This window comes from Nocardia sp. IBHARD005 (genome assembly GCF_052814245.1).
This window is the reverse complement of the sequence record NZ_CP199935.1, coordinates 2,629,463-2,742,730: the sequence shown is the minus strand read 5'-3', so window position 1 is coordinate 2,742,730 and position 113,268 is coordinate 2,629,463. Positions and strand designations below refer to the sequence as shown.

Sequence of the window (113,268 nt, the reverse complement as noted above, 5' to 3'; positions counted from 1 at the left end):
TCCGCGATCGGCACGGTATCCAGATGGCCCGCCAGAATCACCCGTGTCGGCAGTCCTCGCTGTGTCCGCGCCAGCACCACGTTCCCGTGCCGCAGCACTTCGAACCCGGTGGTCTGATCCCGCAACGCCTGCTCGACCAGATCCGCGATCTTCGCCTCGTCGAGCGAAACACTCGGCACGTCGACGAGGGCGGCGGTCAGCTGGATGGGATCGGCACGCAAATCGAGGGTCACATCTCGACAGTAGTACGGCGATGGGGTTGAACGACCCCCACACGGGACGGGACCGGCGTAATCGTGCAATCCGGCTGCCGCCAGTCAGAAAACTGACTGGGAACGGTCGAAGTGCACGATCAGGCCGGTCTGAGTGGCCCGACGCACAGGGGTCGCGGAACACGCACAGACGTTCACGCTGCAAGATAGGGCTGTGAGTATTCAGGGAGCAACTGCAGTCGGTATCGCCAATGTGACCTCGGACGGGACCGTCCTCGATACCTGGTACCCCAGCCCCGCGCTGGGCGAGTTCACCGAGACCGGCTCCCAGCGCCTCGACGCCGCCGAGGTGCCCGAGTTCGCCGAACTCCTCGGCGTTGACGCGGCGCGTGGGGTCGAGGTCGTCGCGGTGCGCACCACGATCGCGGACCTGTCGGCCGCCCCGGCCGACGCGCACGAGGTGTACCTGCGCCTGCACCTGCTCTCGCATCGTCTGGTCCAGCCGCACGGCCTGAACCTCGACGGCCAGTTCGGCCTGCTCAGCAATGTCGTGTGGACCAACCACGGCCCGTGTGCGGTCGACGGCTTCGAGCAGACCCGCCTGAAGCTGCGCGCCCGCGGCCCGGTGACGGTGCTCAGCGTCGACAAGTTCCCCCGCCTGGTCGACTACGTGGTCCCGTCCGGTGTGCGCATCGGTGACGCCGACCGGGTCCGCCTCGGGGCGCACCTCGCCGCGGGCACCACCGTGATGCACGAGGGCTTCGTCAACTTCAACGCGGGCACCCTCGGCAACTCGATGGTCGAGGGCCGTATCTCGGCGGGCGTCGTGGTGGGCGACGGCTCCGATGTGGGCGGCGGCGCCTCCATCATGGGCACCCTGTCCGGCGGCGGCACCCAGGTCATCTCGGTCGGCGAGCGTTCGCTGCTCGGCGCCAACTCCGGGCTCGGCATCTCGCTCGGCAACGACTGCGTGATCGAGGCGGGCCTCTATGTCACCGCGGGCACCAAGGTCACCGGACCCGACGGCACCGTGGTCAAGGCGGCGAGCCTGTCCGGTCAGGACAACCTGCTGTTCCGCCGCAATTCCACCACCGGCGCCGTCGAAGTCGTTGCGCGCAAGGGCACCGGCGTCGAACTGAATGCCGCATTGCACGCCAACGATTGATCTTCCGAATTGCCGGGCCGATCGGCCCGGCAATTCTGCGCGCCAGTCACAATTCAGCAAATATTGCGGTTTCATGACAATGAACCCGAATGTGCGACAAGCAATTTCGCACGCTAACCTTCGTTTCGCTGCTCCGATCAGGACAGTGACAAAGCGGAGGGATTGAAGAATGAAGTTCGGAAAGATCACTACTGCTGTTTTCATGGCGGTCGCCGCGGTGGGGATTACCGCTGCCACTGCTCACGGTGCGCCCGCGGTGGCCACCGAGCAGCCCGCTGTAGTGGCTTCGGGGGGCGTGACTTCTGGCGTGACGCACGGAATCAACTACCAGACCACGGTGTCCCCGGCTGACAAGACCGTCACCTGGGCCGTCGACAACGGCAAGTTCGAGGTCGCCGCCGACGGCGCCTCGGTGCTGCTCAAGACCGCCGACGGCGTGACCGTCGACCAGGCGCCGCTGCGCTCCGAGGTCGCCGGCCTGCCGATCGCCGTGAACCAGCAGATCAGCGAGGACGGCCGCACCGTCAAGCTGACCTCCACCATGGCGCCCGAGGATTCCGCGAAGCTGAGCAACGTCGCGGAACTGAAGGACATCAGCTCCTACGACCGGCTGATGGCGCAGGTCAACAAGAACCTGCCCGGCGTCGTCATCGGCGGCATCCTCGGCGCGTTCATCCCGTTCCTGTGGCTGATCACCATTCCGGCCGGAATGGTCATCGGCGGCTACGTGATGGGCGGCCAGGAATTCCTGGATGCCGTGATCGCCTTCGCGACCGGTCAGCCCTGATCTGACATCGCGGTAAGGAAAGGCCTCGTACTTCTGCGGAGTGCGGGGCCTTTCTGCCGTGATGCACGTCACCGTCACAAACGCGCGCCGAGCCGCATCCCATGGTCGAAAGCAACCGTCCATGGCAGGAGGCACAGATGAACATCGTGGTTATCGGCGCAGGGTACGCGGGCACTGGCGCGGCGAATCGGCTGAGCCGCAAGGCCCCTGACACTCGGATCACCGTGATCAATCCGCGCGGCGAATTCGTCGAACGGGTGCGGTTGCACGAGCAGATCGCGGGCAGCGGGACCGCGGCCCGGCCGCTCACCGAGATGCTCCGGGCCGGCATCGCGGTCGAGACAGCGAGCGTGGACAAGATCGGCGATGGTGTTGTCACCCTCGACGACGGCCGGACCCTTGCCTTCGATCACGCGATTCTCGCGGCGGGCAGCATCGCCAACCCGCTACCCGGTGCGATCGCGGTCGGTACGTGGGAAGGGGCCGAACAGGCACGAACCGCGCTCGAGGCGCTGCCCGCCGGCGGGATCGTCTCGGTGATCGGTGGTGGGCTGACCGGGATCGAGACCACGGCCGAGATCGCCGAAGCCCGTCCGGACCTGCGTGTACGGCTGGTGAGCAGCACGGTTGGCGCCGCGCTCTCGGCGGGTGGGCAGCGGTATATCCGCGACACGCTGGCCCGGCTGAACGTGGAGATCGTGGCCGACCAGATCGACGAGATCGACGGCACGACGCTGCGACTGGGCTCGGGCACCGAACTCGATTCCGACCTCACCCTCTGGGCCATCATCGCCGCGGTGCCCGACCTTGCCGCCCGCAGCGGACTCGCCGTGGACGCCGATGGCCGAGCCCTGGTCGACGCCACTCTGCGCAGTGTCACCGATCCACGCGTCTTCGCTGTCGGCGATTGCGCGGCCGTGCCCGGCATGCGTATGGCCTGCGCCACCGCCGCTCCCCAAGGCGCGCACGCGGCGGATACGCTGGCCGGAATGATCAAAGGGCGTGCGGCGCGGCCGTTCTCGATGGGCTATGCCGGGCAGGGTATGAGCCTGGGGCGGCACGACGCCCTGCTGCAGACAACCGACCGCGCGGACAACGCCTATCGGCTGTTCTTCGGCGGGCGCTTGACCGCGTTCGGCAAGGAGCTCGTCAGCCGCTACGCCGCCTACGCCGCGCGGACCGGCCGCAGCGTGTGGATGGGCGGCCCGAAGCAGTGATCCAGGCACACGTCGACACCTTCACCGAGAACCGGCGGCTGCTGTTCTCGATCGCCTACGAGATCCTCGGTTCGGTGGTCGACACCGAGGACGTCCTGCACGACAGCTACCTGCGCTGGCGCGAGGTCGACCTCGCGCTGGTCGAGAACCCGCGCGCTTACCTGGCGCAGATCGTCACCCGTCAGTCGCTGGGCGTGCTGCGGTCCACCGCCCGCAGGCGCGAGGAGTACATCGGGCCGTGGCTGCCCGAGCCGCTGGCCACCGAGGCCGACGGCGGGGTCGAGCATGTGCTGACCGGCGAGGCGGTGACCACCGCGATGCTGCTCGTGCTGGAAACGCTCACGCCGGTGCAGCGCGCGGTGTTCGTGCTGCGCGAGGTGTTCGCGTTCGATTACCCGGAGATCGCCGCGGCGGTGGACAAATCGGAAGCCGCTGTGCGGCAGCTGAACCAGCGTGCCCGCAACCGGGTGCACGCGGCACGCCACACCGCCATCGCCACTCCCGCGCAGGCCCAGTCGGTGGTCGAGAAATTCTCGATCGCGGCCGCCACCGGCAATGTGCAGGCACTGATGGACGTGCTCGCTCCGGATGTGGTGTTCCTCGGTGACGGCGGCGGTGTGGTGAACGCGGTGCGCAGGCCCGTGCGCGGCCAGGACAAGGTGGCCCGGCTGGTCATCGGGTTGCTCGCGAAGGGTCAGCGGCTCGGCGTTCTCGGCGCGCACCTGGGCATCTACAACGCGATGCCCTCGATCCTGGCGACCGTCGACGGCGTGCTCGACCAGGTGACCTCCATCGAGGTCACCAATGGTCGCGTCACCGCGATCTACTCCATGCGAAACCCCGAAAAGCTCAGTGCTGTGCGGGTTCCGGGATGAGGCCGAAGGCGATAACCCGGTCGGGGTGGATCCGGATGAGCGCATCGGGCTGATCGCCCATGTAGGACTCCACGCCGGTCAGCGCCTCGGCGGTGCCGCGGATCTCGAGGCAGCGCACCCGCCACGGCTGCACCGAGGCGATGTCGTCGACGACGAAGGCGACCCGGGCGTTGTCGGCCAGATTGCGGAACTTCTTGGAGGCGGCCATGTTCCAGCCCGCGATGTCGATGGTGCCGAGTTCGGCGTTGTAACGGAAGCCGACCGGGTTGTTCTGTGGCGAGCCGTCGGCGCGGACCGTTGCCAACCGCCCGAGCCGTTGGGTCGACAGGTACGCGAGATGTTCCGGTGTCAGCGTTGCGCTCATGCATCGACACTAAAACCTCGAGTGCTGTCGAGGTCAAGGGACCATCGAGGACGAGGGGGCGTGCGCACCGTCGTGCGATGCGCGCCGCCCCTCGACCTCGCGCCATCGGCGCGCTATGCTGACAGTTATACGGAACCGTATACTGGAGGTTCGACATGACACTTCCCCCTGGTCAACGCGCGATCGACGGCTTCCCCCGGTTCGGCACGCACCTCCATCACCCACCGCCGCAGATCCCGGCCGACCCGGTGATCGAGCTCGGTGGCGCCCTCACCGAGCCCCTCACGCTCACCGAGTCCGACCGCGCACAACTGCCTCGCCGCGAGCTCGCCGCCGACTTCCACTGCGTCGCAGGCTGGTCTGCCACCGACCTGCTGTGGGAAGGAACCACTTTCGAGACCCTCTACCGCCTGCGGGTCGAACCGCTGCTCGCGCCGGGCGTTTCGATCACCCACATCGTCTTCCAGGGTTTCGACGGCTACCGATCGGTCGCTGTGTTCGAGGACGCCATGGCCGACGACGTGCTCATCGCCGACCGCCTCGACGGGCAGCCACTCACCAGCGACCACGGCGCTCCGGTACGGCTGGTGAGTCCGAGCCAGTACGGCTTCGTCAACACAAAGCACCTGTGCCGCATCGAATTCCACACCTCGGCACCACCGGACCCCGACCGGTTCTCACCGCTGGCCGCACACCCGAGGGCTCGTGTCTGGGCGGAGGAACGCCACCGCTACCTGCCCGGTCGCGTAGTGCGACCCATCTACCACCGACTGATCAGCCCGATCCGCGCGCTGAGCGCACGCGGGAGTCGCAAACCCCCCGGGTGAATCCGGCACCGGGACAATTCACCTCGCGCCCGTAGCCGGCCCTTCCAGAGCCCGCCGCCGGAGCCGCTCTCGGACCGAGCTACTTCGCGTCAGGCCAGCAGCTTCTTCTGCACCTTGCCCATCGCATTGCGCGGCAGCGAGTCGGCGAAGCGAACCTCGCGCGGGCGCTTGTGGGCCGAAAGCTGTTCGCCCACATAGGCGGTGAGCTCGATGCCGAGCGCGTCGGAACCCCCGTCGCGCGCGACGACGAAGGCAACGATCCGCTGACCCAGATCGTCATCGGGCAGCCCGACCACGGCGACCTCGGCGACCGCCGGATGTCCGAGCAGCGCGGTCTCGATCTCCCCCGCGCCGATCCGGTAGCCGCCGGATTTGATGAGGTCGATCGACTCGCGCCCGACGATCCGATGGAACCCGTCGGCATCGATGACCGCCACGTCACCGGTGCGGAACCACCCGTCCTCGGTCCAGTCCCGCGCGCTGGCCTCGGGCCGATTCCGGTACCCGTCGAACAGCATCGGCCCACGGACCTGCAGACCACCGATGCTCACACCGTCGCGCGCGACGGGCTCACCGGCTTCATCGCGCAGCCTCGTTTCGACGCCGCGCACCGGCGTGCCGACCCAGCCGGGCCTGCGCTCACCGTCGGCCCGGGTGGACAGCGTGATCATGGTTTCGCTCATCCCGTACCGCTCCACCGGTGCTTGCCCGGTGAGTTCGGCCAGCTTCTCGAACACCGGCACCGGCAGCGGCGCACTGCCCGAGACGAGCAGCCGTGCCTTACCCAGTTCCTTTGCCAGTTCGGGCTTTTCGACCACCCGCGACCAGACCGTCGGCACCCCGAAATACAGGCTGCCGCCCGCTGCCGCGTACGCCTCGGGTGTCGGCTTGCCGGTGTGGATCACCGGACTACCGACCCGCAACGGCCCGAGCAGCCCGAGGATCAGCCCGTGGACGTGGAACAGCGGTAGCCCGTGCACCAGTGTGTCCTTCCACGTCCACGCCCACGCCTCGGCCAGCGCGTCGAGCCCGGCGGCGATCGCGCCGCGGCTGAGCATCACGCCCTTGGGCGCCCCGGTGGTTCCCGAGGTGTAGAGGATGAAGGCGATCGCCGCCGGATCGGGCTCGGGATAGGTATGCCACGAGCGTGCGTGCAGCCGCACCGGCACCACCGGCAGACCCGTGCCCTCCGGCGCCGGGCCCAGCCAGGCCTGCGCACCCGAATCGCGCAGAATGTGCTCGCGTTCGGCGGTTCCGGAGTCCGGTGGCACCGGAACGACGGTCACGCCCGCGATCAGGCAACCGACCACGGCGATCACGGTGCGCAGGGTCGGCTCGGCCAGCACCGCGACGCGGTCGGCACGGGCGATGCGTTCGGCCACCGATGTTGCCGAACCCAGCAGATCGCTGCGCGACACGGTGGCATCATCGATGGTGACGGCGTCGGGAATGTCATCCCCGGCGGCGACGGCGGCCGGATTCAGCGAAGCGAGCAGCAGCGGCGGACCATAGGGCATCTGTCAACGCTAACGCGACGTGGTTCGGGGAACGTCGGCGCCGCTGTCGTTGACACCCCGGCGACATGATGAGACATTCAATGTATAACTCTCTCACGCTCTCTTCGACGAAAACGGGGTCAACGATGACCATCCTGTCGCGCTCGCGTTCACAGCGGTCCGAACCGGCACAATTCGACATCCGCGACTACATCGACGGCTCCGCCGCCTTCTACGGCGCGACCGCCAACGTGATCATGCAGCTCAGCCTCGCACCCGTCGGCTACGGCGTCGCGGAATCGACAGTGCACAGCGGCAGCATCATGGAGCACCCGGTGAAGCGCACCCGGACCACGCTCACGTACCTGTCCGTGGCGCTGATGGGCACCGACGCCGACCGCGCGGCCTACCGCACCGCCATCAACGGCGCGCACCGCCACGTCCACTCCACCGCCGACAGCCCGGTGCAGTACAACGCCTTCGACAAGAACCTGCAGCTGTGGGTGGCCGCGTGCCTGTACTGGGGCTCGATCGACGTGATGGATCGCCTCTACGGGCCCGTCGACGACGCCACCGCCGACACCTTCTACGACTACGCCCACTACCTCGGCACCACCCTGCAGGTGCCTCGCGAGATGTGGCCCGCCGATCGCGCCGCCTTCGACGCCTACTGGTCCGAGCACTTGCCGCTCACCAGCGTCGACCCCACGATCAAGGCCTACTTCGACGACCTGCTCGACCTGAGGATGGTGAACCCGCTCCTGCGTCTGCTCTTCGCCCGCTTCCACCGCTGGTTCACCACCGGACTGCTCCCGCAACACCTCCGAGACGAACTCGGCCTCTGCTGGACTCCGGCCGACGAACGCACACTGAACCGCCTGATGCGCACCACCGGCACCGTCACCGGCCGGATGCCCCGCCTCCTGCGCAACTTCCCCTTCAACGCCACCCTCGCCGACATGCGCCGCCGCCACCGGCGAGGCAAGCCGCTGATCTGACCCACCTCGCGCTCCGGCTGCCGGCACCGGCAGCCGGAGCGCGAGGTCAGCGCAGATCGTCGGCGATGATCCGCTCGATATCGCGCTCGGCCAGCGCGGTGATCGTGACGAACGGGTTGACGCTGGTATTGCCGGGCCTTACCGCGCGCCTCACTCGCCGACCGGCGGCATTCGGGTTTCATTCCCACGACCGCAACGCCGTCGTACGAATCGGAGGACGCTCGTGAGCATTCGAACAGTGACCTGGTGTGTGGCGGCGGCCGCCGTCGGCCTCATGGCGGCCGCACCCGCCGCCCACGCCGACGAGGACCCCACGACGGTGCCGCCACGAACCGCCATTTCGCTGCGGATGCCAGGCGGATTCGCCTGGGGCACAGCCAACGAGCACGAATCGCGGTCGGCCCTGTCGATGTCCAAGCTCTACATCGTCGACTACGCGCTGCGCCACGGCGACGGTTCATCGGAGGACCGCGCACTGTCGGAACGGATGATCCGCGACTCCGACGACGGCGCCGCCACCCAGCTGGCAGGCAAATACCCGCAAGCGATCGAAGCGACCGCGAGCGAATACGGACTGCGCCAGACCCACGGCACCGCCGACTGGGGCCGGTCGAGTACCAGCACCGCCGACATCACCGAATTCCTGGCCGCCAAGCAGCGCACCGATGCCGGTTCGCCGATCTTCGAGTGGATGGCGGGTGCGAGCAATACCGCCGCCGACGGCACGCCCCAGAACTGGGGCACCGCCCAGCTCCCCGGCGTGCAGGGCAGCAAGTGGGGGTGGTCCGATATCGGCGCCCCCGAGGTGGCTTCCGCGTCGTTCGGACCCAGCTTCTCGGTCGCCGCGCACACCTACGGCACCCCGGCCGACCAGTCCGCGGATGTGCTCGACGCCGTGCCCGCGCTGATCCTGCGCCTGGCCGGAGCGTATTGATCCAGTCCATGGTGCGGTAGCCGGCGTCAGAAGGGGGCTTGCTGCCACCAGTTGTCGCGGGTCTCCTCGAAGGAACGACCCGGCCACGACACCTCGACCACCGAGTTCGCGCTGAACACATTGCCGCGTTCCCTGGCCGCGAGAGTGAACGGTGCGGCGGGGTCGCGGGGGCGGTAGGCGGCGAGGCTGGTGTGGTGCAGCTCCCGGGTGGCGTCCTCGGTGGTGTGCCGCAGGAGATAGGCATCGGCATCGGCGGCGTTCGGGTACTCGGTGTACCAGGCGATGAGTCCGTCGGCGTCGGTGCAGGTGATCTGCCGCAGCGGCGCCGGATCGCCCGGCAGCACGACCAGCGACGGGGTTGCCGAACAGTTCGCCTCGCGCCAGCCGCGCCCGGTCGGCCCCGACGGGATCAACTCGGTGAACCCCGAGGCAACCGACGCATGCGCACCCCAGGTGGGCGGCGGCGGAACTCGATTCGGGCGCAAGAACTTCCAGTAGATCGCACCGGCTCCGACGACGCCGACCCCGGCGACCAGCGCCAGCACGAGCAGGCTCACCGCGAGTACCCGCCACCGTGAGGAGACGGCCCGCTGCGCTGACCGCTCACGGCGCAGCGGCACCACCGGAACCGGCCCGCCGGCACCGGCAGCCGCTTCCCCGAAACGCGGAATCGACCCGGAACCAACAGGGTTCAGGTTGCCGCCGTGGTACGCGGCTGCCTGCGGAACAGAGTGTGGCGTGCTGACGAGGGTCGGGTTCAGCGAATTCGCGTCAGGATCGGCCGACCACTGTTCCCGGCCGGCAGGCGGCGCCTCGGACGAAATAGCGGAACCGCTTGCCGCGCGGCCGACTTCCTGAACAAGCAGCGGCTGGGAACCGCCGACACCCTGCGACCCGAGATCGGCACGAGTCAGTGCCACTGTCGCCGCGCGAGCGAATTCCTCGCAGCTGGTGAATCTTTCGGCGGGCTCCTTCGCCATGGCCCGCGCGATGACCGCGTCGATTCCGGGCGGCAGGTCGACGATCATCGCGGACGCGCGAGGCACCGGCTTGGCCAGGTGGGCGGCGACCACCGCGCCGGGATTCTCTGCGGGAAACGGGCTTTCGCCGGTGAGCAGCGTAAAGAGGGTGCAGCCGAGCGAGTACTGGTCGGCGCGGTGGTCGACCGGGGCGCCCGAGAGTTGTTCGGGCGAGGCGTAGGCGAGGGTGGCGAGGAAGGCTCCGGTGCGGGTGAGTTGGCGGGCGTCGCCACGGAGTCGGGCGATGCCGAAGTCGGTGAGCAGGACACGGTCACCGGTGCGGCTGGGTGCCAGCAAGATGTTGGCGGGCTTCACATCTCGGTGCAGTACACCGCGATCGTGGGCGTAGTCCAGCGCTTCGGCGGTCTGGGCGATGATGCCGACCGCCCGAACCGGATCCAGTGGCTCACCGCGGAACACCGAGGCATCGCGGCCGTCGACGTACTGCATGGAAATCCACATCAGCCCGTCGTCGACCCCACGGTCGAGCACCGACACGATGCCAGGGTGGTCGAGATGGGCCGAGACATCGGCCTCGCGCTCGAACCGGCCGCGGACCTCGTGGTCGGAATACAGTTCGCGATTCAGCAGTTTCAGCGCGACCCGCCGGGGCAGTCGAGGATGCGCCGCCAGATACACGGTGCCCATTCCACCCCGGCCGAGCAGCCGATCGATTCGATACTCCGCGAACACCGTGCCCGCCTCGAACTCCACCCCGTGCATTCGTTGCGAGCCTTTCGATCCGGTACCGCGCCGATCCGCCCGACCCTGCTGGGCCCAGGCGCGGTGCGTTCGTCAGTCTATTCGCGCATGGCCGAAGTGCAGTCGCAGGTGTGCCCAACCGATCCGGCCGCCGACGCGCGAGATGCGTTGCGGACAGACGAAACCCCGGGCACGATCACGGCCCGGGGTGCGTCCTGCTCAGGACAGGCGCGCGGCCGCTTCGGCGATGCGCTCGTCGGTGGCGGTCAGTGCGATGCGCACGTGTTCGGGTGAACGGGGACCGTAGAAATCGCCGGGGGCGGCGAGGATTCCACGTTCGGCGAGCCAGTCGAGAGTGATGCGGCACGGTTCGCCGCGGGTGGCCCACAGGTACAGACCCGCCTCGGAGAAATCGATGCGGAAACCCGCCTGCCGCAAGGCGTTTCGCAGGATCTCGCGGCGGGCGCGGTAACGCTCGCGCTGCTGCGCCTCGTGCACGTCGTCGCTGAGCGCGGCGGTCATCGCGGCCTGGATCGGGAACGGCATGATCATGCCGGAGTGCTTGCGCACCTCGAGCAGTTCGGCCACCAGTTCCGGGTCACCGGCGATGAAACCGGCGCGGTAGCTGGCCAGGTTCGAGGTCTTCGACAGGGAATGGATGGCCAGCAGGCCGGTGTGGTCGCCGTCGCAGACGCGCGGGTCGAGGATCGAGACGGCCTCGCCCTCCCAGGTCAGGCCCAGGTAGCACTCGTCGGAGGCGACGACCGCGCCGCGCTCGCGAGCGAACGCCACCACCTTGCGCAGGTGCTCGACGGGCAGCACCTTGCCGGTGGGGTTCGAGGGCGAGTTCACGAAGATCAGCGCCGGATTCTGCGGGCCGATCTGGGTGAGACCGTCTGCGCGCCAGGGCTTCGCGCCCGCCAGCAACGCGCCGACCTCGTAGGTCGGGTAGGCGATCTCGGGGATCACCACCAGATCGTCGGAGCCGGCACCGAGCAGCCGCGGCAGCCCGGCGATCAGCTCTTTCGTGCCGAGCACCGGCAGCACCGCCGCCGGATCGACACCGGTGACGCCGAACCTGCGCGCCAACGCGGCGACGACGGCGGAGCGCAGCTCCGGGGTGCCGTGCGTGGTCGGATATCCGGGAACAGCCGCCACCGAACCCAAGGCCGCCTGGATCAGCGGATCGACCGGGTCAACGGGGGTGCCGACGGACAGGTCGACAAGACCACCCGGATGGGTGGCCGCCTTCTGTTTGACCGCGGCGATGGTGTCCCAGGGGAAGTCGGGCAGCAGGCTGCTCACCCGGCCCCCCCGGGTGTGGGTGGGCACCCCTGTGCTCACTCTTCGGCCATCGGGGGCAGCGCCTTGATGAAGGCGGGGTCGAAGTCGACCACACCGACCTTGGTCGCGCCACCGGGGGATCCCAGTTCGTTGAAGAAGTCGACGTTGGCGTTGATGTAACCGCTCCACTGATCCGGAGTGTCGTCCTCGTAGAAGATCGCCTCCACGGGGCAGACCGGCTCACACGCACCACAGTCCACGCACTCGTCGGGTTGGATGTAGAGCATGCGACCGCCCTCGTAGATGCAATCCACGGGGCATTCCTCGATGCACGCCTTGTCCTTCACGTCAACGCACGGTTCAGCGATGATGTACGGCACTGCCGTTCTCCTAGTCTGTCCTCACCTGCGGTGATACTCCGCCCACGCAACCCTAGCGTGATCCTGGCCCTCGGCGCAGGTCAGCCTGCCCTAACTGCCGCCGGTCATGACGTCGTCGACGCTGCCCGACCCCTCCGGTTCGCCCGGTCAACCGATTGTCAGCACCGGGGACCGGGTTTCGCCCTTTACCTGCGCAACATCGAGGCTTAGATTTGTTCTCGGAAATCGTTGCACACAGCGGATCCCCTCGCGTCACGGAGACCGCGCGACGAAGGGAACCGTTATGAGTACGGCGCAAGAGCGTGCGGCCGCGCTGGACCTGGTAGCCCGGCTGAAGTCGTCCTATCCCGAGCTTCCGAACGCGCCCACCCCCGATCTGCTCGATCACGACCGCCTATGGGCGTATTTGAAAACCGATCACGATGTGGGCGGTGAGCCCGACGCCCCGATCGCGTACGAGAACAAGCAGTACGAGCTGTGGGAGCACAACACCTATGTGATCTGCGAGGTGCTCGCCTGGCGTGGGATCTGGCTCTCCGAGGAACGGCGCCGGATCGGCAATGTCGATCTCGGGCGCGCGATGTACCTGGGTCTGCCCTACTACGGCCGATGGCTGCTCGCCGTCGCGCGTGTCCTGGCCGAGAAACACCACATCGGCCTGACCGAACTGAGTGAACGCATGGTCGAGGTCGAGGCGCGCTACGCGGGCGGTCTGGCCGGGAAGACCCTGGCCGCCGAGCCGAAGTTCGAAGGCGACGGCTCCCAGGTCGCGCGCAATCGTCATCACCTCGAGGCGGTCGGCAAGGGCGATCCGCAAGTGTTCGCCGGTCGGGCCGGCAAGGCGCGGTTCGAGGTCGGCGATCCCGTGCGGGTCAGGGAACTGCCCGCGCTGTTCTACACCCGCACCCCGGAGTACGTACGCGGCGCGGTCGGGCGGATCGTCGCGCTCGCCTACGAGAGTCCGGCACCGGAAGACGAGACGTGGGACCGGCCCGACGCGGTGCCCGAGTGGTTCTACGTCGTCGAGTTCGACCTCGCGACCTTGTGGCACGGCTACACCGGGACCAGCGCCGACATCTTGCGCACGGAGATCCCCGAACGCTGGCTCGAGCCAACCACCTGAACCGATCATCCTGCCCAGAAAGGGATTCCATGACCGGGCACGACCACGATCACGACCACGAACGCACGGTGGCCCCGATGGTCGACGAGATCACCGATTTCGAAGTGCTGGAGATCGCGTTGCGCGAGCTGTGTATCGAGAAGGGCATCTTCACCGCCGAACAACACCGGCGGTTCACCGAATTCGCCGAACAGATCGGCCCGGCTCCCGCTGTCCACCTCGTGGCACGCGCCTGGCTGGATCCCGACTTCAAGGCACTCGCGCTCGCCGAACCGATGACCGCGAGCAAAGAGGTCGGGGTGGACTGGCTGGAGCCGACCGGTTTCGGCACACCGAGCGACTTCACCGCCTTCTCCATCCTCGAAGACACCCCGACGCTGCACAACGTGATCGTGTGCGCGTTGTGTTCGTGCTACCCGCGACCGATTCTGGGCAACTCCCCCGAGTGGTATCGCACACCGAATTACCGGCGGCGGATGGTGCGCTGGCCACGCCAGGTGCTCTCCGAGTTCGGACTCGACCTGCCCGCGAATGTGGCTGTGCGCGTACAGGACTCGAACCAGAAGCACCGATTCATGGTGCTGCCCCTGCGTCCCACGGGTACCGACGGCTGGAACGAGGATCAGCTCGCGGAGATCATCACCCGCGACTGTTTGATCGGCGTCGCGCTGCCCACACCGGGTGTGACCACGAATGTGGTCACCTACACCCGGCCTGCCATCCACCCGGCGACCTGACGGAGCGCGACTATGAGCACACCCGAGATCGCCACGCTGCGGGCCATCGTCGAACGCGACCAGGTATGGCCGAGGATGGCCGCCACGTACGGGGTGAGCAATCCCGTGCCGCCGTGGAAGACCAGCCTGGACGGCCTCTGCGACGCACTCGATCACGCGCGCTGCGCAGCGCCGATCCCGAATTTCCAGAACCGGCGCGACGACGAGGATTCGCTGTCGGCGACCGTCTATGCCGGCCTGCCCTATCCCGAGAACCAGCTCGTCGCCCTGGCGCATTCCCTCGTGACGCGCGGCATCATCGACGAGAAGGAACTGCAGGATCGGCTCGTCAGCGTTCGGGCCCGGCTGCAATCCTGACCTCAGCCGATCGAGAGCGGCAGCGGCACCGCCTTCGATTCGACCTGTCCGTAGGTCGTGGTGCGCTCACGGACCGGACGGTCGATGCCCGCCGCGATCTCGGTGAGTTCGGCGACGGTCTTGGCTGAACCGTGCTGGGAGCCCGCCATCCTGGAGATGGTCTCCTCCATCAGCGTGCCACCCAGATCGTTGGCGCCGCCGGTGAGCATGGCCTGGGTGCCGAGAGTGCCCAGTTTCACCCAGCTGGTCTGGATGTTGTGGATGCGCCCGTGCAGCATGATGCGGGCCAGGGCGTGGACCGCGCGGTTGTCGCGGTTGGTCGGTCCGGGTCGAGCCGCGCCCGCGAGGTACAGCGGCGCGCTCTGGTGGACGAACGGCAGCGGAACGAACTCGGTGAAGCCGCCCGTCTCGTCCTGGATGCCGCGCAGCACACGCAGGTGACCTACCCAGTGCTTCGGGTTGTCCACATGGCCGTACATCATCGTCGAGCTCGACGGGATGCCCAGCTGGTGGGCGGTGGTAATGACCTCGATCCAGGCGGAAGTGGGGAGTTTGCCCTTGGTGAGGACCCAGCGGACCTCGTCGTCGAGGATTTCGGCGGCCGTTCCGGGGATCGAGCCCAATCCGGCCTCTTTCAGCGCCGAAAGCCAGTCGTGGATGCTCTGGCCGCCGCGCGAGGCGCCGTTGACGATCTCCATCGGGCTGAACGCGTGGACGTGCATCGACGGGACGCGGGCCTTGATGGCCCGGACCAGATCGGCGTAACCGGTGACGGGGAGTTCGGGGTCGATGCCGCCCTGCATGCAGATTTCGGTGGCGCCGTCGACGTGGGCTTCCCACGCGCGATCGGCGACCTCGCCGGTGCTGAGGGTGAAGGCGTCGGCGTCGCCCTTGCGCTGAGCGAAAGCGCAGAAGCGGCAGCCGGTGTAGCAGATATTGGTGAAGTTGATATTGCGGTTCACCACGTAGGTGACCTCGTCGCCGGAAACCTCGCGCCGTAGCGAATCAGCGAGTGCGGCAACGGCTTCCATATTGGCACCGTCGGCGGTGGCCAAGGCCAGGTACTGGTCGTCGGTGAGTCCCGCCGGGTCCTTCTCGGCGGCACGCAGGGCGTCGAGTACCTCGGAATCGAGGCGCTCGGGTGCCACGACGGCCAGGTCACGGGCGTGTTCGCGGATCGTCTCCCAGTCACCGAACGCGCCGACGACCTCCTGACCGAGCCCGGAATCGCTGCGGCTGTCGGTGTTTCGGCCCTCGGTGTCGATGGCGGTGTTCAGGTCGACGCGGCCGGCCGAATCCCATGACTCGTCCGGCTCCTGCCAGGGCAGGCCGACCGGCATGGCATCGGGCCTGGCCAGCCCGGTCGCGGGATCGGTGAGCGCGCCGACGTGCGCGCCGATGCGCGGATCGATCCACGGGTGGCCCGCGCGAACGTATTTCGGGTGCGCGGAGGTGCGCTCGACGAGGGTGAACCCGGCCGCCTCGGTGATCTCGCGCAGGGTATCCAGGTTCGGCCACGGCCGTTCGGGGTTCACGTGGTCGACCGTCACCGGCGACACCCCGCCCCAGTCGTCGATACCCGCGTCGATCAATGCCCGGCAATCACTGTGCGACACCAGGTTCGGGGGTGCCTGCACCGGAACATCCGGTCCCAGAAGCAATCTCGTCACCGCGACGGTTGCCAGGAACTCCGCGACGCCCGCGTCGGGAACATCGCGCATGGCGGTGTCGTCCTTGGCCCGGAAGTTCTGCACGATCACTTCCTGGATGTGCCCGAATTCCCTGTGCTGCTGACGAATCGCCATGATCGACTCGGCGCGCTCGGTGAGATTCTCACCGATGCCGACCAGGATGCCGGTGGTGTAGGGCACCGAGAGCCTGCCCGCGTCGGTGATCGAACGCAGCCGGACCGCGGGATCCTTGTCGGGGCTGCCGTAATGGCACTCGCCCTTGTCGGTGAACAGCCTGGTGGCCGTGGTTTCGAGCATCATGCCCATGGACTGGGCGACGGGCTTGAGGCGGGAGATCTCGTTCCAGCTCATCACGCCGGGGTTCAGGTGCGGCAGCAGGCCGGTCTCCTCGAGTACGAGGATGGAGACGGCGCGCAGGTAGTCGAGGGTGGAGTCGTAGCCGCGTTCGTCGAGCCACTTCGCGGCCTCGGGCCAGCGGTCCTCCGGCCGGTCCCCGAGGGTGAACAGCGCTTCCTTGCACCCAAGGGCGGCACCCTGGCGGGCGATCTCGAGGACCTCGTCGGGTTCGAGGAACATGCCATTGCCCTCGGCGCGCAGCTTGCCCGGCACGGTGACGAACGTGCAGTAGTGACACTTGTCCCGGCACAGTTTGGTGAGCGGGATGAACACATTGCGCGAGTAGCTGATCGTGCGTGGGCGCCCCGCCGATTCCAGGCCCGCGTCACGGACTCTGGCGGCGCTGGCACACAGATCGATGAGGTCGTCGCCGGTGGCGTGCAGCAGGACGGTGGCCTCGTCGACGTTCAACGTGACGCCGTCGCGGGCCCGGCGCAGGGCCCGGCGCATCGCGGCGGGACTCGGCGGCGGCAGCGGAACGCTCGGCTTCGGAAGGTCGCTCACCCCGTCGATCATGCGCTACTTCTTCCCCGGACGTGTGGTCGGCTGCTCACGGGCCCGCGGCGGGCGCGGCGTGGTCGTCCTTGTCGAACGACAACCTCCCCCACGACCACGCATATTCCCGACGGGGTGAACTCGTCGCACGCGCATGGAACCATGGGCAGCATGTCGCTGCCACGCTCTACCATCCTCGCCGAACCGGCCTGGCGTCCGAGTTCCAAGGCCAAGCTGCTGTGGGCGTTGGAGAACGCGATCGGGGTGGTCGTGTTGTTCGTGGCGCTCGCGGTGTGGGCGATGTTCGATGGGGACCGTCGCGGGTGGCAGGTGCTCATCGGGCTGGTGCTCGTGGTGCTCGCGGTGGTCGCCGTCGTGGTGGTTCCGGTGTGGCGGTACGCGGTGCATCGGTGGGAGGTCACCGATGACGCCGTGTACACGCGGGTGGGGTGGCTGGACCAGGAGTCGCGGGTCGCGCCGATCTCGCGGGTGCAGACCGTGGACACCGAGCGTGGGCCGCTGGAACGGATCCTTGGACTGGCGACGGTCACCGTTACCACCGCGTCGTCGGCGGGGGCGGTGAAGATCAGTGCGCTCGACCTGCCGGTCGCCGAGGAGGCAGTGCTGCGGCTGACCGCCGTCGCCGCCCAGCACCGCGGCGACGCGACATGACCGCGCCCGCACGCACCGAGACCGGCTGGCAGCGCCTTGATCCGCGCATGCTGCTGGTGTACCCGGTCACCGAGATCATGAAATACATTCCGGTGGTGCTCGGTTCGATCATCGTCGGCACGACCAGTGGCAATCCGCTGTGGAGTTTGATCCCGGTGACACTCGTGGCGGCGTTCGGCGTCGCGCGGTGGTTCACCACCTCGTATCGGATCGATGCCGATCACGTGCAGTTACGCAGCGGGATCGTGCAGCGCCGGACGTTATCGGTGCCGCGCCCACGGATTCGATCGGTGGACGTGGAAGCCGATCTGCTGCACCGGATGCTCGGCTTGGCGGTGCTGGCCATCGGAACCGGGAAGCAGACCGGCAAGGGTGAGGAATTCAAGCTCGACGCGCTCGACACGAGTCAGATCCCGGCGTTGCGTACCGAATTGCTCGCGCACACCGGTCAACCCGCACCCGCGCACCTCGATAGCGCGGGGGCGCCTCATGTTTCGCAACCCGATGCCCACGCGGATTCCGGGGTGGAGATCGGGCACTGGCAGGCGGCGTGGGTGCGGTACGCGCCGTTGTCGCTGACCGGGCTGGCCGTCGTCGCGCCGATCGCGGGACTCGGCGCGCAGTACGGGCTCATCGACGTGGTATCGAAAAGTGCTGTCGTGCAACATCTCGACGACGACACCGCGATGATCGTGGTCATCGTCATCACCGGGTTGACCGTGTTGTCGCTGGTGCTGGTCAGTCTGGCCGCGTGCGCCCAGTACCTCGCCACGTGGTTCGGCCTGCGGGTGCACGACAACGGCGCCACCCTGCACCTGCGCCACGGCCTGTTCACCACCCGTCAGATCACCCTGGACCTGGCGCGGTTCCGCGGCGCCACCCTCAACGAACCACTCCTGCTGCGCGCCGCCAAAGCCGCCCAGCTCGAAATGATCATGACCGGCGAGAACCCTCGCCAGAAGATCCTCCCCCAGGCCCCACGTATCGCCGTCGAACGCACCCTCGGCGAACTACTCCGCACACGCCGACGCCCGCACGCCGACGCATCGACCGCCCCCGCACCGAACTCGACCTGGGCCCAGCACGACAAATCGACTGTCCCCACACCGAACTCGACCTGGCCCCGGCACGACGAATCGACTGTCGCCGTACCGAACTCGACCTGGGCCCGGCGCGACGAATCGAGCTCGGCGTCCGCCTTCACCGAAACCGACGACACCGAGCGCCCGGTCGCGACCTCCCTCACCAAAGGCGAGCCGACCCCAGTCCTCGCGAATTCGACTGCACCGCAACCGATCACTGGTACCGCCCTCGGCACCGTCGAGCTACACAGACACGGACCGGCCGCACGCCGTCGCCGCTACACCCGGGCCGCCTCGCCCGTCGGTGCCGTAGTCGTCGCCATGCTCGCCATCGTGCTCACGGGCGGTCACCTCCCACCGTGGACCTGGACGTTCCCGGTGGTCCTCGCCCTTGTGATGGCTGTCCTCGCCGAAGACCGCTACCGCGGCTTGGGCCACCGCGTACTCCCCGGCACCACCGGCCCGACCTGGCTGATCACCCGCCGCGGCAGCCTCGATCGCAATCGCGACTGTCTCGAAGCACCAGGCATCATCGGATGGACTGTGCGACAGACCTTCTGGCAGCGCCGAGCCGGACTCGCCACCGTCGTCGCGGCCACCGCGGCGGGCAAGAAGGCCTACCTGGTGGTCGACATCCCGATCGATCAGGCCGCCGCCCTCATCGAAGCAGTGACCCCGGGTCGACTGGGCGAACGCTGAAATGGCCGGGAGCCCTTGGACTCCCGGCCATTCCGCGTCGCCAGCTTAGACGTTTGCCGACGACCTCGCCAGATCAGCCTCTCCCACAACGGTTTTCGCATCACACATCAACATCACCGCGGCAGCCAGTACGGCGAAGCCGGCGGCGATCACGATCAGACCCGCGGTGGTGACGATGCGGGGGCCGAGTGTGCCGACGAGCAGGGCGCCGATGCCATTGGCGATCAACAGCGTGACCGCCATCTTTCGAGCGCTCTCCGCACGTCGTGCGGTTGTGACGAACACTGCATGGTCAACGCACACTGTTCGCAATGGTTCCCATCGTTCGCCCTCCGCACAGTGTTCGCTCGGCGCTATGCTGTGCTGGTCGGCGAAGTGGTGGAACACGAGGAGGCAGCGCGATGGCGAGCGGCTCGACGGAGATCACCTCGGTGTGGACCAAGCCCGCGCGCGAACGACGCGACCAACCCACACTGAGCCGCGACCAGATCGTCGCCGAGGCCATCGCCCTGCTCGACGCCGACGGCTTCGACGCGTTGAGCATGCGCAAGCTCGGCGCCCGCCTCGGCGCGGGCGCGACCTCGCTGTACACCCATGTGGCGAACAAGGACGAACTGCTCGAACTCGTCGTCGACCAGGTGATCGGCGAAATACCGCTGCCCGCACCCGATCCCGAGCGCTGGCGGGCGGTGCTGCACGAGCAGGCCGATGGGTTGCGCGCGACGATCCTGGCGCATCCGTGGATCACAGTGGTGCTCAGCAGCGCGGCGCTGACCTCTCTCGGCCCGAATATGATGCGGCTGACCGACTCGATGATCGCGATCGTGGAGGCCGCCGGTTTCGACGACGAGGCGGTCGATATCGCGACGAACACCGTCTTCCAGTTCGTCGTCGGCTCGTGCGGCAACGAGGCCGCGATGATGACGACGATCGCGCGCAGCGGCCTGCCCACCCAGCAGTGGGTCGACCAGGTCAAGGCGGCGAGCGAGACCGCGGCACAGCAGTATCCGCGCCTGCACCGGCGCTACGCCCACCAGCGACCGCAGGTCGTCGAGGAACCGGCCAACGGCGTACTCAGTCGCTTCACCCAGGCCATCGACCTGATCCTGGACGGCGCGCAAGCCCGCCACGCCCGATAGCACCGCTGCCGCGGCCGGTGCGGCGTACCGTTCGGATGGAGTGCCGTGCCGCCGACGCTAGGGGTATTCGTGCAGTTCACCGAGGTTATCGAGGCCGCGGGCAAGGCCCTGGACGCAGCGGGTGTCGCGGCCATCGTCATCGGCGGGCTGGTCGGCACGATCGGGTTCCTGCGCCAACTGGCCGAGCACGCCGAGTTCGATCTCGCCTATCGCGCCTATCGGCGCGGGCTCGGCCGGGCGATCCTGCTCGGACTGGAATTCCTGGTCGCGGCCGACATCATCCGCACGGTCGCCATCGCACCGACGTTCACCAGCGTCGGCGTGCTCGCGTTGATCGTGCTGGTGCGGACGTTCCTCAGCTATTCGCTCGAACTCGAACTGACCGGGCAGTGGCCGTGGCAGAAGTCGAAAGCTACCGGCTGACGTTCGCGCGGTAGTACACGTACCCGGCGGGCGCGAGCACACCGCAGGCGAACAGCAACAGGGTACGGCCGTCGTCGCCGAGCATGACATCACCGCCGGGCCCGCGTGAGGCGCACACCAGGAATCCGAAGACCCACACCACGATCGGGGCGAAGGTGAAGCCGACCCGGTCGGTCACCGATTCCATGCCGTAGACCAGGGCAATGTTGATCGGTGCGGCCAGCAGCGCCACCACCGGAAAGGCCAGTGAGCCGATATACAGGGGCAGGAACAGCACTTCGAGGGCCAAGGTGATCAGCGCGGCGACGAACAGCAGCACGACGATGAGTCCCGAGATCAGCGGTTCCGGCAGACCGGGAAGTCGCGAGGACCGCAGCACGGCGGTGGGCTGATCGTGATCGGTCACCATGGGCGTGAGTCTATTCGGCCGAGCCCACCGGCAGCGTCACCGAGTTGATCGCCCGCGGCCTGCTACTCAATCGAGACCGGCGAACAGGTCGTGCTCGAACCCGTCGGCGCCCACCTGGCCGCGCGCGCCGCGCACCAACGTGAAGTGTTCCTCCGGCAGCACCGGCAGCGCGATGTTGTTCGACAGCGCGAATTCCCGCCCACTCGGCGCGACGGTGACCTGGGTGGCGTGTGCGCGCATGGCGGCTCGCTTGGCCGAGACCACGTCGGAGACGTCGACCACGGTGGTCACCCCGCTCGTGGACATGGCGGCCAGTTCGGCCTCGATCGGCAGACGCCAGCCCGCGGGCAGCGCGCCCGGCAGTTCGTCGACGGTGCGGCGAGCCAGTGCGGCGGTGTGCTGGCGCAGCAGGTCGCCGTCGGTGACGGTCCAGTAGAACTTCGGGACATCCCAGCCCTGCTCCGCGGCCGCCGCGACGGCCGCGGTCGTGATCTCGTGCGCGCGGATGTGATCGGGATGGCCGTAGCCGCCGCGCGGGTCGTAGGTGACGACCACCCGGGGTCGCAGTTCGAGGATCACCGCGACGAGCTCGTCGACGGCGGCGGCACCGGAATTCACGAAGGCTCGTGGGTTCGCCGCCGACGGCGTGCCCGCCATACCGGAATCGCGCCACCGACCGGGGCCGCCGAGGAACCACGGCGCGCCCGCGTCGAGGGCCGACAGCGCGGCGGTGAGTTCACCGATGCGGTAACCGCCGAGCTGGTCGGCCTCGGCGGCGATCAGGCGCGACCACCGTTCGCCGATGACCTCACCCTCCTCGCCGAGCGTGCACGTCACCACGGTCACCGGGACACCACGGCGACGGTAATGCGCGATTGTGCCACCCGTAGTGAGGGTTTCGTCGTCAGGATGCGCGTGGACGAGGAGCAGGCCTCCCGGGTTGTTCACAGAATCCACCGTCGTTGGCCCCTATCTTGCGCGTGGACGAGGAGCAGGCCGCCGGTATCGGTCACGGGATCCGCCGCCACTGCGCCGTATCGCCGAAGATGCCGACCTGGATGGCACCCGAGAGCGACACACCGTCGACGCGCGGACCGGCCGCCGCGACAACGTTGTCCTGCACGATCGGCAACACGGTCGCCAGTTCCCACAGTCGCGGCTCCGCTTCGGCCAGGATCCGCGGCACCTCGAACCCACGCAGCGCTTCATCGATCGACGGCTGGAGGGTCGGGTCGCACACACCGCCGATGTTGCTCGGTGCCTGGCGATATGCCTCGGCCGCGGCCAGTGCGGGACCTTCGGCACCGGCCGGTTCGACCGGCGGGCAGCCGTAGCGCGAGGCCAGCGCGGTGGCCGGGTCGCCGCCTGCCAGCTCCCAGCCGACGATGGCGTCGATCGAGGATTCGATGAGGTCCTTGCCGTACAGCTCGTCGGCGGGCAGGCCGCGAACAGTGACATCGATTCCGGCACTGCGCAATTGGTCGGCGGCGGTGTTGGCCACGGCCAGCGCCGACGCGTCCTCGGTGACGGCGCCGATCCGCACCGACAGCCCCTTACCGTTGCGCGCCACCGAGCGCGGACGCGGCGCGGGCGAGGTGGGCGAACCGGTCTGCGGCGTCTCCGGTGCGCGGCCGTAACCGGCCTCGGCCAGCAGCGCGAACGCTTCGTCGGCCGTCATCCGCGGCGGCGCGGTGGGCACATAATTGGGGCTCGATGGCGAAAGTACTTGTGCGCGTGCGGGTTCCACCCAGCCGCCGGTCTGCGCGCCGACGGTCGCCAACAGGGCGGGGTCGAGCAGCGCGAGCACCGCCTTGCGGACCCGAACATCGGCGAGGTCGCCGGAGCGGCCGTTGAGCGCGAGTTGCAGTTCACGGGCCTGCGGCATGATCGTGGTCCGCACCGACGGGATCGCGGCCAGCTGCGCCTGGGTCGCCACACCGCCGTGCACCAGCGCCATCTGCGCGTCGCCGGTGCGCAACGATTCGGCCAGCTGCGAGGGCGTGCCACCACGACGGAACTGGATCTGATCCGGGGAGGCGGGCGTGCCCCAGAAGCGGTCGTTGCGTTCGAGCAGGATCTCGTCGCGTCCGCGATCGACCGATTTGATGGTGAAACTGCCGCCCGAGACCGGAATCTTGTCGACCAGGCCGCTGGTGAACCCACCCGGGGAATCCTTCACCAGATGCGAGGGCAGCAGGTTCGAGAACAGTTCACGCCAGGCGGGGTAGGGCTGGGTCATGGTGACCGTGACCGTTTTCCCGCCACCCGAGGACGCCACATCCGAGATGAGCCGGTAGCCGGCCGGATCGACCACACCGGGCTGGCTGATCATCTGCTGCCAGAGGAACCGGAAGTCCTCGGCCGCGATCGGGGCGCCGTCGGACCAGTTGGCCTGATTGCGCAGGATGTAGGTGATGGTGAAGGGCTGCTGCGCCGTCACGTCGGCCGACACGATCAGCGAGGAATCAGGCACCCAGTCGACCAGACCGGGATGCGCGGGACTCGGCGCGGCGCGGAACGGGCTCGGCAACACCATCGAACTCACCGCGCTGGTCACCGGCGACTGATCCGAGCGCAGATGCGGATTGAATCCGATCCCGATGTCGTCGATCGCGACGACCACGGTGTTCTTACCCGGCTTGGCCTGGGTGGTCTTGGGCGAGTCGGAAGACTCGATCGGTGGTGGCGGATTCGCCGTGCAACCGGCCACGACCGCCGTCGAGGCAATCATCGCCAGCACCATCGCACGCCACCCTGCACGCCGCCCCGAACTCACCTTGCGCACTCTACTGCGTCAATTCGCGGCTGGCGCCGCTGGGTTGGGCCCTCGTAACCTCGGTCTTCCCTCCCTCCGGGTACTCCTTCGTCGCACCCTCCACTCAGTCCAGACCGAGGCGGGCCCAACCCCTGGTGGGCGCTCACAAACGCGAAGTGGGGCGGTGCCGTAGCACCGCCCCACTTTTCGTCTACGCCTTAGTTCGCGGCGGCCTTGTCACGAGCCTTGCGACGCGACAGGTCGCGGGCCCGCTCGTTGGCGCCGAGGACGAGCTTGCGCACCCGGACCACCTCGGGGGTGACCTCGACGCACTCGTCTTCGGTGCAGAACTCCATCGCGAGCTCGAGGTCGAGCTGCAACGGCTTGGCCATGGTCTCGAAGGTGTCCGCGTTGGCGCTGCGCATGTTGGTCAGCTTCTTCTCGCGGGTCACGTTGATATCGAGATCCTCGGCACGCGGGTTGATGCCGACGACCATGCCCTCGTAGGTATCGGCACCCGGCTCGACGAAGAACTGACCACGGTCGGCCAGCTGGATCATCGCGAACGGGGTGACGGTGCCCGCGCGGTCCGACACCAGCGAACCGGTGTGGCGGGCGCGGATCTCACCGGCCCACGGCGCGTACCCGTGGGCGACGGCGTTGGCGATGCCGGTGCCGCGGGTCTCGGTGAGGAACACGGTGCGGAAGCCGATCAGGCCACGCGAGGGGACGATGAACTCCATGCGCACCCAACCGGCGGCGTGGTTGCTCATCTGCACCATCTTGCCCTTGCGGGCGGCCAGCAGCTGGGTGATCGCGCCCAGGTACTCGTCGGGGCAGTCGATGGTCAGCTCTTCGAACGGCTCGTGGGTCTTGCCGTCGACCTGCTTGGTGACCACCTGCGGCTTGCCGACGGTGAGCTCGAAGCCCTCACGACGCATCTGCTCGACCAGGATGGCCAGCGCCAGCTCACCACGACCCTGCACCTCCCAGGCGTCGGGACGGCCGATGTCGAGCACGCGCAGCGACACGTTACCGATGAGCTCGGAGTCCAGGCGCGACTTGAGCATGCGGGCGGTGAGCTTGTGGCCCTGCACCCGGCCGACCAGCGGCGAGGTGTTGGTGCCGATAACCACCGAGATGGCGGGCTCGTCGACGGTGATGCGCGGCAGCGCGACCGGGTTCTCCGGATCGGCGAGGGTGTCGCCGATCATGATCTCGGGGATACCGGCGATGGCGACGATGTCACCGGCCTCGGCGACCTCGCCGGGCTGACGCTCGACACCGATCGTCTGCAGCAGCTCGGTGATCTTGACCGTCTTGGCGCCGTCGGCGTTGATCCAGGTGACGTTCTGACCCTTGCGCAGCTCGCCTGCGTAGATGCGGACCAGGGCCAGACGGCCGAGGAACGCCGACGCGTCGAGGTTGGTGACGTGGGCCTGCAGCGGCGCGTCCTTGTTGCTCTTCGGTGCCGGGATGTAGTCCATCAGCACCTCGAACAGGGCGTCGAGGTTCTCGGCGTCGGGAGCCGAACCGTTCTCCGGCTGCTCCTTGGACGCCTTGCCCTCACGGCCAGAGGCGTAGAGGACCGGCAGGTCCAGCGCCAGCTCGGCGGCTTCGGCGGCCTCGTCGTCGAGGTCGGAGGCCAGGTCGAGCAGCAAGTCGTGCGACTCGGAGACGACCTCGGCGATGCGGGCGTCGGGGCGGTCGGTCTTGTTGACGACCAGGATGACCGGCAGCTTGGCCGCCAGGGCCTTGCGCAGCACGAAGCGGGTCTGGGGCAGCGGGCCCTCGGACGCGTCGACGAGCAGCACGACACCGTCGACCATGGACAGGCCGCGTTCGACCTCGCCACCGAAGTCGGCGTGGCCGGGGGTATCGATCACATTGATGACGGTGAGAGAACCATCGGGGTTATGGCGATGGACGGCGGTGTTCTTTGCGAGAATGGTGATGCCCTTCTCGCGCTCGAGATCACCGGAGTCCATGACTCGGTCGACCAGTTCGGCTCGCTCAGCGAACGCGCCCGACTGACGAAGCATGGCGTCCACCAGCGTCGTCTTGCCGTGGTCGACGTGGGCCACGATGGCGACGTTGCGAAAATCGCGTGAAGACGACACGCCTCAATCCTCCTGCTGTTGGTGTATTTGGCGCGCATTCATCTGGCATCGCGGCCTGTTACACCCTACCGGTTCCTTCACCGCGACCTCGTGTCAGGCTTTGTACTTAGGCTACGCTAACTCCCATGGGCAAGGTGAAGGCAAAGAAGGTCTCGAGCCTGAAGCCGAAGAAAAAGTGCTGCAGGAAGAAGACGCGCTGCTTCAAATGCCCCGTCGTCATCATGCGGATGAAGAAGGCCGAGGCAGCCGGAACGTGCGGTAAAGATCTCAAAAAGGCCTTGAAGCTGGCGCGCGCAAAGTGAGTGAGTGAGGCGTACAACCGAAGTATGGGTACTCCGTTGCTCTCCGCTCCCGAAGTCACCATCGCGCTGGCCACTCTGCCGGAATGGTCCCGCGACGGTGACGCGATCACCCGCACGGTGCAGGCACCGAGCTTCCTCGCCGGAATCGAGACGGTGCGCAAGGTCGCCACGGCGGCCGAGGCGGCCGATCATCATCCCGATATCGATATCCGTTGGCGCACACTGCGTTTCACGCTGAGTACGCATTCGGCGGGTGGGCTGACCTCGCTCGATACGGCGATGGCGCACACCATCGACGGCATCGTCGGCTGAGCGTCAGCTCGCGGGCACCTCGGCCGTGCGACGGCCGGGGAGTTGCGCGCGCAGGGTGTCGCGGCCGTGCCAGATCAGCCAGCCGAGCAGGACGAACACGCCGAGCACATCGACCGCGCCGAGCCAGGCCAGCGGCCACGGGCGCGGGATGGTCCAGATCGTCGGCTGCGCGAACGAGAGCACCCACGGCACGCCGACCAGCATCGTCAGCACCCAGAACCCGGCGATGATCCGCGCGACCCGCTCGGCCCGCAGCGGCCCGTAGAGCAGCCACAGCGCGGTCGGGATCAGCCACACCCAGTGGTGTGACCAGGAGATCGGCGAGATCATCAGCCCGAACAGCTGCACCAGCACCAGGGTGCCGAGCCGGTCGTCGGAGTCGAGGGTGCGCCACGCGCAGAACGCCAGCACGGCCGTGACCGCTACCGCGGCGAGCCACCACGGCCCCGACTGCACGTCGTGCCCGAGGATGCGGCTCAGCGCACCGCGCAGTGACTGGTTCCACACCGAGCCCACCGGGCCGATCCGGTCGGCGTCGCCGAGCAGGGTGCCGAAATAGCGCTTCGCCTCGTGGGCATTGATGAGGAAGCTCACAGCGACGGTCAGCCCGAAGGCCGCCGCCGACCACAGCACCGTCGCCCAGCGCCGCCGCGCCACGAAATACAGGCCGGTGATGGCCGGGGTCAGCTTGATACCCGCGATCACGCCGACGAGGGTGCCCGAGATCCACCAGCGCGCACTGCGCACCGCCAGCATCGCGCCGAGCACCAGGAACACATTCACCTGGCCGTAGTCGATCGTGGTTCGCACCGGCTCCAGCCACACCCCGAGCGCCGTCCAGCCGACGGCCGCGGTGATCCACGGCGTCCGCTTGGCCTGCTCCGCGCCGAGGAGCAGTTCGAAGCTGATCCGGATCACGCCGTAGAGCGCGGCGACCGTGGCCAGCATCCAGCCGACCGCCACGAGCGTGAACGGCAGATAGTGCAGCGGGAAGAACACGAGCGCGGCGAAGGGCGGATAGGTGAACGGCAGCGGGAAGTCCGGCGTCACCTCCGAGTAGGTGAAGTCGTAGAGCCGATCGGTGAGCAGCGCGGCCGAGCCGTCCACGTAGACGTGCAGATCGACGACATTGAGCCCGTTCGGGGCGAACAGCATCCAGGCCAGCCGGGCGAGCACGGACAGTCCGAGCAGCGCGAGAGCCCATCGGAGGTGTCGGTTCAAGGCCAGGCTTTCGGTCGGATGGGTGGCGGCTGTATTACATTAGCGGCTGGCGCCGCGGGCTTTTCGGCCCCGGTGCCTCGATTCTTCCCTCCTGCGTTCAGTCGCTTCGCTCCTTCTCTCCGTCAGTCCAGAATCGAGGCGGGCCGAAAAGCCAGAGCTGAGGGACACATCAGCGACACCATGGGTCACAGTTGCATCAACATCCCCAGGTGTAACGCCTCTGGCGGCTAGCGTCGATGAACATGATTTCGGCCGGTTCGCCGCGTTGGGCCCGGCGGCTGTACAACACGGCGGCGTTGTCCTTAGAGTGACCCCCGACATGCTGGGCTCGACAACCCTCGCCCATCGCTCCATCGAGGTAAGGACGGCTGGACAAGTGCTTCGTAGCCGAGGTTCGCGGATCGTAACGACCGCTCTCGCCCTTGCGGCAGGCGCCATGCTGGCTACGCCGGCATCGACCATTGCCGCGCCCGCGCCCGCCCCCCAGGCAGCGCCGATCAGTGTCCCGATGGTGCCCGAAGGTGTCCCGGTCGACGCGCTAGCCGCCTTCGCCCCCGCGGTGGCCGGCCTGGTCGCAGGCCCGGCCGACATCGCCAGCCCGCAGACCGCCCTGCTCGATCAGGCGCGCGCACTGCTGGCCACGCTGAACCTGCCGCCCGCCATCAAGGCCACCCTCGAGCGGATCATCACCTTCCTCGACGGCAGCGGCGGCGGCGGTCCCGAACTCCCGCAGGACGGCCCGGTCATCGCGCAGTTCCTGTACCCGACAATCGGCCGGGGCTGCATCGGCGACGGCGCCGATTCGGTCGGCACCGCGCTCGCGGTCGCCGGTCCGGCGCAGCTGCCCCCGCCCGGCCCCGCCGCCGGGCAGGCCGGTTTCGTGTTCACCGCGCTCGGCACCAAGGCGCCGACCGCCGAGCAGAACCCGCCGATGACGGTGCAGTGGCTCAACCTCGACACCCGTCAGTCCGCGACCCAGACGCTGACTGACGAAGCCAAGATCAACCCGGGCGGTCCGGCCACCCTGTCGGCCGTCGCGAACACCGGCCACGGCCGCGTCGTCGCGGTGATCTCGGGTTCGCTCACCACCGCCGCCGAGGGCGCCGCACCGCGCACCTGCGCGTTCCTGCCGACCCTTGGCTTCTTCACCGTATAGCTCCCCCGCCTCCCCGCGACTTCAGGCCAGACCTGGGTGCGGGGAGGTTCGCGTTGGCGGCTTGCCCGCCTCCCCGTGACTTCAGGCCAGACCTGGGGTGCGGGAGATTTGCGTTGGCGGCCAGACAGTGGTTGTGACTCGGTTTGCCCGTGCCCGGTGAGTTACCCATGTGCTTGCGTTGCTCTGTGCTCGCGCAGGGTTCCCGCTGGGTGTGCGGTGTGGTAAACCGGGATCTATGGCGACCAAGTGCGGTTCTTCAGAGGACGTTCGGTCGATTCGTAGTCGGCGGTCGCGGCGGTCCATCTTGTCGTATCGATCCGAGGGGTCGATTCTGTCGATCGGATCGGCCTATTCGGTGTTGTCGATCGGCAGTGTGGGGTCGGTGCTGTCTGTCGGCTCGATCGGGTCGTTCGGGTCGGCGATCTCGTCGGGGTCGTTCGCCAGTGTCGGGTCGGCGCTGTCGGGGCTGTCACGCTGGTCGCTGCTGTCCTGGCTCGGGAACCATTCCACACCCGACACCAGGACTGCGCTGTGCGTGATGCCCGACGATGAGGCCGATATTCGCTGCGGCGCGACCTGCCACTGCCAGACCTAGGTCACCACTGGCCGTAGTCCGGCGCGAGGACCCGGTTCAGGTCGACGCCGATCCCGTCGATCGCGCGCTTGTCGATCTCGAATTGGTGCAGGTGCGCGGAGCCGTGCACGAAGCCTCGCTCGGTGCCCCAATTGTGTTGCCAGAACCAGGAACCGAGGCCCGCGTCGAGGGCGCGGTCGATGGTCGGCGCGTTGGCGTAGATGCCGACCAGTTCGGGGCCGAGCACCGACTGCCAGCCCTCGATATAGGGGGCGATCATCTCGTCGAACTCCTCGACCGAGGGGTTGTCGTCGATGGAAGCGTAGATCGGCGCGGTGTCGGGTCCGCCCGCGGCGATGTGGATGGCCCAGCCGCGTTCGGCGTGTTCCTTGCCCGCTTCGAGGCCGCCGCGCCAGTCGGCCGTCGGACCCTTGCCGAACTGGTAGTTCGACACGATCGACAGGCCGTGCGCCCACAGGTCTTCGACCTCGGCGGCGAGCAGCGGTTTACCCGCCATCCACTCCGCGCCGGGCCTGCGCTCGGAAACATAGCGGATGACGCCGATATGCCCTTCGGCGGCGATCGATGCGGCGGAGGGAACCCCGGCGGCGTAGTCGACCATGGTCCCGAAGGATTGGGCGCGGGCAGGCGCGGCGGCGAGGCCGGCCCCGATCGTGGCCGCGGCGGCGGCGAAGCCGAAGAACTTCCGCCTGGTCACCGGAACTGAACGCATCGCAGGACTCCTTCGCGCAACCCGACCGTCAACCGGCAAGCGAACCCGGCGCGCCTTTCCCGAAAATCGCGCGCCGGGAGTCTAGAACGTGCGACTCATTGCACCACAACCCCAGGGGAACCGCCAGAACCAACAGCAACATTCGCCCCACGAGTCACACGACTCAGGTCGCGCTGTCGATCGCCGCGCCCACATCGATGGTGCGACCGGTCGGGTCGGCCAACTCGGTACTGACCACCGCGACAACCTGCGCGACGACCTGCCTCTTGATCCCGGCCAGCCGGGCCAGCGTCGCCGCGCGCAGCCCCTTCGCGGTGAATTCCATCGAGATGTCCTCGAGCGCCGGCGGCGGCACCTCGATCACGATCTGCAACGGCTCAGCGGCCCTGGCCGTGAGGACCAGCGGAATCTCCAGGTCGGCGCGGTAGTGGTTGGCTTTGAGCACGTCGACGGTGATGTCGAGCCCGACCGGCAGTGTCATATCGAAGATCCGCAGGTCACCCGGCTCGCCGCGGCCACGATCGATCACGCGCGGCTGCTCGATCGCGCCGCGCACGGTCACCGTGGCCGCCCCGCGCGGACCCTCGGCCAGCGGGCCGACCTCGATCTCGCTGCCCGCCAGCTGCCCCACCACGCCGTGCACGCGGTCTCTGGTGACGATGGTGGTGAAGAAGCGCAGACCGAATTCGCGATAGTCGATCCAGTCGAAGACGGTGTCGTTGCGGTGCGGTGAGCGGTAGCCGTCCAGGATCGCCTCGATATCGAAGAGCCGCTCCGAGCGCACCTTCGGATCGCCGACGATGGCGTTGACCCGGTTGGCGACCTCGCGCTGCACCAGGCCCGCGATCGGGTCGAGCAGCATCTCCCAGGCACCGTCGATGGCCTCGGCACGCAAGGTGAAGCTGACGTCCTTGGCTGTCACCGGTGCGACATCGATCACGACCAGCAGCGGCGCGGCGGTGCGGGCGTGCAGCGTGAGCCCGATCTCCACCACGGCGGCCAGGCGCAGTTTGCGTCCGCCGAGAACCAGGTTCACGGCGAGGGTCAACGGGATCCGCACGCCGAAGCTCAGCGCGTCACCGGGCGTGCGGGTGACCACGGGGGTTCCCAGCGTGCCCTCGGCGACGAAACCGGCCAGTCCGGCGGGACCGAGGGAGAACGGCCCGATCTTCACGCCACGCCCGGTCATCCCCGACACCGCGGCGGTGATGCGCTCCTCGGTCACCGCGTAGGTGACAAATCGTTCGCCGAAATCGGCGTACTCGATCCACATCGGGTCACGACGTGGCTTCTCGCCCACCTTCACACGCACATCGAACACGGTACGTGACGACCGCAAACGCCCTGCTGGTGGCACAACTCCCCCGTCCTGCCGATGAGGGGGAAGCAGGACGGAGGAGCCGGCGACGGCGCTGCCGGGCGCCGCACCGTCCATCGTACGGGCATCGCCGGCGTACTGCCGTCCCGGATCACCGCAGTTACCTTGAGCGCCAATCGATTTCAGAATCTTCCATAACCGACCAGATCGGCGGTTTCGGCCGGTGTGATGGTGCGAACCCGAACCCCGCCCATCTCGTTGCCGCCGATGGTGGTGATCGTGTCGCCCTCGGCCTTCAACACGATATTGGTGTGCTGACCGAGCGGACTATCGGGCCCGTAGAGCACCACGTCACCGGTACGCGGGCGGTAGCCGACGTCGGGGCGGGTGAATCGGCCGACCTGCTGGTAGTACTCCTGCAGCGTGTACACGCCGGGGATGCGCCATGAGCCGGAGTTCGGGTTGGCCAGCGGCCTGCCCGCCTCGCGCATCGTCCAGCTGACGAAGTCGGCGCACCAGGCCTCCTGGACCCCCTCGGCGTACTTCGGGCCGTCGCCGGGCTGCTCGTGCTCGCGGCGCAACACGTCGACGAGCACGATCTGCTGCTCGTCGAGACGTTCGCTGTCGAGCGCGGGAAACTGATCGCCCCAATCGTGGGACCACCACACCAGTCCGACGGCTACCACGGTGGCCGCCGCCAGCATCCCGGAGATTCCGACGATCCAGGACGTGCGTCGTCCAGGTCGTTCGGCTTGAATCTGCGTCATCGCCCCCCGCTCTCGTTCATCCTTCTGCCCTATTGGACGAATCACGAGCGCTTTCGGTTCCCGATCGCGGGTGTTTTCCGAAGCGGACAGGGCAACCACCGGATGGACCCCTGCGCCACCCGGGTTTCAGCCCGGCAATCGCTCTCGGTGCGCACCACCGAGTGCGCGCCGTCCCCTCCGGCGATATTCGTCCGCGCAGAGGTGGAATCGAACACTATCCGCTCCGGAACACCCTGGCCCGACCAGCACTGACCCGATAATCGGCCGGTGCGCGTTCGGTCGGACAGCCACGCGCTGTCCCGCTCGGCTGTGATGAGTTTTGCGAAACCTTTACCCTCGGTCAAGTTAGACGGCTGTCCCAATTTGTCCCACCGCTCCGAAAGAGGTCAACCGCGTGGCGAACCCGCATCCGCCGATCGCGCGCTACCTGCGTGAACGCCGCGAGTCGGCAGGGCTGACCCGCGCCGCTCTCAGCACCATCGCGGGCATCTCCCCAGGACTCATCCAGAAGATCGAACAGGGCACGCGCACGCCAACGCTGGAGGCCCTCACCGCGCTGTTCAACGCACTGGAAGTGCCCGACCTGTTTCGCGACCACCTCGTGACCCTCTCGCTGTCGGATCGCTACGACAGCCCAGTGCCCGAGCCGACTATCGATGTGCCTGCCGCCGACCGCGTCCTGCTCGACGCGATCCCCTACCCCGCCAGCCTGCAGGACTATTCGACCTTCGACATCCTGGCCGCGAACGCGGCGTGGACACGCTTCTTCCCCGGACTTGTTCCCGGCACGACCCTGCTCGAATGGATGCTGCTCGATCCGCGGGCACGTACCGCGATGATCGACTGGCACCTGCAGGTTCACCTGTGCGTCTACGGTTTTCGGGTGATGAGCCCCGGCGTCGTGCCGCAGAAACGCATCGACGAACTCATCGCGGCTTGCTCTCGAGCACCGGAATGGACCGAGTTCTGGACCACTGAACCGCTCGCACCGACCCACCTCGACCGACCGGTGCAGCGGATCCGCGAGCCGGACACGGGCACCGTTGTGACGATGATCATGCACGCCCTCGAACCGATGATTCCTCGCCGCGACTGGGCCCTTGTCGCGTTCTGCCCGGTGCCCGAGGAGAGTTAGTCGCGCTTGCGCATCGGGATGCACATGGTCAAGGCGACGGCGGCGACCGCGCCTGCCATCGCGATGAAGAACGCGGTGTGGAAGGCCGACCTGGTCGGCACCATGTGCGGGCCGAGCTGCATGGTCATGTGCGCGAGCACCACACCCATCACCGCCGCCGACGTCGAGGTGCCGATGGAACGCATCAGTGAGTTGAGGCCGTTGGCGGCGCCGGTCTCGCTCAGCGGCACGGCGCCCATGATCAGCGCGGGCATGGCCGCGTACGCCAGGCCGACACCGCCCGCGACGATGACCGCCGACAGGATGATCTGCCACACGGCGTCCATCATGACAACCGCGCACAGGTAGCCGAGCGCGATCACGGCCGAGCCGAGCGCCAGCGTGAACTTCGGTCCCTTCGTCGCCGACAGCCGAGCCGAGACCGGTGAGAGCAGCATCATCACCAGACCGGTCGGCGCCATCGCCAGGCCCGCGACCACCATCGACAGCCCGAAGCCGTAGCCGGTCTGTTCGGGAGCCATGAGCAGCTGCGGGAACGTCAGCGACATACCGTAGAGCGAGAAGCCGACCGCGATCGAGGCCATGTTGGTGAACAGCACGCGGGGGCGAGCCGACACCCGCAGGTCGACCAGCGGCGCGGACCGGCGCAGTTCATAGGCGCCCCAGCCGAGGAAACTCGCCAGCGACAGACCGAACAGCGCGAGGATCGAGCCACTCGCCCAGCCCCAGTCGGCGCCCTTGGTGATGCCGATCAGCAACGTGAGCAGGGCGATCGACAGCCCGACCGCACCACCGAAATCGAAGCGCGATGGCGTGCGCACCGGCGATTCCGGCACGAACACCAACACCAGCACCGCGCACACCACACCGAGCCCTGCCGCGGTCCAGAACAGCACGTGCCAGTTCGCGTTCTGCGCGATCAGCGCCGAGAACGGCAGGCCGATGGCACCGCCGACACCGAGGGTCGCGCTCATCACCGCCATCGCACCGCCGACCTTCTCGGGCCGGAGCTCGTCGCGCATGATGCTGATCCCCAGCGGGATCGCGCCCACCGCGATGCCCTGCATGGACCGGCCGATCACCTCGGGCAGCAGCGAGTTCGCGGTCGCGCAGACCACCGAGCCGACGATCATGAAGCCGAGATTGCCGACGAGGATGCGCCGTTTGCCGTACATGTCGCCGAGTCGTCCGGCGATCGGCGTCGAGACCGCGCCCGCCAGCAGGGTGGCGGTGACCACCCAGGAGGCATTGGACGCCGAGGTGTTCAGCAGGGTCGGCAGCGACGGAATGATCGGGATGACCAGCGTCTGCATGAGCGAGACGACGATGCCGACCGTGCTGAGCACCGCGATCAGCACGGCTGGGGCCGGGCGGCGGGTTTCGGGGGTGGCCGGGGAGACGTCGGCGGCGGTGACAGACACAAATATGTACGGTACACAGCATGTGCATAGTGCACAATTTGGCTCCGGGGTGACCCACGCGACATAGTTGGCACATGTCCGATTCCGGCGCCGCCGACGACACCCCGTTCACCCGCCTGGTGTTCGAGCTGAACCTGATCTCGCGGCACTTCCCCACGACCACCCGCAGGCGCCCCGGTTTCCTGCTCGACCGGTCGGCGTTTCTCATCCTGACCCGGCTCGACCTCGGTGAACCGCTGAGCCTGCGCGAGCTGTCGGAGTCGTTCCAGCTCGACATCTCCACCATCAACCGGCAGGTCGGGGCGATGCTGAAACAGGAATTGGTGCAACGGGTTCCCGATCCGGACGGCGGCGTCGCACGCAAGGTCCAGTCCACCGCCGACGGTAAGGCCGCGCTCGCGGCGGACCGGCGGCACCGCACCAGCGACATCGGCAAGGTCGTCGCCGACTGGGACGACGACGATGTCACCGAGCTCAGCAGACTGATGCGCAAGTTCAATCGCTCGGTCGAACGGCTGGAGGAAAACCCATGGCCGAGACCGCCGCACAGCGATAGCTGATCACGCTAGGCTGCGCGGCGTGGTCACTCACCGGTCTACCCGCCCGAGCTGGCTTTCCTGGGACAACTACTTCGTCGGCGTCGGCGGACTGGTCCTTGGTCTGTGCTTCGGCATCTGCGCCGCGCTGATCGCCGGGCCCGGACACAATCTCGCGGCGATCGTCCTCGTCGCACTCGCCGTGGTCTGCATCCTGCCCGCGCTGCTGCGCGCCCTCGGCGAACTCAGCGTATGGGTGCGGCTGGCGATCCTGCTGATCGGCTTCGCGCTACTGCTGCCCGCGATTGCGCTCAGCGGCGAGGTGCGCGACTGGGCGGCCGAGCGCTGGGAAAAGACCTGGAACTAGATGGTGCGCATCGGGATCGACAGCAGCATGCGCAGGGTGTTGTGGATGAACTGCGCCGACTGCCACGTGAGGTAGGCACCGGCCGCGGTCGCCGGACCCACCGACGCCGAGCCGGACGCCGAACCCGATGCCAAGTCCGCGGAGCCACTGGCCGAACCCGAGGCCGAGCCCGAACCCGGAAGTGCCGCAGCGGTTCCCGCCGAACCGAGCAGTCCGATCAGCACGGCCGCTCCCACCACTGCGACTCGCACGGTGTACGGCTTGGACGTTTCACGACCGGACAACATCAGATGGATCCCACTCTGTCGAAAAGCATTGCGAATGCCCAGTATTCACGCCAGAACTCACCGCCAAACCTATTTCGCCCGGATTGCTCCGAATGCGCGGCTTGCGCGGTGAGTCCCTCGGGTTGCCCGACCCCGCGTCTATGGTGCGCCACCAACACATCGGCGCGCGAGACCATGATTGTCGGGGCATCCGCGTACTGACCGGCCGGTTCGGTGCTGACGGACGCTCGGCCGCACGACGACGCCGGGGTCCGCCACGTTCTCGGTGGTCGAACCCCGGCGTCGCCGAATTCTCGGCCTGACGGTGAATTCGCGAGATTTCTAGCGCATCGACCACCGGCGTGCGGGAGCTGCGGGCTCCTCACGCTCCCGGGCCGCAGCGGCCAATTCCGCGCCGCGTTTACGGGCCGAATCGACCAGATACGTGCCCCGTTCGCGCGCGGCCTCGGCCAGCTCCGGCCCCTTTTCCTTGGCGACCTCGGCGATCTGGGCACTGCGAATGCGTGCCGCCTCAGCCACGTCGGGGCCACGATCCTTGGCCACCTCCACCAGGTGGGCGCCGCGGTGGCGCACCGCGTCGGCCAACTGCGGCCCGCGTTCACGGGCGATCTCAGCCAACTGAGTGCCGCGCACGTTCGCGACCTCCGCCAGATGCGCGCCCTGCTCGTGGGCGACCTCGGCCAGGTGCGCGCCACGAACCTTGGCCGCGGCCGCGATGGCGGCACCTTCGGCCGCGATACGCGGCTCCTCACGCGAGAACCTCCGGCGGGCGCGCCAGCCCAGCGACGGCTTGCCCTCGGTGTCGGAAGCCGCGATCATCAGCCCGCCGAGCAACCCGAGGTCCTTCAAGAACCCCACCCGCTTCGCCGCCTTCCGGTCGGGATCGGCCTCGGCCCAGAAGTCCTGCTCGGTGACGGTCCCCGGCACGACGGTCACGGCGAGCACGAGCGCCGCGGGCCGGGGTGCCCGTCCGGTGGCCAGCAACAACCCACCCACCACCTGCGCAGCGGAGTTGATGCGCACGAATTGACTCGGATCGTCGGGCACCCGCGCCGCCAGCGCGTCGGGCAGACCGGTTCTGCCCTTCTCGGCCAGCGCGTTCGCGGCGTCGGCTCGGGGCTTCTGATTCATCAACCCGTTCACTCCGGCGGCCACGAATGTGGTCCCCAGCAGCGCGCGAGCAATGCGTCGAACAGGCTTGATCGGCATCGTCGATCCCTTCGTGTCTACGACTGGGAAAACGGCTCCCTACATTCGACTACCCGGGTCTCCCCATCACAAACGATGGACGGAACGGGGCATGCCCTGTCCAGTGGCTAGTGTCGGCCGGGTGCCCGACACCACCGTTCAAGCCGCCTATTCGGCCATCCACACCCGCTACATCGAGGTCTGCGGCTACCTCGAATTCCTCGACCCTGAAGACACCACCTTCGCCCTCACCCATCTGTCCCCCGGCCCGGTCCTCGACCTGGGCTGCGGCCCCGGCCACTTCACCAAATTCCTCACCGACGCGGGCATCCCCGCCACCGGCATCGACATGGTCCCCGAATTCATCACCCACGCCCGAACCACCTACCCCGGCGTCCCCTTCGAACTCGGCTCGCTCCGCACCCTCGACGCCCCCACCGATTCCGTCCCCGCCATCCTCGCGTGGTTCTCCCTCATCCACCTTGACCCCACCGAACTCCCCGCTGTGCTGGCGGAGTTCCACCGAGTACTCACCCCAGGCGGCCGCCTGGTAATCGGGTTCTTCGAATCCACCGACACAGTCGAACCCTTCCCACACAAGGTGACCACCGCCTACCGCTGGCCCACCGACCACCTCTCCGCAACCCTGCACAAAGCCGGCTTCACCGAACTAGCCCGCCTGCACCACCCCGCATCCGGCGACGTCCGCCCGCATTCAGCCCTGGCTGTCGCCAAGTCATGAATCCGATCGATCGGCGCCGGCGATCCGCTGGGCTGCCTCGGCGGGATCGGACACTAGCAGCTACCTCCTGATATCATTGATATCAGGAGGTAGTGACCATGACAGATATCCTCATTCGCGACGTCCCCGAATCCGCGATCGAAGAAGTCGACCAGCGCGCCCGCGAGTTGGGGATATCCCGGGGGGAGTTCTTACGGCGCTGGCTGGTGCGGGACTTTCAGCGAATCGTGCCCGTCACCGTCGGCGACCTGAACCGGGTTGCCGAGCTCGCCCAGGACCTGGACAACCCCGAGGTCATGAGGCGCGCATGGTCGTGAGCCCGCGCCCTTGGCTGATCGACAAGTCCGCCCTTGTTCGCATCGGCGCCGCACCGGACGCGCACGTATGGGCCGACCGCATCGAACGCGGGATGGTGCGCATCGCGACGGTCACCCTGCTGGAAACCGGGTACTCCGCTCGCACCGCTACCGACCTCGCCAAGCTGCTCGATCTGCCCCCGCTCGCGAACATGCCGGTCGAATACCAGACGCCCACTTCGGAAGACCGGGCGCTGCACGTCCTCCGAGAACTAGCCGCGCGGGGACAGCACCGGGCCCCATCGATTCCCGATCTACTGATCGCCGCGATCGCCGAACGCGCGAAACTCACCGTCCTCCATGCCGACAAGGACTTCGAACTCATCGCCGATTTCACCGGCCAAGCCGTGCAGCGACTCCAGTTCGACGAGAGCTGACACTGCATCGCAGTCGTTGAGCGCCTCAGGCGGCCAGTGCCAGCTGGGCGCGCTCGGGCCGGTCGGTGCGTGCCGCCCGGCCGACCAGGCGCGCGATGGCCTCGGCGACCTGCGCGGGCTGCTCGAAGATCACCGAGTGGCCGGCGCCGTCGATCTGCACGAAATCCGCGTAGTCGACGGCGGCGGCCATGGCGACGGAATGGGAGGGGGGTGTCATCAGGTCGGCGGCGCCGCACAGGATCAGGGTGGGGATGGTCGAGAGCGTGGCCAGGGCGGCGGTGCGGTCGAAGGTCTTGAAGGCGCTCAGGAAGCTGGCCATGGTCACGATCGACGTCGCGTTGTGCATCGCCTCGGCCAGCGCGAGCACACGCTGGCTGACCTTGCGATCACCGAACTCGGCGGTGCGCACGACCGGCGCGAAAACCTTGCAGGCCAGCACCTTCGCGTGCTGCATCAGGCGCGGTGCGCGCCGAACCGCCGCCTGGAAGCCGGAGATGATCGGGTTGCGCAGCAGCCGCCCGAAGCCGGCGTCGGCGAGCCCGCTCGCAGCGGTGGCGATGAGTCCGACGCCGACGATGCGGGTCCCGATCTCGTGCCGGTACTGGCCGACGTAGGTCAGCACGGTCATGCCACCCATCGAATGCCCGACCAGCACGACCGGGCCGGTCGGGGCGACGACGTCGAGCACCTCGTGCAGATCGCGACCGAGCTGTTCGATGTTGTAGGTCTGCCTCGACGCCGCGGCGGAGTCACCGTGCCCGCGATGGTCGTAGCAGACGACCTTGGCACCGGGGTGCTTGCGCAACAGCGCGTCCCGCACATCCGTCCACGACTCGGTCCGCAGGCAATGCCCATGAATCAGGACAACCGTCAGATCCGCGTAGCGCCGACCGTATTCGCGAACCGCGAGCTGCACACCGTCACTGGTCGACACCGAAACACGACGCTCGTCCGAGTGGGCCATTGAGATCGACATCGGAACCTCCGGTTCGCGTGCGGTGACAACATCAACTCTGCGCCTGATCGGGTGCCGTTATCAGGACCCTGAGTGCTGGAGCTGCTCCCCCCGAGGGTGCGCAGAACCCCCACCAAGGTGCCACCCGTCACGATCCTTGACTAAATTTTCAGTCAGAATTTATGGTGGTGGTAGCCGGAAGGAGAAAGCAGATGCGACGACGCACGTTCGTCCAGACCACACTGGCCGCACTCGGCGGTGTGCTGGGGACAGGTTGTGCTGACACCAGCACGACGACCGACGACGGCAGACCATGGCTCATGCCAGAGGAGGGTCAGCCACACAAGCGCACCTGGATGGCCTTCGCGGCCGATGAACGGATCTGGGGCGCCGACCTGGTCCCCGAGGTGCAGCGCAATCTGGCAACCATCGCCACCACGATCGCCCGCTTCGAACCGGTCGCCATGCTGGTGCGCCCCGGCGAACTGGCCGAGGCGCAACGCCTGATCGGCACCGCGAACGTAGAACTGATCCCCACCGACCTCGACGACCTGTGGATGCGCGACACCGGCCCGGTGTTCGTCCGCAGCGGAAACGCCAAGGCCGGTGTGGATGTCAACTTCAACGGCTGGGGCGACAAGCAAGCACATCGCGCCGACGCGAAGGTCGCCGAGTTCGTCACCCGTCGCGCGGGCGTCGGCACTCGGCACACCGATCTGGTGCTCGAAGGCGGCGCGCTCGAGGTCGACGGCGAGGGCACCGCGATCATCACCGAGAGCTGCGTGCTCAACAACAATCGCAACCCCGGCTGGACCAAGCGCGATGTCGAGGAGGAACTCGACTACCTGCTCGGCATCAAGAAAGTGATCTGGCTGCCCGGCATCGCCGGCCGCGACATCACCGACGGGCACACCGACTTCTACGCCCGCTTCACCAGCCCCGGCGTGGTCGTGGCCGGACTCGACAACGACCCCGACTCCTTCGACTACGACGTCACCCGCCGCCACCTCGACATCCTGCGCTCGGCGACCGACGTACACGGCCGCCCCGTGCAGGTGGAGGTGCTGACCGGGCCGTCGACGGTGCGCGCGCAGTTCGAGAGCGACGACTTCGCCGCAGGCTACATCAACTTCTACGTCTGCAACGGCGCCGTCATCGCCCCCGAGTTCGGCGACCCGGCCGCCGACAACGCCACCGCGGCCACCCTGACGCGACTGTTCCCCGGCCGCGCAGTGGTGCAGATCAACATCGACGGTATCGCCGCAGGTGGCGGTGGCATCCACTGCACCACGCAGCAGGAACCCGTCGACTGAGCCGCGCCCGGCGAATTCGCTGCCTGGTGCCTTGCCCCTACTGTGAGGAATCGTGTCGGAACGTCGAATCCAGATCCTGGAGGCCGCCGTCCGCGTCATCGCCCAGGACGGCGTGCGCGGACTGCGTATCGAAAAGCTCGCTGCCGCGGCCGAAGTGTCAACGGCGCTGATCTACTACCACTTCAAGGACCGCGCCGGCGTCCTGCGCGCCGCCCTGGAACACATCAACCACCGCGCCCAGTCCTACACCGACTCGACCGCCACCGATCCCCGCGCCCGCGTGGGTCACCTGCTCCTGCAAGAACTCCAGGACACCCCCGAAGTCCGCGAGAACAGCGTCGCCTGGGGTGAACTCCGCGCGAGCGCCGCCTTCGACCACGACCTCCGCGCCCCCCTGCGCACCACCACCGAAGCCTGGAATTCCGATGTGGAAACCCTGATCCGCCAGGCCCGAGACTCCGGCGCCGTCGCCACCACCGTCGACCCCACCACCAGCGCCGAACGCCTCACCACCCTCGTCGAAGGCCTCAGCGAACGCTGGCACAGCGGCTCCCTCGACCTCGACCGCGCCCGCCAACTCCTCACCGGCGCAATCGAACTCGAACTACCCACCGGACGAATCGACATCGCAACCTCCGGCTCGCGTGCGTGACAGGATCACCTCTCCACCGGATCGGGTACCACCAGCAGGGCCTTCGAGTACTGGGGCCTGAGTGAAAGACGCTTCGCCGCAGCGTGATCCACACTGCGGCGAAGTACTGACTCACGTCATCGCGAACTCGGCGTGGCCGGATCGCGCCTGACGCTATTCGGTCCGAGATGCTTCAGGTCGTCGCTGTCGGCCGGTGCGTCCGGAACGACTCGGCTGGGTTCGAGCGATCTGGAGATCGGTTTCCGGTTGACAGATTTATGTTTCTCGACGACCGCGTTGGTCGGCGGTAAGACCTCCTGTTGCTGATCGGCGGCGACCGTCATGATGACGACCGCGCCGCCGAAGAGCAGCGCGCCGATCGTCGCGGTAAGGACGCGCGGACGAACCACCTTGCTGGTCATGATTTCTCCACTCGGACGACAGCGGTCGGGTCAGGGGCTGGCGTCTACAGCTGGACGGGTTTGCCGTAGGTGATCACCGTGTCGCCGGTATCGATCACGACCTGCGCATAGGGACGTACCGTGACCGGGCCCGCGGCGCCCGACACGCTGCCGTGCATCCCGCCGATCATCACCCGCGCGACCGGTCCGTCGAACGGGACGCCGTTGATGAGCGGCACCTCGGTGATACCGCCGGGACGCAAGGTCAGCGACAGCTCCTGGGGCGGGATGAGGGTGGCCGACACCCCAACATCCGCGCCGACGCTGACGCTCGGCGCGGGCGAAAGCCCGGCGCTGATATTCGGGCCGCCCGACACCGAGATACTCGGACTCGTCAAGTTCAGGACTGCGCCTTCGACACTCACCGGGTATCCGATGTGATAGCCGATGGTCAGTTTGCTGCCCTGCAGATACTGGCTGTACGGTCCGGTGACCGCGACGGTTGTCGTGGTGTCGGCGAAGAACTCCTTCGACAGCGGCGAGCTGTCCAGCGGCGGTACCGACGAGATTCGGGTGCCGGATTGCGCGACCGTGACCTGATCGCCGAAAAGGGTGGTGACCTGGTTCGAATTGTCGACCGAGGCACTCGCCGGGCCACCCGCCGCGATGGCGACCAAGCCGGCGATGATGAGTAGTACGACGCAGACGGCGGTGCGCCGCCGTTGGCCGGTGCGGATTGACATACGGCTCCCTTGCTCTGTCGGGGAAATCAGTAGCCCTTGGGCGGCAGGCTCGAATTGGCCTGCTGGACCCGGGACTGGAGGTTCGAAGCGCCCTCGTCGACGCCGTAGCGGGCCTGGACGTAGTTCATCGAGGCGGCGATGTTCGCGACCGGATCGGTGATCTCGTCGGAGGTGCCCGGCTGGTGGTGATTGCGGAAGGTGGCGGGAATCGTCTGGGTGTAGCCCTGTGACGGGTGCCCGGCCGCAGCGTTGGAATCCCAGTTGTTGATCGCACAGGGATTGTTGCCGGATTCGCGCTCGATCAGCGTCCGATAGCCAGCGGCCCAGTTCGCCCTCGACTGTGGGTCGGTGACGCCACGGGCATCGAGGGCCTGTTCGATGTGCACGTCACGGCGGGAACCGGGATCGGACATGTCGACCAGCGGGGTCGGTTCGAACCGCGGGGCCGCTGTCATCGGGGCGAGCACAGCCATGCCAGGCAGGGCGATATCGGGCAGCGCGGCTCTGGTGATATCCCCGACCGCCGCGCCGACCGCGGCCGTGGCGGCGACCGCCACCGCGCTGAGATCGGGTGGTGTGCCCGGCTTCAGCACCGCGCCGATGGCCGCTTGCGCGCTTTCGAGAGCGCGTGGGGCGGCGGCCATCGCCGGCGCGAGGCGATCGGGGTTGTTGGCCAGTGTGGTCGCCAGTCCGCCGAGCTGCTGTCCCGCTGCGATCGTCGCGACCGCGGCCTGGATCGGTCCGGTGGCGGACTGCGCGCGCGGCGACGCGGGCGTGGCCTGATCGGTGTCGGCCGGCGACCGGGTGGCAGCGCGCCCGGGCATCGATGTGTGGGCGGGCGCGTCTCCGGTCGCGGTGGCGCCGGCGGGCGGGGTGAGGCCGCGTTCGGCGAGCATCCGGGTGCGGGGGTTCGCCATTGACCGGTCGCCGCCGGAATCACTGGTGGCCGGCGGCGAGGGGATCGAGGGCGCCGATGCCGGACCGCTACTGGGAGCCGTGGCTGCGGCACGCTGAGGCATCGACGTGCGAGGTGCGGTGTGGTTCTGCTGCTGCGGGGGTCGGCCAGGATCGGCGATCCCGCCTTCCGGGGCGGCGCTCCCGATGGTGGTGGAACCGGTGGTGGCCACGACCGCGGTGGCGGCCGCCAGCAGTATCCGCGAGGACGAAACGCGTGCGCTGCGAGTCGCGAGGTGATGGGGTCCAGGTCCTTGTATTCCGGTACATGTGCACAGCACAGGCCCAACGTCGGTAGCCGGGGCGTTCATCCGCGCTCCTTTCACTGGTTCAGCGGAGTCGGCATCGTGGTCGAGCCGGCAGTCACAACGGTGCCACCCTCGGGTCTATGGGTGATCCAGATCACGTCTGGGGGTGGTCTGGTGGCGGTCGGATAGGGGGGTATACGCCGATGAATCCTGGATCCGCTCGGAAAGACCTCGGCGGGCCTGGTGCAGCGGTCGGTCACCCGGAGGTGACGGAAACGCGAGCAGCGGGTCGCCCGCGGTGTCGCCACGAACACGCACAGCCCCGGCCTGCGGCCGGGGCTGTGCGTGACGGTTCAGTGCGCGGTCGCGGGTTACCCCGTTGCGGAGATCGACTTGATCAGCGTGCGCCCGTCCTGGACGGTCGTGGTGATGTGCTGACGCCAGACGTTGGCAGGCTTTCCGGGGATCCATTCGGAGAGTTCGATGTCGAACCCTTCCGCGGCGGGGGTGATGACGACACAGTGCTTGGTACCCGTCGGCAACGAATCGATGCCCGCCTGGAGGTGCTCGATGGCCGGGACGGCGCCGTCGGGGGCGATCACGGCGCGCGCCGCCGCGCCACTGCGGGTGACGTAGTAGGCGTGCTCGAAGGCGAGGATGGCGTCGGGACCCGAACCGGTGCCGCCTGCGGCGTTGCTGATCAGCTTGTCACCCTCGGTCGTGTGAGCGCAGTCGGCGGTGCCATCGACCTGCGCCGGTCCGGCGGTCGCCGAATCGGGCGCCTGCCCGCTGCCACCGGCGAGCAGCAGCGCGGCGCCGGCCGACACGGTGGCGGCCGCGATGGCCGACGTCACGCAGGCGACGACGATGCTCGCGCGGCGGGTATGCCTAGCCGGCGGCGGATTGTGCCAAGGGCGCGGGGATCGCTCCAGCAGCCGGGTCGACCCGGCTGCCGCCGCTGATGATGTGGCCTTTGTCATGACCGAATACCTTTCAGAACAGTCGAATACGCGGCCCTGGTCCCGGCTTGCAACCGTGAATGGATAATCGCGGTTCCCTCCGCCAGGTGTGGGTCGTGGGGGATTTCCAGCACGTCTCGTATCCATCCGGTGAGGTGGTCGCGCAGGCGTTGTGCGACCGGCGGCGTGGTCGACGTCTGATGCGACACGACCAGGGTCGCCGAGGTCACCGCCCGTTCGCCGAACTCGCTGTCGAGCCACGCCAGCGCCGGGCGTAGCCGGTTGGCGGCGTCACGTCGAGCCGGGATCACGAGCACCAGCGCCAGTTCGCCGAGCAGCGGACGTAATCGTCGTGCCTGCACGGCTGCGCCGCCGTCGAAGACCGGCAGGTACGCGGCGGCGGTCAGCCGCCGGTGCACGGTGGCCAGCGTGGTGCGGTGCGGCAGCGGATCGGCTGAACCTGCCACTATCGCCGCGCCCGAGGTGGCATAGGAGAACGCGAATTCCGGCGGTGAATGCAGACCGGTGGTCGTATCCGCGGCTAGCCAGTGCTGGAGAGTGGCCGGGGTGTATCGCGCGTCGGCGCCGCGCACGGCCAGGTCGCCACCGCTGTCGGTCGCGTCGACCGCGACCGGCCGGGCGGCGCCGTCCTGGTCCGCCGCGGCGGCCGCGCACAACCCGAGCACGGTCGTCGTCGTGCCCGCGCCGCCGCACCCGCCGACGACCAGCACCGGTCGTGGTGTGGTGGATGCGATGGCGTGCGGCCGCGGACCCGAGGTGCCGAGGCTGCACGACATCGGAAAACTGTCGCTCATCTGGGGGCCGGTCAGTTGCCGAACACGCCAGGGGGGATCGGAGCTATCGGCAACCCGGCGAGGACCGACTGGGCAGTCGCCATGAGGACCTCGGAGGTCGGTAGCGCGGGCGACGCAGCGGCGGCGGCCACCACCGGCGGCGGGTCGGCGACGGGTGTGGCGCCATCGACGGCCGCGTCCCTGGCGCCCAGCTCACCGCCGGCGGAGCCACCGATGGTGCCGCCGGCCGCTGCGGCGGAAGCACCGGTGAGCGCGGCGCCGGCGGCGGCCCCGACACCGGCGCCCACGCCGGCCCCGATGATCGCCCCGGGGATCGCCCCGACGCCCATCCCCAGCAGGCCGATCCCGCCGCCGACCACACCGCCGACCACACCGCCGACAGCCGCACCTGCCGCACCCCCGGCGAGCGCGGCGGGCACGCCCGCGGCGGTGGCCCCGAGGGCGGTGCCCGCCAGCGTGCCCGCCGCGACCCGGTCGGCACGAGTGGCGGGAACGCCTATCGATGTCAGCATTGTCGACCACTGTGCCTCGCGAACGGCGGCCTCGGCATTGATGGTGTTCTGCATCGGTACCGGCATCCACTCCGGCCTACCGGCTTCGTAGTCGCCGACTCGAAGTGTGCCCGGGTCGGGCTGGATGGGAGCGACGGGTTCGACCGGCTGTGGGGCGTGCAGTTGTTCCGGAACGATGAGGGGCGCCACTTCGGAGCGTTGCGGCTTCGCCCGCGGCGGTACCGGGTAGGTCGGCGGTGGCGTCAGGTAGGGCGACCCGGTTCCACCGGATTCTTCCGGCACGATCGGACCGGGTGCGGGTAGATTCGGTACCGGCGTGGTCACGCCCACCTGGCTCGGTGGCGCGGTCACCCCGGCCTGCCCGCCAGGCGCCGCGGCGCCACTTCCGGTCGCGCCAACCACCAACGCCAAGGGCAGCGCGCCGACCAGGGCCGCCCGCCGCACCCGGCGGGTGATCGTGGCGCGAACCGGACGCCCGTCGGCATCCTCGAGGACTTCGACCTGGCGATCGTCGGGTTCCTCGATGTCGATTGCGGGAACCTGGCCGGACAGACCGGGCAGGTGCGGCCCCGCCCCGCGGCGCGGTGGCACGGCATCGGCGGGCAGCAGGCCGGCGAAGAATCGGGCGATGTCGATGACGTCGGCGCCGAACTCGGCGACCGCCGGGTCCGGCGAGAGTAGCCCGGTCGTGGTCAGCCCATGGGCTGGGTCGGGCGACCACGGGCACAGCTGTTCGGGGGCGGCGGTCCGCCACGATTCGATCCAGCCGATCCGCCAATCGCGGTCGACCAGCGCGGCCACCCGATCGCGATGCTGCGCCAGCGAACGAGGCAGCGGACCCGGCGTCGACGCCACTGTGAGCAGCCCGGCGACAATCAGCCCCTCGGGCGCCCTGCCCTCCGCGAAGTCGATCAGCAATCGTTCGGCCGCCAGCAGGCCGTTGCGGTGCTCGCGGGCCACGATCACGGTGATCGGCGATTCCGTGACGCCGCGAACGGGCCACTCCCGGCCCGCCTCCGCGGTTGGCGCCAGCGCCGCGGTCAGCATGCTGACCCCGGCGCCGCCATGCGCGCCGACCAACCAGAACGCGGGGCGTTCGGCGTCGAACGGGCCGCGGGCGGGTCGGCTGGGCGAGGCGATGACGGACTCCGGTTCCGGGTCGCCAGCGAGATCGACCAGCTCCGGTGCGCGGGCAGCGGCGGATGCCCGCAGCGCGGCATCGGCGGCAGGGTGCTCGGCCGTGCGGTGGGCGGGCTGGTTATCGAGGGTTTCCTCGTCGGGGGTCAGCAGCAGCTCCCGATAGATTCTGCGCAACTCCGGGCCCGGTCCGGTACCCAGCTCGTCATCGAGCAGTCGGCGTGCCTGATGGTAGGCGTGCATCGCCTCCGGCCGCCTGTTGTCGGCGACCAGGAGATAGACCAGCCTGGTCCAGGTGCTTTCGCGCAGCGGGTCCTCCGCCAGCAGCGCACGGAGCCCTCCGATGCCCTCGGCGAAGCGGCCGAGCGAACCGAAGGCATCGGCGTGCAGTTGCTTGCTGTCGGCGCGCAGTTCGGTCAGCCGCGCCCGATATCCGGCCACCGTCCCCAGCGGCGCTTCGGGGAACGGTTCCCCGCCCCACAGTGACCCCGCCCTGGCCAATTCGTGATGGGCGAGGTCGGGCCGGTCGTCGGCGAGCGCTTGCCTACCCGCGGCGACGGCAGCCTCGAAGTCCCACGCATCGAGCTCGGCTCGCTCCACCTGGATCCGATAGGCACCGGCGCGGCTGACGATACGGGCCGGGTGGTCGTCACCTGCTTCGGCGTGCAGCTGACGCAATTGCCATATATAGGTTTTGAGGCCGCCGCGAGCGGACTGGGGCGGACTGGCGGGCCACAGCGCGTCGATCAGATCCTCGGCGGACACCCAGCCGTCGCCGCGAGCGAGCAACACTGCCAGCAAGGTGCGCACCTTGTCGCCGGTCAGATCGACGACCGTACCGTCTGCGCCGGACATCTCTATCGGTCCGAGTACTCGATAACGCATGGTCACGCTCCTTCATCGGGGTTCGTGCTGTCGACCGGGCCGGCCTGTGTCGACCGGGTGCGGGAATGGGTGGCGAAGCTGTCGGCCAGATGCTCGGCGAGCGTCCGGAAGGCGCGCACGGTCCGCGGAGCCAACCGGTCCGGGTCGATGAGCTGATCGGCGGCCAAGTGCTGATCGTGGGGGATCTCGGCGACCAGGCAGACTCCTCGCTCGAGGAAGTAGTCACTGGCCGCGCGGACATCGAAACCGCGCCGGTTCGGTTCGGTGTGCGAAACCACCACCATCACGTGCTCGGGCCGGGTGTCGCCGCTGTCACGGCCCGCCAGCTGCTCGATCAGGTCGGCCGCGCGGTCCGCGCAATCCCGATCAGGTGTCATCGGGATGACCAACGCGTCGGCGCGATCCAGGATCTCGGCCGACGCGGCGTCCTCGAGGTCGACCGGCCAGTCGGCCAGTACAACAACCGGGTGGGGTTCGTCATGGGCGAACGGGTCGCCGGACAGCGTCGGGTCGGCGAGTTTCGGGCTCATCTCTGGCGACGGTAGGTACAGGCGTCGGTCCAGTTCGTCCAGATCGGATCCGGACAGCACGATGTCGCGGTCGGCGGCCAGCAGGTGACCGAGCACGAGCGCCGACGCGGTCGCACCGCACCGGATATCTGGCGCCACTATCGCGACGGTGTAATCCTCGCGCAGCGGCGTGGCAGCCGAGGGGCCGGCATCGACGGCCTCGCCGTCGGCCGCTGACTCGGCGTCACCCGGCTCTACGCTGGCCGCTGACTCGTCGCCACCTGGCTCTACGCCGGCCGCTGACTCGGGTTCGGGCGCCGTGCCGGGCTGTTCGACGAGGCGCAACCACTGATTGTCGATCGCCCAGATGGCGATCGGGATCCGCTGAACGGGACCGGCGGTCACTGGTGTGCGGAGGTTCTGGTCTGTCATGGGCGCTGCTCGGAATCCAGTCGGGTTTCGGGATCGTCGGTCTGGTTTCGGGTCGATGCGGGCGGGGTGTCCGAATGATTCCGCACGGTGGTCTGCTCCCACGAACATTTAGCGTGTCTCGGTGTGACCGCTATCAGGTTCTGCGATGGTCTTCACCCGGTGGCGATACGGTGAATCCGCTGGCCCACGGGCTGTTTCGCGGAAGATCTCACCGCGCGCAGGGGTGCGAAATGAGGGTGTGTGATCGAGTAATGACTTAAGGATCACTTCAGGTAAAGTTCGCTCGGCTGTTGAATTGTCGGATTCGCGGCCGGGATGGGACAGGCGTGCGAGGGTGGCCGACGCTGGGTTCGGGAATGAGGACGAGGCATGCGTGTGCTGGTTGTCGAGGACAATCACGATCTCCGGGTGGCAGTCATCGCCTCACTGCGGAAAGCCGGGCTCGTCCTCGACGGCGTCGCCGACCTGCCGGCAGCCGACGCCGCACTGGGGCTGCACCACTATCACTGCACGGTGTTCGATCGGGCGTTGCCCAGCGGCGACGCACTCGAGTACGTGGCCGCTCGGCGAGGCGCGGGCTGGTCGGCGCCGGTGCTGTTCCTGACCGGACGCAGCGGTGTCGTCGATCGGGTGGAGGGTCTGCGGCACGCCGACGACTACCTGAGTAAGCCGTTTGCGATGCCCGAGCTCGTCGCCCGCGTCCGCAATCTGTGCCGGCGCGGTGATCGGGTCACTGCGACGGTGCTGCGCTGCGAGGATCTGGAAGTCGATCTCGGCCGCCGTGCGGTGCGTCGCGCCGGCGTGCTGCTCACGCTCGGCCGCAAGGAATTCGAGGTACTCGAGCAGTTGATGATCGCGCAGCCGTCGACGGTGACTCGCCAGGCATTGGTGGCCGGCTGTTGGGACGAGGGCACCGAAGTGAGCTCGAACGTACTGGACGTGACCATCGCCGGACTGCGCCGCAAGCTCGGCGATCCACCGCTGGTCCGCACTATCCGGGGCGTGGGCTACCGGGTGGACACCGCGGGATGAACCGCCGCCGCCCGCCTGCGGAAGCCACCCACTTGCGTCGATTGCCATGGCTGGTCAGCGTGATCCTGACCGTGATCACCGCTGTGTCGCTGGCCGGTTTCGCGACTTTCGCGCTCACCTCGCACAACGACGCGGATCTCGGACAGGTCGACACCGACCTGGTGCGCGTCACGTCGGGCGCCGTCCGGCTCGTCGGTACCGGACCGTCCGGTGAGATGCCCGACGACTACCGGGGCGAGCCCGACCTCGATGGCGTCGCGATCGGATACTGGGGCCGCGGACTCACCGATCTGGACGAGCAGTGCCCGCAATTCGCCATCGTATTCGAACAGTCCGAGGGGACCCGGCCGTTCGCCAGCGACAAACACTGCACGGTCGACTTGACCGAGCCGCTGCTCGACCGACTGCGCGGCGCTGCCGCGTTCGCTCGCGGCCCGGTCTTCGAGACCGTCACGCAGGACGGCGTGACGGTACGCGCCGCCGCGCAACCGGTGGACGACTGGCGGTACGAGCGCACGGGCGCGGTGGCGGTCGCCTGGACCGATATCGGCCCGGTGCGGGAAAGTCAGCGGGAGCGGGCACTGCTCATCATCGGGCTGACCGCGGCGTTGATCGTGCTCGTCGGCGTCAGCGCTTACGTCTTGACCGGGCAACTACTGCCGTCCGGTGTGCGGGCGTTGGAGCGGCAGGAAAGTGTGCTGGCGCAGACCGCACATGATCTGCGCGCCCCCATCGCCGCGCTGCGCGCATTGGCCGAGACTGCCCGTGATCATCCCGACCAGCGCGGGGAACTGCTGCCGCGGACGGTTCAGCTGGCCCGGCGGATGGGCGATATCGTCGACGATCTGCTCTCGCGCGCGCGTCTGGCTGCCGGTGTCGAGGAACTCGAACCGGAGCCGTTACGGCTGGATCAGCTGGCGGCCGGCGTCATCGAGGAACTGGAACCGGGTACGGCTCGGATCACGTCCACCATGGCGCCCAGCGTGGTGAACGGCAATCCCGGACTGCTGCGCCGCGCGGTGCGCAATGTCCTGGACAACGCAGTGCGGCACGGGCATCTGCCCGGGGAACTCGCCCAGGTGCACGTCACCGTCGCGGGCGGGCGGATCACCGTCGCCGACGAGGGGCCTGGCCTGGCCGAATCCGAGGTCGAGGACATTTTCGACGAATTCCGCAGCGGTGCGGGCTCAACCGGCCTCGGCCTGCCCATTGCCCGCTGGGTCGCGCAGGCGCACGGCGGTTCGCTGACCGTGCACAGCGCCGACGGCGGCGGCGCGATCTTCGAATTCGTGCTGCCCGCTCCGGCCCGGGAGTCCTGACCAGCGAACAGACCGAACCCCGACCCCGGCTGACCGGCACTGGACCGGCGCCAGACCACCCCGGCGCACTGTGTTCACCGACACAGAAGCCGCCGACGGTGAATGCGGGGTAGTCATGGGTAAGCAGCCGAGAAAGACACGGGTCTGTTCCTGCCAGGACGCGATCTGGGACGCGGGGAACGAGCAGGGTGGTTCCGCCAGGTCCGCCCATGTTCGCCTGGCTGTCGGCCTGATGGCAGGCGTCGGCGCGGCGTTCGTGGCCGGTACGGTGACGGCCAAGGACGCCGCGGCCGCGCCCGCGCCCAAACCGGCCGTGCCCGCGCCCAAACCAGCCACATCCACACCCAAACCAGCCAAACCCAAACCAGCCAAACCCAAACCAGCCACACCCAAACCAGCCACATCCAAACCCAAACCAGCCACGTCAGCGCCCAAACCGGCGTCGAAATCGCAAAACGCTGGGACTTCCGGCAACCAGACGAAGCCGAAGCCCGAGTTGGTGACCCACACGGACGGCACCTATCTGCGAGAGAAGAACACCGACGGCAGCTACGCGTACAAGAAGGTCGGTGGGACGAATCCGGCGAACCACCCGAGCGCGGGAAAACCTGCGGCGAAGGTCGCCAAGCACGACGACGGCAAATACTGGGTCAGCGACAAGACCTCGGACGGCAAGACCCACTACCAGGAAGTCGCGGTCGGCAAGAACACCGTGATCGGAAAACAGGACTCGAAGCGCCAGACAGGTTTTCAGGGCAAGAGCGGCACCGCCGAAACCGTGGACAGCCGGAAGATGGACGTGATCAACTCCGGCGGCCGGGTGTCGACGAAGAACGGGAAGTCGACCATGGCCGACACCGGCGGCGGGACGATGACCTGTGGTTCGAAGGGATGCAACGGGCGCAGCGGTGATGGGAAGGGAACCTTCGCCACCGACAACAAGGGCAACGCCTCAGCCGGTACACACGGCAGCCGTGCCTTCACGAAGAAGAATCCGAACGCGCAGGTCGAATACCAGGACAACGGCGGTGCCACGGACCGTCCCGGATCCAGGGGCGACCAGGCCGGTGGTAGAGCATCTCGTACCGGCAGCCGAGACGATCTCGGATCCGGTACCGCCAAGGAGAGCTCCGCGGTTCGCCAGGCGCAGAGCAACTACAAGACCGCCTTTCGGCAAACCACCTCAGAGGTGGCGGCGAAAGCCGCCGCGAACGAGCGCGAGACGACCAACGGCACCTCCTCCTCTGCTGCGGCAACGAACGCCCCATCGCAGGGCGGTGGCGGGGCCGATATCGAACCGCAATCCGGCGCGCGGGCGAACACATTGCGTTTCCACCATGACGGCGCCTATGTGCAATCGGACAATGACCCTGGCGGCCGGAAGGGGCTGTCTGACAAGGAGCGGTACACCTACAAGAAGGTTGGCGACGGTCCTGGCGAGGCGACGGTCGAAATGCACGCCGACAAAAAGACCTGGGCCAGGAACATCACCCCCAATGGGAATGTCGCCTATCGGGAGATCAGCAACGCAGGCGACTTGCCGATCCGTTCCGAGGATTGGAATACACAGACCGGTTTCGGGGACACCGCGGGTCAGCGAGCGATCAACGTGCTCGGCAGCGGCGGCACAGTGACCAACAAGGACGGCAAGACCCGAATGGTCGATGCCGACGGCGGCAAAATGACCTGTTCCGCCGCGGGGTGTGAGGGCAGCAGCAGCGACGGGCAGGGCACCTACGCCACCGCCGGGCCCGACAGCACGACCAAGGCCGGGATCCACGGTGGCAGTCGCGCGTTCACCCAGGACACCCCCGACGCGCCCATCAGATATGAGCGCGATGCCGCGGTGGAGCCCGATCTCGCTGATCAGCTCCAGCCGTTGTTCGACCGGAGAGGCGTCCCGACCCGAGATGGTCGGCTCGATCGCGTCCAGCAGGCAGTGAACAACTACAACAAGAGTGAGGCGGCAGGGGCGAGCGGTACCGCCATCGTCACCGGCAGGTCGGTGGACCAGAACGGGAACGCGCGAAGGCACACCGGAATCGAGGGCGTCGCGGCAGCGGCCTACCAAAAGTCCAACCGCACCGAGGCCGACTCGCGGGCCTTGAATCGCGTCAATGTGGAGGACCTGCCCGGCGCCGCCGGATCCAGGCGAGGCCAGGAGGGTGACCCCTATTCCGGGAAAACCAAGCTCGCCATCGACGATACGAGCACCCGGTCGAACGAGACCGGCGACGATCGCATCGACGGGCTCGGTCAGCCGACCCACATCGCCAACGGCACAACCCCCGGCGTCAAGCACCTGAACTACGGCGACACCGGGAACGGCGATGGCACCAGGCAGGTCACCTATCGCAATGGCCTGGCGTTGTACGCCTCGGACGCGTCGGGCGCGTTCACGCGCGGCAAGGCAGAATCGGACAGCACCGGACTTCCGGACGGCAACGTCCCGGTCCGCATGCAGGGTGTGTTCACTCCTGACCGGCCGAACGAGATTCTCGCCGAGCGAGTGCGCGACGAGGTGATCGGGAACCCCCGTGTCAGTGGCACCGTGTTCGAAACGCGCAACGACGGCGCCGGTTATCAGATCGATAGCCTCGGCGACGAGACCCGCCCCGCCGGCTCCCCGCCGAGTCGGCTCACTTTCAACCAGAACAACGGCAGCTGGACCGTCGATCGCGCGCCCGCGACCGGCACGGCGCAGTGGCATTCGGCGCCGAACGCCGAGGGTAAGCGCGACACCCGGCGCGTGGACGATTTCTCCCACGTGGTGGAGCAGAAAGCCGGCGGGCAAGCGCAGTCGCTCCAGCTGGACAGCAGCTACGACAAGCGTCAGCGGTCGGTCTTCTTCAATACTTCCGGCGACCTCGTCGGTATCGACTATCGGGGCAGGCGCACTGTGCTCACGGGCGATCCCACCGGGTCGACCGCCGATCCGGAGTTCCGGTCGGCGAGCTGCCTGATCGGCGGCCGAGCGTGTACGGCGGAAAACCTGCCCACCGACATCAACCGCCGCGACGCGACGCTGCGCTATCTGGCGCGGGAGGGCCGTCTGACGGGCCGGGACGGCAGGAAGTACGGCGAGAACGAGGCGGTCGAGGCCGCGAACAGTGGCCGCACCGTGGAATGGATGGTCGACCGCGGCGACGGCTTCGAGAAGACGCTCACCGCCGACCCCGACGGTGGGTTGACGAGCATGTTCATCTACCAGCCCCGGCTGATCGCTGGGGAGGACCGACACGATGACACTCGCGCCGCCGAACGTGTCGGGCTCACCACCCATTTGGGACCGGATGGCTCATTGCGGCACTTCACCAAACCACCGCGCACCTACCAGACCGGAGCGACGGCGGGTCTGTCCACTCTCACGTCCATCGATACCGGCTTCGATGGTGTGGTCACGACACAGACGGTCGGCGCCGACAAGAACGACTACTACGTCTGGGCGACCGATCGCAACGGCCGACTGATCCGGGGATCCGACCAGCATGGCAAGCCGCTGTCCGGACCGGACGGCAAACCGGTCAGTGCGGTGATGCCCATCCGTCGGCAGGTGCCGGCTTTACTGCGTGGCCTTGATCAGGGTGCGGCGGATCTGCCGATCATGAAGGACGTCCAACAACTGGGGCCGAACGCGCCACAGACCCTCCCGCCTGTCCGCAAAATCCGGCCACGCGACGGTTGGTCGAGCGCGGCCTACCTATACAAAGGCACCAGTGACTATTACAACCCGTGGGCAACCTATGAGTTCCAGGACCTTGGTACCTATCAGCATCCGGAGCGAGGCGAGGTCCGGGTCGGGATCACCTCCACCGGCGACGTGATCTACATCGGGATTGCGCGTCCCGACGTGAGGTTGAACAACGGAACATACGACCAGGTATATGCCCCGCTACGCGGTCCGGGCCAACACGTGATGCTCCTCGGCCGGGATTCGGAGACCAACGAAGAGATCATGATCGCGGTGGCCAAGAGCCAGCACCAGATGAATGTCGACGACATGCAAAAGCAATGGGGCGACATCGGCCGCTCCGGATCCTTTGTGCGCGGTGTTGGGCAGACCGGCCAAGCACTTGCGGCCAGCGTAGCGGTGGGTATCGACGCGGCGACTTTCGCCCAGACCAACACCTATGGCACAGGCAAGGAGTGCCTCGGCGCCGGCGAGAAATGCGGCGAGTTCGCCAAGCAGGCGGCCATCGCGGCGACCGCGGTCACACCTGTCGGCAAGATCGCCGGGGTTGTCGCTCGTCCCGCCGTATCGATGCTGGCGAGCCGAACGCCTGCTGCGGTGACCAAAGCGACAGAGGTGGTCGGCAGCAAACTCGCCAAGACGACACCGTTCGTCGCACCGTTCGGTGCCGCGTTCACGGCGGCGAACGTGCTTCCGCCCGCCCGCGCCTTCTTCTACGAGCACAATGTCACCAACGCCGCCGATCTGGTGCAGCGGGTCAAGAACGACGGGGGGATCACGCCCGGCACGGCCGCGCGCGCCGCCTTGCTCGGCTTTGACCTCGCGGCCGCTAGGGGCCTGGGTAACAGCTACCAGACCGTGCCTTCCTGCGTAGGCCCAGGTGACTGCAGTCCCTTGGTGGCGGCCGACGTGCTGGGTCTGCCGCTGGCCGCCGCGGAGCTCGCGATGATCAAGAAGGCCTCGGCCGCGGCGACGCGGGCCGCCCAGGGCGCCTCGGCCGCAGACGCCGCGCCTCGCGGTGCTGGGTCCCGCACCGGCATCAGCCCTCGGCCTGCGGCCGGGGAATCCATTACGCTGCACCGGTTCCCGGATGGCACGGTGCGGTCGGCGCCACGGGATTTTTCCCGCCTGCGCGCCGAGGTCGGGCCCCCGGTCGTTCCCCCGCGGCGGAGCGCGAGTGGCAATCCGGCGGAGCCGCCGGTCCAGCCGTTCACCCGCCAACACAACCCCGCTGAGCACGTAGCACCCGATGTTCGCCCGGTAGCCGGCCGTCCCGCCGAGGCGGCGAGCATCGGTCCCGCGAGTTGGCCACGGCCGGTAGCGGGGGTGGACGCGGCTGGTGCTCGTCCCGGACCCGGCGCCAGTGTAGTCATTGGTGCTCGTCCGGGACCCGGCACGAGTGTCGGCGCCGGCAACCGTCCCGGACCCGGCGCGGATGCAGGCCCCGGCGCCCGTCCCGGACCCGGCGCGGATGCAGGCCCCGGCGCCCGTCCCGGACCCGGCGCGGATGCAGGCGCTGGAGCTCGTGTTGGAGCCGACGCGGGTGACCGTGCTGGTGCACCGCGCTCTGCGGAGCAGGCGCCTGTTGCCGGTGACGGAAGTGTCGCGGGTTCGCCGCAGCCGCCGAAGGTGGCGGGTGGTGCCGTTGATGGCGCGGGCCCTGGTTCGCCACGTGCACTGGATCCGAAGGGTGAGGCTCGCACGGAGTCTGGGGTCAGGCCGGTCGCCGAGGCGGGCAACGCTGCCCGCGCGGATGCCCGGCCGACGGCGGGCGAGAACGGCGTTTCCCGGAACACCGCTCGTACGGAATCCGCGAAGAACACACCGCGAGCACCCATCGTTCGATCCGAGGCCATGGCCAGTTCCGGCGGGCGTGGTCCGCAACTGGGGCAACAACGTTCTGGTGCGGCCGGGTATGACACACCGCCGCAGGCGCCGGAACGTCCCGTGCAACCGGCTCCTGGACGTGGGTTGCCGCCCGCGCAGGCCCCGGCGCCAGCGGTGGTGCGTGACGGTGCCGAGCGCAACGGCAGCCGTCGCTCCGGGCGTGCGGGAGGGGACGCGTACCAGGGCATCACGCACGCGGATGCCTTGGCCCTCATGGCTGGGCGCATGGCAGACCCGACAAGAATGACGATCGACGAAGCGGTCGCAATCCTGCACGCTGTTCAGAAGAATCTGCCGACCAGTCCCCGGATCGCGCCGGGTACGGCGGTGAACAGCGTCGCCTCCGGCGCGGCGCGGGCCGCGAATTCGCTGGCGGTGCGGGTGGCGGACGCGGTGAAGGACCTGTGGGCGGTCCGTTCGCTGTTGCGCCACTACGGCATTGGGCTGACCGACATATTCCGGGCCTACGGTTCGCGTCTCATAGCCGGGGTCGTGCGGACCGAAGTCGGGTCGATCGTGCGTGGGAGGGGACCACACGATCAACCCACACTGCTCAGCGTGGCAGGCACCCTCGCCCGAGACCACGGAGTGCGGGCGGGCCTGGACGTCCTCATGCGGAATCCGGATGCTGTTGCGGCGGCCCGGACACTGTTCACCGATCAGGACCTGATCCGCGACCTGCTGTCCCACTACCGATCCAGCAATCTCGCCCCGATCGTCCGGTTGCTCGACGAGCCGGGGTTGATCGCGGTGTTCCTGGCCCGCGTCGGCACCGATCCGGCCTATGCGGCGGTGCTCGGGAGCCGGAAGTTCGTGGACGCCCTTGGTCGCTACACGTCCGGGGAACGCACCATGGCCGTGCTGCGCGACATCATCGGTATGCCGAAGGCGCGGATGCTGACGATAGCTGCGACGAGGAACCCGGACCGCTTGTTCCGGGAGGTCGACCAGGCTGCGGCATGGGCGGCAGGCGATGTCGACCGCGCGGTTCGGCTGCTCGACAATATCCGCCCGCTGGTGGGGGCGCTCGACCCGACGCTGGTGCCTGCCGCGCTCGTCGGTCTGGCCGCGAACCGGGAACACCTTGCTGCCTTGGCTTCCGCGTACGCCCGGAATCGGAGTCTGCTCGGCGAATGGGCCACCCAGATCGCCGACCATCCCAAGATGGTCGACCAGGTCATCAAGCTCCTGCGCGGCACCGAGCGCAGCCCTGGCATCGAGGCCGACCTGGCGAAGATCCTGAACCACGAGGGCCTGACAAACCGCCTGGTCAAGCTGGTCACCGGTAAGGGCGCGCCGCAGTTCCTCACTGAACTGCTCGGCAACCCCGAGCTGGCGGCACGGGTGCTCGATCGGCGGTCCGGCGTGCTGCGGCGCGCTGTTGCCGCGCTCGCCGCCGATCCCGCTTTGCCCGCATCAGCGCTGGCGCTGGGGAACTTCGCGCTCGCGCCGGTGCCCTCGTGGGCGGCAGGGATTGGTGGGCGCGTACTGGGCTTGACGGGACGCGCCACCGCCGGACCCGCCTTGACTGTCGTCGACGCCGCTGAGGCAGCGGGCAAGGTCGTCAAATCCGGGACCGACCGCGTCAGGTTCGGTGTCGGCCGAGTGCGATCCGGGGGCGCTCGCATCGCGAGCACGGTGGGCCGGGCGCCCGGTGTCGGCCGGTTCGTGCCGTCCTCGTCGGCCCCGCCTACCTGGCCGGGCTCGGACCAGGCGGCGCCGGTCGCCCAGAACCCGGCCCCACCCGGCGCGCCCCAGAAACGGGCGACACCCGGACAGGGCACCCCGGCAGACGGAATGACCATGTCCGCCGTGCACTTGGACGATCAGGCGATCGAGTACGCCACGGAGGTTATGGCGACAGTGTTGCGTGCGGGGAAACCCCGCATACCGGCCTGGGCGATTCGTGACTTCATGGCCAATCAGCCCACCCGCCCACAGTTCCGGCCGAGTGCCGAGCTCATGCAGACCAGCCCCGAGCTGGCACGGAACTTGGAAATTCCCGGATGGTTCCCCCGGCACTACTTCCTTCGGAAGAATGGGACGGAGGTGGTGCGAAGGAAAAAATCCACGCACCCCCAGCTGCGACTCGACGCCGCAGGCAATCTGACACTCGCCAGCAATCTTCCGGAGCCGATCAAACCGAGGTACCTGGGCGGTGCGCTGAAGGTGGGCAGGGACAGCGGGACCCCCGAGGCGCTGGCAGAGCTCGACGCGGCGGCGCGTAAACGCCACCGAGCGATTCAAGGGAGTCTCGCCGCAGCACGGCGGTTGGCTGCCGCGGATACGGCCGCGAAAATAGCAGATACACCGGCGAACAGAATCGCGGCGGCGAAGGCCGAAGCCGAATACAAATCAGCGCATACGAAAATGGGGACCGCTGCGGAGGAGTTCGGTGAATCCGCTGCCGCACTCCACGCGGTACCGATGCACTATCCGGGTGCGAAGCGCCTGGAACTCGGCGGACCGGCGAACGGCAACAATCAATTCGACCAGGTTTGGCGCACGCCGGACGGCCGATATATCGTGGTCGAAGCGAAGAGCAGTACCGAAACCGAACTCGGCGTCCGCAAGCTATCGGACGGCTCCGGCCGACGGGTCACTCAGGGAACGCCGGAGTATTTCGACGAGATTCTCAGGTTGATGTCAGGGCGCGGAGAAGCCGCTCTCGCCGGTGAACTGGCGGACGCGGTCCGTACCAGTCGGCTAGACTACATCCTGGTGAAGGGGAACATAAACACCGGTGATTACGCCGGCTTCACTATGCACAAGTTCGATACGGCACCAGAGGGGTAGTGATGAAGATTCACTCGCACAGCGTGCGACTGCCGGACCCGGAGGGCAACGCCGCGGCCCTTCGCCAGAATTTGTCCAGATCTCTCGCTCGGCTAGCCGGAGCCACGCTGGAATTCAACACCACGTTCAACACGGCATCGACGAACGTTTCCGCGCAGCTGCTGATCGATCCCGCTGCCTCGGCGATCGAGACCTGGGAGTCGCTGGTTACCGCTATGCAGGTGGGATCCGCGATGTTCACTGTCGCGAACGCCCCTGCCGGAACGATGGTCGACTGCCGGATCGGGCACGAGGACTACTCGTTCCCGGCAACCGGACCCGCCTATTACACCAGCGCGGGAAATTGGCTGTCCGCTTTCTGGTACGCGATTATCTGCCGGGAGCAGAACCGCATCACTGAACTCGCGGCAGTGCCGCTGGAATTGCTTCGATCATCCGGTGGCGAATACGACGAATACATCTACGACTGGGTGAACACACTTCAAACATATTGGAACGAGTCCCCGCGAATAGCCGAGAAACTCACCGCCGCGCTGGAAGGTTCAAACCCGGAAATCGCCACGATGGCGGATCGTGAAACACTCGACTGCATTCTCTATCCGCCCATCAACCTCTTCTATCATTTCCTTCGCCAAGACCACGCCGGCTTCAACCAGGCCCTGGCCGAAGCATTGGAACTGCACCGGCTGTATTGGACTTCGGGTGACCGTGAAAGCTACTTCACCGGAAACCTCGCCCTTGGGCCATTGGCGATGACCTGCCTGGCCATCGACGCAGGATTCCCGATCGATGTGGAGTCCGAATACATTCCGTCGAGTTTCGTCAATCGAGAGTGGCTCGGGGCATTCCCTACCTGAGAAATCAGGCGTTCGAGGACGCAGGTGAGGAAACATAGGAACTCGACGAGGGAGCCGGTGGCTTGGATCATCTGGAAGAATTGCACCCGGGCTACCGGCAGCGTCTGCTACGAACATTCAGTCGGCTGAGCGTGACGCGTCCGGCGAAGCAGTGCCCTACCGACGCAGAACTGGCGCAGGCGCTCGCCACCCCGCTCGACGACGACTACGCGATCGTGATCATGTCGCCGGATTTTCCCGGTACGGCGACGGCCCTCGTCCTCGGGTACGTGTTCGCCGCCGCCCGCGACGATGTGGTGCTGACCGGCATCGACAGCGACGAATTGGATCGGCGCCTGTGCCTGCCACCCCCGAGGGTGAGCCCGAAGGTCGCTGCCTGGCCGCGGTCCGGTAATCCGTTTGCCCACGAAGAACCGGGTCCCGCACTGATGCTGGTCGACTGGCCCGTTGAGTTCGACCGAACTAGGACAGGCGATGTCATCGACCGTGCCGACGCGCTGATCATTGCGATGACACCCGATCGCGATTCCGCGGACGCCGCGGCAGACCTGGTCGACCACCTTGCCGCCCGGGTCAGGCAGGACCGCCTGCCCCAGCACGTGATCGTGGTGATCGCGCACCCCGAAGCGCGGCGTCCCGACATCGATATTCATGCCGCCCGCGACTTCTTCCATATGCACGGCGTCTGCCGGGTGGCCGAGATTCCCTACGATCCGCACTTGGCCGCCGACCCGTTGATCAACCCGGACCGGTTGGCGCCGCGAACGCTGGGAGTGTTCGGTGAACTCGCCTGCCATCTGGTCGGCGACTTCGACACTCATGCGCCTCAGGCGCAACGAATTACACGTTGAAGCGGAAGTCGCAGACGTCGCCGTCGTGCATGACGTATTCCTTGCCCTCCATGCGGACCTTGCCCGCCGCCTTGGCAGCCGCCTTGGAGCCCGCGTCGACCAAGTCGTCGAAAGCGACGAGTTCTACCTTGATGAAGCCGCGTTCGAAGTCGGTGTGGATGACGCCTGCGGCCTTGGGGGCGGTGTCGCCCTGGTGGATGGTCCAGGCTCGGGATTCCTTGGGGCCTGCGGTGAGGTAGGTCTGCAGGCCGAGGGTGTGGAAGCCGGCGCAGGCGAGGGCGTGCAGGCCGGGTTCGGGTTGGCCGGACCTTTGCCTCCGCGCGGCAACGTTCAATATTTCACAGTGTTCAGTTAAAATGAACGGTATGCCTGACCGAACGCGACATGAGGACATCGAACGCTCGCTGGCTCAGACACTTGCGGAGTACTCGATCGAACTGTCCGTGCAGCGCTGGACGTCGGAGCAAACGGCGATCGTCGATGTGTGCCGACATGGCTTCGAGACGGCCTATCGGATGGCTTGGTTGCCGCACGTAACCTTGTCGGAGCTAGCACGAATCGACCAGCAAGACCATACGCATCGGCTGCTGGTGACCGGACCACGGATCACCAGTCGCACGGCTGAGGCACTGGTCGCCGCAGACATCGATTACATCGACTACGCGGGAAATGTTCGCCTGGACTTCGGGCCAGTCCTCATAGATGTCCGCAGACGCTCTGGTCCAACCACGGTATCGAGCCATCGCGCCGCAGAGGCAAACCTGTTCAGCGGCAGACGGATGCAGGTCCTCTTTGTGCTACTAACCTGGCCGAACTCGGCGCAGATGCCGGTTCGCCGGATCGCTGAGGCCGCGGGGACTTCGGTAGGGATCACGCAGTCGACGCTCGAGATCATGAAAGATTCCGACTACCTGATCGGCAGGTCACTACACCGCCGCGATGAACTGATCGATCTATGGGCCGCCGCTTTCAGAGGCGCGCTACTGCCGAAGATCCGGAATCTCTCCTTCCGCGGAAATATCGACCGCTGGTCTGCGCCTGCCGGACACCTCGTGAGCGGAGAATCTTCCGTCGAAATCATCAGGCACCCACAGACACTCACTATCTACGCCGAGAACTTCGACCTTACGGAGGCCCTCCACAATCGCTGGCAAAAATCAGACGATCCGAATATCGAGATTCGCCAGAAATTCTGGGAAGCACCCGTATGGGCTACACCATCCGATGGACGCAGCATCTTCGTCAGGTCCGCGGCCCCTCCGCTGTTGGTTTATGCAGATCTTCTGGCCTCGAAGGAACCGCGGCAATCTGAAGTGGCGAGGAGCTTGAGGAAGGATCATCTTGTTTGACCTCGGCCGCATCGATCAAAGGTCCGTTGATCTGGTCGACAGTGTGGTGGTTGCGTTGATCTCAGGCGCCGAGACCAACGACACGTCGATCATGATCATCGGTGCGCAGTGTCGCGACTTGCTGCACACCGGATTCGGCCGCATCGACCCACTTCGCTCCACACACGACGTCGATGTCGCGATCGCCGTCGACGGCGACGCCGAATACCGACGGATTATCGCGGCGCACCCCCGGTCGGGAACCACTGACATCCGATTTTCGATCGCAGGAATTGCGGTCGATGTGGTGCCGTTCGGCGACATCGAAGATCCTGCCGGGACGACCTCCCTACCAGGCAGAAAGGAGGTCATTGATGTTTTCGGATTCCGCGAGGTCTTCACACATTCGATCGAATTGCGACTTCCGAGCGGCTATCAGGTACGGATTCCGACGCCAGCGGGTTACACCGCGCTGAAGTTGAAGGCTTGGTGCGATCGATCCGCCATCGGCGAGTACAAGGATGCCGAGGATATCGCAACAGTTTGCACCTGGTACCAGGGCGACGCTGACACCGCTGCATTACTCTACGAAGCACGCACCGATCTGCTGATCAGAGCTGAACTGGACGTCGATCTCGCCTCGCTGCACCTTCTCTGTGAAGAGGTCGCAAGCCTTCTCGGTCCCGTACGGCTCGCTGAACTCTCAGCAACATGGGACCAAACGGATCGAGACCTACTTGCCCATCACTTCGCGCGGCAACGGTCAAGAACACATCCCGATCTCGCGGCCGCGCAAAGGGCGATACTGGCGCTGAACTACCTACTGGTCAGCTGAGCGGCCAAGAGCATCAGAATGGTGCACAGAACGCCATCCTCTCGGAGAACGCCCCGGTGTCGCCTATGAAGCAATTCATGCGCCTGGGGCTCCTTCGATTGGCCTCAGGCACAACGAATCACACGTTGAAGCGGAAGTCGCAGACGTCGCCGTCGTGCATGACGTATTCCTTGCCCTCCATGCGGACCTTGCCCGCCGCCTTGGCAGCCGCCATGGAGCCCGCGTCGACCAAGTCGTCGAAAGCGACGAGTTCTACCTTGATGAAGCCGCGTTCGAAGTCGGTGTGGATGACGCCTGCGGCCTTGGGGGCGGTGTCGCCCTGGTGGATGGTCCAGGCTCGGGATTCCTTGGGGCCTGCGGTGAGGTAGGTCTGCAGGCCGAGGGTGTGGAAGCCGGCGCGGGCCAGGGCGTGCAGGCCCGGTTCGGTTTGGCCGATGGACTCGAGGAGTTCGAGGGCGGATTCGTCGTCGAGTTCGAGGAGTTCGGCTTCCACCTTGGCGTCGAGGAAGACCGCGTCGGCGGGGGCGACGGTGGCGCGCAGTTCGGCGAGCTTGGCCTCGTCGGTGAGAACGGATTCGTCGGCGTTGAAGACGTAGAGGAACGGCTTGATGGTGAGCAGGGAGAGCTCACGGAGCAGTTCGGCGTCGATCTTCTTGCCCGCGGCGAACAGGGTGGTGCCCTCGTTGAGGAACCCTTCGGCGGTCTTGGCCGCGTCGAGCAGGGGCTTGCGGTCCTTCTTGACCCTGGCTTCCTTCTCGAGACGCGGGATGGCCTTCTCGAGGGTCTGCAGGTCGGCGAGGATGAGCTCGGTTTCGATGACCTCGATGTCGGCGGCGGCGTCGACCCGGCCGTCGACGTGGATCACGTCGTCGTCGGCGAACACGCGCACGACCTGGCAGATCGCGTCGGCCTCACGGATGTTGGCGAGGAACTTGTTGCCGAGACCGGCACCTTCGGAGGCGCCCTTCACGATGCCCGCGATATCGACGAACGACACCACGGCGGGCACGATCTTCTCGGAACCGAAGATCTCGGCGAGCTTGTTCAGGCGCGGGTCGGGCAGCGGGACCACGCCGACGTTGGGCTCGATGGTCGCGAACGGGTAGTTCGCGGCCAGCACGTCGTTCTTGGTCAACGCGTTGAACAGCGTCGACTTTCCGACGTTGGGCAGGCCGACGATTCCGAGGGTGAGGCTCACGAGAAGAGGAGTCTACGTGGTGCTCACCGCACGTCGGTCAGCGCCCGCAGCTCCGTCGGACGCTCCGACCTGGACCAATGATCACCAGGCCCTGGTGGCAGTCGCCTCTCGGCCGATACCTACCTCAGGGCCTGGTGATCAACTGTCCAGCATGGTGCACCCGGCGACAGCGCTGGGTGCGGGTCGAGATCAGGGGACGAGGACGACCTTGCCCAGGTTGGCGCGCTGCTCGATGACCGCGTGGGCGGCGGCGGCATCGTCGAGCGCGAACTCGGCGTGCACGACCGGGTGCAGCAGGCCGGAGGCGTAGTACTGCCAGACCTCCTGGCGCAGGTCTTCGTAGCGCGCCGGGTCGCGCTGGGCGAGACGGCCGATCCGGAAACCGGTCAGGGACTTGCCACCGGCGAGGAGGTCTTCGGTGTCGATGAGGCCGCCGCCGGTGCCATAGGTGACCGCGCGACCACCCTCGGCGAGACCAGCGAGCGTGCCACCGAGGCCGGTGCCACCGACACCGTCGAGGGCGTAATCGGCCTGCTTGCCACAGTGCAGCTGGTCGTAGGTGAAGACCTCGTCGGCACCGAGCCCACGCACGAAATCGATCTTGGACTCGTCGGAGACCGCGCCGATCACCCAGCTCGCACCACGCACGCGGGCCAGCTGCACCGCGAGGTGGCCGACACCACCCGCGGCGGCGGTGACCAGGGCGGTTTCGCCCTCGCGAGGGGCGGCGGTGTCGAGCGCGCCGAGAGCGACGAGGCCGCTGCGCATCAACGCGACGGCGTCGACCGCCGAAGCGCCGTCGGGAATGGCCGAGACCTGGTCGATCGCGAGGACGACGTACTCGGCGTAGGCGTAGGTGGTGCACAGGCCGACGACGCGGTATCCGGCGCTGTAGCCGTCGACCCCGTCACCGACCGCGACGACCTCACCGGCCACCTCGGCACGCACCTGCTCGGCTTCGCCACTGATCCGCCGGATCGCCGAGAGGGTGACCCCGATCGCCTCGACCCGCACCAGCAGCTCACCGGCACCGGGCACCGGTACGTCGGCCGCGACGACCTCGAGCGCCTCCGAACCACTGCCGCGCTCGTATTGAACCCGCCGCATGACACCTCCTACAGATTTGAGCGAAGGCGCAACATTAACCGGCTGACCTCGCGTTTCCACAGGCCGTGAGCCCGCGAGTGCGAAATCTCACCGACTGTTCCGCCTCTCCGTGATCTCTAGCCAGACCCGAGCGCGTGGGGACGACCGTTGGCGACCGGCGGGTACATATCGGGCAAGTTGGCCCGTCCCCGGTGAGTTACCCATGTTCGCGCGTAACAGGGCGGTTGCCCGGCTGCAGACTCGTCAGCCAACAAGCGCGTTTCCGGCGTAGCGTTGCCGTATGGAGGCGACCACAGAGGTGGTGACCGCAGCCCCCGCGCCGGTTCTGGCCGCGTTCATCGACCGTTACGTGGGCTATCGCATGGTGGGGTTCGAGCCCGGCCTGCACCGCGGCCTGCCGTCACGGCACATGACCTTCATCGTCGCTGTCGGCCCGACGATCGATGTCGTCGAGCAGACCGACCCGCACCAAGCCCCCGGCAGCTACCGCTGCGTCTTGAGTGGCCTGCAGGCGAGTCCTGCGATGATCGCGCACACCGGTTTTCAAGAGGGCGTGGCGATCGAGCTGACCCCGCTGGGTTGCCGCGTGCTGTTCGGCATGCCCGCGAGCGAACTGTGGGATATCTCGATCGAATGTTCCCAAGCGCAAAGCACTCTCGGTGACCAGCTCGCTGATGCTGTGCAATCACAACAGGATTGGCCGAGCCGGTTCGCCGCGTGCGACAAAGCTCTCACCGCGGCGGCACGTACCGAAACTCTGGCCGGTCCCGAATTGACCTGGGCCTGGCGCGCTCTCGTGAAAACCGGCGGCACCTGCCCGATCAACCCGCTCGCCGATCGGATCGGCTGGACCCGCCAGCACCTGACCCGCAAGTTCACCGCCGAATTCGGCGCGAGCCCGAAACTGGCCGCGCGGATCATCCGGTTCGAGCGGGCCAGGCGCATGCTGACCAGCACCCCCTCCTACATCTCCATCGCCCAGATCGCGACCACCTGCGGCTACTACGACCAAGCCCACCTGAACCGCGACTTCGCCGAACTGGCGGGCATCGCCCCCACCGCCTGGCTCGCCGAGGAGATTCCATCTGTCCAAGACCCGAATGCCCTCGAAGCGCGAGGCTGAACACATGGACACTTCACCTGATACCCACGCCGTCATCTGGCCCTGCCTCGCCTTCGACGATGCCCGCGCCATGATCGGATTCCTCACCACCGCCTTCGGTTTCGAAGCAACCGCGGTCTACGCCAGGGACGACGACGACTCCATCGTCGAACACGGCGAACTGCGCTGGCCGGGCGGCGGCGGCATCATGTTCGGCTCCACCGGCCGCGACGACTCCCTCTTCGGCACCCGCCCGCCTGGCCTCGCCAACCTCTACCTGGTCACCGACAAGCCCGACGCGCTCTACGACCGGGCGAAAGCCGCGGGCGCGACGATCATCCGCGACCTGCGCGACGAGGACTACGGCTCGCGCGGTTTCAGCGCCGCCGACCCGGAAGGCAACCTCTGGAGTTTCGGAACGTACCGGGGCCAATGACCTTCTGAACAAAACTTCATTCTGCGCACGATCGTGTGCGAACCTCTCCGTCGCAGTTCTGCGATCGGCTACGTTGTCGATTGCTTCACCCGAGGCTCTGCGTGTTGTACAGGAGAGTTGAGTCAATGGCGACCATCGAATATCTGCGGACCGATCCGGACTTGCCGCCGGTCGGTGTCGTCGATCGCACGCCGATCACACCCGCGAAGAAGGCCGTGTTCGCGGGGATCGCCGTACTCGGCGCCATCGCGTGGACGATCATCGCGTTCGTGCGCGGCGAGTCGGTGAACGCGGTGTGGATCGTGATCGCGGCGGTCTGTACCTACATCATCGCCTACCGCTTCTACGCGCGGTTCATCGAGTGGAAGATCACCAAGCCACGCGACGACGTGGCCACGCCCGCCGAAATCTATGACAACGGCAAGGATTTCATGCCGATGGACCGGCGGGTGCTCTACGGGCACCACTTCGCCGCCATCGCGGGCGCGGGCCCGCTGGTGGGTCCGGTGCTGGCCGCGCAGATGGGTTATCTGCCCGGCACCATCTGGATCATCGTCGGCGTGGTGTTCGCCGGCGCGGTGCAGGACTACCTGGTGTTGTGGGCCTCGACCCGTCGACGCGGCCGCAGCCTCGGCCAGATGGCGCGAGACGAGCTCGGCGTGGTCGGCGGTGTCGCGGCGATCGTGGCGATTCTGGTGATCATGACGATCCTGCTCGCGGTGCTGGCATTGGTCGTGGTGAACGCGCTCGGCGAGAGCCCCTGGGGCGTGTTCTCCATCGCGATGACCGTCCCGATCGCCCTGTTCATGGGTGTTTACCTGCGGTATCTGCGCCCGGGTGCGGTCGGCGAGGTGTCCGCCATCGGCATCGTGTTGCTGCTGGCCGCGATCATCGGCGGCGGTTGGGTGTCCGAAACCGAGTGGGGCGCGGACTGGTTCACGCTTTCGCGGACCACCATCGCGTGGTGCCTGATCGCCTACGGCTTCATCGCCTCGGTGCTGCCGGTGTGGCTGCTGCTCGCCCCGCGTGACTACCTGTCGACGTTCATGAAGGTCGGCACGATCGTGTTGCTCGCGGTCGGCATCCTGATCACGATGCCGGTGCTGAAGGCACCCGCTGTCTCCGAATTCGCGCACACCGGTGCCGGTCCCGCGTTCGCGGGCAGCCTGTTCCCGTTCCTGTTCATCACCATCGCCTGCGGTGCGCTCTCGGGTTTCCACGCGCTGGTCTCCTCCGGCACGACACCGAAACTGCTGGCCAAGGAATCCAATGCCAGGATGATCGGCTACGGCGGCATGCTGATGGAGTCGTTCGTCGCGGTGATGGCGATCATCACCGCCTCGATCATCGACCAGCACCTGTACTTCGGCATGAACGCCGCGGCCGGGCTCACCGGTGGCACGGCGGAAGGCGCTGCCGAGTTCACGAATACGCTCGGCCTGTCCGGTCCGCCCGCGACGCCGGAATTGTTCGCCGACGCGGCCGCCGATGTGGGCGAGAATTCGATCGTCTCGCGCACCGGTGGCGCCCCGACCCTGGCGGTCGGCATCGCCGAGGTCTTCTCCGATTTCCTCGGCGGATCGTCGATGAAGGCGTTCTGGTACCACTTCGCGATCATGTTCGAGGCGCTGTTCATCCTCACCACCATCGACGCGGGCACTCGTGTCGCGCGCTTCCTGGTCTCGGACGCGCTGGGCAACTTCGGTGGCGGGTTCACGAAGTTCCGTGATCCGTCGTGGCGGATCGGCGCCTGGCTGTGCTCGCTGATCGTGGTCGCGGGCTGGGGTGGGGTGCTGCTGATGGGCGTCAACGATCCGTTCGGCGGCATCAACGCGCTGTATCCGCTGTTCGGCATCGCCAACCAGCTGCTCGCCGCGATCGCGCTGACCGTGGTGCTGACGATCATCGTCAAGCGCGGACAGTGGAAGTGGGCGTGGATTCCCGGTATTCCGCTGGCGTGGGATCTGCTGGTCACGATGACCGCGTCGTGGCAGAAGATCTTCTCCGACGATCCCAAGCTCGGTTACTGGAAGCAGCACAGCCTGTGCCAGGCCGCCAAGGACGCGGGCAAGGCGTGTCTGACGGCGAAGACACCGGAGCAGGTCGACATCGCGATCCGCAACACCTTCATCCAGGGCACGCTGTCGATCGTGTTCGCGGTGCTGGTCCTGATCGTCACCGTCGTCGGTGTGCTGGTGTGTGTGAAGGCGATCCGTACGGGCACGGTGACCAGCACCGAATCCGCGGAGCAGCCGTCGAAGATCTTCTCCCCCAGCGGTTTTGTCGCGACCTCGACGGAGAAGGACGTGCAGAAGGAATGGGATGTGCTCATCGCCGAGGGCAAGGTGAGCGCGCCCGGATCGGTGCACGTCTCTTGAATGTGAGTGTGGTCAGGGACGCGGACGGCCGGTTCAGTGGATCGGCCGTCCGCACTCCGGTGGCAGTGGTCGGCACCGCCGGTCCTGCTCGGGCGATGTTGCGGCGGGTCTGGGCGGCGGCTCGGGGGGTCGCCCGGTGGTACAGCGCGATCAACGGCGGCCTGGACTACGAGCGCTACGTCGACCACTTGCGCCGCAATCATCCGGGCGCTCCGGTGCCCTCGGTGCGTGACTACTGGCGCGAACGCTACGCCGAGGCCGAGCGAAATCCGGCCAATCGCTGCTGCTGACCCTGGTTCGGATACCTGGAGGATCGGTGGCCGATTTCCGCTAGCACCCCGCCGGGATGGGTGCCATTGTGGAACTCGTGACCATCACTGCTTTGGACTTCGAGGGCTGCTACCGGGCGGTCTCCACCCGTGACTCCCGCTTCGACGGGCAGTTCTTCACCGCGGTGCGCACCACCGGCATCTACTGCCGTCCGTCGTGCCCGGCGATCACGCCCAAGCGGGTCAATGTGTCGTTCCTGCCCACCGCGGCGGCCGCGCAGCAGGCCGGTTATCGCGCCTGCCGTCGGTGTCTGCCCGATGCCGCGCCCGGTTCACCGCTGTGGAATGTGCGGGCGGATCTGGCCGCACGGGCCATGCGGTTGATCGGCGACGGGGTGATCGAGCGCGGTGGGGTGCCCGGACTGGCCGCTACCTTGGGCTATTCGCAGCGTCAGCTCACCCGGGTGCTCACCACCGAACTCGGGGCCGGGCCGCTCGCGCTGGCCAGGGCGCATCGTGCGCATACCGCGCGACTGCTCATTCAGACCACCGAGATGCCGATGTCGGATATCGCGTTCGCGGCGGGGTTCGCGAGTATTCGGCAGTTCAACGACACGGTGCGCGAGGTGTTCGCGGTGAGTCCGACGACGATGCGGACCGAGTTGCGCCGATCGCCGCGCGCCGATGTCGTCGCGCCCGGCACGCCCGGTCTGCTCACCTTGCGGCTGCCCTATCGCGAGCCGCTCGACACCAACTGGCTGAGCTGGTTCCTGTCCGCGCACGCGGTGCCCGGGATGGAGCTGTGGGAAGACGGAATCTATACGCGGAGCCTGCGTACTCCACACGGCCACGCGACGATTCGGCTGTCGTTTCAGCCGGGTCATGTGCGGGCCGAGTTGGCGTTGCGGGATATGCGCGACCTCGCTCCGACCGTGGCGCGAGTGCGGCATCTGCTCGATCTGGACGCGGATCCGATGGGGATAGACAGTGCGCTCGGGATCGGCCGCGCGGCCCGCGGCGACGAGCGCGGTCTGGACGCGGACCCGATGGCGATCGATGACGCCCACGGAAACGGCCGGTCGACGGGAGCCATCGACAACGCGCGCGGTGACGACAACATCCGCACTATCGGTCACGGTGACATCGGTAACGGTTCCGGCGAAACAGGTTATGCCGCAACATATTCGGGTATCGCAGCAGCTGCTGAGGCGAGCGCGGGGCGCGGGTTCACGCCGGGAATTCGAGTGCCGGGGTGCCTCGAGGGCTCGGAGTTGTTGTTGTGCACCATGATCGGGCAACAGATCTCCGTGCGAGCGGCGGGGACCCATATCGCACGGCTGGCCGATGCCCTCGGCGAGCGGATCGACGGGCCGGTGGCGCGGCTGTTTCCGACGGCCGAGGCGGTCGCCGAGCACGGCGCCGAGGTGTTGACCGGGCCCGCACGCAGGGTAAACGCCATCGTGGCCGCGGCCCGCGCGATCGCCGACGGCGAACTGGTCCTGCACTCCGGCCGTACTGCCGCTGACCTGCGGCGCGACCTGCTCGCACTCGACGGGGTCGGGAAATGGACGGCCGACTACGTCACCATGCGATCGCTGGCCGATCCCGACATCCTGCTCGGCACCGACCTCGTCGTTCGCCAGGGTGCCGCGCGGGCGGGCATCGACCTCGACAACACCACCCGCTGGGCGCCGTGGCGCTCCTATCTGTCCATGCACTTGTGGAAGACCGCGCTCGAACATCGTGGCGCGCTTGTCCGTGAACCTGCCCTCCAGGAAGCGAAACACCATGACTGACACCGCTCTTCGTTGCGCCGATGTCGCGACCGTCCCCACGCCGATCGGCCCGTTCACCACCATCGTCGACAGCGACGGCGCCGTGCTCGCCTCGGGCTGGACCGGGGACCCGGCCACGCTGACCGGCCTCATCCACGCCACGTTGCGTCCGACCGCACTGCGGCAACGGGATTCGCTCGGTGCGGTCACCCAGGCCGTCATCGACTATCACGCGGGCGACCTCACCGCGATCGACGCGATTCCCGTGCGTCAACAGTCGGGCGAATTCCTGGTCCGTGCCTGGGAGGTTCTGCGCAAGGTGCCTGCCGGTGAGCCGGTCACCTATACCGAGTTCGCCGGGCTCTCCGGGCGTCCGGCGGCCACGCGGGCAGCGGCCAATGCCTGCGCTCGCAACTCCGCCGCCCTGTTCGTACCGTGCCATCGCGTGCTGCGGATCGGCGGAGCGCTCGGCGGGTTCCGGTGGGGGCTGGAAGCGAAGGCCTGGTTGCTCGCGCACGAGGGATGAGCACGCGCGGGGCGCTCGTGCCAGAGCGTCGGCTCCTCGCCCTCTTCGACGGTGGGAGCGGGAGCTCGGGCCTAGCGGTCTGCCGCACGAGCTATCGGCGAACCATCAGGCCACTGATGTTCGATTGGCTCTTTTTTCCACGTCCAGTAGGCCGGATTCTGTTACCTATGCTCACTCGTCGCTTGGTTGCGCTGTACGTCGGTTTGTGGTTGTACGGCACCTCGATGGCAGTGATGATCCGGGCGGGCCTCGGGCTCGACCCGTGGGATGTGTTCCATCAAGGGGTCGCGTCGCATGTGCCGTTGAGTTTCGGCGTGGTGACCGCGCTGACCGGAATCGCCGTTCTCCTCGCCTGGATTCCGTTGCGGCAGCGGCCGGGGCTCGGGACCATCAGCAATGTGGTGGTGATCGCGATCGCGGTCGACGCCGGGTTGTGGTTGATCCCGGCCGTGGACGGACTGTGGTTGCCGATACTGGCCATGGTCGCCGCGGTGGTGGTGAATGCCGCGGCGACGGTGCTCTATATCGGTGCGGGCATGGGTCCGGGACCGCGCGATGGACTGATGACTGGACTGGTAGCGCGGACCGGCTGGCCGGTCTGGTCTGTTCGGACCGGCATCGAGGTCTCGGTGCTGGCCACCGGCTGGTTCCTCGGCGGCAGCGTGGGAATCGGCACGCTGGTCTACGCCTTCGGGATCGGGCCGCTGGTCCAGCTGATGATCCCGTTCGTCGACGGCCGACTCCCCGGTTTCGCGCCGATGTCGCGCCAGGAAGCGGTACTGACCGTGGAACGTCCGCAAGCCCCCACCGCGCCTTGCTGAGCCGTTCGGGCAGAATACCGGCGAAATCGACAGTCGCCGTCACGATGCGCAGGCACCGGCATGTTCATCGTCATGCTCGCAGGGTGAACAGCTTCGTCGTCGCAGCTACCGGGCAGGGGACGACCGTGGTTGTTGCTTCGCCAGGTCGCGCCGGCTACTGGTGACTAGGCGACCGTGGCCTCGAGATGCGACCCTGTGCGGCCGCGCAGGACGTGCAGGCGCGTGGGGATGCGCTGGCGCATTTCGTCTACGTGACTGACGACGCCGACCACGCGGCCGTTAGCGCGGAGTTCGTCGAGGACACCCATGACAGCGTCGAGGGTGTCGGCGTCGAGGCTCCCGAAGCCTTCGTCGATGAACAGGGTGTCCAGGACCAGGCCACCGGATTCGGCGGCGACCACATCGGCGAGACCGAGCGCCAATGCCAGTGAGGCCATGAAGGTTTCGCCACCGGACAGGGTTTTCGCGGAGCGGACGACGCCGGTGTAGTCGTCGCGGACGTCGAGGCCGAGGCCACCGCGCCTGCCCCGTGGGCCTGCCTTGTCCGAGTGGACGAATTCATAACGACCGCCCGACATTCGGCGCAGCCGCAGCGACCCCGCGACCGCGACCTCTTCGAGCCGAGCCGCAAGAACATAGGAGCGCAACGACATTCGCCTGTTGTTCTCACCACGGCCCGCGACCACTTCCGCCAGAGACGCCAGCTCGTCGAAATCACGCTGCTTGGGCGCGATCCGCTCGACCTCTCCCCACAGCTGTGTGCCCAGCTGCTCGAGCTGGGCGACTCGCTCGGTGGCCGCCGACTGGGCTGCCACCGCCGCGGTGAGCGCGCTCTGAGCTTCGGTGAAGCGCTGCTCGAGTGCGTTCAGGTCGCCCGGGATCTGCTCGGCGACAGCACGGATCTGCGGCTCAGCGAGCACGGCCTCGGCATGGGCTCGGGCCCGGTCCGCGGCGGTGAGTTCGGCATCTATCGCGGCCTGCTGCTGTGCGGTCCGCGCGACCGCGTTGACTTCTTGGGCGTAGGCGGTCAGGAGGGCGACATCGTCACGAGGCGCTGGTGGTGCGACCGCCAAGACTTCGCCGGCAGGTTCCTCGTCGATGGGTTCTTCGTCGAAAAGGTCGAACAGGCTGGGCATTTCAGGTTCGGCGCGAGCTGAACGTGCACGACTGGCCCGTGCTCCCCCACCAGGAGATGACTCGGCCTCGGCGGTCGCGTCGGAGTGGGACGCATCGCCCTCGTCCGTAGCTCCTCCCAGCTCGACGGCACTGCCGACAGACGTGGGCACTTCGGCCGAAATCCCGATGCCATCGCCACCAGGCGAAACACCTTGCACTGCACTGTGATTGCTGACCTCGGCACGATCACCGGAGCCACGAGCACCAACCTTCTGGTCGTCGGCCGTGTCCAGCTCGGAGGTCGGCATGGAAGTGCCGGGAACTTCATAACCATCCGGCACGAGACCGGCGGTGCGGGCAAGGTTTTCCACGCGGGTGGCGATGGTGCGGACAGCATCGCGTGCGGCGGATTCCTCGGCGCGGGCGGTGCGGAGGGTGGTGGCGGCGGTGAGGAGGGATTCGAGGCGGGTGGTGCGGGCGTCGACTGTGGTGTCGGCGCCGGCGGCGGTGCGGAGGCGGGCGGTGAGTTCGTCGAGGCGGGTGCGGGTGGTGGCGATATTGGCGGTGATGGTGCCGAGGCGGGCGTCGAGGTCGCGGGACTGGTCGTGGAGGGCGGTTTCCTCGGTGCGCAGGGCTTCGAGGCGGCTGGTCAGAGCGGGCGAACGTTCGGCGGCTTCGGCGGTGTCGTCGAATCGGTGGGTGGCGGTGCGGACGGCGTCGGCGAGGGCGACGGGGTCGGCGTCGCCACCGCGCGCGGTCAGCGCCTCGATCTCGCGTTCGATGACACTGATGCGTTCGGCGATGCGATCCCGCGCGGCCTCTGCGGTTTGTTCGGCCGCGTGCGCGGTGTCCTCGGCTTCCTTGGACACCGCGTCGTCGGTGGGCCGCGCCGGTTCAGGGTGTTCGGCAGAACCGCAGACCGTGCACGGTGCACCGTCGGTGAGTGCGCCGGCGAGCTCGGCGGCCATGCCCGCGAGGCGGCGGGCACGCAGATCGAGGACCCGCTCCTTGGCTTCGAGGTGAACGCGCCAGGCGGAATCGTGTTCAGTCCGCGCGTTGTCCAAAGGTGTTCGGCGACGCGCTATTTCGACAGCGGCCGCGGCAGAGTCCTGCCACTTGCTCAGCTCGTTGCGAACTCCGGGCAACGCGGCAGCCGCATCGGTGGCCTCACGCAACTGTTCCTGCACCGAGCCGATCGCCGCCGGTAGTTCGAGCCGCCGCCGCGCCAGCTCGCCCGAACGCTGCGTGAGACGACCGGCTTCACCCTCGTGCGCGGCGAGATCGGCGGTGAGCTGACGCGCGGTCACCACATCGGCACGAATCTCACCGAGCACTCCGAGCACCGCGTTCCACTGACTGATCGCGGCATCGAGGTCGCCCCGAACACCGGCACCCGCGACCGACCCGCGTCCCTGTCGCCCCGTGCCCGCTCCGACTACACCGCCGGGCAGTCCGCCCGACAGCCGGTCCGCCGGCATGTGGTCGGGCCGTCCGCCGACCGCGGCGGCGCCTTCTCGTCCATCAGGTGGGCCGAGAGGTTCATCCACCACCACGGTCAGCAGGTCGACACCCGCGATGTCGGCGGCCGCCGGTGCCAGCAGTTGATCAGCCAGTTCACCAGTGGCACCGCGGGTCGCGGTCTCCGCACGGCGGAGGGCGCGAACCGCGGAGCGCGCCTCGTCGATGGCTTGGACGACCGGTTCGGCGCGGCGGGCCTTGACCAGCTCGTGTTCGAGTTCGGCGCGGCGAGGAGCGGACGCGGTGTAGGTGGCCAGTTCGGTGCGGGCTGCGGCCATGCGGGTGTGTAGCTCGGTGACGCGGCGTTGCTCTTCGGCTTCGGTGCGGGCTTCAGCCGACTCTTTGTGGCGCAGTTCGGCATTCGTGGTTGTCTCGGCGAGCGCGGTCCGCGCGGTCGCCAGCAGTTCCTGAGACCACGTCACCGCGTCGAGTACGCCGACCGATTCCGCGCCGCCGTAGCCCCCTGCCATGCCGACCTTGGTAATCAGGCGGTCGATGCCCTGTTTGCGGGATTCCAGCTCGGCCGCCGCGGCGCGGCGGCGATCGGACAACCACTGCTCGGCCGTACCGAAACGCTGGGTGTCGAAGAGCTTTTCGAGCAGTTTCTCGCGGTCTTCGTTCTCGGCTCGCAGGAACTTGGCGAAATCGCCCTGCGGGAGCAGCACCACCTGGAAGAACTGGTCGGCGCTCATGCCGAGCAGGCGAAGGACCTCGTCGCCGATATCGGTGATGCGCGAGAGGTTCTCGCCGCTGCCGTCGAGCCAGGTGAGGGTGGCTTGGGGTTGCAGGAGCCTGGTTCCGCTGCCGTTCTTCTTCGGGCGCTCGAATTCGGGCGACCGGGTCAGGCGCAGGAGGCGGCCGCCGAGGGTGGCCTCCAGCACGACGCTCGGTGGTGTCTGCGGATCGGCGTGGTCGGAGTGCAGCCGCTTGCTCTCGCCGCGCGCGCCGGGCACCTTGCCGTAGAGGGCGAAGGCGATCGCGTCGAGGATGGTCGTCTTGCCCGCACCCGTGTGCCCGTGCAGCAGGAACAGCCCGTCGGCGCCGAGCGCGTCGAAATCGACGACAGTGGTCTCGGCGAACGGGCCGAACGCGGTGAGTTCGAGCCGGTGCAGCCTCACGCGAGGCCACCGGCGATTGTCGCCACTGCGAACGCGCCGCGCAGGCTCACGCGGTCAGCTCCGATGCGACGGATTCGGTACGGACCGAGTCGTTTTCGCTGACCGCAGCCGCCAGCGCACGCTCCACCCATGCCATTTCCCCCTTGCTCGGTGTGCCACGCACGTCGGTCAGGAAGCTCGCCGCGACCTCCGCGTCGCGACGACCGTGCACCCGCTCGCGATAGCGCAGCTCCGGATTACCTTCCGGGCGTGCCCATTCCACGTGCACCGCGTGCGGGAACCGCTCGCGCAGCTTACGCATCGGGTCCACCGGACGGGTGGTGTCGGTGAGTGTGGCCGACACGTAATGCTCTTCGGCCGCGGCGAATTCGGTGTCGGTGAGCAGGGATTCGATGGTGCCGGTGAGCCTGCTCAGCCCGCGGATCAGCGGCAGATCGTGGCGATGCACCGCGGCGAGCCCCTCTGCATCGAGGTCGACGATCCACACCGCTTTGCGATGCGAACTCTCGCCGAATGAGTACGGCAGCGGAGATCCGCTGTAGCGCACCGACTCCGACAGCGTCTGCGGCGAATGCAGGTGCCCGAGTGCCACATAGTCGACGCCGTCGAAGGCCGACATCGACACCGTCTCCACACCGCCCACCGAGATGGACCGTTCCGAACCCGTCGCCTCCCCGCCGATCACGAACGCGTGCGCGAGCACCACCGTGCGAGCGCCGGGCCTGGTGGCGATCTCGGCACGAATCCGCGCCATCGCGGCATCGAGGATCTCCGCGTGCGAATGCGCCTGCGGCACACCTAGTTCGGTGCGGGTGATCTCCGGTTCCAGGTACGGGATGCCGTAGAACGCCACCGCACCGTCGCCATCGGACAGCACGATCGGCCGGTGCGCGTCGGCGACTCTCGTGCACAGGTGTAAACCACCGGCCGCCGCGAAGCTGGCGCCCGCGCCGAGCCGGGCGGGCGAATCGTGGTTGCCCGAGGTGGCGATGATCGTCGCGCCCGCCGCCCGGATCGCCTCGAAGCCACGATTGCAGACCCCGATGGCATCGGCATGGGGGATCGAGCGGTCGTAGATGTCGCCGGGCACCACCACCACGTCGACCGATTCGGCCGCGACCAGCTCCGCGACGGCCGTCAGCACCCGCGCCTGATCGGCCAGCAGGTCGACACCGTGAAAGGTGCGCCCGATGTGCCAGTCGGAGGTGTGCAGGATCCGCATGTCGCGAACCGTAGGGCACACCCCCGACAGAATTCAATCGACGCACCACACGCGTGTAATTCAGGCGGCGTGGCGCGCAGCACGGCGCACGATGCCTCGGTCCGCCAGGGGAATCGGCGAACTCGCCGGTGGGGCATCCGCCGCGACCACGCCCGGTTTGCCGGGAAATTGCGAACTTGTCGGTGGCCTCGGGCAGTATCGCCTCCCATGACCGCTTCGATGCTCGTCGCGCTCGTCTTCGTCTTCGCCGCAGGCTTCGGTCTCGGCTGGCTGGGGCATGCCGCCCGCGGTGGGCAACGCGCCGCCACCGCGGAGGCCCGGCTCGCCGCGGCCGGGGACAATCAGCGGTTGCTGCAGCAGTCGCTGCACTCGGCCAATGAGGATGCGGCGCGCAGACATTCGGCCGCGATCGGCGCGATGGTGGATCCGCTGCGCGACGCGGTCGGCGCGCTGGAACAGCAGATCCGGCAGGTCGAGCACCATCGGATCGACGCGTACTCGGGACTGCGCGAACAGGTCGCGGGCATGCAACGCACCTCACATCGGCTCTCCGATCAGACCGGTCAGCTGGTGGCCGCGCTGCGTGCGCCGCAGGTGCGCGGACGGTGGGGCGAGATCCAGCTGGAGCGGGTCGTCGAACTGGCCGGGATGACCCGGCACTGCGATTTCGATACCCAGGTGAGTCGGCCCGGCGGCGACGATCGTGGGTCGGTCCGGCCCGACATGGTGGTGCGGCTGGCCGGTGGCAGGCACATCGTCGTCGACGCGAAGGTGCCGTTCTCGGCGTATCTGGACGCGGCGACCACCGACGATCCCAGCGCACGCACCCAATTCCTGGCCCGCCACGCCAAGCACCTGCGCGCCCATGTCGACCAGCTGGCAGACAAGGCGTACTGGGCGGCCTTCGATCCGGCACCGGAGTTCGTCGTCCTGTTCGTACCGGGTGACCCGTTCCTCGACGCCGCGCTCACCACCGATGCCGATCTCCTGGAGTACGCGTTCGGCCGGAACGTGATTCTGGCAACCCCCACTACCTTGATCGCGCTGCTACGCACGGTGGCGTTCAGCTGGCGGCAAGAAGCGCTCTCGCGCGATATGGCAACGGTGCAGCAACTGGGTAAGGAGCTCTACACCCGGGTGGGCAAGGTCGCCGAGCATCTGGACAATCTGGGCGTGAATCTCGGTAAGGCCGTAGCGGCTTTCAACGCGACAGTAGGCTCGGTGGAGTCGCGGGTAATGGTCACCGCGCGCCGGATGCACGATCTCGGCGTCGGCGATCAGGAGCTCCCGGCAATCCGGCTCACCGAGACCCGACCACGCGTCGTCGCGTTCGCCGACGCCGACGATCGTGTCTGAGATCCCCGTGCCGTAGCGCCTACGGGGCCGATGTGCAGTTAGTGTCTTGGTGTGGCTGCTTCCCAACGTGCGCGACCCCGGGTGCCCGCGCCGCAACGTTCGATCGTGCCCTCGGTACCCGGCATCCCCGCCCTGGCCGCGATTCTGCTCGCCGCGGGCGCGACGGGTCTCGGGTTCCTGATCGACGGAATCGGCGGCGAGACCTATCCGACAGGCACGTTCTCGGCGCTGTATGTGCTCGGCTGCGTGCTCGCCGTCTGCGCGGTGCGCTTCCGCGGCCTGTTCTCCACCATGGTGATGCCGCCGCTGCTGCTGTTCGTCGCGGTGCCGCTGGCCTGCCAGATGCTGGGTGGGCGTGCCACCACCTCGATCAAAGACGTTCTGATGAACCTGATCATCCCGCTGGTGGAGCGCTTCCCGACGATGGCACTGGCGACCGTGCTGGTACTGGCCATCGGCGGAGCCAGGATCGCGATCGCCAAGCGCGCACCCCAGGCGGCCCGCCCCACCCCGGATCGCCGGACCGAACGCAAACCGGTCAAGCGCCGTCGCCCCGAGTCGACCCCCGACCTCGCCGCCGCCGCCCGCAAGCGGCCCCGCCGCGGCACCGCGGTACTGGACGACCCCGACACCGAGGTCGATATGGCCGGCCCGGCTCGCCGCCCCGCCAGGCCCACCGAACCGAAACGGCCACCCGCCGCTGCCCGCCCCCGCGAGCCACGCGCCGCCCGCGCCGAGCCCCGCATCGCACGCGCGGCCACCACACCCCGCGACCCCGACCAACGCGCTGCCCGCGCCACCGCTCCCCCCCGCGAAGCCGAACCGGCCCGCGTCCCGCGCCGCCGCGGCGAAGCACCCCCCCACCCCCAACCGAACGTGCGCTACCGCGACCGCGCCGACTCAGCGCGCACCGAACGCCGCCGCCCGGACAACGGATAAGAAACGAAAAGATCCCCGCCTGAACAGCGGGGATCTTCTTTCTCGAGCACCCACCGGAGAGCTTCATCAACGCCCACTGATCTCGCACGCACATGGGTAACTCACCGGGTACGGGCTACCTGAGCCCCCACCATCGTCTGGCCGCCAACGCAACCCCTGCCGCACCCAGGTCTGGCTTTAAGTCGCGGGGAGGCGGGCAGCCCTCAGTTCTCGGGGTAGGGAGAACACCAATGTTTCGTTGGCTGTGGTCACCGGCTGTACCTCGCCGAAGCCGTGCTCGGCCAGCAGGTCGAGTACCCCGGTCACCAGGATCTCCGGCACCGAAGCACCGGAGGTGATGCCGATGGTCTGCACACCCTCGAGCCAGGCCAGGTCGACCTCGCGCGCGTAGTCGACCAGATAGGCCGCGTTCGCACCAGCGCCGAGCGCCACCTCGACCAGTCGCACCGAGTTCGACGAGTTGCGCGAACCGACAACGATCACCAGATCGCATTCGGGCGCCATCGCCTTGACCGCGGTCTGGCGGTTGGAGGTGGCGTAACAGATGTCGTCGCTGGGCGGGTCCTGCAGCGTCGGGAAACGTTCGCGCAGCCGCTCGACGGTCTCCATGGTCTCGTCGACCGAGAGCGTGGTCTGCGACAGCCAGATCACCTTCGACGGGTCGCGCACGGTCACCTTGTCCACCGAGTCGGGCCCGTCGACCAGCTGCACGTGCTGGGGTGCCTCACCGGCGGTGCCTTCGACTTCCTCGTGGCCTTCGTGGCCGATCAGCAGGATGTCGAAGTCGTCGCGGGCGAAACGCTTGGCTTCCTGGTGCACCTTGGTGACCAGTGGGCAGGTGGCGTCGATGGTGCGCAGGTTCCGTTCGGCGGCCGTCTCGTGCACGATCGGCGCGACACCGTGTGCGGAGAACACGACCAGTGCGCCCTCCGGCACCTCGTCGGTCTCGTCGACGAAGATCACGCCCTGCTCGCGCAGCGTTTCCACGACGTGGCGGTTGTGCACGATCTCCTTACGCACGTAGATCGGGGCACCGTGTTTTTCGAGCGCCTTCTCCACGGTCTCGACGGCGCGGTCGACGCCTGCGCAGTAGCCGCGCGGCTCGGCCAGCAGCACGCGCTTGCCACCGGCAGCATTCGCGCCCGCGGAGCGCGTGATACCGACGTTCAAGGGGATTGCCGAGGTCATATTCCACAGCTTACGTGCGTGCGACGGGCCGGATCAGGTCGGATCAAGGGGCGAAAGTCACATAACAGGGGCCTGGACCTTTGCATCACACGCGGTTTGCGGCAGGCTGGGGGCATGTTTCGACCTCCGTTCCTGGCCAGAGTGGCCGCCGGCGCCGCCGTGTATGCCTTAGAAGAGACCCGGCGACTGCCCGTCGCCGCGGTCAATTTCCCGATCACCGCGCTCAGTCGTGTGCTGCAGACCACCATGCATGTGCAGCAGTTCGTCACCAGCCTCGCGCTCAAGGGTGACGGTGTGTTCGAGCGGCTCGGCTCGGCTCCGGCCGAGCAGCCCGAGTGGGCCACCTTCGACGAGGACATCGAGCCCGCGTCGGCCACCAACGGCCACACCAGCCGCTTCGAACTGTTCGAGGAGGCCGACGCCACGCAGACCAACGGCCAGGTCGTGCCCGCGTCGCTGCTGCTGCTCGAGACCGAGGAAGAGGTCATCGAGCCCGCCGCGGTAGAGGTGGTCGCCCCCGAGGTCGCGATCCGCTACGACTACCCCGCGATGACGCTGGCCCAGCTGCGCGCCCGGCTGCGGATGCTGACCGTCGAGGACCTGGCCCAGCTGCTGGCCTTCGAACAGCAGACCCGCGCCCGCGCTCCCTTCGTCACGATGCTCACCAACCGCATCGCCACCGTCCAGGCGCAGTAAGAGGCGTCAGTCGAGGCGGCCGCGTTCCCGAGGGGATGCGGCCGCTTTTTGGTTGTGTCGGAGGGTCCGCGTAGAACTTAGCTATGACTCAGGACGGCGTCGCGCAGACCGGCGCTCCGGCGAATTCGGCGGAGCAGCCGTATCCGGTGCGTTCGGTCGCGGTGAAGGTCGCCCAGTGGATCGAGCGGCTGGGCAGCATCTGGGTGGAGGGGCAGGTCACCCAGATCAATCTGCGCCCCGGCACCCGCACCGCGTTTCTGGTGTTGCGCGATGCCTCGGTGGACATGTCGCTGTCGCTGACCTGCGATCCGGATCTGTTGCGCAGGCTGCCGGTGCCGTTGACCGAGGGCAGCCGCGTGGTCGTCTACGGCAAACTGCACTTCTTCACCGGCCGCGGCACCGTCTCGTTGCGGGTCACCGAGATTCGCGCGGTCGGCATCGGTGAGCTGCTGGCACGGATCGAACGATTGAAAGCCCTGTTGACAGCCGAGGGGCTGTTCGATGCCCGGCTCAAGCGGCCGTTGCCGTTTCTGCCCGCGACGGTCGGGCTGATCACCGGACGGGCGAGCGCGGCCGAACGTGATGTCGTATCGGTGGCCCAGAATCGTTGGCCCGCAGTACGTTTCGTCATCCGCAATACCGCGGTACAGGGCCCGGCCGCGGTCCCGCAGATGCTCGAAGCCCTGGCCGAACTGGATCGCGACACCGATGTCGAGGTGATCGTGCTGGCGCGCGGCGGTGGCAGCGTCGAAGATCTGCTCGCCTTCTCCGACGAAGCACTGTGCCGGGCGGTCGCCGCCGCCCGCACCCCGGTCGTCAGCGCCATCGGCCACGAACCCGACAACCCCCTGCTCGACCTGGTCGCCGACCTGCGCGCGGCCACCCCCACCGACGCCGCCAAACGCATCGTCCCCGACGCCGCCGCCGAGCTGGCCGGAGTCCGTGAGATGCGTGCCCGCTCGGCGGCCGCGTTGCGCGGCTGGGTCCAGCGCGAGGCGCACACCATCGCGCAGTTGCGATCTCGCCCCGTTCTCGCCGATCCGCTGCGCGAACTGACCCACCGCCATGACGAGCTGGAACGACTGCGAACCACCGCGCGCCGCGATGTCGAACACCTCCTGCGCGCCGAGTCGACCACCACGCTGCACCTGCGCGAGAAGCTGACCGCGGTGGGTCCGGCCGCCACGCTGGCCCGTGGCTACGCTGTCGTGCAGCGCGTCGCCGGTCCCGAACGGCATGTCGTGCGTTCGATCGATGACTCCCCCGCGGGCAGCCAGCTCCGCATCAGGGTCGCCGACGGAGCCGTCACCGCCGCGGCGCTGGGCACCAAGCGACTGACGCCAGAGACCACCGACGAGAAGAGGAAGTGACCGTGGCCGACGCCGGTTCCGAGAACCCCGCTGCCGACACCCTGGCCGAGATCGCGGCCTTCGGCTACGAGCGCGCCCGCGACGAACTCATCAACGTGGTGAAGATGCTCGAACAGGGCGGCCTCGACCTGGACGACTCGCTGGTGCTGTGGGAACGCGGCGAAGCCCTGGCCACCCGGTGCGAACAGCATCTCGCCGGTGCCCGCCGCCGGGTTGAAGACGCCCTGTCCCGCGCCGACGTCACCGACTGATTCGCTGACGAGCCCGCTTCATGGAGCCCTGCGCAACGGCGGGAGTTCGACCGCGCCGTTTACTTCGAGAGCGGTTGGGCGGTGGTGACGGCCGTCGCGAGCGTGGTGAACGCGGCCTCGTTGCCCGCGCCGGTGATCAGGATCCGCACCCCGCCGAGGTCGGCGATCCAGCCGGTTTCCTCGGTCGGTTCGGAGTAGACGATCCATTTCTGCCCGGCCACCTCGTGCGTCCCGGTCGGATAGCGCGAGCCGAGCACCTGCCGCGACAAGGCTTCCTCGGTGGCATCGGTCTGCGAATACCGCATGTAGGTGCCCTGCGGTGTGATGTAGCCGACCGTGCTCACCGCGCCGCCGCCAGCGGCAGCGATGGTGTCGCGGCTGCCCGAGTTCGACGTCCAGCCCTGCGGCAACGCGGGCTTGCGGATCGGGAACGACAGCGACTTCGCGTCCGATGTCAACGCGGCGTCGGCGTCGAAATACGGGATCTGACCCTGCGTCGGGCCGTTCGTCGCCACCGTGCACTGGCTCGCGACCCCCGCCAGCACGACCGCGGCCAGCACCAACGGGATCAACGACCAGAACAGATCGCGGTAGTCGTTGAAAATGCGGTGCTTCTTCTGGGACACGGTAATCAGTATCCACTCGAGCCATGACCAGGCCGCTCAGGGGTCAACGCAGGAGGTCGTGCACGAGCGTGCCGTTTCGAAATGCGACAATGCCCCCGTAACACCAACGCCAAGGAGGCACTCCGCAATGACGGCATCTTCGCCCGCCCCCAGCCGCCGCGAGGCACCTGATCGCAACCTCGCGCTCGAGCTGGTCCGCGTCACCGAGGCAGGCGCGATGGCGAGTGGCCGTTGGGTCGGCCGTGGCGACAAGGAAGGTGGCGACGGCGCGGCCGTCGACGCCATGCGTCAACTCGTCAGCTCGGTGTCCATGAAGGGCATCGTCGTGATCGGCGAAGGCGAAAAAGACGAAGCGCCGATGCTCTACAACGGTGAGCTCGTCGGTGACGGCACCGGCCCCGAGGTCGACTTCGCGGTCGACCCGGTCGACGGCACCACACTGATGTCGAAGGGCTCCCCCGGCGCCATCTCGGTGCTCGCGGTCGCCGAGCGCGGTGCCATGTTCGACCCGTCCGCGGTGTTCTACATGCACAAGATCGCCGTCGGTCCCGACGCCGCGGGCTCGATCGATATCACCGCCCCGATCGGCGAGAACATCCGCCGCGTCGCCAAGGCCAAGCATCTGTCGGTGTCCGACCTGACCGTCTGCATCCTGGACCGTCCCCGGCACGCGGAGCTCATCCAGCAGACCCGCGACGCGGGTGCTCGCATCCGCCTCATCTCCGACGGTGACGTCGCAGGCGCCATCGCCGCCGCACGCCCCGAGTCCGGCGTCGACATCCTGGTCGGCATCGGCGGTACCCCCGAGGGCATCATCGCCGCCGCCGCGCTGCGTTGTCTCGGCGGCGAACTGCAGGGCATGCTCGCCCCCAAGGACGACGAAGAGCGCCAGAAGGCGATCGACGCGGGCCACGATCTGGACCGCGTGCTCTCGACCACCGACCTGGTCTCCGGCGACAACGTCTTCTTCTGCGCCACCGGCGTCACCGACGGCGACCTGCTGCGCGGTGTGCGCTACTACGCGGGCGGCGCGTCGACCCAGTCGATCGTGATGCGTTCCAAGTCGGGCACCGTCCGCATGATCGACGCCTACCACCGCCTGACGAAGCTGCGCGAGTACTCCTCGGTCGACTTCGACGGCGACGACAGCGCGAACCCGCCGCTGCCATGATCCGGAGCTGGGCGTCCCCATAGTCGAAATATGGCAACGCCCAGCACCGCCCCGGTCCTCGGCAACGGCGGAATCGTTGGCTCGCAAGGACGAGACGTCGCCGACGAAGGGCGCGGTCGTGCCCACCGACTGAGTCCGATGAGTATTCCTGCCGCGGATGTGGGATGTCGCGCTGGTGTGTGGCCACCATTCGCGGTGTTCTCGTCCTAGGGTCGAACTATGGCTGACGACGACGGGCAGTACCGGATCGAGCACGACACCATGGGGGAGGTTCGCGTCCCTGTCGACGCCCTGTGGCGGGCACAGACACAACGGGCCGTCGAGAACTTCCCGATCAGCGGACGGGGGCTCGAGCGAGCCCAGATCCGGGCGCTCGGTCTGCTGAAAGCCGCATGCGCGCAGGTCAACAAGGATCTCGGCCTGCTCGATCCGGTCAAGGCCGACGCGATCATCGCCGCGGCAGGCGAGATCGCGAACGGCGAGCACGACGACCAGTTCCCGATCGACGTGTTCCAGACCGGTTCCGGCACCAGCTCGAACATGAACGCCAACGAGGTGATCGCCTCGATCGCCGCGCGCGACGGCGTGACCGTGCACCCCAACGACGACGTGAACATGTCGCAGTCCTCCAACGACACCTTCCCCACCGCCACGCACCTGGCTGCCACCGAGGCCGTGATCTCCGAACTCGTTCCCGCACTGGAACATCTGCGCCTCGCCCTGCTCGACAAGTCGGACCAGTGGCGCACCGTGGTGAAGTCGGGACGCACCCACCTGATGGACGCGGTGCCGGTGACCCTCGGCCAGGAATTCGGTGGCTACTCCCGGCAGATGGCCGCGGGCATCGAGCGCGCGATGGCCACTCTGCCGCGCCTGGGTGAATTGCCGATCGGCGGCACCGCGGTGGGCACCGGACTCAACGCGCCCGCCGGATTCGGCACGAAGGTCGTCGCGGAACTGGTGCGTACCACGGGAATCGACGCGCTGCGCGAAGCAAATAACCACTTCGAAGCCCAGGCCGCGCGCGACGGGCTCGTCGAGGCCTCCGGCGCGCTGCGCACCATCGCCGTCAGCCTGACCAAGATCGCCAACGACATCCGCTGGATGGGCTCCGGCCCGCTGACCGGGCTCGGCGAATTGCAGCTGCCGGACTTGCAGCCGGGTAGCTCGATCATGCCGGGCAAGGTGAATCCCGTTCTGCCCGAAGCAGTTACGCAGGTGGCGGTGCAGGTGATCGGCAACGACGCCGCGATCGCGTTCGGCGGGGCGAGTGGGGCGTTCGAGCTCAATGTCTACATCCCGGTGATGGCCCGCAACCTGCTCGAGTCGATTCGCCTGCTGGCCAATGTCTCTCGGCTGTTCGCCGACAAGTGCGTGATCGGGTTGGTCGCCAACGAGGAGCATCTGCGGACCCTCGCCGAATCGTCGCCGTCGATCGTCACCCCGCTCAACTCGGCCATCGGCTACGAGGAAGCGGCCGCTGTCGCCAAACAGGCGCTGCGCGAGAAGAAGACGATCCGTCAGACCGTGATCGATCGCGGGCTCACGCCCAACAAGCTCACCGTCGAGGAACTCGATCAGAAGCTGGACGTGCTGGCGATGGCCAATGTCGAGCGGGCGGTCGAGTAGTTCTGACCCGGGCACGAACCCCCGACCTCGAGGAGGGGCCGTTCGCGGCCGGGTCGCCGGTCAGGTGCCGCTGCGTAGCGACGAAGGAGCAAGCAGCGGTACCTGACCGGCGGCCCCTCGGGGCCGCGAACACGCGGCGCCAGCCGCTATTGATACTGCGCGAGTTCCGCGCGAGCCTTCTCGCCCGCTTCGCTGAAATCGGTGCGGGAGAAGATGTTCCAGCGCCGCAGCAGCGGCTTGAACACCAGTTCGTCCTCGTTCGCGCGGTCGTAGATGCCCGCCTCGGCCAGCGCCTCATCGCTGGATCCGCCACCGGGCAGATCCACGTGCGGCACCCGGAAGTCGGCGACCCGATCGGCGATCGCGCGCACTGCCTGGTCGGGAACCAGGTCGAGGGCGGCGGCGACGAGCACGGCGAAGAACTCGGCCTGCAGTTCGTCGTCGGCGGCCAGCTTCTCGGCCATCGCGGTGACGATCGGGTTCTCGCCGAGCGCGGCGGTGTTGCGATGCCGGATCGCGGCGGCGACCTCTTCGAACGCGCAGGTGGCCAGCACGTCGATCAGATGCATCGGCGGCCGGTTGAAGCCGTCGGTCATGTGCTGCATGCGGGCCCGCTCGAGCGCGACCGGGTCCACCGCACGCGTGAGCATGAGGTAGTTGCGGATCATGATCTCGTGGCGGTTCTCCTCCGCGGTCCACCGGCCGACCCAGCGCCACCAGGGGCCGGTACGCAGGTGCTTGCCGAGCTCACGGTGGTAGGACGGCAGATTGTCGGCGACCAGGACGCTCACGGTCAGCGCGAGCCGGGCGGTGTCGCTGAGCTCGGACTGTTCCGGGGTCCAATCGGTGCCGCCGAGGAAGGCGAAGTTGCGCCCGTCCGACCACGGCACCAGCTCGTGTGGCTGCCAGCCGTCGGCCAACTCGATGTGGCGACGCAGGTTGATTTCCACCTCGTCCGCGAGCGAATCCAGCAGCTCGCGGTCGGTCAAAGTTTTCTGCACCCAGACAACCTAGTACCTCGTGCGCAAGCGCGGGGACCTATGGGGTGAACCAGGCCCCCGCGCTGGGGCGGAGCGCAACGCATTTACTTGGGCGTCACCGTGGTCTTGCCGTTGACCCAGGTGATGGTGCCACCGGTGAAGTCGCTCTGCTTGCCGCCGGTGATGTTCTTCTCGTCGCTGGTCGGGTAGCCCAGCGTGCCGTTGGCGCCGCCGTTCTCCTCCCATGCCTCGCGAATCTGGCCCCACACGATGTGGGCGCCGGAATCCTTGCTCCAGTAGATGGTGCCGCCGGTGAAGTCCTGGTACTCGCCGCCGTCGGGGCCGGATTCCTGGGCTTCTTCCGGTGCGCCGAGCGGACTGCTCGCGCCGCCGGCCGCCACGTACTTCTTGTACACCTCGCCGGAAATGGTGATGTCACCGTTCGGGGTGGAGATGGTGGTCGATTCGCCTGCCGCTGCACCGGTGGTGGCCGCGCCGGAGGTGGTCTCGGAACCGGTGGTGGTTTCCGAACCGGGGGTGGTGGTCATCGTGCCCATCCCGGGCTCGGTGGTGGGGCTCGCCCCTGGGGCACCGACAGCGGAAGTCACCGAGGCGACGGTGTCCTTGGCCTTGTCCTTGTTCTCATCGGTGCAGCCGGCGGCGAGCAGCAGACCCGCCGCGGCCAGGACCGCGGCGCTCCCGGCAGCAGTACGTCGAGCGAAGTGGTTCATATCCATCCTCTCGCGAATGGCCCCACCGGGGTGCCCCGGAATGGAGCCTGGCCGATAATCCAGCAACGGCCCGGCGGAAGAATGTTCGCCGAGCCGTTGCTGGATTGGTGTCCTCGCGGATATTACCCACCGTTTGCGGTAATCAAACGGATTCTGGCCGCGACGCGGCCCGATTGCCGACGATTACGCGTTCGGTCCGTACTCCTCGAGCATCTCGGTCACCAGTGCCGCGATCGGCGAGCGCTCGCTGCGAGTGAGCGTGATGTGCGCGAATAGCGGGTGGCCCTTGAGCTTTTCGATCACCGCAGCCACACCGTCGTGCCTGCCCACCCGCAGATTGTCGCGCTGAGCCACATCGTGGGTGAGCACCACCCGCGAACCCGTGCCGAGGCGGCTCAACACGGTGAGCAGCACATTGCGCTCGAGCGACTGCGCCTCGTCGACGATCACGAACGAATCGTGCAGCGACCGACCGCGAATGTGGGTCAGCGGCAACACTTCGAGCATGTCGCGACTGAGCACCTCCTCGAGCACCTCGCGGCTGGCCAGGCCGTCGAGCGTGTCGAAGACGGCCTGTGCCCACGGGCCCATCTTCTCGCTCTCCGAACCCGGCAGATAGCCCAGTTCCTGCCCGCCCACCGCGTACAGCGGCCGGAACACGACCACCTTGCGCTGCGTGCGCCGCTCCAGCACCGCCTCGAGCCCGGCGGTCAACGCCAGCGCCGACTTACCGGTACCGGCGCGCCCACCCATCGACACGATCCCGATGCTCTCGTCGAGCAGCAGATCGAGTGCGATGCGCTGTTCGGCCGAACGCCCGTGCAGACCGAATGCCTCCCGCTCCCTGACCAGTTGAATCCGCTTGTCGGCGGTGACCCGGCCCAGTGCGCTCGAGCTGCTGCCCAGCAACCGAACGCCGGTGTGGCACGGCAACTCTCGCGCATCGTCGAGGTCGATCACCGAATCGGTGTAGAGCTGATCGATCTGGGCGCCCGCCACGTCGAGTTCCACCATCCCGCTCCAGCCGGAGGTCACCACGTCCTGCGCGTGGTACTCGTCGGCCGACAAGCCGACCGCGCTGGCCTTGACCCGCAGCGGGATGTCCTTGGACACCAGCACCACGTCCGCACCCTCGGCCGAGAAGTTCAGCGCGCAGGCGAGGATGCGGGAATCGTTGGTGTCGGAACGGAATCCGGCGGGCAGCACCGACGAATCGGTGTGATTGAGCTCCACCTGCAGGGTGCCGCCGTCGGTGCCGATCGGCAGCGCCTGGTCGAGCCTGCCGTGCTGCACACGCAGGTCATCGAGCATGCGCAGCGCCTCGCGGGCGAACCAGCCGAGCTCGTGGTGGTGTCGTTTCGCCTCCAGCTCACTGATCACGACCAGGGGTAGGACCACACTGTGTTCCCCGAACCGGGTGACGGCCCAGGGATCCGACAGGAGTACAGAGGTGTCGACGACAAAAGTCTTGCGACCGGAACGTGAGGGGCGAGCCCCTTTCTTCGAGGCCGAGGCCGAGGCCGTGTGCTTCGCGGAAGCGGAAACGGAGCGTGCAGCAGTCACGGTGGGCTCCTTATGTGTTCGCACGGCACCCGCGCGAACGATCTCGCTGGACCGGTCCGTCCTGGTGGGCGTGTGACGCTGAGTCAACCGCCCCGAGGGCCAGGTGCCGGCCCTCTCGCACTGAGTAGCTCAGTCACGGTCAGGACCTCCCGTACGAATCACACCGACGCGACTCGCATTACCGACGCTACCGCCGAATTCGTAGCCGCGCTGCTGGACCGGCGCACGTGTGGCGTGAATTTGTGGTTAACCAGCCCTGTCGTGCCGGATCCGGCACGTGTGCGCCGCCGAGCGCTAGAGTCGATGGCATGGCCGATGACCAGGATCTGGAGAAGCTGTCGTCGAAAGAACTGCACGATCGCGCGGTGTCGACAGCCGTACGCCACGGTGATGTGAAGTTCCTGTGGGAGCTGCTCAAGTCGATCCCAGCGGCTCGAGCCGAGGCGGGCGACCTGGGCGAGAGTTCGGCCGACATCAAGTATGTGCTGCCGATGATCGACGACTACTTCCACGCGGGCGACGGAAAATTAGCCGAGGTGCTGCGACCGACCTACCTGGAGTATCTGCGCAAGCGCCGGTAGTCAGCGCCCGGTGATCGCCTTCGCCACGCCGACGATGGTGCCGCGCACGACGTTGCCCTTGCTGAAGCGGTCGTCCCACAGCACGATTCGGCCGTCGCGCAGCTCGAAGGTGCCGCTCACCCAGAAACCGATCCGCACCGGGCCGACATGCAGGTAGTCGGTGCGGTCGGTGAGCACGATATCGCCGTCGGCGGCGATGTGGTGCATCACCACCGAGAACCCGAGCTTCGGACGATTGAGGCCGCGCAACAGCATGGCGACCCGGTCCTTGCCACGCACGCTCGGCAGCGAGGCGTTCTTCCAGACGATCGCGGGATCGAGCAGATCCAGCGCCTCGTCGACAACACCGAGTTCGAGCGCGCCGAAGAACTCGCGAACGATGGTGACAGCGGGCTCCGGCAGTTCCGGCTCGTCGGTCATGAGATGAGCCTAGGGTGTCGATCGCGGTCGGGCCAGGGGTCTACTCAGTTTCGCTGATCGATCAGGACGGCGAGCCCGTCGAGGATGCGGTCGACACCGAATCGCAGGGCGTCGTTCGGTCCGCCCGTGCCCGCCGCAGCGGCGGCTTCCTCGGCGAATGCCGCCTGTACTTCGGGATAGCGACCCGAGGCCGCGGTCATCATCTCGGCGAACTGCTCGGTGAACTGCAGTTCACCGTTCTCGCTCATCGACGCGACGTGCTGAGCCAGGCTGCGGGCGTGGCCGTTGATCAGGACGATCGTGTCGAGCTTCTCCGAACCGGTGAATCCGGTACCCGCCAGCGCGGTCAGGGCGGCCTCGGTCCAGCCCGTCGCGGGCGCGAGCCGCTGGAGCGACGCGGCCACTCCTCGCGACAAGGCGTCCGGCTTCGCCCACAACACCCCGGGCAAACTCGCCATCGACGGCGGCCCGAAGGCCCAGCAGATGTACATGTTCACCGCCCCCGAACTCGACTACCCCCGCCACGACATCGCCGCCCAACGCCGCATCGTCGAAGAGACCTTCGCCGACATGGGCTGGCACGCCCCCCGCATGCTCGCCGACCTGGCCGACTTCGACGACATCTATCTCGACTCGATCAGCCAGGTCCGCATGAACGGCACCTACACCCGCGGCCGCGTCGCCCTCCTCGGCGACGCCGCCTACGGAAACACCCTGGCGGGCTTCGGCACCGGCCTCGCCGTCGTCGGCGCCTACGTCCTCGCGGGCGAACTGGCCTCCGCCGCAGGCGATCACATCACCGCCTTCGCCAACTACGACCGAATCATGAAGCGCTACGCCAAGATTGCGGGCAACAACAACGCGGGCCCGTTCCTCGCCCCGAAGACGGCCCTCGGCATCAAGGCCCGCAACTGGTTCCTCGGCTCCCGCCTCTTCACCCTGATGATGAAGTACGGCGACAAGGCCGCCAACGACATAGACCTGATCGACTACCCACAACTGGTCGAGCCCACACCCCAGCACTCCCGCCTGAACTGAGCGCTGTCCACAATCGCGGAGTTATCCACAGAAGCCCAGTTCACGACCGATCCCGCAGCCCGAACCCGATATCGTTGGTGACAACCTAGGAGGAGGTTGGCCGCAATGACCACCGCACAGGTTCGTGGACCGATGAAGATGCCCGATTCAGCCTTCGCGATGTGGGAGCGCGGTGAGCTCGACGAGTATCTCCATGTCCCGGATGGCAGTCGCGTCGAAATCATCGGGGGGGAAGTCGTCGTGTCACCTTGTCCAAGATTCGGCCATGGGCACGTGGTCCAGTCCATCACCGAAGCGGTCTACGGCGCGAAAGCCGCGGACGATCAGTTCCAGTGGAGACTCGGCACCAACATCGACCTCAGCCTGATCGAGATCCAGGACGGCTATGTACCCGACCTGTTCCTTCTCGACCACGAGACCCACGCCGCTCTCCTCGCCGCCGACTCACCCCGGGTATACCCCGCCCAGCTCGCGCTGGCCGTGGAAGTGACATCCCCGTCCAATGCCGCCGACGACCGCCCTCCCGGCTTGCGCCCACGCCGCCGCCGCACCAAATGGAACGGCTACGCCGCCTCGGGTGTCCCTTTCTACCTCCTGATCGACCGCGACCCCCATGTCGGCTGCGCCACGCTGTTCTGGTCCCCCGATCGCGCGGCAGGCACATACGACAACCACCGCCAGTGGAAATTCGGCGACCAGATCGAACTACCCGACCCGTTTCACCTCGCTATCACGACCGACAGCTGGACGACATGGACCGAGGAGTGAGGGTCCGAATCTACGGCGTCGAACTGGTCGTCCCGCCATAATCCCGCGCCCGCCCGACTGCCGCACTCGATAGACTCCAGACCATGCCAGCGATCTTCGATTGGGCGCGGCCGGACAACGTTCAGCCCGAGCCGATCACCGTCGACATCTGGCGCGAACTCCCCGAAGAGTTCTGCCGCCTGGTCGAGATCGTCAACGGCGATGCTGTGCGCTGCGAGTCGCCGACGCGAGCCCACCAGAAAGCCGTCCGTCGACTGCTCGCGATGTTCGAGGCCGCGGCCAAGGAGTACATGTCCGAGGACCCGTCGGCCTGCCTCGATACCAACCATGATTTCGATGTGGTGCTCTGGGAAATACCTCGGGCCACCATCCGGCGACCGGATATCGCCCTGTTCGACGTGCCGTCCGAAGTGCGACCGATGCCCGCCCGCCATCTGAAAATTGCGGTCGAAGTCATTTCACCGAGCCACGTGAAGACCGACCGGCTCGAGAAGATGAGCGAATACGCAGCAGCAGGCATCCCCTGGTACTGGTTGGTCAGCATCACCGACACCGACGTCAGCTCCATCGAGACCTACGCCCTCGACCACGGCGTCGGCCACTATCGCCTCGCCCGAATCTTGAAGCCTGGCACCGCGTTCGCCGTCGAACTGCCCATCCGAATCAGCCTGGATTGGGACCAACTGACCGACCTCGTGCTGTAGATCCACCGCAGGCCCTCGGCGTCAGCTTGCGCTCCGGCCGAACATCACGTCGACGAGGTCGGGGACCGTCGTGCCGAGCGCCTCGCTCAGCCCGATCAGCGTCGACAACCTCGGGTTCGCCGGCGCCTTCGTCTTGCGGACACCCCAGCCGCTTTCGAGCAGTTGATAGTAGTTACGGCTGATGCCCGCAGCGTTCGCCACCGCCTCCTGAGTGAGCCCTCTGGACTCACGGAGGAAAGCCAAGTGCTGCCCCAAAATCGCCATGAGCTGCTTCTCGACGGCGGATTCGGACATCTCAATGAGGTTTCCGAGGCATCGCTCTCGCGTCGACCATCTGTAGATGGCATTATGTGCCCGTCTGGTATTGCCATCTATAGATGGCCTGTCGCTGGTGGGGGTGCGGGTGGCTGAGTCGATCGACAATCCGATCTCGAACTGCCTCACGAACGCGTGACACCGGTCAGCCGGAACAAGATCGTCGACCGGCTCACGGACAGCTGAATTCAGCACATTCCTGGGGAGGGACCACCACGATGACCGAGCCGATAGCCAACCCGCTGTTTCCCTACAGCCAGCTCGATCCCGCCGCGCTGATCCGCGTGTTGAGTGCGAATCCGGCGGTCGCCGATGCTGTTTCGCGGACCCAGTCCGTCGACCAGGCGTTGCGCGACAAGCTCGCGGGTACCGACCCCGACTACGTGAAGATGCTCGACGACTTCGCCGGCTACAGCCACCAGGCGATCTACGACGGCGTGCACGGCAGGAACGGTGCGGGTGGCATGAATATCACCACCATCAACACCTTGCGCGACACCTGGAAGACCATCGAAACCGAACTCACCAGGATCGCGACCACCCACCAGACCAGCGCCAACGGCCTCTTGGGATTCGGCGAATGGGCCGGTGCCAGCGGTGATGCCGCCCGTGCGGGGATCACCGCGCTCAACAACTCGATTCTGCAGATGGCTCAGGTGTGCGAGGCGATGAAGAGCCGCCTCGACATCGTCGGACCCGCGGCGGAGGCGGTCCGCGCCGCGGTGCCCCCGCCGACCGCCCAGCTGACCGTGCTCAATCCCGACGACACCCACACCTCGCTCATCCCGGGCCTGATCAACCCCGCGACGGCGACGATCGACCGGCAAGCTCAGCGCCAAGCGGAGCTGGACGCGCAGGCGACGATGAATCGCATCTACACACCGACGATCCCCCCGACCGGATCCGGTGTGCCGTCCTATTCGGTGGTGCCTGGTGGACCGGGCTCGAGCGGCGATCCGAGTGGTTCCGGGGGCGGTTCGCCGTCCGCCGGGTCACCGAGCGCGGGTTCGCCCTCCGCAGGCAGTCCGACCACCGAATCACCGACGCAGCCGCAAACACCCACGACCGAAGAACCCACCACCCCGGCGTCGACCACCCCGTCCGACGATGAATCGACATCGTCGGGCAGTCCGAGCACAACGCCTAGCGATACCGAGGGCACCACCCCGGCAAGCACCACACCCGCATCGACGACACCGGCAGGACTCACACCGTCAGGTGCCGGCTCACCGCTGGGCAGCGGGGGTTCATCGGGTTCCCCGCTGGGCAACGCCGGTTCACCCGGCGGACTCGGCTCCCCGAACGCAGGTTCCGCGGTGCCCGCCCCCCTCCAATCACCCACTGCCGGAGTACAACTCGCGTCCGGCGCCGCCACCGGGGCCGGTCGCGCCGGCATGCCAGGTATGGGCATGATGCCCGGCGCAGGAGCCGGTGCGGGCCGCAAGGCCGACGATTCCGGTTCCGAACACAGCTCCCCGGAGTACCTGCGCGGCGTCCAGCCCGAACTGCTCGACGACACCCATGTCCTCGCCGGCGTAATCGGTGACGACCCAGCGAACGGTGTGGGCGAATCACCGTCGAACTCGCCCGGTGTCACCGAACCGCCCACGATGCGCCGCTCGATCCTCGACGAGCCCGTCGCCGAATCAGCGGTGACGACACCAGCTGTGCCATCACTGCTCGATCAGCCCACAGGCGCCGAACTGGCAACCTCCGCTCCCGCGCAGCCGACGATCGCGCCCACCGCCCCGACTTTGCCACCCGAAATCGCGGCCTTGCTCGCTGAACACGGCACGCCGGAATCCCCCTCGTCCACCGCCGAGAGCGAGCGCCCCGCCCGATGACCTCACCCCCGACCTGGACCCTGACCGGCGACGAATTCGACTGGGTCTGGCGCCAAGAAACCCGTTTCGACGACGCGTACGACCACCCCGACCCACTCGCGGTTCGCACCACGCCAACCACCGAACCGGAAGCCGACAAACTCAAAGCTGCTCTACGCGAAGGCTTTCCACGCGGCGGCGACCGTGGCCTGTCAGCGGTGTTCGCCATCATGGCCAACGCCGACACCCGGGTCGCTTGCGTCAACACTGTCGGTGACACCGAAATCCGCTGCCACGGTGCCGCACTCGACGGTCTCGGCGTAGTAGCCGCCCAGCGCATCACCCCCACAGCAGGCGGCGGCCCCGTCCGCCTCGCCTTGATCACCCGCGCGGAAGTGCCCGCGCAGCTGGCAGCGATCCTGCCGAACACCGAACCCGGTGGAGCAGGACCGATCGTGGGCTACACCCCCCGAGTCCGAGGACAACAACCCCCGACATCGTGGAACCGCGACGCCACGGGCCGTCTCCCACCCGATGAACGAATCCGCAAACTGATGCGCCTACGCCGCAGCGCCGAAGGCTATTTCGTCATCGAACGCAACCCCGGCACCCACCGCCCCACCCAATACCTGAACTGGATCGACATCCCCCCAGGCCAATTCGCCAGCGGCCGCTACCTCATCGAGGTCAACGACAACGACACCACCATCACCCCCGCCTCCCCCGCGATCCTCGCCCACGAGATCAGCAAACGCGGCTACTTCCACACCACGCCGAAACGACAGGACGACTGATGACCATCGAATTCGACCCCGGCCAAGCTCAGATCTCGGCATTCACCCAATCAGCGCGGGCCGGCGAGTTCGCCTTCGATGAAGCTGCGGTCATGGCGGCTGTCTCGTTGTACGACACGATGATCCAAGACCTGATGAAGGTGCGAGTGAAGACCCGCGAGGCAGAGACTGTCACCGGCTTCGGCGGGTTTCAGTCCGCTTCTGACCTGCAGGGCGGCTTCTCGGGGAAGGCAGCGGAAGGGTACAAAGTCATCGGACAGCTGATCGATGCCGCGATGCAGATGCAAGAAGGCCTGTTGTGCGCGGCCAACAAGGTTACAGAGGCCGACGCGCTCAACCAGCGAAGAATCACCCTGCTGGAGCGAGAAATCGATGGGCAGCGATAACTGATGCGACTACTCACCGCCCTGACTGCCGCCCTTTTCGGCTCGCTGGCGCTCACCTCATGCTCGTCCACGTCAGCACCAGATCCGACCGGAGCGCCGACACCTGTAGTTCCGACTGTCACCATCGCAGCACCGGTCGGCCCAGCACCCACACAGCCGCCGGGCAAACGGCAACCGGTCAAGTTCGACCCGTGCGCCCAAATCGATGACGCCATACCTACTTCGCTGGGCTTCGACCCGACGACGCGTGTGCGAGCTGACTATGTCTTCGGCGATTACGCGTTCATCGGCTGCAAGTTCTGGCGAAAGGAGAATGTTCGCGGCCAGCAACTCGACGTCGCCGGGTTGACTATCATGTCGACGAACTTGACATTCGACGAAATGCGCGCACGCAACTACGAGGGCGCTAGACCAACCACGGTGAACGGCAAGGAAGCACTGTTCCACAGCTCACGTGCAGCCGAAGCCTGCAATATCGTGATGCCCGGCCCGGACGCGATGATCGACGTGAGCGTCTCCAGCACCTACGCCCTCACCGACTGGATCGGCTGCGACCACATCGACGAAGCGGCGAGCACCGTCGAGGCCGTTCTCCCTCACCAATGACTCTGCCCCACAACGGGTGGGCTGCACACCGTGATCCACATCCACGATGGAACCGATCCGGCACCCAGCGCGTCCAACCCAATGAACGGACAACGAAGGAGGGGAAATGACCGGGTTCCTGCAGGTCGACATCGACGTACTCGGCAAGACCGTCCAGTCATTGCGCAGCGCCGAGCAAGTCCTGACCGACGCGATGAAGGCAATGTCCAAAGACGGCAACGCCGACATCGGCACGGCAGCACTCAACGACGCCGCCGACAACTTCCAACGCCGCTGGCAGTTCGGCATCGAACGGATCAGCGAGTCAGCCCGCGTCACCGCGGATGGCGTAGCTCAATGTCTAACTGCGTACCAGAATCTCGATACCCAAATCGCCGGTCTGATCACGGCGCATGGCAATGGAATCGACACCCCGTCCGTAGCACCAGGGGAGGGCTCGAAATGACCCCGGCGAACCCGTATCCGAACCTCGGATTCAACCCGGCCCCTGGCTCAGCAGCCGAGGTCGCCACGCTCGGAACGAAGGTCAAGACCGCTGCCGACGCGGTCAACGAAACGAGCATCCTGCTTTACCGCTTGCGCAACAGCAACGATGACGTGTGGAAAGGTGATGCGGGCAACGCTTTCCGCGACAGCTTCGACGCTACGCTCGCGGTGGACTTGACCCACGCCAAGAACTCACTCGAGCGCGCAACCACCGTGATCCAGACCTGGCACGGCAACCTCGTCAGCTTCCAGGAGACAGCCAAAGGCCTCGAAACCGAGGCCGCCACAGCACGAGGCACACACGCCCAAGCCGTCACCGCCCTGCAACAGGCCAAATCCAATCCAGACCTCGGACTGGCCAACCAGACCTTCACCGACTCCGGCCAACTCGCCGCAGCGCAAGCCCGCCTCGACGCAGCCAGCGCCAAACTGACTACCGCCGCGACCGCGGTGACCAATGCGCAGAGCGCGATCGACGCGATCATCACCCGAGCGAAAGAACTCCGAACCACCCACAACTCGGTATCTGCCACCGCAGCAACCGAACTGGAATCTGCCGCCAACTTCGCGCCGAGCGAGCCAGACAAAAGCATCTGGGACACCATCGCGGATTGGTTCAAAGACAACCAGGAGGTAATCCACGACACATTGGCTGCTACCTCGGCGATCACTGGGCTGCTGGCGCTCGTGACACCACCACCTGTCAGCATTGCTTTGGGTGCGGTCGCGCTGGTCAGTGGTCTCGGGGCGCTGGGAATGAACGCGCTGAACCCCGAAGTTCGGGACGCGATCGGCGACGTCGCGAACCTCGACTTCAATAAGGAAGCCCTCACAACGTTGGGCACAACCGTCGGTCTCGACAGCCTTGCGATACTCCCCGGCGTAGGTGGCGTCATCAAGGGGTCCAAAGTGTTCTTCGCTGAGGCTGACACCGCAGTTTCAGCGGCGAATATCGCGTCCGACGCCGCATCGGCGTCAAAGTTCCGTCAGGTCATGACTGCCTTCGGCGACGGTGCGCAGAGTCCCGGCATAACAACGAAGGTCTTGGACTCGGTGGGGTCAAAGCTCCCTGCTAGTTCCTTTGGAGCACAGACGGCGGGCGTGTTCCAGGACTTCAGTCAGGCAAGCAGACACGCGTCCAGCGTAGGCACCACTGTCGGCGGTATCGAAATGGTGTGGAGAGCATCCAAAGCCGGTATCGGCATGAACACAGCCGGCGACTTGATCGGGAGGTTGTACAGCAATGACTGATCAACCGATCAGCGTCTCGATTCCAGAGGGCTACAGTTCGATCCCGCTGGGTGATGTAGTCGCCCACACCGACCTTCTCCACGCAATAGGGGGCGGCGAGGGAGCGCGACCCGACAGCGTGTCCTTCCTGTCCGCGATCACGACTCTGCTGGAATCTCTGGTCGCGAACGGCACCCGGTATTGCGGAGTCGGAGCTCACCTCCTCCCAGACGGGGACCCGTTGTACTCCTGCCTGACCGTCACAGTGACCGACGCGGTCGGCGGTCCACGCAATCCACGCCTTGTGTTGGCGGACCTCGTTCAATCCAGAAGCGCCGATGACACTCTCAAGCTTTCCACACTCGTTGAGACAGACACCCACCCGGTCTTGTTCACCGAGAAGGTCGGCTCGGTGATCCCGCGTCAGCACGGGGAAAACCCGGCGACTCCCGCCGTCTATCAGCTCCAAGCCATTGTTCCCTCGGAAGACGGGAATTCACTCGTCGCAATCGAATTTTCCACGCCGGATGCCAACCGTGGAATTGCGTGTCGCAAGATGATCGCCGACATGGCACGCTCCGTAGTCTTCAGACTTCCCGCAACATCGAGCCTGGACCTGTGATGCCCGCATATCCACCACAGCAACCCGCGAATACCCTCTCTGCCACACGTTCCGCCTTCATCTCGATCACACTGCGTTGGTGGCTGTTGCTCGTCGCGACTGTCGCTTGCGTACCGCTGATCTGGTTCATGCTCAACGCGCCGGAACCGAGTAGTCAGGTCGGTCGAACGACAGGCCAGTTCGTGGTGACTGCGGCATTCCTGATGCTGATTTGTTTCGGGCCGATGGCACCCGTCGGTGTGTGGATCGCCGAGCGGCGACGACGCGCATTGCGCCAACCTTGGACCTGCTGGCAGATCCAGTACCAGCGTGGGAACTACGAGCACGTCACACTGATCGACGAGCAAGGGCGGAAAGTCCAGACACACATGCTCAACACCTGGCCTGCCATGCGCGGTCGGCTCTTCGACGAATCGACCACCCAAGTCTGGTTCGCCGGTGATCCGCTGCGACGCGGGGTCCTCTCGCGCCCCGGCGGTGCGGATCTACGCTATTGCTGGGCATCAATACCGACGTCCGACGAGGTCCGAGCTACCCTCGCACGATCCGCCCCGCGAGATCACACCCCACAGAGTTCACCGATGACCACCCACAAAGAGACTCCAACCAACGAATCGCCTGCAATGATCACCGCGAACATACCCGGCGGCTACAACGAGCTGCCCCTCAGCATGGATCGGCAGCTGCCAAAGGCGTGGAGCACCCCGAGGACCCTGTGGACGCTGACATGGACCACGTTCCGTGCGCTCCTCGTACTCGTCCTCGGACTCGCATGCGGGACCATGTACCTACACTTCAACGATGTTGCCAACTCAACTGAGAGAACGGCACCATACTGGGCAGACCCGGCAGCCAAGGTAGCCTTTCTGTCATTCCTGGCAGTCGCCATAACCGGCTTGGCGATGGTGCGTACTTCAGTCCGGCGGTGGCTGGCTGCGCCGCACCGTTGGCAGATATGGCGAATAGAAAGCTACCGCCCCGCAGCCAAGGAATGGGTTCATCTGATCGATGATCAGGGCTCCATCACCGCAACCTTGCTGCTGGGAAAATCTTCCTCTCGCGCGTTCGATATCGAAGACCGGTTCGTTTGGTTCGCCGGAGACCCGAACAAGGTCGGCCTGATCGCGAAGCCAGGGGGCGCGCGCTCCCGATTGGCCTACCGATCGGCAACACATACGCCACCACCGTTCGGCCGCGCGGTGACACCGCCCATTCCGGATCTGACGCCGCCGTCCGAGCCGCTGCCCAGCGTGGCTCCACACGGATGCACACCCGAACACGATGGTGGCCACACAGCCACGCGTACGCCGAGAGGACACCCGCAGAGCCAACTTTTCGGCGGACTGGACGACGACAGGTTTCCCTCACCGCGAAAACTTCGCTGACGGCGCTCGCCGAATTTCCCCGCCTGTGCTCGCCGAGATTCCCCACCCGTGAGCGGTGTCGATTATAGAGGTTGCCGGTTCCCGGTCGTCGTTCGGCGGAGGTTCTCCGCGGTGGCCTGGTGGTCGCGGAGCCGGTAGGAATCCCCGTCGAGATTGATCACCATCGATCGATGCAGCAACCGATCCAATAGGGCCGCCGCGACGGTGTTATCGCCGAGGATTTCACCCCATGATCCGACACCCCGGTTCGTGGTGATCACGATCGAGGTTTTCAAATACCGTTGCGAGACAACCTGAAACAACGCCGATGCCGCTTCCGCGGGCAAGGGCAGATATCCCAGTTCATCGATCACCAGCAGAGTCGGGCCAGCGTAGTAACGCATCGTGGTGGCCCAGCGGCCCTCGATCGCGGCGCGGTGGCAGCGAGCGGCCAGGTCCGCGGCGGTGGTGAAGTAGGTGCGGTAGCCGGCGTGCGCGGCCGCGCGGGCCAGCCCGGTCGCTAGATGTGTCTTGCCGGTGCCCGGGGTGCCGATGAGCAACACGTTCGTCGCGGTTTCGAGGTAACCGCAGGTAGCGAGCTCGTCGAGCAGCGGCCGATCGATCCCGGACGCGGCATCGATATCGAAGTTCTCCAACGACGCCGGGGTCGGCAGGTTAGCGAACCGCAGCCGCCCGGTCAGGCGGCGGGCTTCGGTGTCGTCGACCTCGATCCGTAACAGCTTCTCCAATGTCGCTGTCGGGGAAAGCTGTTCGGCGCTGGCATGCTCGAGAACCGCTGGCAATGCTTCGGCGGCAGCGTGAAGTTTGAGCGTAGCCAGATGCGACCGCAGTTGTTGGTAGCGAGTCGCGGTCTCGTCCGCGCCGACCGCGGCCGTGACGCGGCGGCGAGTCTTTTTCGGTTCGGAGGCAGTCATTTTCGGCTCCTGGTGGTGGCGGCGCGCTCGTAGGCGCCCAGATCGATGACGGTGGCCGCGGGATCATCCGCAGCCGAGAGGGAGGCCTGTGCTGTCGCGGGGTCGACGGCAGCGCGTAGCGCCGCGGCGGCCGCGCGGGCGGCTGTCCCGGGTGGGATGCGTTCTTTGCGGCGGTGAGGTCGGCCGGAGTTGGCCGCGGCCATCGCGGCGGTGTCGAGCGCGACGACGTGTCCGTGGTCGCGCACCGTCGCGCCGAGTCCGTCGGTGGCGCGTTCGTGGCGGGCGATCACGATCCCGTCGGTCGTTGCGATATCGATGATCTTGCCGCGCAAAGGTTGTGCCACGATCACCGTCGCGCTGGCAAACTCCGGTGGCACCGAGTAGCGGTTGCCGCGCCAAGAGATCATCGCTTGACGCGACGCGACCCGGGGCTCGGCAACCATCGCTGGATAGGGCTCGGTCGGCATGGGCCGCAACGGTTCTCGCGCAGCGACAGTCGCGACGCTGGCGCGCCCCTCAGCGGTGGCGCGTAGTCGGGTGTCGGTGCGCAGCGAACAGAATTTGCCGAGAGATACTTGGGCTTGCTCGACGGTGACCTCGTCGGCCAAGGTGCGCCACCATCGTTGCGCGGCAGTGTGGTTGGCCTTCTCCACGACGCCTTTGCGGTTCCCGCGTCGGGGTGGGCAGATCGCGGGGACCACCGTGTAGTACTTCGCGACGGCGGCGAACGAGGCGGTGACTTGCCCGCTGGCGGGGTGGCAGACCGTGGACATGCGGTCGAACCGCCACGATCCGGTCAGCCCACCCAAGGCGCGGGCGACGCGGTCCAGGCCCTCGATCAGGTGGGGTTGATCGGTCGAGGGTGCCAGATAGCCGCGCCAACGGCCCGAATGGGCCAGCGAACCGACCAGCAGGTGCGCGTTAGCGCCCCACCCCCACGACGAGGGTGGGTTGGGCAAATCGACCCAGTCCCACTGGGTTTCGCTGCCGGGTAGGTGTGGGATGACCGCGTTGGGGCGTTCGGTCGCGGTCCGGCATGCTTGGCAGACCGGGCGTAGTGCCCGGGTGCGGATGTTGCGGGTCAGCGACTGATACGACAGTGCGAACCCCAGTGGTTCGAGTTCGTCCATCAAGGTCTGTGCCCACAGGTGTGGGTCTTCTTCCAGGCGGGCGGTGACGTAGTCCAGGAACGGTTCGAACGGATCGGGTAGGTGCCTTTTCCGCACGCCGGGGGTGCGTTCCCCGGCCAGATAGGCGCGAATGGTTTTGCGGTCACGGCCGGTATGGCGGGCGATCTGGGAGATCGTCCAGCCTCGTGCTCGTAGGGCGCTGATTTCCACATCTTCCTCACGTGTCAACATGGAAAAGCGGGCCTCCTCCGAATGAAAGTGCTGGTCAGGTGTGGTAACCACCAGCATCGGAGGAGGCCCGCCCTTCACGGCGGAGCCACACGGGCAAATGGGGAATTTCGGTGAGCGTCAGTGGGGAAGTTCAGTGAGCGCCATCATCGCCGCACACTCGCCTACCTGCTCGACATCATCGTCCACGTGGCGATCGGCCTCGGCATGTTCTTCGTCAGCTCCCCCGCCACTCAAAATGCGGTAATGCACCAGGAATGGTCTGGCCTACAAGTCAATTGGGTCGCGGTGATCGGCTTCTCGCTGCTCACCTCGTTCATCGACCGCGTGATTCTCCAGGCAATGACGCACACGACCATCGGAAAGGCCATCTTCGGCCTGGTCATCATCGACCGAGACACCGGCCGTTACCCACGACTACGCTGGCTGCTCGCCTCCTGGCTGGTCAGCGGGCTCTTGGCTATTCAGCTCCCGTTCGCCCTTATGTCGCTCGACGGTGTCGGCCCCGAACGCCCCGAACGGTACATGCTCCCAGCAGTCCGCCGTCGCGATGTGCGAGCCAGCGCCAACCGAGAGAATCCGCCGACCAACACAACCACGAACCCCTCGGCACCCGATGCTGATCAATCGAATGCCGTGAGGGGCCGGCATGCCGTCCGCGATGACATCATCGGTCCTTCAACACGATGACGGCCCGGAACTGCTCGGCCTGTTCCTGTCGCTGACGTCCCGAGCGCCCTCATCGCCAGCGGCGGGTGCCGGTTGAACGCCGTTGGCGGCTACCGTGTGCGCGTGCCACATGCCGGCCGTATACCAGCTCGATGGCTCGCCCCGTGGAGCTCGACACTCCGACTTCGACCTGTTTGGATCCGACCCTGAATATGCAACCGGAACTCTATGCCTGGCACGTTCCACCAGGCCAGATGCGTCGCCGCATCGTGTCAATAGTCGCGCTGGCATGCCTTTCCGGGCTGTGCGCGATAGGTACCGTGACGATGTGGCGCAGCGGTGATTCCACAGCACGGGCACTCTCGAAATATCTTGCCGCATTCGGTATCAGTTGGTTCCTCCTCCTTACGCTGGCAATAGTGCCACATCTGACATCTCTTTATCGACGACCTGTTCGAGTAGGTCCGATCAACGGAGACGACGCGACAATCGTCTCCGGGTCGCGAACATATTTCTGGCTGCCGCAGCTGCTGTTCTCTTGCTACGCAGCCATACTCCTCGTTGCCGCATGGGAGGTTGTAGCCGCATCAGCTTGGGACACACACTGGCACTTCGTCCTACTCTGCGCCGGCATCGGACTTCTATTCACAATATTGCCGATTCTCGCTGTATTCAACCGCGTTCGCCCGAGCAAGTTGATACTCACTCCGGACACAGTCGAACATTACGGTTGGAGTTCACGAACCGAACTCCACTGGAACGACCTGAACCGTGTTGTGACGTCTGTCGATCAGCTACCCCTGGATCGTCGCCCACTCATCGATATCGCCGGCCTGTCCGGCGCGAGATGGAGCCATCGATACTACTTGCCCTATTCAATTGTTCGCGGCAAGCCGAATCCACTCTGGACCCTGGATCGACCACCCCACACGGGGTGGATCACTGTGGAATGTCCACGATTCGCTGTCGATCGGACTGCGTTGTATCGATACCTCGCATTCTATGCGGATAACCCCGCGTCTCGAAAAGAACTCGGAACACAATCGTCGGTAGACCGATGGTGCATGATGGCATCCGGTCACGATGACGACTGACGAAAGCTCTGACATGCCAACCACTTACCCGTCTGGCTACACCATGGATCGCCTCCCCAGAGCGTGGAGCACCCCCCGAACCCTGTGGACGCTGACCTGGACAACGTTGCGCGCGCTGACCGTCCTCCTCTGCGGCGTCACCTGTGTGCCCGCGTTCTACCAATCGGCCCACCTCTCCGATTCGACTTCCTCTGCGACACAGAATGATTCCGGCGGAGGCGCACTCTTCTTCTTCCTGGCATTCTTTCCTCTCACCATCACCGGCCTGGTCATGGTGCGTACGTCGATCCGGCGATGGTTGGCAGCGCGGCACCGCTGGCAGGTATGGAAAATCGAAACTCATCGCCCAGAAATCCAGGAATGGGTTCATCTGATCGATGACCAGGGCTCCATCACCGCCACCTTTGTGCTGCGAAAGTGGACCTCTCGCACGTTCAACCGCGATGACCAGTTCGCCTGGTTCGCCGGACACCCGAACAAGGCCGGACTGATCGCGAAGCCTGGGGGCGCACGTACCCGATTGGCCTATCGCTCGATCTTCTATTCACCACCGCCGTTCGGGCGCGCGGTTGCACCGCGAGTACCCACCCTGACCAAGTCCCCGTCGCCGGGCAGCACAACACCAAGCGGTTTCACGCTCGAACGGAATGGCAATCAGACGGTCATGCGTCCTCCGCGTGGGCACCCACAGGGCCCGCTGTTCGGTGGGCTGGACGACGACAGGTTCCCCTCGCCCCGCAAACTTCGACGCACACTCGCCTACCTGCTCGACATCGTCATCCACGTGGCGATCGGCTTCGGCATCTACTTCGTCAGCTCCCCTGCCACTCAATTCTCGGTAATGCACCAGGAATGGAATGCGCTGCAAGTCAATTGGGCAGCGGTGATCGGCTACTCGCTGCTCGCGTCGTTCATCGATCGCGTGGTTCTCCAGGCAATGACACACACGACGATCGGAAAGGCCGTCTTCGGCCTGGCCATCATCGACCGAGACACCGGCCACTATCCACGACTACGCTGGCTGCTCGCCTCGTGGCTGGTCAGTGGGCTCATGGCGATTCAGCTCCCGTTCGCCCTCTTGGAGCTCGGTGGCGGAATCGGTCCGGAACGCCCCGAGCGCTATATGCTGCCAGCCGTGCGCCGCCGTGATGCGAAGGCCGGCCCATCGAAGGACGCGAGCACGGCGACCGGCACGACCGAAGCCGATTCGGCACCCGATTCCGATCGATCGCAAGCCGTGAGAAGTGTCCGGGATGCCGTCGGTGACGGCATCATCGGCCCTTCGAATCGATGACCTCGACAGACACGAAAGACGTCGGCCTGTAGGCGCTCATGCCATATCCGGGATGACGCCGGATATGCCAACTCCAAGGCGGGACTGCTTGTCCACCACCGCATCCGGGTCGGCGGGGCCGTTCACCCGTTCGAAGTCCGCGATCAAGTCGTCGAGGTTGTCACGCTCGATCTGGCGCCGCAACCTTCTCTGCGAGGACACCTTCGCAGTCTCCCATCCGCCGGATCTTCCGCAAGGGTTGAGGTGGAGGCGGACTCATCGTGACTTGGAGTTCGGCGGATCGCCAGGATGGCATGGTACTAGACTAAGTCGAACTAAGTTCAGTACACTCCCGTGATGGCAACCGTGAACATCCACGAAGCGAAGACACACCTATCGAGGCTGCTCGAGCGGGTATCGAAGGGTGAACGGATCGTGATCTCCAAAGCAGGCAGGCCCATCGCCGATCTCGTACCGCATCGCAGCGCGCCGGTCACCATCGGTGGCCTGAGTGGTCAGCTCACCTACGATGACTCGGCTTTCGATGTCGATCCCGACATTCAGCGGATGTTCTACGGAGACAACGATGCTCCTGCTTGACAGCCAAACCACCCTGTGGACGCTGGACGGTAACCCTCGCCTGGGGAACGACACTCGCAGAGCGATCTCGACGACCGCGGAGGTCTACGTCTCCGCGGCGTCGGTGTGGGAGCTGACCATCAAGTCGATGCTCGGCAAACTCAGCATTCCGCTCGGTTTCACCGAACTGTTGACCACCCAGGGCCTGAGTCTCCTCGACGTCACCGGCGAGCATACGGAAGGTTTGCGAGAGTTCCCCGAGTTGGCCAACCACGACCCCTTCGACCGGTTGATCGTTTCTCAGGCCAACTGCGAAGGGCTGCGCCTGCTGACCGCTGACCACGTCTTGCTCGACTTGCATCTCGACTTCATCGCCGATTCGCGACGGTAGCTGGACCGTTGCCGGTTCGGTCGACTTCAGGCCTGTGTCCACCGAACCGGGAACGGTCCAGGCCTTCGTGCACCGTTACGAGTCGAGCGCTTGTTCCAGCTCTCCACGGCGCAAGCGCAACTCACGTCGAGTCCTGTTCAATGGTGAACCGGTAAACGGAAGCTGGTCGAAATCGACCGTCGCGGCTGCGCGGAGTGCGACCTGTTGCGCAGACCTCGCGGCTTTGGCCGGCAGACCAATTTCCGCGGCGAATTCAGACCAGTGCTTCGCTCGCAAATACTTGGTTCGCCCGGCGATCGGCAGCGCCATCGAATCGTCGTCGTAGACCAGGGTGCAGGGAATGTCGTAGATCGGCGCGATGCCCCAGCGCCCCGCGCTGTCCCGCAGGACCCCGACGTTCTTGGCGTGCAGGTCGCCGTTGCCGGTCAACCATGCGAACAGGAACTGCAAGTAGAGGTTTCGTGCTGCGAGCAGAGGGGCGCGAACCATCCCGGCCAGCGCTTCGACGACCTGGACCGCGTCGACGTTGTACTTCGCGGATGGTGGCAACCCGAGCACTTGAGTGGCATCTTCGAAGGCGAGGCGACGCCACGAGTCGCCTTCGTGGACGCGGTCGAAGCGGCGGAGGAGCAAGCCTGGTTGCCCAGATTTGTCATGCACCAGTTCCGATTCAGCGACCCCGAGCTTCAACGTTCTAGCCGCCGCCATGTGCGCGGCTTCGTTCTCGATCAGGTGCGGAAATCCCGACTGCGACAGCTGCAGGATGAATCGACCGAAACCTGCTGCGATAGGCGTGCTGATCATCGACGCGCTTGCCTTGTTCTGCACACCGGGGATCGCCTGTCTATCGACATCGTCTACCAGGCGGTCGAATTCGAGCTCATCGGCCGACATGCAGTCGACGAGCGCGGGAGCGTCAACTGGGTCTGCCCCGGCGGGAAACACCTGCACGTCGCCCGGTGCGTCGGATCCGACGGCGAGCAGCAGGCTGAGTTCGTCATCGGCACTGGTTTTTACGGCACGACGAAGCACCGTCAATCGGTGTCCCTCTGGCAGCAGGCCCGCGAAGAACGGTGGCACAGAACCCGATCCGCTGCTGATCGGTTCGACATCGAGCGCCAAGGTCGAAGCGATTGGCGCGCCGGAATACGCAGTGGTGTACCGGAATTCGGTGCCTCCATCCGACATCCTGCTGATCGATGCAGCGAGACGCCCGGCTTTGTAGACATCTGCACTACCGATCCTGCGCAATGCTTCGAAGTCCGTCACGGCGCCACCACAAGTGTGATTCCCAGTGCGCTGGCCACCGCGGCTACCGTCCCGATACTTGTCGAACCGCGACCTTGCTCGATATCGCGGATCGTGCGCGTGGAGGTGCCCACAACTTCAGCAAGCTGCTCCTGCGTCAGTTGATGGCGGCGCCGCTCCGCCCGGATTTTTGCGCCGATGTCCTTCAACACACCTACACCCCCGGCCTCGGGTCGGCAGAATATTGCCGAATTGGCTCCTCGTTCAGACAGAGTACGCCACGCATAAGACAATCAGCAATATTCTGCCGATTGCGCGTCTCGCGACCAACATCGACCAGTCAGGATCGCAGATCAGCAGAATATTGCCGAATCTTCTCGCCGGGGGATGCGATGCCGTTGAAATCGGAAGACGGTCGGGGCTGTCTACTTACAACGTTCAACGTGCCGCCTGACGACCTGTAAATCCCCTGACCGAGCGAGCAGGTCTTGACTTGGAGCGCACTCCAGGTCCTATCGTCGATCGCATGAGCATTCGACTCGGTTACCAGATGCCCAACTTCAGCAACACGTCGTCGGTGCGTGAGCTGTTCCCCGCGGTGATCGCACAGGCCAGAGAAGCCGAAGCGGCGGGGTTCGATGCCGCGTTCGTGATGGATCACTTCTATCAGTTGCCGGTGATCGGGGAGCCCGAGGAGCCGATGCTGGAGGCGTACTCGGCGCTGTCCGGGCTGGCGACGGCTACCGAGCGAATCCAGTTGTCGGCCTTGGTCACCGGCAATACGTATCGCAATCCGGCGCTGCTCGCCAAGACGGTCACCACGCTCGATGTGGTCAGCGGTGGGCGGGCCGTGCTCGGGATCGGGGCGGGGTGGTTCGAGCTGGAACACCAGCAGTACGGGTTCGAATTCGGCACGTTCACCGAGCGGTTCGAACGGCTCGACGAGGCGCTGCAGATCATCACGCCGATGCTGCGCGGGCAGCGGGCCACCTTCGACGGCAAGTGGTATCGCACCGAGAACGCGATGAACGAGCCCCGCATCCGCGACGACCTGCCGATCCTGCTCGGCGGTGGCGGCGAGAAGAAGACCTTCGGCCTGGCCGCCCGCTTCGCCGACCACCTCAACATCATCTGCAACGCTTCCGAGCTGCCACGCAAACTCGATGCGCTGCACCGACGTTGCGACGAAGCGGGCCGTGACCCGGCCACCCTCGACACCAGCTTCCTCGCCTTCGTCATCGCCGACGAGGACGGTGACCGTGCCCGAAAACTCCAGTCCGACATGCTCGCCCGGCTCGGCATCGACCTGTCCACGCTGACCGACACCGAACGCCTCGCCAGCATCGCCGACCGCCAATTCGTGGGCACCCCAGACGAAGTCGCCGAACAGCTTCAGACCCGTGTGCTCGACCACGGTATCGACGGCATCATCGTCAACATGGTCGTCAACGGCCACGAACCGGGTGTGGTCGACCAGGTCGGCCGCACCCTACGGCCCCTCGTGGACTAAGACACACGACCGACTCGAGAAGGCAGCGAGCGCGGGCCCCGACGAGCAGACTGCCGAGGTACCTGTTCAACCGCCTGCAGAGCCGGTGGGTGGGCGCGACTGCGGGTAGGCGCCGCTGAGGTTCGCGCCCATGTCCGCACCACCGGCACACCCAGCCACGATGTGTCGATCACTGTGCGCATCGATCACGATCGCCCAGGGCTGGTGTTCGACGGTCTGGATGGGCGGGGGCGGGGGCAAGGTCATGTCCGTCCACGCCGGGGTGGTGAGTACCGCGCAGGCCACCGTACCGTGGACGACATAGGCCTCATCGTTGTCGTTGAAACAGTGCGCCCCGTCGCAGCGCACTCCAGGTGCCAGATCGACCGCTCCCGCGTTAGGCGTCACCAGAACCATTGCAGCGCATGCCGTTCCGATCGTCAGTGCGGCACGCATCGCTCGTCTTGCCATCATCGCTCCCCCATCGTCGAATACAGACTTCGGCAGGATAGCGGCCCACACCGCGATCGAACACCTATGCGTCGACTCGTCACGCCGCCGGCGGTGGCATCATTTAGGTAGATTGAATCTACGTAGATCTAATCTACGTAGATCGGGCCTACTAGAAAGGTGGCAGATGACCGCGTTCGTAGGCCGAACCGCCGAGCTCGCGGCGTTGGAGTCGAGGTTGCAGCGCGTCTCGGAGACGAACTCCGGGGTCGCGGTCGCGATCCGAGGACGGCGGCAGGTCGGCAAGTCGCGGCTCGTTCAGGAATTCTGCGATCGCGCGAGCGTCCCCTACCTGTATTTCACCGCGACAAAAGGCGCTTCACAGACCGAATCGCTGAGCACGTTCCTGTTCGATCTCCGGGAATCCTCGCTTGTCACCGATCCTGCGGCGGTGCCGGAAAGTGCCGCGAACTGGATCGATGGGTTCAGGATTCTCGCTCGCGAAATCCCGGACCGGCCTTCGGTCATCGTCTTCGACGAGTTGCCGTGGCTATCGGAACAGGACTCGTTGTTCGACGGCGCACTGCAGACTGCCTGGGATCGACTGCTGTCCACACGTCCTGTTCTGCTGCTGTTGCTCGGCAGTGATCTACACATGATGGAACGACTCACCGCCTACGATCGGCCGTTCTTCGGTCGGGCCGACAACCTGCCACTCGGGCCACTCAATCCCGCCGAGGTGGCTGCCGCGACCGGCCTCGCTCCGGTGGACGCACTGGATGCCCACCTGATCACCGGCGGCCTGCCCGGCATCCTGCGCAGTTGGCCGAGCAGAACTCCCGCTATGGACTTTCTGCGCCAGGAATGCGCTGACCCCGCGGCGTCGGTGTTCAGCATCCCGGAGTCGACGCTGCTGGCCGAGTTCCCGGCACCTGACCACTCCCGTCGGGTGTTGGAAGCCATCGGCGGCGGCGATCGTACGCACGCCACCATCGCTGCCAGTGCGGGTAGCCGCGAGGGTGCCGTGCCCTCGGGGACACTCTCACCGATTCTGAAGCGGTTGACCGAGGACAAACGGGTCATAGCGGTCGATTCTCCGCTGTCGACCCAGCCGGGCAAACCGCCGCTCTACCGTATCGCCGACACGAATCTGCGGATGTACCTGGCGATCCTGCGTTCCGCCCAAGACCTCAGTCGCCGCGGCAGGCCGGACATGGCTTTCCGAACCATCGAGCGGCGTTGGCCCAGCTTCCGAGGTCGTGCCATCGAACCGATCATTCGTGACGCCGTCTACCTTGCGGCCCTGGATGGCCGCCTGC

Annotated in this window: 110 protein-coding genes and 1 pseudogene (2 of these 111 only partly in view); 65 read left to right on the top strand and 46 right to left on the bottom strand. The window is 66.9% G+C overall.

What is annotated here, in order from left to right; translation table 11 throughout:
* Nucleotides 1-233: the 5' portion of a succinyl-diaminopimelate desuccinylase gene (gene dapE, locus ACTWPB_RS12825; protein WP_446225870.1), read on the bottom strand. Its footprint begins 862 nt before the window's first position; the window shows 233 of its 1,095 coding nt (coding positions 1-233); its start codon is at nucleotides 231-233; its stop codon lies beyond the left edge, outside the window.
* Between the two features lie 193 nt (nucleotides 234-426).
* Between dapE and dapD the strand changes: the two genes are divergently transcribed.
* The 4 genes from dapD to ACTWPB_RS12805 all read left to right on the top strand — a co-directional run bounded on the left by dapD (nucleotide 427) and on the right by ACTWPB_RS12805 (nucleotide 4,256).
* Nucleotides 427-1,377 carry a 2,3,4,5-tetrahydropyridine-2,6-dicarboxylate N-succinyltransferase gene (dapD, locus tag ACTWPB_RS12820; RefSeq protein WP_446225869.1) on the top strand — a complete coding sequence of 317 codons (951 nt, stop codon included), beginning with the start codon at nucleotides 427-429 and terminating at the stop codon, nucleotides 1,375-1,377.
* A gap of 169 nt (nucleotides 1,378-1,546) precedes the next feature.
* Nucleotides 1,547-2,164 (top strand): hypothetical protein, encoded by a 618-nt coding sequence (locus ACTWPB_RS12815; RefSeq protein ID WP_446225868.1) that lies wholly within the window; start codon nucleotides 1,547-1,549, stop codon nucleotides 2,162-2,164.
* 137 nt (nucleotides 2,165-2,301) lie between these two features.
* Nucleotides 2,302-3,381 (top strand): NAD(P)/FAD-dependent oxidoreductase, encoded by a 1,080-nt coding sequence (locus ACTWPB_RS12810; RefSeq protein ID WP_446225867.1) that lies wholly within the window; start codon nucleotides 2,302-2,304, stop codon nucleotides 3,379-3,381.
* Entirely contained in the window at nucleotides 3,378-4,256 is an 879-nt protein-coding gene (locus ACTWPB_RS12805; RefSeq protein WP_446225866.1) for an RNA polymerase sigma-70 factor, read from the top strand. The genes ACTWPB_RS12810 and ACTWPB_RS12805 overlap by 4 nt, the downstream gene beginning before the upstream one ends.
* On the opposite strand, the gene ACTWPB_RS12800 is transcribed toward ACTWPB_RS12805, so the two are convergent.
* A complete protein-coding gene (locus ACTWPB_RS12800; protein ID WP_446225865.1) occupies nucleotides 4,231-4,620 on the bottom strand; it encodes a PPOX class F420-dependent oxidoreductase in 390 nt (129 codons plus the stop codon). The two genes, ACTWPB_RS12805 and ACTWPB_RS12800, sit on opposite strands and share 26 nt — an antisense overlap.
* Before the next feature lie 155 nt (nucleotides 4,621-4,775).
* On the opposite strand from ACTWPB_RS12800, the gene ACTWPB_RS12795 reads away from it, so the two are divergent.
* Nucleotides 4,776-5,447, top strand: coding sequence for a molybdopterin-dependent oxidoreductase (locus tag ACTWPB_RS12795; protein WP_446225864.1), 672 nt, complete (start codon nucleotides 4,776-4,778; stop codon nucleotides 5,445-5,447).
* A gap of 89 nt (nucleotides 5,448-5,536) precedes the next feature.
* On the opposite strand, the gene ACTWPB_RS12790 is transcribed toward ACTWPB_RS12795, so the two are convergent.
* The gene (locus tag ACTWPB_RS12790) at nucleotides 5,537-6,964 is read right to left on the bottom strand and encodes an acyl-CoA synthetase (protein WP_446225863.1); all 1,428 of its coding nucleotides are present in this window, start codon (nucleotides 6,962-6,964) and stop codon (nucleotides 5,537-5,539) included.
* 125 nt (nucleotides 6,965-7,089) lie between these two features.
* Between ACTWPB_RS12790 and ACTWPB_RS12785 the strand changes: the two genes are divergently transcribed.
* Nucleotides 7,090-7,941 carry an oxygenase MpaB family protein gene (locus ACTWPB_RS12785; protein ID WP_446225862.1) on the top strand — a complete coding sequence of 284 codons (852 nt, stop codon included), beginning with the start codon at nucleotides 7,090-7,092 and terminating at the stop codon, nucleotides 7,939-7,941.
* Nucleotides 7,942-8,164: 223 nt separating this feature from the next.
* Entirely contained in the window at nucleotides 8,165-8,875 is a 711-nt protein-coding gene (locus ACTWPB_RS12780; protein WP_446225861.1) for a hypothetical protein, read from the top strand.
* Between the two features lie 26 nt (nucleotides 8,876-8,901).
* Here ACTWPB_RS12780 and ACTWPB_RS12775 read toward each other — a convergent pair whose 3' ends face one another.
* From ACTWPB_RS12775 to fdxA, 3 genes are all read right to left on the bottom strand, one after another.
* Nucleotides 8,902-10,617 (bottom strand): protein kinase domain-containing protein, encoded by a 1,716-nt coding sequence (locus ACTWPB_RS12775; protein ID WP_446225860.1) that lies wholly within the window; start codon nucleotides 10,615-10,617, stop codon nucleotides 8,902-8,904.
* Nucleotides 10,618-10,815: 198 nt separating this feature from the next.
* Complete coding sequence (gene dapC, locus ACTWPB_RS12770; protein WP_446225859.1) at nucleotides 10,816-11,901, bottom strand: succinyldiaminopimelate transaminase; 1,086 nt, start codon at nucleotides 11,899-11,901, stop codon at nucleotides 10,816-10,818.
* A gap of 35 nt (nucleotides 11,902-11,936) precedes the next feature.
* Nucleotides 11,937-12,260, bottom strand: coding sequence for a ferredoxin (fdxA, locus tag ACTWPB_RS12765; protein ID WP_056813450.1), 324 nt, complete (start codon nucleotides 12,258-12,260; stop codon nucleotides 11,937-11,939).
* Between the two features lie 283 nt (nucleotides 12,261-12,543).
* Between fdxA and ACTWPB_RS12760 the strand changes: the two genes are divergently transcribed.
* The 3 genes from ACTWPB_RS12760 to ACTWPB_RS12750 are packed head-to-tail and all read left to right on the top strand — an operon-like array spanning nucleotide 12,544 to nucleotide 14,477.
* Nucleotides 12,544-13,383, top strand: coding sequence for an SH3-like domain-containing protein (locus ACTWPB_RS12760; RefSeq protein ID WP_446225858.1), 840 nt, complete (start codon nucleotides 12,544-12,546; stop codon nucleotides 13,381-13,383).
* Nucleotides 13,384-13,412: 29 nt separating this feature from the next.
* Nucleotides 13,413-14,120 (top strand): thiocyanate hydrolase subunit gamma, encoded by a 708-nt coding sequence (gene scnC, locus ACTWPB_RS12755; RefSeq protein ID WP_446225857.1) that lies wholly within the window; start codon nucleotides 13,413-13,415, stop codon nucleotides 14,118-14,120.
* A 12-nt stretch (nucleotides 14,121-14,132) separates the two neighbouring features.
* Nucleotides 14,133-14,477: a thiocyanate hydrolase gene (locus tag ACTWPB_RS12750; RefSeq protein ID WP_446225856.1), complete on the top strand. Its 345-nt coding sequence runs from the start codon at nucleotides 14,133-14,135 to the stop codon at nucleotides 14,475-14,477.
* Between the two features lie 2 nt (nucleotides 14,478-14,479).
* Here the strand turns inward: ACTWPB_RS12750 and ACTWPB_RS12745 are convergent, their stop codons facing one another.
* A complete protein-coding gene (locus ACTWPB_RS12745) occupies nucleotides 14,480-17,080 on the bottom strand; it encodes a bifunctional FO biosynthesis protein CofGH (RefSeq protein ID WP_446225855.1) in 2,601 nt (866 codons plus the stop codon).
* A gap of 150 nt (nucleotides 17,081-17,230) precedes the next feature.
* Between ACTWPB_RS12745 and ACTWPB_RS12740 the strand changes: the two genes are divergently transcribed.
* Together ACTWPB_RS12740 and ACTWPB_RS12735 are read left to right on the top strand one after the other, a co-directional pair.
* Complete coding sequence (locus ACTWPB_RS12740) at nucleotides 17,231-17,731, top strand: PH domain-containing protein (protein WP_446225854.1); 501 nt, start codon at nucleotides 17,231-17,233, stop codon at nucleotides 17,729-17,731.
* Entirely contained in the window at nucleotides 17,728-19,512 is a 1,785-nt protein-coding gene (locus tag ACTWPB_RS12735) for a PH domain-containing protein (protein ID WP_446225853.1), read from the top strand. The genes ACTWPB_RS12740 and ACTWPB_RS12735 overlap by 4 nt, the downstream gene beginning before the upstream one ends.
* Before the next feature lie 45 nt (nucleotides 19,513-19,557).
* Here ACTWPB_RS12735 and ACTWPB_RS12730 read toward each other — a convergent pair whose 3' ends face one another.
* On the bottom strand, nucleotides 19,558-19,755 hold the full coding sequence (locus ACTWPB_RS12730) for a hypothetical protein (protein WP_446225852.1): 198 nt from the start codon (nucleotides 19,753-19,755) through the stop codon (nucleotides 19,558-19,560).
* A gap of 158 nt (nucleotides 19,756-19,913) precedes the next feature.
* Between ACTWPB_RS12730 and ACTWPB_RS12725 the strand changes: the two genes are divergently transcribed.
* Complete coding sequence (locus ACTWPB_RS12725; RefSeq protein WP_446225851.1) at nucleotides 19,914-20,651, top strand: TetR/AcrR family transcriptional regulator; 738 nt, start codon at nucleotides 19,914-19,916, stop codon at nucleotides 20,649-20,651.
* Between the two features lie 69 nt (nucleotides 20,652-20,720).
* On the top strand, nucleotides 20,721-21,074 hold the full coding sequence (locus tag ACTWPB_RS12720; RefSeq protein ID WP_446225850.1) for a DUF1622 domain-containing protein: 354 nt from the start codon (nucleotides 20,721-20,723) through the stop codon (nucleotides 21,072-21,074).
* Here ACTWPB_RS12720 and ACTWPB_RS12715 read toward each other — a convergent pair.
* From ACTWPB_RS12715 to typA, 4 genes are all read right to left on the bottom strand, one after another.
* Nucleotides 21,064-21,483: a hypothetical protein gene (locus ACTWPB_RS12715; protein WP_446225849.1), complete on the bottom strand. Its 420-nt coding sequence runs from the start codon at nucleotides 21,481-21,483 to the stop codon at nucleotides 21,064-21,066. The genes ACTWPB_RS12720 and ACTWPB_RS12715 overlap by 11 nt on opposite strands.
* Nucleotides 21,484-21,549: 66 nt before the next feature.
* Nucleotides 21,550-22,431 (bottom strand): N-acetyl-1-D-myo-inositol-2-amino-2-deoxy-alpha-D-glucopyranoside deacetylase, encoded by an 882-nt coding sequence (gene mshB / locus ACTWPB_RS12710; RefSeq protein WP_446225848.1) that lies wholly within the window; start codon nucleotides 22,429-22,431, stop codon nucleotides 21,550-21,552.
* Nucleotides 22,432-22,492: 61 nt separating this feature from the next.
* Nucleotides 22,493-24,226 (bottom strand): ABC transporter family substrate-binding protein, encoded by a 1,734-nt coding sequence (locus ACTWPB_RS12705; RefSeq protein WP_446226319.1) that lies wholly within the window; start codon nucleotides 24,224-24,226, stop codon nucleotides 22,493-22,495.
* Nucleotides 24,227-24,456: 230 nt separating this feature from the next.
* Nucleotides 24,457-26,358: a translational GTPase TypA gene (gene typA / locus ACTWPB_RS12700; RefSeq protein WP_446225847.1), complete on the bottom strand. Its 1,902-nt coding sequence runs from the start codon at nucleotides 26,356-26,358 to the stop codon at nucleotides 24,457-24,459.
* A gap of 125 nt (nucleotides 26,359-26,483) precedes the next feature.
* Between typA and ACTWPB_RS12695 the strand changes: the two genes are divergently transcribed.
* Entirely contained in the window at nucleotides 26,484-26,660 is a 177-nt protein-coding gene (locus tag ACTWPB_RS12695; protein WP_194826542.1) for a hypothetical protein, read from the top strand.
* A gap of 24 nt (nucleotides 26,661-26,684) precedes the next feature.
* Entirely contained in the window at nucleotides 26,685-26,972 is a 288-nt protein-coding gene (locus ACTWPB_RS12690) for a 4a-hydroxytetrahydrobiopterin dehydratase (RefSeq protein ID WP_446225846.1), read from the top strand.
* A 3-nt stretch (nucleotides 26,973-26,975) separates the two neighbouring features.
* On the opposite strand, the gene ACTWPB_RS12685 is transcribed toward ACTWPB_RS12690, so the two are convergent.
* Nucleotides 26,976-28,199 carry a mannosyltransferase gene (locus ACTWPB_RS12685; protein ID WP_446226318.1) on the bottom strand — a complete coding sequence of 408 codons (1,224 nt, stop codon included), beginning with the start codon at nucleotides 28,197-28,199 and terminating at the stop codon, nucleotides 26,976-26,978.
* A gap of 370 nt (nucleotides 28,200-28,569) precedes the next feature.
* On the opposite strand from ACTWPB_RS12685, the gene ACTWPB_RS12680 reads away from it, so the two are divergent.
* Entirely contained in the window at nucleotides 28,570-29,349 is a 780-nt protein-coding gene (locus tag ACTWPB_RS12680) for an Rv1157c family protein (protein WP_446225845.1), read from the top strand.
* Between the two features lie 235 nt (nucleotides 29,350-29,584).
* On the top strand, nucleotides 29,585-29,944 hold the full coding sequence (locus tag ACTWPB_RS12675) for a hypothetical protein (RefSeq protein ID WP_446225844.1): 360 nt from the start codon (nucleotides 29,585-29,587) through the stop codon (nucleotides 29,942-29,944).
* Nucleotide 29,945: 1 nt separating this feature from the next.
* Here ACTWPB_RS12675 and ACTWPB_RS12670 read toward each other — a convergent pair whose 3' ends face one another.
* The 3 genes from ACTWPB_RS12670 to ACTWPB_RS12660 form a co-directional block, all read right to left on the bottom strand.
* A complete protein-coding gene (locus tag ACTWPB_RS12670; RefSeq protein ID WP_446225843.1) occupies nucleotides 29,946-30,656 on the bottom strand; it encodes a DUF1906 domain-containing protein in 711 nt (236 codons plus the stop codon).
* Nucleotides 30,657-30,819: 163 nt separating this feature from the next.
* On the bottom strand, nucleotides 30,820-31,968 hold the full coding sequence (locus ACTWPB_RS12665) for a hypothetical protein (RefSeq protein WP_446225842.1): 1,149 nt from the start codon (nucleotides 31,966-31,968) through the stop codon (nucleotides 30,820-30,822).
* Nucleotides 31,969-32,156: 188 nt separating this feature from the next.
* Entirely contained in the window at nucleotides 32,157-32,741 is a 585-nt protein-coding gene (locus tag ACTWPB_RS12660; RefSeq protein WP_446225841.1) for a CHAP domain-containing protein, read from the bottom strand.
* Nucleotides 32,742-33,135: 394 nt separating this feature from the next.
* Between ACTWPB_RS12660 and ACTWPB_RS12655 the strand changes: the two genes are divergently transcribed.
* Nucleotides 33,136-33,876 (top strand): MmyB family transcriptional regulator, encoded by a 741-nt coding sequence (locus tag ACTWPB_RS12655; RefSeq protein WP_446225840.1) that lies wholly within the window; start codon nucleotides 33,136-33,138, stop codon nucleotides 33,874-33,876.
* On the opposite strand, the gene ACTWPB_RS12650 is transcribed toward ACTWPB_RS12655, so the two are convergent.
* Nucleotides 33,873-35,303: an MFS transporter gene (locus ACTWPB_RS12650; RefSeq protein ID WP_446226317.1), complete on the bottom strand. Its 1,431-nt coding sequence runs from the start codon at nucleotides 35,301-35,303 to the stop codon at nucleotides 33,873-33,875. The genes ACTWPB_RS12655 and ACTWPB_RS12650 overlap by 4 nt on opposite strands.
* 68 nt (nucleotides 35,304-35,371) lie before the next feature.
* Here ACTWPB_RS12650 and ACTWPB_RS12645 point away from each other — a divergent pair, with 68 nt between their 5' ends.
* Nucleotides 35,372-35,857 (top strand): MarR family winged helix-turn-helix transcriptional regulator, encoded by a 486-nt coding sequence (locus tag ACTWPB_RS12645; RefSeq protein ID WP_446225839.1) that lies wholly within the window; start codon nucleotides 35,372-35,374, stop codon nucleotides 35,855-35,857.
* A 19-nt stretch (nucleotides 35,858-35,876) separates the two neighbouring features.
* A complete protein-coding gene (locus tag ACTWPB_RS12640; RefSeq protein WP_446225838.1) occupies nucleotides 35,877-36,200 on the top strand; it encodes a hypothetical protein in 324 nt (107 codons plus the stop codon).
* Here the strand turns inward: ACTWPB_RS12640 and ACTWPB_RS12635 are convergent.
* Nucleotides 36,197-36,487 carry a hypothetical protein gene (locus ACTWPB_RS12635; RefSeq protein WP_446225837.1) on the bottom strand — a complete coding sequence of 97 codons (291 nt, stop codon included), beginning with the start codon at nucleotides 36,485-36,487 and terminating at the stop codon, nucleotides 36,197-36,199. The two genes, ACTWPB_RS12640 and ACTWPB_RS12635, sit on opposite strands and share 4 nt — an antisense overlap.
* Nucleotides 36,488-36,808: 321 nt before the next feature.
* Entirely contained in the window at nucleotides 36,809-37,696 is an 888-nt protein-coding gene (locus ACTWPB_RS12630) for a DoxX family protein (RefSeq protein WP_446225836.1), read from the bottom strand.
* Nucleotides 37,697-37,817: 121 nt separating this feature from the next.
* Between ACTWPB_RS12630 and ACTWPB_RS12625 the strand changes: the two genes are divergently transcribed.
* The 3 genes from ACTWPB_RS12625 to ACTWPB_RS12615 all read left to right on the top strand — a co-directional run bounded on the left by ACTWPB_RS12625 (nucleotide 37,818) and on the right by ACTWPB_RS12615 (nucleotide 39,150).
* Complete coding sequence (locus tag ACTWPB_RS12625) at nucleotides 37,818-38,417, top strand: class I SAM-dependent methyltransferase (protein ID WP_446225835.1); 600 nt, start codon at nucleotides 37,818-37,820, stop codon at nucleotides 38,415-38,417.
* Between the two features lie 98 nt (nucleotides 38,418-38,515).
* A complete protein-coding gene (vapB, locus tag ACTWPB_RS12620; protein WP_446225834.1) occupies nucleotides 38,516-38,734 on the top strand; it encodes a type II toxin-antitoxin system VapB family antitoxin in 219 nt (72 codons plus the stop codon).
* On the top strand, nucleotides 38,725-39,150 hold the full coding sequence (locus ACTWPB_RS12615) for a PIN domain-containing protein (protein ID WP_446225833.1): 426 nt from the start codon (nucleotides 38,725-38,727) through the stop codon (nucleotides 39,148-39,150). The genes vapB and ACTWPB_RS12615 overlap by 10 nt, the downstream gene beginning before the upstream one ends.
* Nucleotides 39,151-39,175: 25 nt before the next feature.
* On the opposite strand, the gene ACTWPB_RS12610 is transcribed toward ACTWPB_RS12615, so the two are convergent.
* Entirely contained in the window at nucleotides 39,176-40,126 is a 951-nt protein-coding gene (locus ACTWPB_RS12610; protein WP_446225832.1) for an alpha/beta fold hydrolase, read from the bottom strand.
* A 191-nt stretch (nucleotides 40,127-40,317) separates the two neighbouring features.
* Here ACTWPB_RS12610 and ACTWPB_RS12605 point away from each other — a divergent pair, with 191 nt between their 5' ends.
* Nucleotides 40,318-41,418, top strand: coding sequence for an agmatine deiminase family protein (locus tag ACTWPB_RS12605; protein WP_446225831.1), 1,101 nt, complete (start codon nucleotides 40,318-40,320; stop codon nucleotides 41,416-41,418).
* Between the two features lie 52 nt (nucleotides 41,419-41,470).
* On the top strand, nucleotides 41,471-42,070 hold the full coding sequence (locus ACTWPB_RS12600; protein WP_446225830.1) for a TetR/AcrR family transcriptional regulator: 600 nt from the start codon (nucleotides 41,471-41,473) through the stop codon (nucleotides 42,068-42,070).
* A 116-nt stretch (nucleotides 42,071-42,186) separates the two neighbouring features.
* On the opposite strand, the gene ACTWPB_RS12595 is transcribed toward ACTWPB_RS12600, so the two are convergent.
* The 7 genes from ACTWPB_RS12595 to ACTWPB_RS12565 form a co-directional block, all read right to left on the bottom strand.
* Nucleotides 42,187-42,471, bottom strand: a complete 285-nt coding sequence (locus tag ACTWPB_RS12595) for a hypothetical protein (RefSeq protein ID WP_446225829.1) — start codon at nucleotides 42,469-42,471, stop codon at nucleotides 42,187-42,189.
* 44 nt (nucleotides 42,472-42,515) lie between these two features.
* Nucleotides 42,516-43,193 carry an MspA family porin gene (locus ACTWPB_RS12590; RefSeq protein WP_446225828.1) on the bottom strand — a complete coding sequence of 226 codons (678 nt, stop codon included), beginning with the start codon at nucleotides 43,191-43,193 and terminating at the stop codon, nucleotides 42,516-42,518.
* A 26-nt stretch (nucleotides 43,194-43,219) separates the two neighbouring features.
* On the bottom strand, nucleotides 43,220-44,110 hold the full coding sequence (locus ACTWPB_RS12585) for a transglycosylase SLT domain-containing protein (protein WP_446225827.1): 891 nt from the start codon (nucleotides 44,108-44,110) through the stop codon (nucleotides 43,220-43,222).
* A 656-nt stretch (nucleotides 44,111-44,766) separates the two neighbouring features.
* Nucleotides 44,767-45,375 carry a hypothetical protein gene (locus ACTWPB_RS12580; protein ID WP_446225826.1) on the bottom strand — a complete coding sequence of 203 codons (609 nt, stop codon included), beginning with the start codon at nucleotides 45,373-45,375 and terminating at the stop codon, nucleotides 44,767-44,769.
* Nucleotides 45,372-46,169 carry a MinD/ParA family ATP-binding protein gene (locus tag ACTWPB_RS12575; RefSeq protein WP_446225825.1) on the bottom strand — a complete coding sequence of 266 codons (798 nt, stop codon included), beginning with the start codon at nucleotides 46,167-46,169 and terminating at the stop codon, nucleotides 45,372-45,374. The genes ACTWPB_RS12580 and ACTWPB_RS12575 overlap by 4 nt, the downstream gene beginning before the upstream one ends.
* 11 nt (nucleotides 46,170-46,180) lie before the next feature.
* A complete protein-coding gene (locus ACTWPB_RS12570) occupies nucleotides 46,181-48,703 on the bottom strand; it encodes an AfsR/SARP family transcriptional regulator (RefSeq protein WP_446225824.1) in 2,523 nt (840 codons plus the stop codon).
* A 2-nt stretch (nucleotides 48,704-48,705) separates the two neighbouring features.
* Nucleotides 48,706-49,644, bottom strand: a complete 939-nt coding sequence (locus ACTWPB_RS12565) for a MinD/ParA family ATP-binding protein (protein WP_446225823.1) — start codon at nucleotides 49,642-49,644, stop codon at nucleotides 48,706-48,708.
* 369 nt (nucleotides 49,645-50,013) lie between these two features.
* Between ACTWPB_RS12565 and ACTWPB_RS12560 the strand changes: the two genes are divergently transcribed.
* From ACTWPB_RS12560 to ACTWPB_RS12540, 5 genes are all read left to right on the top strand, one after another.
* On the top strand, nucleotides 50,014-50,676 hold the full coding sequence (locus tag ACTWPB_RS12560; protein ID WP_446225822.1) for a winged helix-turn-helix domain-containing protein: 663 nt from the start codon (nucleotides 50,014-50,016) through the stop codon (nucleotides 50,674-50,676).
* Complete coding sequence (locus ACTWPB_RS12555; protein ID WP_446225821.1) at nucleotides 50,673-51,995, top strand: sensor histidine kinase; 1,323 nt, start codon at nucleotides 50,673-50,675, stop codon at nucleotides 51,993-51,995. The genes ACTWPB_RS12560 and ACTWPB_RS12555 overlap by 4 nt, the downstream gene beginning before the upstream one ends.
* A gap of 499 nt (nucleotides 51,996-52,494) precedes the next feature.
* Entirely contained in the window at nucleotides 52,495-60,369 is a 7,875-nt protein-coding gene (locus ACTWPB_RS12550) for a hypothetical protein (RefSeq protein ID WP_446225820.1), read from the top strand.
* A 23-nt stretch (nucleotides 60,370-60,392) separates the two neighbouring features.
* Nucleotides 60,393-61,226, top strand: a complete 834-nt coding sequence (locus ACTWPB_RS12545; protein ID WP_446225819.1) for an immunity 49 family protein — start codon at nucleotides 60,393-60,395, stop codon at nucleotides 61,224-61,226.
* A 62-nt stretch (nucleotides 61,227-61,288) separates the two neighbouring features.
* Nucleotides 61,289-62,077 (top strand): hypothetical protein, encoded by a 789-nt coding sequence (locus ACTWPB_RS12540; protein ID WP_446225818.1) that lies wholly within the window; start codon nucleotides 61,289-61,291, stop codon nucleotides 62,075-62,077.
* Here the strand turns inward: ACTWPB_RS12540 and ACTWPB_RS12535 are convergent.
* Nucleotides 62,067-62,381 (bottom strand): annotated as a pseudogene (locus ACTWPB_RS12535) (DUF933 domain-containing protein); the annotation flags it as partial. The gene ACTWPB_RS12540 and the pseudogene ACTWPB_RS12535 overlap by 11 nt on opposite strands.
* A 61-nt stretch (nucleotides 62,382-62,442) precedes the next feature.
* On the opposite strand from ACTWPB_RS12535, the gene ACTWPB_RS12530 reads away from it, so the two are divergent.
* The gene (locus ACTWPB_RS12530; RefSeq protein WP_446225817.1) at nucleotides 62,443-63,426 is read left to right on the top strand and encodes a type IV toxin-antitoxin system AbiEi family antitoxin; all 984 of its coding nucleotides are present in this window, start codon (nucleotides 62,443-62,445) and stop codon (nucleotides 63,424-63,426) included.
* Entirely contained in the window at nucleotides 63,419-64,240 is an 822-nt protein-coding gene (locus ACTWPB_RS12525; protein ID WP_446225816.1) for a hypothetical protein, read from the top strand. The genes ACTWPB_RS12530 and ACTWPB_RS12525 overlap by 8 nt, the downstream gene beginning before the upstream one ends.
* Before the next feature lie 118 nt (nucleotides 64,241-64,358).
* Here ACTWPB_RS12525 and ychF read toward each other — a convergent pair whose 3' ends face one another.
* Together ychF and ACTWPB_RS12515 are read right to left on the bottom strand one after the other, a co-directional pair.
* Nucleotides 64,359-65,438, bottom strand: a complete 1,080-nt coding sequence (gene ychF, locus ACTWPB_RS12520; RefSeq protein WP_446225815.1) for a redox-regulated ATPase YchF — start codon at nucleotides 65,436-65,438, stop codon at nucleotides 64,359-64,361.
* Between the two features lie 189 nt (nucleotides 65,439-65,627).
* A complete protein-coding gene (locus ACTWPB_RS12515; protein WP_446225814.1) occupies nucleotides 65,628-66,545 on the bottom strand; it encodes a quinone oxidoreductase family protein in 918 nt (305 codons plus the stop codon).
* A 280-nt stretch (nucleotides 66,546-66,825) separates the two neighbouring features.
* Here ACTWPB_RS12515 and ACTWPB_RS12510 point away from each other — a divergent pair, with 280 nt between their 5' ends.
* The 7 genes from ACTWPB_RS12510 to yczE all read left to right on the top strand — a co-directional run bounded on the left by ACTWPB_RS12510 (nucleotide 66,826) and on the right by yczE (nucleotide 73,852).
* Nucleotides 66,826-67,668, top strand: coding sequence for a helix-turn-helix domain-containing protein (locus ACTWPB_RS12510; protein ID WP_446225813.1), 843 nt, complete (start codon nucleotides 66,826-66,828; stop codon nucleotides 67,666-67,668).
* 4 nt (nucleotides 67,669-67,672) lie between these two features.
* Complete coding sequence (locus ACTWPB_RS12505) at nucleotides 67,673-68,083, top strand: VOC family protein (protein WP_446225812.1); 411 nt, start codon at nucleotides 67,673-67,675, stop codon at nucleotides 68,081-68,083.
* Between the two features lie 125 nt (nucleotides 68,084-68,208).
* Nucleotides 68,209-70,461: a carbon starvation CstA family protein gene (locus ACTWPB_RS12500; protein WP_446225811.1), complete on the top strand. Its 2,253-nt coding sequence runs from the start codon at nucleotides 68,209-68,211 to the stop codon at nucleotides 70,459-70,461.
* A complete protein-coding gene (locus ACTWPB_RS12495; RefSeq protein ID WP_446225810.1) occupies nucleotides 70,401-70,751 on the top strand; it encodes a YbdD/YjiX family protein in 351 nt (116 codons plus the stop codon). The genes ACTWPB_RS12500 and ACTWPB_RS12495 overlap by 61 nt, the downstream gene beginning before the upstream one ends.
* 56 nt (nucleotides 70,752-70,807) lie before the next feature.
* Nucleotides 70,808-72,526, top strand: coding sequence for a DNA-3-methyladenine glycosylase 2 family protein (locus ACTWPB_RS12490; RefSeq protein ID WP_446225809.1), 1,719 nt, complete (start codon nucleotides 70,808-70,810; stop codon nucleotides 72,524-72,526).
* Nucleotides 72,519-73,031: a methylated-DNA--[protein]-cysteine S-methyltransferase gene (locus ACTWPB_RS12485; protein ID WP_446225808.1), complete on the top strand. Its 513-nt coding sequence runs from the start codon at nucleotides 72,519-72,521 to the stop codon at nucleotides 73,029-73,031. Before ACTWPB_RS12490 ends, ACTWPB_RS12485 begins: the two co-directional genes overlap by 8 nt.
* Before the next feature lie 167 nt (nucleotides 73,032-73,198).
* Nucleotides 73,199-73,852 (top strand): membrane protein YczE, encoded by a 654-nt coding sequence (gene yczE / locus ACTWPB_RS12480; protein ID WP_446225807.1) that lies wholly within the window; start codon nucleotides 73,199-73,201, stop codon nucleotides 73,850-73,852.
* A 164-nt stretch (nucleotides 73,853-74,016) separates the two neighbouring features.
* On the opposite strand, the gene ACTWPB_RS12475 is transcribed toward yczE, so the two are convergent.
* Nucleotides 74,017-77,604, bottom strand: coding sequence for an AAA family ATPase (locus tag ACTWPB_RS12475; protein ID WP_446225806.1), 3,588 nt, complete (start codon nucleotides 77,602-77,604; stop codon nucleotides 74,017-74,019).
* 46 nt (nucleotides 77,605-77,650) lie between these two features.
* Nucleotides 77,651-78,826: an exonuclease SbcCD subunit D gene (locus ACTWPB_RS12470; protein WP_446225805.1), complete on the bottom strand. Its 1,176-nt coding sequence runs from the start codon at nucleotides 78,824-78,826 to the stop codon at nucleotides 77,651-77,653.
* A gap of 207 nt (nucleotides 78,827-79,033) precedes the next feature.
* Between ACTWPB_RS12470 and ACTWPB_RS12465 the strand changes: the two genes are divergently transcribed.
* Both ACTWPB_RS12465 and ACTWPB_RS12460 read left to right on the top strand, forming a co-directional pair.
* The gene (locus ACTWPB_RS12465) at nucleotides 79,034-80,182 is read left to right on the top strand and encodes a DNA recombination protein RmuC (protein ID WP_446225804.1); all 1,149 of its coding nucleotides are present in this window, start codon (nucleotides 79,034-79,036) and stop codon (nucleotides 80,180-80,182) included.
* A 51-nt stretch (nucleotides 80,183-80,233) separates the two neighbouring features.
* Complete coding sequence (locus ACTWPB_RS12460; RefSeq protein ID WP_446225803.1) at nucleotides 80,234-81,121, top strand: DUF6542 domain-containing protein; 888 nt, start codon at nucleotides 80,234-80,236, stop codon at nucleotides 81,119-81,121.
* Between the two features lie 177 nt (nucleotides 81,122-81,298).
* Here the strand turns inward: ACTWPB_RS12460 and ACTWPB_RS12455 are convergent, their stop codons facing one another.
* Entirely contained in the window at nucleotides 81,299-82,309 is a 1,011-nt protein-coding gene (locus ACTWPB_RS12455) for a 4-hydroxy-3-methylbut-2-enyl diphosphate reductase (protein WP_446225802.1), read from the bottom strand.
* Between the two features lie 114 nt (nucleotides 82,310-82,423).
* Here ACTWPB_RS12455 and ACTWPB_RS12450 point away from each other — a divergent pair, with 114 nt between their 5' ends.
* From ACTWPB_RS12450 to ACTWPB_RS12440, 3 genes are all read left to right on the top strand, one after another.
* Nucleotides 82,424-83,005 (top strand): lipid droplet-associated protein, encoded by a 582-nt coding sequence (locus ACTWPB_RS12450; protein WP_446225801.1) that lies wholly within the window; start codon nucleotides 82,424-82,426, stop codon nucleotides 83,003-83,005.
* Nucleotides 83,006-83,088: 83 nt separating this feature from the next.
* On the top strand, nucleotides 83,089-84,375 hold the full coding sequence (gene xseA / locus ACTWPB_RS12445) for an exodeoxyribonuclease VII large subunit (protein WP_446225800.1): 1,287 nt from the start codon (nucleotides 83,089-83,091) through the stop codon (nucleotides 84,373-84,375).
* Nucleotides 84,372-84,626: an exodeoxyribonuclease VII small subunit gene (locus tag ACTWPB_RS12440; protein ID WP_446225799.1), complete on the top strand. Its 255-nt coding sequence runs from the start codon at nucleotides 84,372-84,374 to the stop codon at nucleotides 84,624-84,626. The genes xseA and ACTWPB_RS12440 overlap by 4 nt, the downstream gene beginning before the upstream one ends.
* A 59-nt stretch (nucleotides 84,627-84,685) precedes the next feature.
* On the opposite strand, the gene ACTWPB_RS12435 is transcribed toward ACTWPB_RS12440, so the two are convergent.
* Nucleotides 84,686-85,252: a DUF4245 domain-containing protein gene (locus ACTWPB_RS12435; protein ID WP_446225798.1), complete on the bottom strand. Its 567-nt coding sequence runs from the start codon at nucleotides 85,250-85,252 to the stop codon at nucleotides 84,686-84,688.
* Nucleotides 85,253-85,379: 127 nt separating this feature from the next.
* On the opposite strand from ACTWPB_RS12435, the gene glpX reads away from it, so the two are divergent.
* Together glpX and ACTWPB_RS12425 are read left to right on the top strand one after the other, a co-directional pair.
* Nucleotides 85,380-86,423: a class II fructose-bisphosphatase gene (glpX, locus tag ACTWPB_RS12430; RefSeq protein WP_446225797.1), complete on the top strand. Its 1,044-nt coding sequence runs from the start codon at nucleotides 85,380-85,382 to the stop codon at nucleotides 86,421-86,423.
* Between the two features lie 219 nt (nucleotides 86,424-86,642).
* The gene (locus ACTWPB_RS12425) at nucleotides 86,643-88,052 is read left to right on the top strand and encodes a class II fumarate hydratase (RefSeq protein WP_446225796.1); all 1,410 of its coding nucleotides are present in this window, start codon (nucleotides 86,643-86,645) and stop codon (nucleotides 88,050-88,052) included.
* A gap of 146 nt (nucleotides 88,053-88,198) precedes the next feature.
* Here the strand turns inward: ACTWPB_RS12425 and ACTWPB_RS12420 are convergent, their stop codons facing one another.
* From ACTWPB_RS12420 to ACTWPB_RS12410, 3 genes are all read right to left on the bottom strand, one after another.
* Nucleotides 88,199-89,053, bottom strand: coding sequence for an acyl-ACP desaturase (locus ACTWPB_RS12420; RefSeq protein WP_446225795.1), 855 nt, complete (start codon nucleotides 89,051-89,053; stop codon nucleotides 88,199-88,201).
* A gap of 83 nt (nucleotides 89,054-89,136) precedes the next feature.
* A complete protein-coding gene (locus tag ACTWPB_RS12415) occupies nucleotides 89,137-89,763 on the bottom strand; it encodes an LGFP repeat-containing protein (protein ID WP_446225794.1) in 627 nt (208 codons plus the stop codon).
* Nucleotides 89,764-89,946: 183 nt separating this feature from the next.
* The gene (locus tag ACTWPB_RS12410; RefSeq protein WP_446225793.1) at nucleotides 89,947-91,326 is read right to left on the bottom strand and encodes a PhoH family protein; all 1,380 of its coding nucleotides are present in this window, start codon (nucleotides 91,324-91,326) and stop codon (nucleotides 89,947-89,949) included.
* A gap of 308 nt (nucleotides 91,327-91,634) precedes the next feature.
* Here ACTWPB_RS12410 and ACTWPB_RS12405 point away from each other — a divergent pair, with 308 nt between their 5' ends.
* Nucleotides 91,635-91,907, top strand: coding sequence for a hypothetical protein (locus ACTWPB_RS12405; protein ID WP_446225792.1), 273 nt, complete (start codon nucleotides 91,635-91,637; stop codon nucleotides 91,905-91,907).
* Here ACTWPB_RS12405 and ACTWPB_RS12400 read toward each other — a convergent pair whose 3' ends face one another.
* Complete coding sequence (locus tag ACTWPB_RS12400) at nucleotides 91,908-92,327, bottom strand: limonene-1,2-epoxide hydrolase family protein (RefSeq protein WP_446225791.1); 420 nt, start codon at nucleotides 92,325-92,327, stop codon at nucleotides 91,908-91,910.
* A 44-nt stretch (nucleotides 92,328-92,371) separates the two neighbouring features.
* A complete protein-coding gene (locus tag ACTWPB_RS12395; RefSeq protein ID WP_446225790.1) occupies nucleotides 92,372-92,824 on the bottom strand; it encodes a hypothetical protein in 453 nt (150 codons plus the stop codon).
* On the opposite strand from ACTWPB_RS12395, the gene ACTWPB_RS12390 reads away from it, so the two are divergent.
* The 3 genes from ACTWPB_RS12390 (at nucleotide 92,811) to ACTWPB_RS12380 (ending at nucleotide 94,837) form a co-directional block, all read left to right on the top strand.
* Nucleotides 92,811-93,365, top strand: coding sequence for a hypothetical protein (locus ACTWPB_RS12390; RefSeq protein ID WP_446225789.1), 555 nt, complete (start codon nucleotides 92,811-92,813; stop codon nucleotides 93,363-93,365). The genes ACTWPB_RS12395 and ACTWPB_RS12390 overlap by 14 nt on opposite strands.
* Before the next feature lie 105 nt (nucleotides 93,366-93,470).
* Nucleotides 93,471-94,133, top strand: coding sequence for a Uma2 family endonuclease (locus tag ACTWPB_RS12385; RefSeq protein ID WP_446225788.1), 663 nt, complete (start codon nucleotides 93,471-93,473; stop codon nucleotides 94,131-94,133).
* Between the two features lie 83 nt (nucleotides 94,134-94,216).
* Nucleotides 94,217-94,837: a Uma2 family endonuclease gene (locus ACTWPB_RS12380; RefSeq protein WP_446225787.1), complete on the top strand. Its 621-nt coding sequence runs from the start codon at nucleotides 94,217-94,219 to the stop codon at nucleotides 94,835-94,837.
* A gap of 21 nt (nucleotides 94,838-94,858) precedes the next feature.
* Here ACTWPB_RS12380 and ACTWPB_RS12375 read toward each other — a convergent pair whose 3' ends face one another.
* Nucleotides 94,859-95,131, bottom strand: coding sequence for a helix-turn-helix domain-containing protein (locus ACTWPB_RS12375; protein ID WP_446225786.1), 273 nt, complete (start codon nucleotides 95,129-95,131; stop codon nucleotides 94,859-94,861).
* Nucleotides 95,132-95,370: 239 nt separating this feature from the next.
* On the opposite strand from ACTWPB_RS12375, the gene ACTWPB_RS12370 reads away from it, so the two are divergent.
* From ACTWPB_RS12370 to ACTWPB_RS12335, 8 genes are all read left to right on the top strand, one after another.
* A complete protein-coding gene (locus ACTWPB_RS12370; protein WP_446225785.1) occupies nucleotides 95,371-96,996 on the top strand; it encodes a hypothetical protein in 1,626 nt (541 codons plus the stop codon).
* Nucleotides 96,993-97,769, top strand: a complete 777-nt coding sequence (locus tag ACTWPB_RS12365) for an ESX secretion-associated protein EspG (RefSeq protein WP_446225784.1) — start codon at nucleotides 96,993-96,995, stop codon at nucleotides 97,767-97,769. Before ACTWPB_RS12370 ends, ACTWPB_RS12365 begins: the two co-directional genes overlap by 4 nt.
* Nucleotides 97,769-98,155 carry a hypothetical protein gene (locus ACTWPB_RS12360; RefSeq protein WP_446225783.1) on the top strand — a complete coding sequence of 129 codons (387 nt, stop codon included), beginning with the start codon at nucleotides 97,769-97,771 and terminating at the stop codon, nucleotides 98,153-98,155. Before ACTWPB_RS12365 ends, ACTWPB_RS12360 begins: the two co-directional genes overlap by 1 nt.
* Before the next feature lie 3 nt (nucleotides 98,156-98,158).
* Nucleotides 98,159-98,761, top strand: coding sequence for a DUF3558 family protein (locus ACTWPB_RS12355; RefSeq protein WP_446225782.1), 603 nt, complete (start codon nucleotides 98,159-98,161; stop codon nucleotides 98,759-98,761).
* A gap of 106 nt (nucleotides 98,762-98,867) precedes the next feature.
* Nucleotides 98,868-99,206: a hypothetical protein gene (locus ACTWPB_RS12350; protein ID WP_446225781.1), complete on the top strand. Its 339-nt coding sequence runs from the start codon at nucleotides 98,868-98,870 to the stop codon at nucleotides 99,204-99,206.
* Nucleotides 99,203-100,498, top strand: coding sequence for a hypothetical protein (locus ACTWPB_RS12345; RefSeq protein WP_446225780.1), 1,296 nt, complete (start codon nucleotides 99,203-99,205; stop codon nucleotides 100,496-100,498). The genes ACTWPB_RS12350 and ACTWPB_RS12345 overlap by 4 nt, the downstream gene beginning before the upstream one ends.
* Nucleotides 100,491-101,099, top strand: a complete 609-nt coding sequence (locus ACTWPB_RS12340) for a hypothetical protein (protein ID WP_446225779.1) — start codon at nucleotides 100,491-100,493, stop codon at nucleotides 101,097-101,099. Before ACTWPB_RS12345 ends, ACTWPB_RS12340 begins: the two co-directional genes overlap by 8 nt.
* A complete protein-coding gene (locus ACTWPB_RS12335) occupies nucleotides 101,096-102,484 on the top strand; it encodes a hypothetical protein (RefSeq protein WP_446225778.1) in 1,389 nt (462 codons plus the stop codon). Before ACTWPB_RS12340 ends, ACTWPB_RS12335 begins: the two co-directional genes overlap by 4 nt.
* A 62-nt stretch (nucleotides 102,485-102,546) precedes the next feature.
* On the opposite strand, the gene istB is transcribed toward ACTWPB_RS12335, so the two are convergent.
* Together istB and ACTWPB_RS12325 are read right to left on the bottom strand one after the other, a co-directional pair.
* Nucleotides 102,547-103,398: an IS21-like element helper ATPase IstB gene (gene istB, locus ACTWPB_RS12330; RefSeq protein WP_446222571.1), complete on the bottom strand. Its 852-nt coding sequence runs from the start codon at nucleotides 103,396-103,398 to the stop codon at nucleotides 102,547-102,549.
* Nucleotides 103,395-104,759 carry a Mu transposase domain-containing protein gene (locus tag ACTWPB_RS12325; protein WP_446222570.1) on the bottom strand — a complete coding sequence of 455 codons (1,365 nt, stop codon included), beginning with the start codon at nucleotides 104,757-104,759 and terminating at the stop codon, nucleotides 103,395-103,397. The genes istB and ACTWPB_RS12325 overlap by 4 nt, the downstream gene beginning before the upstream one ends.
* 120 nt (nucleotides 104,760-104,879) lie before the next feature.
* On the opposite strand from ACTWPB_RS12325, the gene ACTWPB_RS12320 reads away from it, so the two are divergent.
* Together ACTWPB_RS12320 and ACTWPB_RS12315 are read left to right on the top strand one after the other, a co-directional pair.
* Nucleotides 104,880-105,446: an RDD family protein gene (locus tag ACTWPB_RS12320; RefSeq protein ID WP_446225777.1), complete on the top strand. Its 567-nt coding sequence runs from the start codon at nucleotides 104,880-104,882 to the stop codon at nucleotides 105,444-105,446.
* Between the two features lie 1,179 nt (nucleotides 105,447-106,625).
* Nucleotides 106,626-107,813, top strand: coding sequence for an RDD family protein (locus ACTWPB_RS12315; RefSeq protein ID WP_446225776.1), 1,188 nt, complete (start codon nucleotides 106,626-106,628; stop codon nucleotides 107,811-107,813).
* 36 nt (nucleotides 107,814-107,849) lie between these two features.
* Here the strand turns inward: ACTWPB_RS12315 and ACTWPB_RS12310 are convergent, their stop codons facing one another.
* On the bottom strand, nucleotides 107,850-108,014 hold the full coding sequence (locus tag ACTWPB_RS12310) for a hypothetical protein (RefSeq protein WP_446225775.1): 165 nt from the start codon (nucleotides 108,012-108,014) through the stop codon (nucleotides 107,850-107,852).
* Between the two features lie 135 nt (nucleotides 108,015-108,149).
* Between ACTWPB_RS12310 and ACTWPB_RS12305 the strand changes: the two genes are divergently transcribed.
* Entirely contained in the window at nucleotides 108,150-108,392 is a 243-nt protein-coding gene (locus tag ACTWPB_RS12305) for a type II toxin-antitoxin system Phd/YefM family antitoxin (RefSeq protein WP_446225774.1), read from the top strand.
* Nucleotides 108,379-108,762, top strand: coding sequence for a type II toxin-antitoxin system VapC family toxin (locus ACTWPB_RS12300; RefSeq protein WP_446225773.1), 384 nt, complete (start codon nucleotides 108,379-108,381; stop codon nucleotides 108,760-108,762). Before ACTWPB_RS12305 ends, ACTWPB_RS12300 begins: the two co-directional genes overlap by 14 nt.
* A 75-nt stretch (nucleotides 108,763-108,837) precedes the next feature.
* Here the strand turns inward: ACTWPB_RS12300 and ACTWPB_RS12295 are convergent, their stop codons facing one another.
* A complete protein-coding gene (locus ACTWPB_RS12295; protein ID WP_446225772.1) occupies nucleotides 108,838-110,031 on the bottom strand; it encodes a type II toxin-antitoxin system HipA family toxin in 1,194 nt (397 codons plus the stop codon).
* On the bottom strand, nucleotides 110,028-110,222 hold the full coding sequence (locus ACTWPB_RS12290; protein WP_446225771.1) for a helix-turn-helix transcriptional regulator: 195 nt from the start codon (nucleotides 110,220-110,222) through the stop codon (nucleotides 110,028-110,030). Before ACTWPB_RS12290 ends, ACTWPB_RS12295 begins: the two co-directional genes overlap by 4 nt.
* 314 nt (nucleotides 110,223-110,536) lie before the next feature.
* On the opposite strand from ACTWPB_RS12290, the gene ACTWPB_RS12285 reads away from it, so the two are divergent.
* Complete coding sequence (locus tag ACTWPB_RS12285; protein WP_446225770.1) at nucleotides 110,537-111,520, top strand: LLM class F420-dependent oxidoreductase; 984 nt, start codon at nucleotides 110,537-110,539, stop codon at nucleotides 111,518-111,520.
* 66 nt (nucleotides 111,521-111,586) lie between these two features.
* On the opposite strand, the gene ACTWPB_RS12280 is transcribed toward ACTWPB_RS12285, so the two are convergent.
* Entirely contained in the window at nucleotides 111,587-111,907 is a 321-nt protein-coding gene (locus ACTWPB_RS12280) for a hypothetical protein (RefSeq protein WP_446225769.1), read from the bottom strand.
* Between the two features lie 229 nt (nucleotides 111,908-112,136).
* On the opposite strand from ACTWPB_RS12280, the gene ACTWPB_RS12275 reads away from it, so the two are divergent.
* Nucleotides 112,137-113,268, top strand: the 5' portion of a protein-coding gene (locus ACTWPB_RS12275) for an AAA family ATPase (RefSeq protein WP_446225768.1). Its footprint extends 311 nt past the window's final position; the window shows 1,132 of its 1,443 coding nt (coding positions 1-1,132); its start codon is at nucleotides 112,137-112,139; the stop codon falls past the right edge of the window.

Coding starts and splice junctions, on each gene's coding strand:
- ACTWPB_RS12815 (WP_446225868.1), top strand. CDS start 1,547: ATGAAGTTCGGAAAGATCACTACTGCTGTTTTCATGGCGGTCGCCGCG.
- ACTWPB_RS12810 (WP_446225867.1), top strand. CDS start 2,302: ATGAACATCGTGGTTATCGGCGCAGGGTACGCGGGCACTGGCGCGGCG.
- ACTWPB_RS12800 (WP_446225865.1), bottom strand. CDS start 4,620: ATGAGCGCAACGCTGACACCGGAACATCTCGCGTACCTGTCGACCCAA.
- ACTWPB_RS12795 (WP_446225864.1), top strand. CDS start 4,776: ATGACACTTCCCCCTGGTCAACGCGCGATCGACGGCTTCCCCCGGTTC.
- ACTWPB_RS12790 (WP_446225863.1), bottom strand. CDS start 6,964: ATGCCCTATGGTCCGCCGCTGCTGCTCGCTTCGCTGAATCCGGCCGCC.
- ACTWPB_RS12785 (WP_446225862.1), top strand. CDS start 7,090: ATGACCATCCTGTCGCGCTCGCGTTCACAGCGGTCCGAACCGGCACAA.
- ACTWPB_RS12775 (WP_446225860.1), bottom strand. CDS start 10,617: ATGCACGGGGTGGAGTTCGAGGCGGGCACGGTGTTCGCGGAGTATCGA.
- ACTWPB_RS12760 (WP_446225858.1), top strand. CDS start 12,544: ATGAGTACGGCGCAAGAGCGTGCGGCCGCGCTGGACCTGGTAGCCCGG.
- scnC (WP_446225857.1), top strand. CDS start 13,413: ATGACCGGGCACGACCACGATCACGACCACGAACGCACGGTGGCCCCG.
- ACTWPB_RS12750 (WP_446225856.1), top strand. CDS start 14,133: ATGAGCACACCCGAGATCGCCACGCTGCGGGCCATCGTCGAACGCGAC.
- ACTWPB_RS12745 (WP_446225855.1), bottom strand. CDS start 17,080: ATGATCGACGGGGTGAGCGACCTTCCGAAGCCGAGCGTTCCGCTGCCG.
- ACTWPB_RS12740 (WP_446225854.1), top strand. CDS start 17,231: ATGTCGCTGCCACGCTCTACCATCCTCGCCGAACCGGCCTGGCGTCCG.
- ACTWPB_RS12735 (WP_446225853.1), top strand. CDS start 17,728: ATGACCGCGCCCGCACGCACCGAGACCGGCTGGCAGCGCCTTGATCCG.
- ACTWPB_RS12730 (WP_446225852.1), bottom strand. CDS start 19,755: ATGGCGGTCACGCTGTTGATCGCCAATGGCATCGGCGCCCTGCTCGTC.
- ACTWPB_RS12725 (WP_446225851.1), top strand. CDS start 19,914: ATGGCGAGCGGCTCGACGGAGATCACCTCGGTGTGGACCAAGCCCGCG.
- ACTWPB_RS12715 (WP_446225849.1), bottom strand. CDS start 21,483: ATGGTGACCGATCACGATCAGCCCACCGCCGTGCTGCGGTCCTCGCGA.
- ACTWPB_RS12705 (WP_446226319.1), bottom strand. CDS start 24,226: ATGGTGCTGGCGATGATTGCCTCGACGGCGGTCGTGGCCGGTTGCACG.
- ACTWPB_RS12695 (WP_194826542.1), top strand. CDS start 26,484: ATGGGCAAGGTGAAGGCAAAGAAGGTCTCGAGCCTGAAGCCGAAGAAA.
- ACTWPB_RS12690 (WP_446225846.1), top strand. CDS start 26,685: ATGGGTACTCCGTTGCTCTCCGCTCCCGAAGTCACCATCGCGCTGGCC.
- ACTWPB_RS12675 (WP_446225844.1), top strand. CDS start 29,585: ATGGCGACCAAGTGCGGTTCTTCAGAGGACGTTCGGTCGATTCGTAGT.
- ACTWPB_RS12670 (WP_446225843.1), bottom strand. CDS start 30,656: ATGCGTTCAGTTCCGGTGACCAGGCGGAAGTTCTTCGGCTTCGCCGCC.
- ACTWPB_RS12660 (WP_446225841.1), bottom strand. CDS start 32,741: ATGACGCAGATTCAAGCCGAACGACCTGGACGACGCACGTCCTGGATC.
- ACTWPB_RS12645 (WP_446225839.1), top strand. CDS start 35,372: ATGTCCGATTCCGGCGCCGCCGACGACACCCCGTTCACCCGCCTGGTG.
- ACTWPB_RS12635 (WP_446225837.1), bottom strand. CDS start 36,487: ATGTTGTCCGGTCGTGAAACGTCCAAGCCGTACACCGTGCGAGTCGCA.
- ACTWPB_RS12630 (WP_446225836.1), bottom strand. CDS start 37,696: ATGCCGATCAAGCCTGTTCGACGCATTGCTCGCGCGCTGCTGGGGACC.
- vapB (WP_446225834.1), top strand. CDS start 38,516: ATGACAGATATCCTCATTCGCGACGTCCCCGAATCCGCGATCGAAGAA.
- ACTWPB_RS12615 (WP_446225833.1), top strand. CDS start 38,725: ATGGTCGTGAGCCCGCGCCCTTGGCTGATCGACAAGTCCGCCCTTGTT.
- ACTWPB_RS12610 (WP_446225832.1), bottom strand. CDS start 40,126: ATGTCGATCTCAATGGCCCACTCGGACGAGCGTCGTGTTTCGGTGTCG.
- ACTWPB_RS12605 (WP_446225831.1), top strand. CDS start 40,318: ATGCGACGACGCACGTTCGTCCAGACCACACTGGCCGCACTCGGCGGT.
- ACTWPB_RS12595 (WP_446225829.1), bottom strand. CDS start 42,471: ATGACCAGCAAGGTGGTTCGTCCGCGCGTCCTTACCGCGACGATCGGC.
- ACTWPB_RS12590 (WP_446225828.1), bottom strand. CDS start 43,193: ATGTCAATCCGCACCGGCCAACGGCGGCGCACCGCCGTCTGCGTCGTA.
- ACTWPB_RS12585 (WP_446225827.1), bottom strand. CDS start 44,110: ATGGCGAACCCCCGCACCCGGATGCTCGCCGAACGCGGCCTCACCCCG.
- ACTWPB_RS12580 (WP_446225826.1), bottom strand. CDS start 45,375: ATGACAAAGGCCACATCATCAGCGGCGGCAGCCGGGTCGACCCGGCTG.
- ACTWPB_RS12575 (WP_446225825.1), bottom strand. CDS start 46,169: ATGAGCGACAGTTTTCCGATGTCGTGCAGCCTCGGCACCTCGGGTCCG.
- ACTWPB_RS12570 (WP_446225824.1), bottom strand. CDS start 48,703: ATGCGTTATCGAGTACTCGGACCGATAGAGATGTCCGGCGCAGACGGT.
- ACTWPB_RS12565 (WP_446225823.1), bottom strand. CDS start 49,644: ATGACAGACCAGAACCTCCGCACACCAGTGACCGCCGGTCCCGTTCAG.
- ACTWPB_RS12560 (WP_446225822.1), top strand. CDS start 50,014: ATGCGTGTGCTGGTTGTCGAGGACAATCACGATCTCCGGGTGGCAGTC.
- ACTWPB_RS12555 (WP_446225821.1), top strand. CDS start 50,673: ATGAACCGCCGCCGCCCGCCTGCGGAAGCCACCCACTTGCGTCGATTG.
- ACTWPB_RS12530 (WP_446225817.1), top strand. CDS start 62,443: ATGCCTGACCGAACGCGACATGAGGACATCGAACGCTCGCTGGCTCAG.
- ACTWPB_RS12515 (WP_446225814.1), bottom strand. CDS start 66,545: ATGCGGCGGGTTCAATACGAGCGCGGCAGTGGTTCGGAGGCGCTCGAG.
- ACTWPB_RS12510 (WP_446225813.1), top strand. CDS start 66,826: ATGGAGGCGACCACAGAGGTGGTGACCGCAGCCCCCGCGCCGGTTCTG.
- ACTWPB_RS12505 (WP_446225812.1), top strand. CDS start 67,673: ATGGACACTTCACCTGATACCCACGCCGTCATCTGGCCCTGCCTCGCC.
- ACTWPB_RS12500 (WP_446225811.1), top strand. CDS start 68,209: ATGGCGACCATCGAATATCTGCGGACCGATCCGGACTTGCCGCCGGTC.
- ACTWPB_RS12495 (WP_446225810.1), top strand. CDS start 70,401: ATGGGATGTGCTCATCGCCGAGGGCAAGGTGAGCGCGCCCGGATCGGT.
- ACTWPB_RS12490 (WP_446225809.1), top strand. CDS start 70,808: ATGGGTGCCATTGTGGAACTCGTGACCATCACTGCTTTGGACTTCGAG.
- ACTWPB_RS12485 (WP_446225808.1), top strand. CDS start 72,519: ATGACTGACACCGCTCTTCGTTGCGCCGATGTCGCGACCGTCCCCACG.
- yczE (WP_446225807.1), top strand. CDS start 73,199: ATGCTCACTCGTCGCTTGGTTGCGCTGTACGTCGGTTTGTGGTTGTAC.
- ACTWPB_RS12470 (WP_446225805.1), bottom strand. CDS start 78,826: ATGCGGATCCTGCACACCTCCGACTGGCACATCGGGCGCACCTTTCAC.
- ACTWPB_RS12465 (WP_446225804.1), top strand. CDS start 79,034: ATGACCGCTTCGATGCTCGTCGCGCTCGTCTTCGTCTTCGCCGCAGGC.
- ACTWPB_RS12455 (WP_446225802.1), bottom strand. CDS start 82,309: ATGACCTCGGCAATCCCCTTGAACGTCGGTATCACGCGCTCCGCGGGC.
- ACTWPB_RS12450 (WP_446225801.1), top strand. CDS start 82,424: ATGTTTCGACCTCCGTTCCTGGCCAGAGTGGCCGCCGGCGCCGCCGTG.
- xseA (WP_446225800.1), top strand. CDS start 83,089: ATGACTCAGGACGGCGTCGCGCAGACCGGCGCTCCGGCGAATTCGGCG.
- glpX (WP_446225797.1), top strand. CDS start 85,380: ATGACGGCATCTTCGCCCGCCCCCAGCCGCCGCGAGGCACCTGATCGC.
- ACTWPB_RS12425 (WP_446225796.1), top strand. CDS start 86,643: ATGGCTGACGACGACGGGCAGTACCGGATCGAGCACGACACCATGGGG.
- ACTWPB_RS12415 (WP_446225794.1), bottom strand. CDS start 89,763: ATGAACCACTTCGCTCGACGTACTGCTGCCGGGAGCGCCGCGGTCCTG.
- ACTWPB_RS12405 (WP_446225792.1), top strand. CDS start 91,635: ATGGCCGATGACCAGGATCTGGAGAAGCTGTCGTCGAAAGAACTGCAC.
- ACTWPB_RS12400 (WP_446225791.1), bottom strand. CDS start 92,327: ATGACCGACGAGCCGGAACTGCCGGAGCCCGCTGTCACCATCGTTCGC.
- ACTWPB_RS12390 (WP_446225789.1), top strand. CDS start 92,811: ATGTACATGTTCACCGCCCCCGAACTCGACTACCCCCGCCACGACATC.
- ACTWPB_RS12385 (WP_446225788.1), top strand. CDS start 93,471: ATGACCACCGCACAGGTTCGTGGACCGATGAAGATGCCCGATTCAGCC.
- ACTWPB_RS12380 (WP_446225787.1), top strand. CDS start 94,217: ATGCCAGCGATCTTCGATTGGGCGCGGCCGGACAACGTTCAGCCCGAG.
- ACTWPB_RS12375 (WP_446225786.1), bottom strand. CDS start 95,131: ATGTCCGAATCCGCCGTCGAGAAGCAGCTCATGGCGATTTTGGGGCAG.
- ACTWPB_RS12370 (WP_446225785.1), top strand. CDS start 95,371: ATGACCGAGCCGATAGCCAACCCGCTGTTTCCCTACAGCCAGCTCGAT.
- ACTWPB_RS12365 (WP_446225784.1), top strand. CDS start 96,993: ATGACCTCACCCCCGACCTGGACCCTGACCGGCGACGAATTCGACTGG.
- ACTWPB_RS12360 (WP_446225783.1), top strand. CDS start 97,769: ATGACCATCGAATTCGACCCCGGCCAAGCTCAGATCTCGGCATTCACC.
- ACTWPB_RS12355 (WP_446225782.1), top strand. CDS start 98,159: ATGCGACTACTCACCGCCCTGACTGCCGCCCTTTTCGGCTCGCTGGCG.
- ACTWPB_RS12350 (WP_446225781.1), top strand. CDS start 98,868: ATGACCGGGTTCCTGCAGGTCGACATCGACGTACTCGGCAAGACCGTC.
- ACTWPB_RS12345 (WP_446225780.1), top strand. CDS start 99,203: ATGACCCCGGCGAACCCGTATCCGAACCTCGGATTCAACCCGGCCCCT.
- ACTWPB_RS12340 (WP_446225779.1), top strand. CDS start 100,491: ATGACTGATCAACCGATCAGCGTCTCGATTCCAGAGGGCTACAGTTCG.
- istB (WP_446222571.1), bottom strand. CDS start 103,398: ATGACTGCCTCCGAACCGAAAAAGACTCGCCGCCGCGTCACGGCCGCG.
- ACTWPB_RS12325 (WP_446222570.1), bottom strand. CDS start 104,759: ATGTTGACACGTGAGGAAGATGTGGAAATCAGCGCCCTACGAGCACGA.
- ACTWPB_RS12305 (WP_446225774.1), top strand. CDS start 108,150: ATGGCAACCGTGAACATCCACGAAGCGAAGACACACCTATCGAGGCTG.
- ACTWPB_RS12300 (WP_446225773.1), top strand. CDS start 108,379: ATGCTCCTGCTTGACAGCCAAACCACCCTGTGGACGCTGGACGGTAAC.
- ACTWPB_RS12285 (WP_446225770.1), top strand. CDS start 110,537: ATGAGCATTCGACTCGGTTACCAGATGCCCAACTTCAGCAACACGTCG.